This window comes from Paenibacillus periandrae (assembly GCF_022458865.1).
Classification (GTDB): Bacteria; Bacillota; Bacilli; order Paenibacillales; family NBRC-103111; genus Paenibacillus_S; species Paenibacillus_S periandrae.
Window position 1 is genome coordinate 115343 of the sequence record NZ_JAJNMU010000021.1, and the last position, 86461, is coordinate 201803.

Consider the following 86461-nt stretch of genomic DNA (forward strand, 5'->3'; position numbering starts at 1 on the left):
GATACGATAGTTGTAGTTTGAAGTGTAACCTGAGAAAAAAAGGAGGCTGTATCGATGAGCGTCAGCTTAAACTGGATTTCAGCAGGCAATTTGGAAGCGCTTAAACAAGTGGGCACAAAGATTATACGTAGCGGTATCGCTGTTTTTTATCATGAAGACCAAGTATTTGCAGTGGATAACCGCTGTCCGCATTTAGGCTTTCCGCTCCATATGGGGAGCTTGTGCGACGGGATATTGACGTGCCATTGGCATCATGCCCGGTTTGACGTCTGCAGCGGCGGTACGCTTGATCCGTGGGCTGACGATGTTCCGTCGTATGAAGTGCGGGTCGAGGGCGGCGAAGTGTGGGTAAATCCGGTTTCCAGAAGAGCGGAAGGCTCGGAAAAATATAAACATAAACTGAAAGAAGGACTCGAGCAAAATATTGGTATCGTCATCGCGAAAGCGGTCGTCGGACTGATCGAAGCGGGAGTGCCAGAACAGGACATCGCTCGCATTGGCATCAAATTCGGTACGACATATGGAACGGGCTGGAACGCCGGACTTACAATTCTTACCGCGATGGCGCAAAGCGTCGACAAGCTGGACAAGAACGGTAAAATACTCGCCTTGTACCAAGGCCTTGTCCATGTTGCTCGAGGCAGCTCGGGCAGAGGAACCCGCCACTTGCTGTCGGCGTTACCGTCGGCAGACGTGCCGTTCGAAAGGTTGACCGAGTGGTATCGCAGCTGCATAGAGGTTCGGGATACGCAGGGCGCAGAGAAAGTGCTGATCACCGCAATTTTGAAAGGCATTGACACGAAGCGACTGTCGGAAATGATGCTTATCGCCGTAACAGATCACTTTTATTTGGACGGCGGGCATGTGTTCGATTTCCACAACAAAGCATTTGAGGTGCTGGTGTGGGCGGAGGTGTTACAAAAGGAGCGGATTTTAACTTCGCTCGTGCCGATGATGGCTCGTCCAACACGGAGCGAGGAGCTGCACCAGTGGCAGGCACCACTGAACCTTGTAGAGCTGATCAAGCAAGCAATCAACGAGCTGGAGCAGAATGCGACTCAGCCGCAGCTCGTTGATGAGTCAACGGATGCGCAGCTGTCTGATGATACGGAAGAGCAATTACTGCAGCAGCTGCTGAGCGATAAGCCGGAGCAGACGATCGCTTTGCTGCGCGACCTGCTCATCGCGGGAACGGCTCCGGCGCAATTGGCGCAGCTCGTTGCCTTGGCCGCCGCGGAACGGATCGTTCGTTTCCATACGCAGAACGATTTTGGCGATTGGATTGCAGTACTCCATACGTTCACTTATGCTCACGCTGTACATGAAAGGCTGCTACAATCAGATGAGCCGCTGTTGCAGCGGGCGATATTTCACGGAGCTGCCAGCGTATATCTTGACCGTTTCTTAAACGTACCGACAGCTGTGCGTCCGAAGCCGTCCGGCTCCACCGCACCGACCAACCATCAGGAGCTGCTCGATTTGCTCGATCTTCGCCAGCAGGTAGGACCGGCCGCGCAATGGGTGATAAACTACATTCATGGTGGTGGTGAGCCAGGAGCGCTACTTAACACGCTTGGCCATGCGCTGTTGCGGGAGGATGCGGAATTCCATTCTTTCCAAATGTATGAGGCCGCAGTGACCGAATACGACCACTGGCAAACGGCGGCAGGCTCTTTTGCCGAGAAGGCCAAAGAAACGATGCTACTCGCCTGCACTCGATACTTGGCGGCACACGCGCCGACCGCGCGTGAGCTCCCGCATACGGCTAAAATTGCCTGGAGGCTGCATAAAGGCGAAAGGTTGTTTGAAGGAGAATAGCAGATGGGCACCCCGCTGGATCGTAGGAGCGCTTTGGCTGGTCCCTTTTTTATCGTGAGAGCATGTGACAACGATTAAGATATAAAGGAGACAGTAACATGTTGTTTTCAAGGTCAACGCCACTCTGAAAAGGCTTGAAACAATGGCTGCTGATAGGTACGTTTGAAGTATAGCAAAAAACAGGTTAGGTCAGCATGGAACAATGGCAAAAAGCGGCTCTATCCCCATCTACGGAAGAGCCGCTTTTTCTCGGATTTCATTGAATGAAAGCGACAGACATCTTAACAAATTTAATGGTTTTTTCCAGATGTCTTGGTCTTCAGGATCACACGATCCAAATTGTGGTATTATTAAGTTAACGAAGCGTAAGGATGGGGACTTGATTCATGTTGAATGGTTTACAGTGATAAAGCGTGAAACGCTCATTAATATGGACGGTGTTTGGAATTTAGTTTTGTCTTGTCAGTCATGTAACAGAGGTGCAAACGATAAGTTCGCGCTGCTTCCGGATATTAAATACTTAGAGAAATTGCATAACGAAATAACTTTTTAATTGATAGTCACCATCCATTTCGCGAAACACTAATTCTACAAACAGTAAAACAGTGAAGGACAGGCATGTGTTTCTTCAACAAATGAGCAAGACTGCTGTGAATTCATTAATACATCGTTGGCGGCCTCAATTTGAGTTAGCGCTAGTATTTTGATCAAATGGGGGGATATCGATGAAAACTTACAACAAACTTATCCGAGATAAAATTCCTCAAGTAATGGATACAAATGGCGTTACTTATATCATTATTAAATTGAACGACCAGGAATACGTTGAAAAGCTTAATGAGAAGCTTCAGGAAGAGCTTGACGAGTACATTGCCTCGGAATCTAAAGAGCAGGTTGAAGAGTTGGCGGATCTAGTTGAGTTGATATATGCGATCCTTGAAAACAAGGGTGTTTCAATAGAGGAGTTTGAGAATATCAGATTAAAGAAGAAAGAAGAACGCGGTGGATTCGAGGAGAAACTTCTACTTTTATCAACCGAATAATTTTTATCTAGGAGGGTGAATTGTTGGGAAAGTATGGGACATGCTGCAGTAAAAGCGATATAAGTGATTGAATCTAAGAAAGCTGACTTGAAAAGAATCTTTACTCTATGGTGTGTATACTCTACAGCATAGGGATGATTTTCGTGCCGATCTCTTGATGCTGCAAGTAGTAATGATAAATCTATAATTGGCTAAATTGCCATATTAATTTGGAAAGTTACCGTCTCGCAGTAGTTTTTAACTACTGAGAGGCGGTTTTTTCCTTAAGATAACGAAAAATGTCGCAGACGGGTTTAAATTTGTTCCTGAATTCCACCATTAGGATCCACTATTGCCCACTTAGGCAAAAGAAATCCCCCGACCTGAAGCTCACTTCTGGCAAGCCGCAAAGTATGGAGTTTGTGTTTGAACACATTACGGGAAATGTATTACAAATATCTAGAAAGAATATACAAATGTTAGAAAATGGTGTAATTTTGATGTGTATTTAGAAAATGAGTATTTTAGGGAGTGTTATTATACTTAATTTTAAGAACACGACAACGGAAATTTTGACTAGTGGGATTGATACAGTTATTTTATCAGTAGGAGCAACAGAACAATTTGGACCGTACTTGCCCATGCATTTAGATACGATTATCGCAGAGTTATACGCAGATGCTTATGGAAGAGAATTAAATGCTTACGTATTACCTACAATCCCGTTTAATACCTCTGAAGAACATGCCAATTTCAAGGGAACAGTAACGGTAAGCCCCAATATTTTAACGGCTATGTTGGAGGAGATAATTTGCAACCTACTAAGACAAGGTTTTAAGAAGTTTTTGGTCTGTACTGGACATGGGGGATCATATTGGGAGCGATCATTCGTCAAGCATATTAACTACAAGTACCCTCAGATTATCTTAATTTCTGCAAATCATAATAATCATATGGCATGGGAAGCGGCAGTTGAAGCGGCAGGTTTTCATGATTTGAGCGAAATGCATGGTGGGCCATTGTCCATTTGCACAGCTATGTGGCTTTGTCCTGAATTGGTTAAAATCAATTCAATGGGATCTGATATACCTACAGAAAACCGTCTTTATGCTGATTACTTAGGATGGGATAAGCTAACGCTGGATGGTTGTTGGGGAAAGTTTGAAGAAGGAATTTATTCGCACGAGGAACTGGCTGAAAAAGGAAAACTATTTTGGACCACATTTATCCAAAAAAGAACTGAAGGCTTGAAACAAATCCTAGAAGAGGGATATCGCCGAAAAACTCAAGAATGATTCAATACAACGGAAAACGGTAGTGGAGGAGGCTTTGCGAAAGCTCCTTTTTTTATTAGTGTACTTTAAATAAGTATTTTGAGAGCAACTTAATAGCTAATTTTGAAGTCTTATTAGCAGGAAGTACGAATAAAGATGAAGGGAAATTCTCAACTTCATCTTTGACTTCATACCAACACAGCGACCTAGAGCCCTTTTTATTAAATTTGCTACTCATCTTTTTTGTGTGAAGGGAATACACCATCATCATATAAAGTAATGAAAATAGTACATTTAGGTGGGATATAGAATGAAATTGAACGGTGCAACGTTTTCGGCTAAACTAAGAGCAGTTTGTCTTACGATTCCGCTCCTTCTATCAGGATGTCAATCTCTTCTTTCAGATTCAACAAGTGTAAGATCCGATATTAATGTGCAAGAAAAGGATCAATCGGTTACAACAGGAGTACAAACATTGGAGGTTAAACCTCCGCCAGAGGTGGATATCCCCAATCTCCCCCCTGATAAGATTGTTGATAACCAGTTAAACCCGGAGATCGGGAAGCCAAAAGAAGAAGCGAATGTTCCCGATTTAACCAAACCACAAAATATCTCAACTCTGAAACCGGTTTATACAGTTGATAAGGGTGGGGTGGCTATCACAATTGATGATGGACCTACTCGGTATACTAAGGAGCTTTTAAAAGTTCTACGTGAAAATGATACTAAGGTAACCTTTTTTCTTTCTAGGACAAAACGCGGCTTCTTACCCCCAATCAGTGACCGAGGCTGTATATGACGGTAATGAAATAGGCTATCATTCTAATTCTCATCAGACCTGTTGAATAACCACAAAATGGTAGAAAAAGAGCCGCCAAATCGGTAAAATGTTTGTACCCCTACAAACTCCCGAAAGGTGGCGACTCCATGAAAAAGTCTACCACGATCCTGTCTATTCTTCAATCCATTTTGAGCCAAGAAGAGGTCGAATCCGTCGTCAAAGAGGTGGGGTACGAGGATAAAGCCCGTAAATTTACGGTACACCAGTTGTTACAGTATTGGTGCACGGCGGCTTACGAAGAATGGCCGAGTTATCGCACGGGTGCCGATCGTGCATCCCTCAGTGGCTTACCAGAAGTTCATTATTACCGGTTTTCAAGTAAAGCGTCCGAAGTACCGTTTGCCGTATTTAAGGAACTCCTTCATTTACTTATCCGTAAGTGCAACCGGGAAATTCGGCGAAAACTGGCTTTCCCGAAGGAACTGCTGCTCATCGACTCCACCACGGTGACGGTAGGTAAAACCCGTTTACCCTGGGCTCCTTATCATGGTGAACGAGCAGGTATCAAATTGCATGTGGCCCTTCAGGCCGAAACGCAGCAACCACTGCAAGTCGTGGAAACCGTCGGCTCCCGACACGACGGACCCGTAAGCGAAAGCCTGACTCCGTCCTCTTTTATCCTGGTGATGGACCGGGCATATGGCAAGCTGGAGCGTCTGGATCGCTATAAAATAGAAGGACAATCCTTCGTCATTCGCCTACGCGACAATATCCATCTGGAAAAACCAAAAGCATTGCGTCGCCAAAGCCCCACGGATTCTCCGGTCATTCGCGACATCACCTGCCAGCTCGGAACCCCTCAATGTCGTTCGGAAAAACGCCATCGGGTCGTGATCTTTCGAGATTTCGAAGGCCGTGAAATCCGAGTGGTGACCGATTTGATGCAAGTAACACCGGAGCAAATCGCGCAGATGTACAAAGCTCGCTGGAAGATCGAAGTCTTTTTTCGCTGGATCAAGCAGCATTTGAACCTTACTACGCTATTCGGCACCACCGAAAATGCCGTGTATGGCCAATTATTTACGGCTTTAATGGTCTATGTTCTGCTCACCAGGTTGTTTGACGCCGTTTCCACGGGAATGCCTCGGCATGCAAGGCTCTCGTTTGTTCAGTTTTCACGCTTTTTCGTTCTTGGTAAGTTACCCGTTGAATGGATTGTTTGTATTCAGCGCTTTATTCAAACGTATGTCTCTGTTGAGATTAGAGTTACAAAATCTGGTTAATCAACAGGTCTGATTTGCCTTGGAACTTGCTGAGTTTTTCAGGAGTAACTACTTAACACTTTATGTAACTCTACGAAGTCGATAAAGAAACACACCGGCGTTCTATGCCGACTTGCACCATAGCATTTCCAAACAGGTTAGCGATAGGTGATCTCAAAAATAGCATCGATCTTGTTTACGATATCGAATGCGCCTTGCTCGAACTTCCACATCACAATGACGCCGATGACAGCTGCTGAGAACGTGTCGAGTAGCTCCTTTGCGGGTTTCGTTGATTGAATTTCTTGGCGCGCAATAGCCTTATTAATTAAAATGATAGCTTGTTCTTCACCGGAAAGATAAGAATAAAAGTGCTTGCCCTCAAGCTCGAATTCCGCCATTAAGATGTGGTACATGAAGTCATGGCCGGCTCGCTGAATGATCGTTGCGTAGTTGATCGCATGTTTTTTTAGAATTTGCTTTGGGGACTCCATATCAAAATCCAAGAAAATGTTCTTCTTAATTTGAGAAGAGAACCAATACAATAGTAAATCGTTCTTGCTTTTAAAATGATGATAAAAAGAGCCGCGCGTTACGTTCAATTGACTGCAAATCAAGTTAATGCTGATTTTCTCGTACCCATAGTCCTTAAATAATTGAATTGCAAAATCGCACATATTCTCTTTAGATGTAATCATTGCACTCAGCTCCTATCACGGATTATACCAAAGTAAGAAAAAAACTTCCCTTATGTCTAAGGGAAGTCAGAGTGTCGAGAAACCCAGTGTCTCAAATTGAGGATGCTGGGTTTCTTTGTTTTTTGGTGGTTTTGAGGGCTATGTAGGGGCGCTTTACCCCTGCATAGCCCTCCTTTCTAGGTGGAGGGCAATCTTCTTCATGTTCTGCACGGCTGCCGTCATCAATGCTTGCTCCGTTGCATTCCGCAACCCCCGCAAACGGCAATAGCGAAACCCGTGGAGCTGTTTGGCATCCGCGAAGCTTCGCTCAATTGTTTCTTTTCGTTTTCGGTACAGCTTCTTGCCTGACTTGCTTAGGCGGTTCAGCCGCACTTGTTCTTTGCCCTCTTCCCAGATATGCCGAGTTACCACTTTTCGCTTATTCTGTGAGCGAGTGCATTTGTCCAGCATCGGACAAGTGGCGCACTGCTTCGGATCAGATGCATAATGGCGGTATCCATCTCGGTCTGTCGTTCTATAGAAGAGTTCTTGTCCCTGCGGACAGACATACAAATTTCGCTCGGCATCGTAAGTAAATTCATGTTTATGATACAAACCCTGAGTCGGGTGGAGCCTTCTATGTGCAATCACGCCAAAGATCTTACGTTTCTCCAGCCCCTTGCAAATCGGTGCCGTCAAATAGCCAGAGTCCAAAGCAATAGCCTCGACCTTGAAATCAAAACGTTCCACTTGCCTGTCCAAACGGTCCAAATAAGGAACAGAGTCATGAACATTGCCAGGCGTGACAAATACATCAGTAATAAGATTAAAATTGACGTCGACGGTGCGGTGGTCCAAGTAAAAAAATCCTTCCGGCTTACCCTCTCGTACCATATAGCCACTGTCAGGGTCAGTCGTACTAACCTTTATCTCTTTGTCCTCGTTCACTTCCTCTCTTGGTTTTAAGGTTTTTTTCCATTTGTCCTCCGGTCTGCTTCTACTGCTGCATTGAGTTCATCCAAATAGGATTTGGTGTTCTCCTTTACCTGTTCACGGGTGTATTTGTGCTTGTTGGCATTCACTTTGACATGCGTTGAATCGGAAATCAGTACTCGCACACCAACCATGCGATGCGAGACGGCTTGTAAAACAATCTCATCAAAAATGTCTTGGAAGATGGTCGTGTCCTTAAACCGAGTCCGCCGATTCCAACGAATGGTGGAGTGGTCAGGAATCCGGTCGCTGAGGCCGAAACCAAGAAACCAACGATAGGCCAGGTTTGTCTGGATTTCTCGTTCCAACTGTCTTTCTGAGCGTATGCCGTAGAAGTAACCCAAGTAGATCATCTTGAACAGCACGACAGGATCAACGGCTGGCCGACCGTTGTCCTCACAATACAAAGGGCGGACTTTCTCGAAGATAAAGGAGAAATCAATATACTTATCAATTTTACGAAGCATATGGTCACTTGGAACAAGATCTTCAATGGACACAAACTCGTAACTCTGTTGTTTATCACGATTAGAACGCAGCATAACAGCACCGCCTATTCGATTTGATATTATGATATTATACCAAATTACCGCGGTGCTGTGTTAAAATAAAAGGAGATAAAGAAAGCTGTCGAGACTTTCTCGACAGTCTGACTTCCCTTATGTCTAAGGGAAGTTTTTCTTTTATTGCTGTGAATTACTCCAGGATCTCTGGGTGAGCCCATTGAACCGGTGTCACCTTGCCTGCGTGAGAGGCAGCATCGATCAGAATAGCGGAACCGCTGATATAGCGCGCTAAGTCAGAGGCCAAGAACAGGGCCAAGTGACCAATCTCCTTAGGATCGCCAAGTCTTCCATTTGGGGATAAGATTTTCGCGTATTGAGAAATGACTTCCTCAGGTGCTTGCCCCCAGATAGACGTTCGGAATGTTCCCGGACAAATCGCATTGACGGGGATGTTATACGGCGCGTAATCGAGAGCGGCGCTTTTCGTCAGACCGACCACACCGTGTTTCGCGGAAGCGTAAGTAGCCATCGAGCTGTTGCCTAGTACCCCTGCTTGAGAGGCAACGTTAATAATGAACCCGCCAGATGACTTGGTCTTCAGAATTGCTTCGACGGCGAACTTAATTCCAAGAAAGACGCCACGAAGATCGATAGCCATTAATCGATCGAATTCAGCAACCGAGAATTCATGTGTAGGCCTGCTCTCAGCGGCAATTCCGGCATTATTTACAAGACCGTCTAATCGACCGTAGGTCGCGACGGCGAAATCGACGAGTCCTTTAACCTCATCTTCCTTGCTAATATCCGTTTGGTAGAAGTGGGCCTCTCCGCCTTTGGACTTAATCTCTTCAACGACTTGTTGACCCTTTTCTACATTGATATCGGATACTACAACTTGCATGCCATTCTCAGCGTAGCACAATGCGATCGCTTTGCCGAGGCCGTCAGCTGCGCCGGTAACGATGGCGACTTTGCCCTTCACACTGGAAAAATCGGTCATAGAATATTATCCTCCTCATAAAACATACATGTGTATGTTTGGATTATATTTTATTTCGTATCCGCTGTCAAGCGAGCTTGCTTCAATAGTCGTCAAAGTTCCGTCGTAGAATTGTTAATTGACAGATAGGCGCTGATGCAGTGAGTAGTCCTTGGGAATTTGCGATGAATGATAGACGCTTATAATCAAAATATTTAGATCCCCCTGGGATTGAATAGGAAGAAGGTCCGCAATAAGGTGTAGGCTTGAACTCCGAAAGCTGGGCACGATCACTGGGGCTGGTTCTTTTCTTTTAGCTATAAGAAAATTTCATTGAGGGACGGGGAACGCTAGTGTGGCATCGTCTGTTTAGTTAGTTACCCCTGAAAAAGTCCAGGAATTTGAGCAAATTTAAAGGAATTCCGTGCCTCAAAGTGGAAGTTGTTATTGTCGAGATAACAAAGTTCCAAACCCCGAGGGAGGAATTCCTATGTACAGGAGTTCAACAGAAACCCTTGGGAATCCTTCCTTGAGGTGAAGAAAATGTTGAAACTTCGCGAAGAGCAACTCACGTTATGGCATGCAATTCTTCCAGAAACGGTTCGAAAGCTACCTTCTGAGCTAGCCATCATCGATGAGCTTTTAGATGACGAGCGTTTCTTGCAAGCCTTTGTCACGTTACATCCGCCATGCAAAAAGAGTGGTCGACCTACTTTGGCGGTTGAAAGATATCTTCGACTCATGGTGCTCAAACATAAATACAACTTAGGCTACGAATCGCTTGTGAAAGAAGTCGGTGATAGCATCACTTGGCGGATATTCTGCAGAATTGCCATCGATGAAAAGATGCCGGATCCGTCCACACTCATCTATGCCCGCAAACGCTATGGCGACAAGATCGTCGAAGACATCAACGCCGCGCTGGTGAAGCAGTGCGAGGAAAAAGCGATTCTAAAGACCCGTAAATTTCGTACCGACACGACCGTCGTGGAATCCGACATCCACCATCCAACAGACGCCACGCTGCTGCAGGATGGCGTAAAGGTCATGACCCGAATCATTCAGAAAATCCGGAAAGTCGCCTCCCATGCAGTGCAAGGTTTCGAAGACCGTACGGTTGAAGTCAAAAAACAGATTTTGTCCATAGCCAAAGTCCTGCGCCGCCGCACGAAAGAATCATGGGAAGAAGTGGGGTAGGATGAAAACTTCATCGTGCAAATGCCCCGTAACCGCATACTGACAAAGAAAAAACAGGCTCGATTACAAGCCTGTTTCTTCATTTGCTGGGAAACGAATTGAAGATTTCAACAAGTATAATTTTGCTCATGCGAATGTGGCTGATGTCCTTGCTTTATATAGAAGCAATTTTTGTAAAGCAGCCTCTTTTTTTCATGATGTCTCACTTCATATTATAATCCGCTAACTAACTTAATTACATATTATATTATGTTAACTATTATTCTGTTATGCTACAAATTTAGTAGCGTGCCAAAAAGCATACTTTTGGGCAGATAGGAAAATGAATTGAAATGGTGTGCCAAAAAGTGGTAAAATGAATTTAGGCACGTGACAATAAAAAAATATATATTATGGCACACTTTTGTGGAGGATCGATAATTGGTTTTAGAAAATGAACGTTCTTATCAAATTCCTATAACTCAACAGATGAAAATGGGATATGGCCGAGTTTCGGCCAAAGATCAAAATCCGGAACGGCAGCTTGTAAAGTTTCGAGAGATAGGGATTGAAGAGCGATATGTGTTTGTAGATAAATTAAGTGGGAAAGATTTTAATCGACCACGATATCAGATTATGCGGCAAATGATTCGTGAGAATGATTTAATCTACATAGATGCGTTAGATCGATTGGGTCGAGACTATGACGGAATCATTTCAGAATGGAAGTATATCACCAGGGAGGTAAAAGCGGATATCGTTTGCTTAGACAATGAAACGTTGTTTGACTCCAGAAAATTTCGAAATATGGGCGATTTTGGTAAAGTAATGGAAGACCAGTTTTTAAGCTTGCTTGCTTATGTGGCCGAGCAGGAGAGGAAGAAGAATCGGCAGCGGCAAGCTGAAGGTATAGAGGTTGCTAGAGCGGAAGGTATTAAATTTGGCCGACCAAAGCTAAAAACCGATGACGCATTCGTTAGAGTGTATCAGGAATGGAAATCTGGGGCGATAACAGCCACAAAGGCCTATAATCAGTTAGAGATGAAACCAAGAACATTTTATAGACGTGTGAAGGAATACGAGAATGATATGATTAAATGAGGTGTTAAATTTATGGTGATAGTTGTCTCACCATACTAACGAGAGGGGATGCACATCACGAATGATCAGAAATTAAAAATTCTGGTGGTTGATGATCACCGCTTTGTGGCTGAATCAACTAAGGCAATTCTTATGGATATTGATGGGATAGCATTCGTGGATAATGCAAACGATGAGATGCAATGTATGAATAAAATTCTGGATTACCCTCTTCCTGGAGAGCAGGGTACAGAAGTTTTCGAGAGAATTAAGCGTGAATACCCATCGACCAAAATTGTTGTTTTTACTGATTTGGAAGTCAAGGAAGTGTTAAATTGTTTTGTTTCCTTGGAAGTAGATGGTATTCTTTCAAAGAAAGATAATATCAAAAGTTTGAAAAATATGGTTGCCTGTGTCCTTGATAATCAGACGATGATATCTCTACTTCACTTCTGCGGCACATTATCATGATGAACTCTTATACTTCACTAGAAAATGCATCTTTGACCAAAGAAGAATTACTGATTATGCACATGATTATCAAAGGATACAAACAAGATCAAGTCGCAGAAAAAATTTATGCAAGCAAGCGCTCGGTGGATAATTATTTTAAAAAAATTTATACCAAGCTCAAAATCAATTCAAGGTTGGAAGCTATAAAAGCATTCGTTAAAAGTGATCATTATGATGAAAACTTCATCATGGAAAATTGAAGCATTAGTAGAGTACACGGTAATTATACCTTGATCAGCAACTCATTCGGAGGGGAATAAACCTTTGTTTTATCATCTATCTAAATATTAAAAGAAGTTTATAAAAATTGTTGTTATCTATTACGTTCTTTTGCTTATGATTGTACTCATAACAGATAATGTTTTTTTACGGTAAAGAGTACAAAGAATAGTTATAAGTATGATAAAGATAGAGTGCATATGGACTCAATTAAAGGATCGGATGCAGTTTTGTGTGGCCAAACTTCGGCAGTAACCAGGAGCTCATTGGCAGTGTCCTCCGTAGACAGATGCGCGGATCTCGAGCTGTAGGTCGTTGGATGACCAGTAACTGGTGGCCAAAAGGTCTGCAACGACCCAGGAGATCGAGATGCATGTCTAGATCCGACGACGAATACTCAACATTTTAGAAGTGGAATGAAACGATAATACAGATGTCTCATTATGAAACAGGCCGCTGTGTTATTTCTGACAAGTATTAAAGATGAGTAATAAAATCTAAGGCTTCTTTATAGTTATTTATAAGTACAACATGAGTCTTAATAGGATGTGTTGAAAGATAATTGAGGTATTCATTTTCATTATTACGAGGCACAAAAGTGTAGTCACATTCTGCACGATCAGCTGCCAAAACTTTTAATGCAATACCACCGACAGAGCCAATCTGACCATCAGGAGCAATAGTTCCTGTTCCACATATTCGTTGTCCACGCAGAAGATCCTTCTCGCCTAGCTGATGAATAAGTTCTAACGCCATCATAAGACCTGCTGATCCTCCCGCAGCGGTTGTTAAAAAAGGCTCATCATCCTCTATTATGATGTTTAAGTGCGCTGACGCTACAAAAGCAGCATTCTTCTGACTTATTGATTTACCTTCTTTACCAAAAAGAGTTTCAACCGGATACGAGTAATCCTGTTCTTTAAACCCAACTGAGTGAATCATAGCTATTGCTGGAATTTGTCGTTTAGCATAATCATTCAATGCCTGCCTAACTTCAAATCCATTTGCGTAAACAATGCCATCCCCAACTGTAGATAGTTTATAAAAATGGTTCTCTTTTTTAATATAGGGTTTCTTTATTTCTGAAGCTAAGCTAGTCGCTTGAGAACCACTATAAACCGTATATGTAAATGGGATTATTTCGAATGATAGCATGAAGCATAATGGTATAAATGGGAATATTAACGTGAAAGTGCTACATTTTATAATTTTTTTCATTAATGCATCATATACCTTGGGGTTCTGCCGTTGCCTTTTTAGGCTTCTATAGATTAGAAATTCGATATAGATTAATATAACGAAAATACCGTATAGGGCAGTTTGTACATTTTGGCTAATCATAGGCATTATTATATTCTCCTTATAATTTATGAGCACTTACCGAGAACTGCTAAAAATTTTTTTGGCAGTTTTTCGTTGTCTGAGATCACCAGGTTGCCAATTCGATTACCGAAACTACGAGAAGTTGATTGCATTGAGGTATTCATCAGAACTGCAATTTGAAAATATAAAAATCCTAGATAGTAGGATCTAGGATTTAATCGTTCATCACGAAGTGAGAATGTGTACCTTATGGCAATCGCCCTTCGCGGGCAGAATTTTAGGCGTCCTGGACATTACTATCTTTATAATACAAATAAAACCTTTGGTTATTGCCATGGTTTTTAAAGTAGACCCATATTTTCAATCGTTCATTATTATCGGCATAATCTAAACTTTCAATATCAGTGTATACAACAGAATAATTTTGATTTTCATCACTTACAACGAACTGAATTTGGCTATTTTCTTCAGACACTTCAAAGCTATGCAATGTGAAAAAGTCTTCTGCTCGTGCTGTTGCATTAAAATCAAGTTTTAACTTTACTTTTTTATTAACTGTGTTTAATGTCTGTTTGAATCCTTCTTCGACATCTTTAAATTTAGACATTTAATCAGTCCTCTCAAAATATTTTCTGTGATATTCCAGGCTTTCATGTCCGGGTAGTGGCGGAAGCCATGGAAGTTTGTATGATTCTACCTATTGTTATTGTTGCTAATATAACTAATTTTAGCAGGCCCATGATCGAAGTAAATAAGGACAATGTCACCATTCAACAGCGTAAGTTGTTGCATGTTATTGTGCTTCCCATTATAAATTCCACTGCCTTCAAACCAACCAACTGCATTTCTTTTAAAAGCGTTGTATATGCATCTTCTGTACCATTCCAAGAGTTCTTAAATACACGAGTACCAATAATTGTAAGTGAATAACATTGATCTTCAAAAAACTCGTGCAGCCCAGATTCTGTAATCTTTTAATTAATTTCTGTTAGCATTCGCAACCTCCACAGTCATATCGACATAGTTCGTTTTCGATGAACAAAGTTCATACATATTATATCATAACTTAGATCCAAATAAGGGAAAAAGAGGTACGATTTTATGTAATCGGAAATTTAGGTTGACGCAGAAGAATGAATATTATTTCGAGGTGAGCATGTGAGGCTTGAGGGAGCTGCACAGCAACGGAAGATGGCCTTCCCTTGTATCGTTTGTGACCAAGCACTTGCACATATTAGGAAGTAATCACGGAACTGCCGCGATCGGGCGCATGCTGGTGAGCTGCTGGCGTTAGTCACGAACTGCTACGCGATATCCGCGCGGCATATCTTCCGGAACGAAACTGCCACGATCGCGCACATCCTAGTGTGTGCTACTGGTGTTGGCCACCTGCTGCGCGATATCCGTACGTACGGCACGTCTTCTGGAACGGAATGCCGCGACCGGTCGCAATACTTCACAACGCTCTTGCAATAAATATTGTCCTGTGTCTCTACATTAAAAATGGGCACTCAATGTGATTTGGTCTCCCATCATTCACATGGGCATTAAACTATCTTCGGAATTGACAAGCGATAACGCTTAAGATATATATTGATTTACATAAGCGTTATCGCTTGTGCGAATCAAAGTGGCTACGACTCTCTTTAAAGAGGCTTGATGAACAATGAGACACGTCATTAAAGACAAGAGCTTTTGTCTTATCTCCTTCTAGACTCGATACGCGATATCGCTTATTATGTATGGATAAGACAAAAGCAAGGGTGAGAATATGACTAATGATAAGAATATATTGAATCCACTTGAACACATTATGGATGTTGAGGAAGCCACAAAAGTGTTGGGACTTCAACCGTCTACTGTCAAGGATTTATGCAGATTGAAATATGAAAAGGAAGGGAAGGCCATTAAAAAGGGGAATACATGGATACTGGATATCTATCAGAATCCTATGGAACCACTTAAACAGATTATGGATGTTGGAGAAGCCGTTGAACTTTGGGGACTTAGACCGTCAACTATAAAGGACTATTGTAGAACGAAACTTGAAAAAGAAGGAAAAGCAATTAAAAAAGGAAAGACTTGGATTCTTGTTAAGAATCAGCCAAACCCCGGAAAACCCGATCACCCAAAAAATTGGAGGGCAAAAAAAGAGTAGGGTGAATGTAACAGTGCTAAACAGAGGCCCTGTCGTAGTCCGTTTTATTTTTGGGTATCTTACTATCTCGAGGAAGAATAGTGTTAGGGTTCTTCCTTTTTTGTGTTTCCCAGGCCAGCCGGTTATAAAACTTGCCGGTCAGTAGATTGATTTTCTTCGTTCAGATGATTGCTAGCCGATAAATTTGTCAGGTGCAAGCTGGACTAATTTGTTGTACCTTTATTAATGGTAACAAAATATCGTAGGGGTAATTCGTGAACCGGCATTCCGTGTTTGAAAATTATGGGCTCAGTAACTTTAACTTCCCTAATTCAAATGATCGAAGAACATTTGATTCATCAATTGAAAGTAACTATGTCGTCGAGTCGGGAGATGATGGATATTTCATACTGGACGACAAAAACAAATTGAACATAAGGGCAATAAAGATGATGGAAGATTTAGAAGGGTTATTACAACAATGGACAGATGAGTATCCTGATGATGTGGATTTTGAGGATTATGAATGTAGTCTAAGAGAACCTAAATTCTGGGATGAGTGGTTGGAAATAAATGTGCGATAATTTTCGTTCATTCTTTTATTGACAAATTGTGAGATTGGTTTTTTGTGAACGTCAATTTCGCGGCAGCAGATTCTGATCTATTTTTAAGTAGGGTAGGTGTCTACTCGCTCAAAAATCTACTAAGCCATTACGAAAAAAGCCGACCCGAGTGTGGGAGGCCACTGAAGAACTGATGCTTTTTTCAAAAGGCTGGTAAGTTCCAATTAAAAAGAAGACATCCCTACCCAAATATTGGGCTAGATGTCTTCTTTTTTGCTGTTATACGATCATCCTTACTCCGCTATCTTCAATATTCGTTTTAGGTTTACCGCAAATATGGCCATCGCACCTTGCAATTGCATTCCAAGCAGACCCGAGGTTGTGGCGACATCGTACCCGTGTCTATGTTTGAGTTCACTGTTCTTCGCTTCAATTTTGTAGCGTTCCTTGGATTTTGCCTTGAACTCCTCCGTTTCCTGGAATGCCATTTGTTCCGAGTGTTCTTCGGATTTAATAGTCACGGAGTAGGTCTTGGTTTTGGCTCCTTCTTTGTAGCAGCCTTCTTTAAGTGGGCAATGCTTGCATTTCTCCACATCAAAATAGTAGGTGTCTTGCTGGTTCTTGCCTTGGCCCTTCTTGCCCTGACGGGCTTTTCGTATCGCCAAATGACCAGCCTTACACACGTACATGCCTGCATCCTTGTTGAACAGAAATTCGTCTTCTTTCTTCCGGCCGCCCTGCGTAATGAGTGGATTGAGCCTTGCAACAAGCTCCATTTCGTTCTTTTTCGCGTATGCGAGATTTTCTTTTTCAGAATAGGCGGCATCGCCGATGACTGTTTTCACTTGCATTCCAGTTGCCTGGCTTTTTTCGATTAACGTCTGCAATTGCTTGCCGTCATTCTTCTCGCCAGTCGTGATCACGGCTGCCGTTATAATGCGTTCCTCAGTCATGGCTAGATGTGTCTTGTATCCAAAGAAAGCAGAATCTGCACTTTTGTGCCCTACCTTTGCATCCGGGTCCGCTGTTAAGCGAAGCTGCTCAACGTCGTCCTCCACCGTTTCCTTCAGCAGGTTGAGCGGCTCCAATACTTTCGGTACGAGGGCGATCCCGGACTCGGTCTCAATGAAGGCGATGAGCTTCTCACAATACGCGATCTCGTCCTCGAGTGCGTCGTTCATGTTCTTTGTTGGCATGTTAGCTTTGACCGTTTCGTTTATGGAGTAAACGGCTTTCCGCAGTTTCCGTGCTTGATCTTGCAGGATCTCTCGCGGCGACTTCTGGTTGTAGCGTGCTTTCGTATGCGTGGCATCCACAATAATGGACGTGCTCTTCAAGATGTCCTTCTTGAGGGCTAGTTCCACCGTCTTGCCAATAAGCATGTCCAGTAGGTTAATGTCGGTTAAACGAAGCTTACGAAATTTCGTCAGAGAACTCGAATGGATTACCGGATCTTCCGGCGCCATGCCGAGGAAATATTTATATGACATATCGTACTTAGAGCGCTCGACAAGATCTACGTCAGATAGCTCGAAAATCGCCTTAAGCAACAAATACTTAAACATACGAACAGGGTCAATCGCGTCACGTCCATTATCCAAACAATACTTTGATTCCAATTCCTCATATATGAAGGTGAAGTCCACCAGTTCGTTAATTTGACGGAGCATATTATCCTTTGGCACGACGATATCATACAGTGCCATATAAGGACTCAGAACTAAGGTTTGTTGTTGTCGAATCATCCGCTCTCACCCGCTTTTCATAATGAATTAATTATACGGTAAAAAAGGTACAGCCTCTTCAATTTTCTTGAAGATCTGTACCTTTTCCTAAAAGATGGACTTTTTCAGTGGCCTCCGAGTATGGTGCGGTTTTTTTCTACGACTGACCAATTAACTCACTTACTTTGTTTTCGATGTTATTCAAGTAGCTTTCAGGATCTTTTCGGAACCTCCGGCGTTTTGTTCCCTCGAGCAGACGGTCATTCCATCTGTTTCTTTCTTTATTGAACGTATCGTAATCAACTTTCTGAAGACGCTCGATCAAGTGGGGCTGCCTCAGCGCATCATCTACGAACACAACAAATTCGCCGCTGCGAAGGATGTAGTCGTTCCAACTGCGGCGGCCGGTCATTCGACGGTGTTTCGTTTTCGTCTGACGGAAGAAACGTTCATGGTCATTATTTGTTCGAGGTACGTATGGTGCGTCGTAGCAAGTAAACAAGCCATTCCAAAATCCGATAGTGTAGGCCAAAACATTGTTCACCAACACTTCGTCGCCTGGTTCAGTATAGTGATGCTGCATCCAATTCAGAAGATGCTCCATCCGGAAGCGCACCGATTCGCTTGTCTGATCAAGCGAGGGCTCTAGGAGCTCCGCTACATGCGAAATGACGCTCTGCCAGCGACGTACGGCTTTGTAGGTTTGTTGAAAGTCATTAAATTTACTGAAAATTCTGTTAATCTTTTCGAGCAGCGTGAGCCCCTTTTTTAGTCAAGCTTCTGTCCAGCGATTGCTGAACGGCTTGAGCATTTTCGAAAATTCGTACACCAGGAAGATCAAGGGGCGGGTTCCCGTCCTCGAGCAAAATCGAACGAACAGCAGCCAAGTAATCCTTTGCGATCTCGGCTTCTGCAGAGGTCTCTTTCTCAACTTGTTTTTCGATTTCTCGGATGCCACGGAGCGCTTTCTTAATACCAGTCTTCAACTTCCGGTCCGCGTCCACAACGGGCTTGGCAATGTCTTTCAGATAATGATATTGGCAGTACTGATAGGGCACGTTCGGCCACATGTTCGCCATGGCAAGCCGAATGGACTGCTGGCCATCACTAACCAGACCGATGACCGGGAAACCGAGATCTTTTACCGGTTGTAGAAGCGCTTGGAGTTCGCTGGCGGATCCGCTTTTTAGGTTTTGGGCAGCCAAAATGGTGCCACTGAACACTTCACGAACGACATAAAGCGTTTCGTTTCCTTTTTCGGGCTGAACCCCGTCCATGGAGAGCATGATCCCTTTGTTTTCTTCTACAAACTGTTCTAGTACTTGACGAGTTTGCTCAGTAACCGAAGCCCGCAGCACGGTCAAATAGCGCTCGTACAGTCTCATGGAGTTTCGCTCGGAAGTTGCAATTCCGCGGCCGTTAAGTTCTTTGGTGATTTCGGCAATGGTAAAGTGATGTTTGAAACGGAACTCTCCAACGAGTGCAAGAACGTCAAATCCGTAGGAGGTATGTTTCATGCAAAGAGCATCTGCCTGGGCAGACTTGAAATATCTTGTGAGGTTTCCACATTCCTCATTGTCAATGCGATTGCGCCGGGCTTCTTCGTCACCATAGTAGAATTTCAAGTTGCTCCTTAAGGAAGATGGCGGTTTCACCGACCGCCCCCATAAAAATATTTCTCATACGCCGATGCGCCGTTTTGGCAATCCGAGGGGCTCTCCTAGGCACGCTGCTGTGGCTTGCCGACAGTGACATGTCCGGCTTTCTCTCCGGTACGACGGTGCCGGTCGACGGCGGATTCCTGGCCGGCGTGTAGCGTCAAGCGAATCAAGTAAGAGGAATCTCGTGAACGCTGCGGCCCTAAACTGGCCCCCTTGTCAAAAATACTTTGAAAAAGAGATACGCTGCACTTAGAGGATGATTCCTGTATTACAAGAGGCCACTGAAAAACTCCATCATTATAAAACAGAGTAGCCTTACTCAATTTTGAGGGAGGCTACTCTGTTTTATTGTATAATGATTGTATTAATTCTAGGTGGTGTCTGGGATGATCTCAAACCAACAATCTCTTATCCTTAGTCCATATATGGCCATTTACGATATCGTAGTGCCTAAAGATAACATGCTACGTCAAATGAATAACCTTGTTGATTTTTCTTTTGTCCAAGAAGAATTACAGAATAAATATTGCCTCGATAACGGGCGAAATGCAGTACCTCCCATTCGTATGTTCAAATATTTATTACTGAAATCAATTTTTGATTTATCAGATGTGGATATCGTAGAACGATCCAAATACGACTTGTCCTTTAAATATTTTTTGGATATGGCGCCAGAGGATGGGGTTATTAATCCGAGTTCATTAACAAAGTTTCGAAAACTTCGTTTGAAAGATATTAATCTGCTTGATATGCTTATTCAAAAAACAGTGGAAATTGCATTAGAAAAAGAAATTATAAAAAGCAGCGCCATTATTGTGGATGCGACACACACGAAAGCACGATTCAATCAGAAATCACCCAAAGAGATCTTGATGGAGAAATCTAAATTGTTACGAAAAGCAGTTTATCAAATCGATGAAAAAATGAAAGATAAATTCCCAGCAAAAACAACGACAAACGAATTAACAGAAGAACTGGACTACTGCCGAGAAGTAATCCAAATTGTGGAAAGCGAAGAAACGATACGAGAATACCCAAAAGTAAAAGAAAAACTGAACTATTTAAAAGAGATTGTAGAAGATCACCATGAGCACCTTATATCCTCGAATGATCCTGATGCACGCTTGGGTCACAAAACAGCCGACTCCTCTTTCTTTGGCTATAAAACACATATTGCGATGAGTGAAGAACGTATTATTACAGCTGCAGTAATTACGACTGGAGAAAAAAGTGATGGGAAACAACTCCAATCATTAATTGAAAAAAGCCGCGAGACAGGAATGGAAATTGATACAGTGATTGGTGATACTGCATATTCAGAAAAAGATAATATTGAGTATGCAAATCAAAATGAGTTACTATTGGTAGCTAAATTAAATCCCAATATTACGCAAGGCATTCGTAAAAAAGAGGATGAGTATGAGTTTAATAAGGATGCTGCAATGTATGTGTGTAAAGCAGGACATATGGCGATTCGTAAAGCTCGCACAGGGAAGAAAGGCGTCAATGATAACCAAAAGGATACCTACATGTTTGATATTGAAAAATGCAAAATATGCCCTTTGAGGAATGGGTGTTATAAAGAAGGAGCAAAAAGTAAAACCTATTCTGTAACCATCAAATCCACAGAACATAAGGAACAAGAAGTATTTCAAAACAGCGATGGTTTCAAAAAGAAATCGAAAGAGCGATATAAAATTGAGGCGAAAAATAGTGAACTCAAACACAGACACGGGTATGATGTGGCATCTTCCTCGGGTTTAATTGGCATGCACATACAAGGAGCAATGGCGATATTTTCTGTTAATATCAAGCGAATCATTACAATTATGAAAGAATCAGAATAAAGAATAAACAAAAAGCGATATATCGTTCGAATTTGAACGGAATATCGCTTTTTGTTTTGAAACATGATTTTAACTAATTAAAAACGCAAGTTTTTCAGTGGCCTCGTATTGCAAAGGAGTCATCTTTTCGTATTATCAGGTTAACCAGAGTTTTCTGGTTGGCTTTTTTTTATAGGCACCTTATGATGGCGGTAGCCGGGAGAACGTGTCATCTTTAGGGATAAGACCCCGTACTAAAAACTGTTCTCCCACTATCACCAATGACCATGTTTGAGCTGGTAGAGGCAAAGACCTCGCATCACAAGCGAAGCTATGGGTTTGGAACCATCGTGGGAATGCCGGCAAATAACGTAGGAGGTTGTTATGGAACCAGTTGTGGGAGTGGATGTAGCGAAGGGTGCTAGCGTGATACAGGCCTTTCTGAAGCGAAATGAACCCTTTGGGAAGTTGGAGAGCATTACGCACACAGATTTTGGATTTGAACGCCTGGGAGAAATTATCGCGGAATTGAAAGCAAAAACTGGAACTGATCCCGCAATTGTGTTGAAAGTAACGGGAGATTATCATCGTGGTCTTGTAGCATATTTAGATCGTAGTGGTTGGAAGTATTTCATTATTAACCCTCTACAATCCAAACGGGCAAAAGGAACACAACTACGAAAGGTGAAAACTGATGCGGCTGATGCATGGCACTTGGCGGAAATGTACTATTGTGGAGATGTTAGGCCCCACCGAACTTGGGAAGAAAATTATACGGAACTTCAACATGTGACTCGGCAACATGAGTTTATTACTGGAATGTTCGTGCAAGCTAAATTGAACACGAGAGCCTTGCTGGAGCAGGTATTTCCAGGTTATATAGGTCTATTTCATCATCTATTCTCTGCAACGTCACTACGAGTATTGCAGCGGTGTTTAGAAGGTCGTGTAGACGGGCTCATCGACATGATAAAGGAAAACACACGGAAGTCTCATTCCAAACAGTGGATCGAAGAAAAAGCGGCGCAACTCGAGCAGATGCTGTTTCATTGGCATAATCAACCAAGAAGTCAATCACAGACTAGGGCGCTGTTAAGTATGCTTTCTTTATTGCTCGAGTTTTTGGAACAGCTAAATCGACTTGAGAACAGATTGAGGAAATAGGCGTTACACTTCCAGAAGTGGAATTAGTAAAGAGTATACCGGGAATTGGGGACAAGCTCGCCGCAGCTATTGTGGCAGAATAGGGGATGCAAGTCAGTTTAAAGATGCTAAGCAGCTTGTTGCTTATGCCGGCTTAGATCCATCAATTTTCAGTTCAGGAAAGTTTACAGCTAACAGTACTCGAATTACGAAACGGGGTTCAAAGAGGCTTAGGCGAGCCCTATATCTAGCCGTTCAATGTGGACTTCGGCAGAGCATAAATTTAAAGATTAAAAATTTTTATGATAAGAAAAGGAAAGAAGGCAAGCCATATAAGGTGGTCGTGATTGCTTGCGCCAACAAACTTCTCCATCACGTCTACTCCATCCTTAGTAAGAGCGAGCCTTACAAAGCTTAAATCCATATTTACCCAAAACCATTCGCGCCAATGAAGGTTTTTTTGTCATGCTTGAAAAGTATTATACCAACAATTAATTTTAAGACCAATAGCTAATGCTTGACAAACATTAGCTGGTTTTTAATCCCCACTGGTATCCGTAATTGTTGTAGTAATGAATTTAGGGATTAATTTCTCACTCTAGTTCAGCATAAGCTTCGCAATTCCTACTCCTCACATGGTCCTTCTTAAGACCGAAGAAAGACTCCTAAGGGGCGTTATCCAGTTGTTCCAGCGTCTGGACATGAATAATCCCAGTCCCTTCTCAATCAATAACTTTTGGTAGGTGGGATTCGTGTAATGGCTTCTTTGATCAGTTGAAGGCATTTTATGTAAATTCAACCTTCTTCTTTTCACCAACGATTCTATCGTATCTGTTACATGGTGGAGGTGGAGGGAGGGTGGATAAGTTATGAGCTAGGAGCATGCCTGGGGAAGCATCCAGAATAGCCGCAAATAAGCCGTCCGGGAGTTACTGACTGTTATAAGGGAGAGACCTAGGATACCCTTCTTATAGTTCTGTGTCGTGTTTTCAAGCGTGCGGTGCTCTTGCGTGGTTTTTGCCATCTGTCAGTAGAGATTGGCTTTTCGATGTGGGCATAAAAGGCTAAAAATTGCGCATCAGCTTACGAATTCGCTTCAGGTTATACACCGTGTAATAGTCATTTTCCAACGTCGACTTATTGGAGCTTGTTCCTTTCTTGAAGCCTCTTCGATCTAGAAATTACTTTTATTAATATCAACTTGTTCCCTTCATCATTACTTGATAAAACCTTCGCTTTTGATTGATCGAAATCTGTCATTTATTGATGATAATTTTAAACAATTTGATGAGGATATTATATTCCTCTCAATAGCCCCTTGCAAATATAATAAGGGCATGAAAAGGAGTGATTTTTAAAAAATGACGAAAGTAAAAACTGTTCAGGTATCCGAAATACCTAAGCCGGAAGTTCGAAGAAGGGCGCGAATTCAATGGATTCCCTATCTGTTTATCGCACCTACAGTACTATTGATCATTTCGTTTTTGTTTTATCCGATGCTTAATGTATTTTATTTCAGCTTCCAAAATTACAATCCGAGCAAGCCTTATTATAATAGTTTCGCCGGCTTGGACAACTTTGTGAAGATTTTTACCGACGACCCACTCTTCGCACAAAGTTTATGGATTTCCGCCAAATGGGTGATCGTTGAAGTCGTACTTCAACTCATCTTCGGTTTGCTCGTTGCATTAGTGCTGAATCAATCTTTTCGTCTTCGTGCTTTCTTTAGGACGGCTGCGATAATCCCATGGGCCATATCCGGGGTCATTACCGCTACAATGTGGTCTTTTCTGTACAGTGAGCACAACGGAATGATTAACGACTTGCTGACACGAATGAATCTGATTCACAGTCCGATCGCTTGGCTCGGAGATACCGAGTGGGTCTTTTTCTCCATCATTCTAGCTGAACTGTGGAGAGGTATACCTTTCTTTACCATTACGATGCTTGCAGCTATGCAGACCATTCCTAATGAGTTGTACGAATCGTGTACGGTAGACGGAGGCGGACGCTGGAGAGCGTTTACGCATATTACACTACCCTTTCTGAAAAACTCAATTATTTTATCGACGCTGCTGCGGGCCGTTTGGGAATTTAATAACGTGGATTTGATTTTCACTATGACGAATGGTGGTCCTGCTAATCATACGATGACAATGACGATGTATGTAGCCAATCAGGCAATTGTTGCACAGAATTTTGGATATGGTTCTGCATTGACCGTGATGGGCTTCCTTATCCTGATGGTTTTTGCTGTCAGTTATTTAAAGTTAAGTGGATTCGGAAAGGAGGAGAAGTAAGATGCTCAAACGATTGGACCGTATGGTTACATTGTATGTACCGCTATTCGCGGCCATGCTGTTTACACTGCTTCCCTTTTATTGGACGATAGTGACTTCCTTCAAACGGGAGGCTGATATTGTCAAGCGGCCAATATTGTATTGGCCACAACCATTTACATTGGAGAACTACGGTATTTCTTGGGACGCCGTCGGATTCTCGAAATTTTTTAAAAACAGCCTGTTCGTTTCATTTTCTACTGTAGTTATTGTACTTATTTTATCCGTGCTTGCAGGCTATGCAATTAGCCGATTTAAATTTTATGGAAAACGCGGGTTTCTCCTTATGCTGCTCTGCACGCAGTTTATACCCGGCGCGATGTTGCTCATACCTCTTTTTCTTATTTTTAAAACTCTCGGCATGACAAGTAACCCACTCAGTTTGATTATCACCTATAGCGTGTTTCAGCTTCCATTTAACTCCATCCTGATGAGCGGATTTATTACGAATATTCCTGAGCAGTTGGAGGAGGCAGCTATGGTGGACGGCTGCAGTCGATTGAAGGCGGTGTTTTTGGTAATCTTCCCAATCCTGCTTCCTGGAATTGTCGCTACCACAGTATTTACGTTTATCGGGTCATGGAACGAATTTTTGTTTGGTTTGATGCTCATTAACAAACCTCAGTTTTTCACGCTGCCTATTGGTTTGCGTTATATGCAGGGCGAGTTCAATATGGCTTACGGTGCACTTGCTGCAGGCAGCGTCATTTCTCTGCTCCCAGTGGTCGTTCTGTTCGCTTTTGTTCAGAAGTATATGGTTCAGGGAATGGCGGCAGGCGCAGTCAAGGGTTAGTTTTCGGATGTATTCCTGATTACAGGATTCATCATAAACAATAAAATTGAAGGTGGGATTAAGAATGAAATGGATGAAAATGGCTGTGGTCACATCTTGCGTTTCTATGGCACTTGCTGGCTGCGGTGCCGCAAATCAAGGTACTAATAATGACGGGGCTGCTTCCGGAAATGCTCCAGTTGGGAGCTCTACTTCAGCAAGTAAAGATGAAAAGGTGACTTTGACTTTCTGGGATGATAACGCGGGGCCAAACAGGACACCGTTCTATCAGGAAATGTTTAAAAAGTTTGAAGAGAAGAACCCGAATATCCATGTTGAATATGTCGGAGTTCCGCAGCAATCATTTAAACAGAAATTCGACGTTGCCATTGCTTCGAATGATACGCCAGATATCGGGGCGGTAGCTAACAATTATGTTTCGGACTTTATGGCTAAAGGCGCATTGCTTCCATTGGATCCCTATTTCGACAAATGGGCTGACAAAGACAAAATGATTCCTTCGGTCATCAACTTCATTCGAACATTGGTGCCGGACAAGAAGCTCTATATGATGCCGACTACACTCTACATGGACCTATTCTGGTATCGGGCGGATTTGGTCAAGCAAGCGGGACTGAATCCTCCTGGAACATGGGACGATTTCTTCAAAGATGTTGAGAAGTTGACGGATACGGGAAAAAGCCAGTTCGGCTACTCCATGCGCGGGGGGACGGGCAGCATAAATCAGCTGACCACAGTGATGTATTCGTACTCAGGAATCCCAAATTATTTCGATCAGAATGGAAAGTCGACAGTCAACGACCCGAAAAATGTAGAATTTCTGAAAAAATATGCAGCGCTTTACAAAAAGAACACACCGACCAGCGACATTACGAATGGTTATAAAGAAATGGTTGCAGAGTTTGGTAGCGGTGCGACCGCCATCATGCAGCATAATTTCGGCTCCTACAACGATAACCTGAAGGCGATCGGAGAGGATAAATTGGCTGGCGTACTGCTACCCAAATCTCCCGATGGAAAACAGGTTGTCATCACCCAGCCTAACGGGTACAGTATTTTTAAAAACACAAAGCATCCTGAGGCAGCATTTAAGATGTTAAGCTTCCTGGCATCTAGCGAGATGCAAACGTATTGGAACCAAAACATCGGGCAAATGCCGACAAACCAGGACTCCATGAGCAGCGACTATGTGAAAAACGCCAAGCATCTTCAGGAAGGTTCAAAGATTTTGGCCGATAGCAATACCAAAGTATTGGATGTTCCTGTTTATTTACCGGATTATGCAGGTCTGGTCACGCAGCAGTTGGAGCCTAACTTTCAAAAGGTACTCTCCGGTAACATGACACCGGAGGAATTCTTGAACGGTTGGGCGAAATCCATCGAGAAGTCAAAGCAAGACTACGATAAGATGATGAAGAAATAAAGAAAATTCGGCTTCAGGAAGCGGTTGCATTGGTTTGCTATCGTTGGAGGGAAAATATGAAAGGAACTCGCTCGATTACATCTACCATTCTATGGAGATTAATTCCCGGGCTAATCTTTTTCGTTGCCTCGACCGGCCTTGTCTCTTATTATTTATCCGCGGAACAGCTGAAATCCAATGCATATGACAACATTTATGATACCGTTTCCCAAACAAAAAATTATTTGGACGACCGTCTGGACGTTTTATTGGCGGCGGTCGTCGCCCTGTCTAACAATAATAGCAACAAAGATTTGACCCAAACGTTGCATGCTTCCGAAGAACCCGATTATATGACTGGGCCGTCGGATTATATTGCATTAAATCAAGCGGGGGTCTTTGTGTTGAATCAGGCAAATGAGAAAGAGCGAATGAAGAGTTTTTTTGCAAATGGAAAAAAAAATTTGCGAAAAGAAAAAAATCTTCAATGATCTTTTTCTTCGCCTATGTGATAGTAAAGAAATCCTATAGATAAGCTAGGGGGAATACAGAGTAGTCCATCGAAGATGGCATATGCTAAAGAATGCTCAGAGCCTAACGGGATCAACTTAAGATGAAAGGAAGATTGGAATTGAATATGCATACTATCAAGAAAACTGTTACGAGTGCGCTGCTGTTTTCTCTTCTGTTAGGATCTGCAGGAGTTGTATCGGTAGACGCTTCCCAAACGACCCAAATGACCAAACAGAATACTACTCAGTCTGTAACGGCCCCAACTACGGTTACACAAAGCACGTATGTGAAATCGTATGTGAACATTAATGATAACTGGAAATTTGCGAAATCAGGGCAAAATGCTTCCACGGTTAGCTTGCCTCATACCTGGAACGCCGAAGACGGCTATGGCGCTTCAGCAAACTATTCCAGAGGTTTGGGTACATACGAAAAAACTATTGATGTTTCCAAGTACCAGGATAAAAATGTCCTGATCAAATTTGATGGTTCCAATATAAAGACAACCTTATATGTGGATAATATGCAGATAAGTGAGCCTCATATTGGCGGTTACGATGCGTTTGTCTACGATATTACGGAACAAGTTAAGGGCAAGAGCTCTGTTACCTTAAAAGTAGAAGTTTCGAATGAGGATATAGGTGTGGCACCGCTCTACGCCGATTTTACTTTTTATGGTGGTATTTACCGTGACGTGAATTTGATTATCGCCGATGCGGTATATATTTCCGCAGAGGATTATGGATCCAAAGGGGTATACATTACTCCGAAGGTAACAGGAGAGATTACTAAGTCCGGTGAGTATAAGATTGCGGATGCAACCTTAGATGTGAAGACGAGTGTATCCTTCAAAGGAACCGAGACGAAGCCCGTGAAGGTAAGAGCAATCGTGAGGAATGTCGACGGCTTTGAGGTTTCCCGTAATGAGTCCGATCCGGTTACCCGTAACACTGTAACGAACACCGTTTATATGACAGCGGTTTCGAACCCGAAATTCTCCCTTCACGATGTGAAGCTATGGGACGGCATTCAGAACGGTGTCAATAAATCATATTTATATACCGTCGAGACGCAAGTACTAGGTGGAACCGATTATCTTACGATACTGGACAAACAGACGCAAAGCATCGGCTTTAGGAAGTATTCCGTTGACGCAAGCCAAGGCTTCATCTTAAATGATCAAAATTATCCGCTTCGCGGCGTTGATATTCACCAGGACAGAAAAGGTTATGGTAATGCGGTCCCGGATGCTATCAGAGCGGAAGACTTTGATTTGATTAAAGAAATCGGTGCAAATGCCCTTAGGGTCGCGCACTATCCGCATTCGCAATTCGTGTATGACCAATCGGATAAGAACGGTCTGGTAGTATGGGCCGAAATTCCATTCATCTCGTTCATGAGCTCGACCACAAGTTTTGCAGATAATATCGAAAATCAACTGATAGAGATGATTAAGCAAAACTACAACCATCCGTCCATTGTAACATGGGGGCTTGAGAATGAATTTGGTGGCTTGGGGTATGGTTATTTTCTTGGTGGAAATATGAGCCAGGATGTCCAGTATGCAAAAGCAACTGAATTGATGAAACGTCTTGCGACCAAAGCGAAACAATTAGATCCAAACAGGCCGACTACTCATGCAATTCAGGGTCATTCCACTACTATGGTAAAGAATTTAGCATGGAATGATAATGCGGGTATAGATACGGTTGCCTTTAACGATTATTTTGGTTGGTACTATAATAAAGTTCAAGATTTAGCTAAGGACCTCGACGATTTCCATGCAAAATATCCGCAGCTGGCAATGGGTATTTCGGAGTATGGTGGAGGTGCAAACCCGTATCAGCATGACGATATAGATGAAAGTTTTATCAACCAGTGGAACTCTGCAAGTTCACGTGGCCCGTGGCAGCCGGAAGAATTTCAAAATTATCTTCATGAAAATGACTGGAGAATCATCTCCGAACGACCTTGGCTCTGGGGTACTTTTGTCTGGAGTATGTTTGATTTCGGAGTAGCTGGTAAAAATGAGGCTTCGACTCCTGGGATTAATACCAAGGGTCTTGTAACAAGTGACCGCCAAATTAAGAAGGATGCTTTCTATTTTTACAAGGCGCAGTGGAATAAGACCGAAAAGTTTGCCTACATTACGAGCAGAAGATATACGGCACGCGAGAGCGATACCATTCAAGTGAAAGCATACTCCAATATGCCGGCCGTCACGTTGACCGTAAACGGCAAGAGCTATGGTCAGGGCACCAAACAGCAGAGCGGCGTATTTGTATGGGATAATGTACGCATCGATACGACTGGAAATGACGTGAAAGTAACCGGCCTTGACAACGACGGCAAGCTGACCCAAGTAATGGATTCGGTTACGGCATGGACGGTTAAGGGTAGCGAAGCTCAGTATACGCTAAACAACTCTGCTGTTGCAGCAACTGGTTTTGGACATACGACCACTGTTAGCGTTACGAAGGGAAGTGCACTTAGACTTGAAAATCCGACACTTGCGGTTGTAGGGACGCTGGCAGACGGAACCAAAAGCGCATGGACTGTCAAATTGTCCAATGACGATACGGCTGCTACGGACATTTCGGTGGGAACCGGTGTGAAATCGATTCAGGTCTTCTTAATGGATGGAATGGTCAACTGGGCAGATACGCAATTTACCGGAATTAAAGGAAACATTCTGTCGATTGTTACGGAATAGGAGCTAAACATTTATGATGAAAAAAAATATAATAGCCTTGCTGTCGACAGTTTGCGTTAGTACAATGATGTTCTCCGGTATCAGCTTTGCAAGCGGTGGTAATGTCGGGAACCTGGCGGCAACGTACTTGAACTCGGCAATTAGTGTGACGGGGGACGCCAACGCTGCCAAAGTAGTTGTTCAAGTATGGAATTCGAGTCAGGTTATGGTCACGATGGACGAATTGATTGTGGTAGACGGTAAAATCAATGGCACGATGTATACGGGAAAGCTTACAAACGGCAGCTATACGCTGAAGGTTGCTGATTCCTCGGGCGGTACGTATGCCAACCTGCCGATCAACGTTACCAATTCCAGCGGCAGTAACCGGAATAGCGGTGGCAGCAAAGGCAGCGGCTCGACTGTGCCGGGTACGACAACGCCTGAAGAAGGGACTACAGGCGCTACCGTCAAAATAGCGCTAAGCGCTGATGCCGTTAAAGCCGCGCTGAGCAATGCCAAGAACGGAAAGGTCGTGCTGGAAGCCAAGGGAACGGCTGGAGCACAGGAAATCACGGTAAGTATTCCGGTGGATCCATTGCGTGAAGCTGGTGTAATGTCCGTCAAGACAGTCGAAGTTGTTGTCGGTGGCATATCCATCTCCTTTAGCATGGATATGCTTGGCGCATTCACCAATGTCGAATTTACCGTGAAGAAAGTGGACCCGTCCAGCTTGCCGGATGAGATAAAAACAGCGATAGGCGACAACGCCGTGTATGACTTCTCGTTATCCGCTGACGGCAAACCAATCAGCAGCTTCGGGAAGAACGACGTAACGATCTCGATGGAGTATACCTTGAAAGCCGGGGAGGCTCCGGGAAAGGTTATTGTTTATTACATCGGCGACAACAGCCAGCTTCAAACGATTACCAACGGAAGTTTTAATCCGGTGAACGGAATGGTGGAGTTCAAGCCGACGCACTTCAGTAAGTATGCTGCAGCGTATTCCGAAGTTACCTTTAACGATTTAGGGACGGTGGAGTGGGCAAAAGAAAGTATCGAAGCGCTTGCGGCACGGAGTGTCATTAACGGGTCGGGTGAAGGTATATTTCAGCCTAACGAAAAAGTGACACGTGCGCAATTTATCAAAATGCTGATAAAAGCGTTTGATGTAGCCGATGCGAATGCAGTTAACACATTTACCGATGTGGAGAAAGGGGCATGGTACGCGGATTCGATTGCAGCCGCCCAAAAGCTTGGCATTGTAAACGGTAAAGAGGATGGCAGCTTTGGTGTAAATGATGAAATAACCAGACAGGATATGGCTGTAACGCTCTATCGGACATCCCAATTACTGCAAAAAAAACTTGCGACCAATGCCAGCCTTATCGTCTTCCGTGATCAGGGCGACGTGGCTTTCTATGCCAAGGAAGCGGTAGACGTTATGCAGCAAGCCGGCATTTTGAACGGAGTCAGCAGCGATAGGTTTGCTCCGCGTGATCCTGCGACTCGTGCCATGGCGGCGGCTGTCATTTATCGCTTGTATCAAGGGTTTAAATAATTTCCAGGAGAGCAAAATTAATACACCTTCAAAAGAATATAACCAATCATAAGATATGGAGATCATCTTGGAGGTGTGTTTGCTTTTACATATGAAATTTTCAAAACCATGATTTAAGGTATCCATACGGATGCTTTTTTTATTTTGGTAACAGAAAAAAAACGCGGTGTCAGAGATAGCTGATCGTACCAATTTCAATGCACTGAAAAAGAACCCGACGGTGATTTTCCGTCCGGTTTCTTTGCGCTGCCATAAATTGTCCGATAAAGAATTTTTCTGATGTCGCATAAATATTTGGATGTGCTGAGTGTGGAAATCGTTGATAATTGTAGAAAAAACTTGCTACTGAGTGGCCTCATACTTATAAAATAAGCTGTCTTAGATGTTGTATCCCATCATAACAGAAACTCGAGGAATTCTGGAGTTGAATGGTTTTTAAAGCTTGACCTTGGAAACGGCTTTGATGAAAAATGGTACACAAGTAAACTAATCGACACTTTTCCGATAGCGGTGCCTTCCTCCTATAACGATGTAGGTGCCACTTCTGACATCCGAAACCATGTCGGTTGGGTTTGGTATGAAAGGGAATTTAAAGTTACCAGTCTGCTTCACTCTCAACGCCTTGTTTTGCGGTTTGGTTCGGCTACACATGAAGCGATGGTCTATGTGAAGGGGGAACTGGTCTCCAACCTATATCACCGGATGGAATTCGTCCTGAACCGTAGCATCGGCCATAGGATTCATGCATGCAACGGGAATTCGGGTTTCCGAGCTCACATCCCTTAGAATAACCGATGTGAGAATGGAAGAAGGCTATCTTTTCATACGTAACTCAAAGTTCAAGAAAGACTCCCACTGTACTCTACAGTGATCGCCAAACTATTGAAGTACCAAGTTTTCATCAAAAACAAAATCGGTGTCAGGGGTAATGACGATTATTTTTTGTCACCCCGTATGGGTCGTCGGTTCAATACACGCGCGTTTGAGTACGCGTTTCAATTGATCCGTCCACTGGTATTTTGCGATATAACAAAACTGCCAAGGCTTTTTGATCTGCGCCACACCTTCGCCTGCAACACTATCAAACGCTTGCATGAAGCCGGAGAGGACGTGAACTTGAAGCTTTATCTAATGTCCACCTACATTGGACATGTGAAGCCGGAAGTTACCTACTTGATCTTCGAATTGCCTGAGTACAGCGGGCTACTAAACAGGAGTCTAATGGTTCCGTTTCGGAAGACTGAAAACGGCAAATGGAGTTTTTGACAGAAGTCGTAAAGAGCGTCATGTCCCCTTGTGGAAAATCACAGTAAAATATCTTACTGATTACATACGTGATTATTGCCACGATGAAACCAGTCATTTGTTCGCGAACTGTATGGATGGTAACCTGACGCGCACTGGCGTTCGTTACCGTCTAGATTGCTTACAAAAGAAGGCTGCTGAAACGATTCCATCGCTCACAAAAAAGAAGTTAACGCCTCACACCTTCCGACACACGACTGCTTTACGGATGCTACAGTCAGGAGTTTCTCAACCAGTGATCTGGCTTGGTCACGAAAGCATCATCACGACACATAAATATATGGAGGCGGACCTAGAAATGAAGCGACATACCCTCGAAAAAATGGGGGATCCTGGTCATCCACCTACCATTTCTCAACTGATGCTTCGATTTTGGCGTTGTTCTTAAATTCACTGAAGTGTTTTGTTTATGTGCCGGTTTGAATGCGGGAAAGGAGCCGTCACATCGCGCTTTGTTTTCTGCGGCACATAAATATACTGAACACATAATTGCGCCTATTTGCAAAAGCACATAGGCGCAAAAACTGGCTTTTTGCGAATACCCCACGGGGAGCCAGGGCCGGCGCTGCCATCTACAGCGTGATCGAAACAGCCAAGGAAAATGGTCTGAATCCATTTCGGTATCTCACCTACTTGTTTGAACAATTGCCGCAGCTTATACGCTGCTGGAACCGCAAGGATTAGAACCGTTCATTCCATGGTCACCAACGCTGCCGAACTCTTGCAGGCTCAGCTAATTTTTATCATACTCAAGGCCCTATCTGATCGCTAGGTGGGGCCCATTTGACGCTTACATTAAAATTAGGATATGCGAATATTTTGGCAACAATTTCAAAAATGAGTCGGTCTTAGTCTGAATGAGTTTCGAAGGAGCCAAAAAGCGCGCTTTCTCAATGTTAATGTTATATTCTCCGTCGGTAATCTTGTGGGGTCATACCAGAGTGATTTCGGAATAGCTTGAAAAAGTATGTGACGTTCTCATAACCAAGATGTTCGGCAATCTGCTCTATAGTTAAATCTGATTGGTCAAGTAGTTCAATGGCTCGTTCCATCTTTTCGCGAGTCATAAATTTAACAAATGTCTCTCCGGTTTCGTTTTTGAACATTCTGCTAAAGTGTGTCGGATTCAATCTTACCCGGGTAGCAACCTCTTCCATGCTGATTTTTTCTCCGATGTGCTTAAGAACGTAACGCTTAGCCTCTGAAATCTCTTTACGTAGGTTTGGGTTTCGCATAGCTTTTATGGTCGTCATTTTTTGAGAAAGAAAGGCTGTTAGCCACTCCTTTAAATGATCCAGTGTATAAATGGAAAAAATAGAATGATGAAGCAGTTCAGCATTAAATTTGGTTACAAAATGCTGCATGACAGTATATTTTAACTCTAGCTCTGTAGCAATTTTCAAGACCCAGCTGCGAACAATATCGGTGGAATACCGATGTTTTTCGATATGTTTAATCCACTTCAAGACGGCTGCATCCATATCTGTTTCGGAATGGTTTAGAAGACTAGTCCTGAAATCTTGAAGTGCTTCAGAATAATGGATAAAGATATCATCTCCCGACACAGCAACTGGTTCGAGCTTGGCTGTAATACGTTCCCCTGCGTAGAAACGAAATGTGCTACAGTCCAGTAAGCGGTGAATTTGTTTTTTCAAAGCATGTAAGTCTTCGCAAAGCCCCCCGATAATGCATGAGATGCCCACCCGCATAATACGATGCATGGCCTGCTGAGTAAGGCGCAATTCCTGCTTAATTTCATCATGGATGTTCCGTTTCAGCGTCTGATGAAAGGGCACTAGAAGAATAAATCGGCTCTCTTCATACACCATCAGAACACTGTCCTTGGTGCAGATCATCTCATTTAGTGCATTATCAAGTATGTACTGCATCAAGTGGGGGCCACCAAAACGTTTTTCCAGCTCAGCTGGTCGTTCCGCAATGACCAATACTGGCATAAACTTAATGCCTCTGCGAGCATGAATCCCGACTGCCTCGGCCTTTTCCACCCAGTCCACTTCGTCAGTGACCGGCAGCTCTAGTAAGTTACGTAAAAACGAAGTTCGTATTGCGGAACGGTTTTGTTTAATGACATCCCGAAGCTTGAGATGCACCTTTTCCATAGCTTGCTCCTCACACAGCACCTGACTCATTGTGCGTAGTATGTCGATCATTTGTTCGATTTGGAGATTCTCCTTCAGGATGTAATCCCGGACGTTTAATTTTACAGCCCTTTGCGCGAATTGGAAATCTTCGTGGCAAGATAAAATGATGGTTTTTAGTTTGGGGTTTGTTTGCATCACGTTGTCAATAAGCTCCAATCCGTCCATTACCGGCATTCCGATATCTGTAATCAGAATGTCGGCTTGATGGAGAAGGCAAGCTTCCAAAGCTTCTTCTCCGTCCGTACAGAGCTTGGCTAATTGCAGGCCTAGATCATTCCAAGGAATACTTGAGGAGAGGTAATCCAAAACTGGTATGTGATCATCGGCAATAATGACTTTATGCATGTTCTTCTCCCTCCGATAGGTCTGGTATGATGAGTTCGATCACGGTGCCATGATGTAGCTCGCTGGTGATGTTCATTTGAAACCGTTCTCCATAAATTAATTTTAATCGCCCATATACATTAGACAATCCGATGCCAGGGGCGTTGTGCATGGAGAGATTTAAAACTTCATCTTTGGAGATCTGTAGCCTGCCCTGTAAATTCTCTAATCCTTCCGGGCTTATTCCAAGACCATCATCCTCCACCCGGAGTCTTATAGCAGATGGAATACGTTCAACCCTAATGAGAATAGTGCCTCCTTTTTTCCGGAAGCCGTGTTTGTACGCATTCTCCACAATTGGCTGCAAAATAAACCGCGGTACCGTTTTCGGCAAAAGCTCAGGGTCAGACTCAACTACTGTTGCAAGTGGGAATCTTTTAGCAAAATTCATAAGCTGGGTATATTGTTTCACATTCTCCAACTCTGTGTGCAGAGTAACCAATTCCTGCTGATTCGAAATAGTCTGCCGCAGCAGCGTAGATAGAGAGCCCAGCAGCTCAGCATTTTCTAAGTCATCTTTCATCAGCAGTCTCATTCGGATAGATGACAGGACATTAAAAAGAAAATGAGGATGAATCTGCATCTGCAGCATAGCTAACTCAGCGCGCCGCTTCAATTCCTGTTCCATTTCGATTTGCCCGATCATTTTTTGGATACGAGTCAACATTTGGTCGAATGACCGGCCCAACTTGCCGACATCGTCGATTCCACGAATGTGTGAGCGGACATCCAAGTTACCTGCCTCCACCTTATTTGCGACGTCAGCAAGCACTTGAATGGGCATTGTAAATCGACGAAGAAAGAAGGTGAGGGCAAGAAGAAAGCCTATTGTGAGTAGCACTTGCAGGATTTGTCCAGAGCGATAAAAACTTTTCAGTCTTTGCGTCATTTGTTCGTAGGAGGCGATGCTAACCAATCTCCATCCTGGATATTGTAAAGGTTCCGATAAAATCAATTGGTTATCCTTCTTGAGCTGGATCGTCTTGGCGGATTGCAGACTATCCATGTGAAAGAAGGAGTTGATATTTTGCCCAATCTGTTCCATTTTGTGACTGGACAAGATTTGATCTTGGGTGTTCAATAAATAAATGTCCTGCTGGAAGCGTGCATGGAGTTCGCGTATTGTTTTTTCAGAACGGCTTATTATTAAATATGCAAACGGTATCGAGTCATCATCCATAAGTACACATGCACTAAGGAGTACATAGCTAGGTTCTTGCCAATGCGGCGCTAAGTAATCGGGTACTGGGCCTATAAAAAAAGTTTCGTATGTCGCTAACTGAGTAACCGACGAAAACCAATCCTGCTGATAAAAAAGCTGCGGATTATATTCATCAAAAGAATAATCCGAATAATACCGTCCGTCCGTAAGCAGAAGGGTGAGATGTAGATCGTTTCGTGTTGCCGCAACTTGCTGTAGTCGTATGGTAAGCTTTCTTGCCGCTCTCGGATCCGTTTTAGCATTTACCAAGGTGTTCATAAGCTCGGTATCGAAGATAATGGAGTTAGAGATGGATATCATCTCGTCTAAAACCGCATTCACTTGCGATTGAATGTTGGTTAATGTTTTTACCGAATTTTCAAGTGTTTGATCTTCGATTATTTTTTGTGCATTTAGATTGGATATATATAGTAACAAAACGGTAGGTAACACCAAACAGGTAACGGATATAAGAATGAGTTTTTGCCTAAGTGACAGATGGTTAAAATGGTAGCGAAAGCGCACGTGTCTCCTCCTGATCCTAAACTGATGATATAATTGAATTGTCCTAAATCGAAATTACAGGGAGCGAGGCGTTATGTTTAGTCAAAAGAGGGTTTTGTCTCTAATTGTAATACTGTCAACGGGGCAGTTAGCAGGATGCTCTCCATTTCAAACAGATCTAGTTACGCAAGAGAATAGTATCGTTAAGCAGCCCGTTACTATAAAGCTAAATTCATGGAACAATCTGAATACAGATGGATTCGACACCGTCATTCGTGAATTTGAGAGAACTCATCCTAATATCAAGGTGGAATTTATATCTCCGGGCGACAACAAGGCGATTGAGTCTATGAGAAAAGTTATTTTATCCGCTGCTTCAGGTCAGGATATGGATGTCATTATGGTACCGCCATATCCCGATTATGTAAAGCAAGTTGCGTTAAATATGTTTGAGCCTCTGGACAAGTATATGGAGAACGAAGGATTACATTTTGAAGATCAGTATATAGGGGATACAAGGGTCAAGGATGGAAGATATTATGGGTTGCCGGGTAAGATGAACATATTTTTTATCATTATTAATGAAAATCATTTGAAGGAGACTGGATTGCCTATACCTAAAGACTGGACATGGGATGATTACGTGGAATATGCGAAACGGTTAACAAAGACTAACGGAAGTATGACTCGGTACGGAACCTTTTTCAATAGTCTATTACCGAATCTAGACCTGGAAAAATTCCTTGAAATCCGTCTGCAGGGAGAGAAAGAGAAATTTGCCACTCCTTATGCTGATATTCTTAATAAAAAGTTAGATTATCGATCTCAATATTTCAAACAACTTGCCAGTATGCTTGTGGTGGGTTCTTATATGATTGCAGAAGTGGGTGGTTCGGAAGGAGTTCCTTTAACCTTTAAGACTGTATTTGCTCCTTTTCCCAAATTTAAAAGTGAGGAACCGATTCGAACTCCGAATTTCAGTGATATTTTTGCAATATATAGTAGGTCGAAGCACAAACAAGAAGCGTATACGTTTATTCGCTGGTATACTACAGAGGGGATAGTTTTACAAGGACGGTTTCTTCCGTCATGGAGGAAAATTAATATAGATCAAATTGTTGATACGATCATATCCAAAACACGTACACCAGAAAACATCGATAAGGAATCATTATTGTATGTTCTTAAAAATAGCGAACTCATACACTCTAATCAGCTTAAAAGTAATTCGTCTATGGCCAGTGAGATTATGCAGGAAGAGTTCGATGCCATGATGCTTGATAATCAAGATGTCCGAACTACTATAGATAATATAGATAAGAAGTTACACAAAATATTGAATAAATAAAGTTTTTTCAGCTTCCTTAGATCGTCTCTCTTCTGTTTGGAAGTACACCGATTGATAGATAAAGGCATTATCAATGGGCATTCCTTGTGGGTGCTCATGGTAATGCCTTTTCATTTATACAGAAAAAAAAATTACTAAAAAGAAAAAAAAGTTTAATTTTTTTTGGCTTTTTTCATGAGATAGTAATGAGTAATAAGATATAAGGGGATATTAAACATACGTTATAAGAAACTCGCCAGGAAAATAATTATGTAGGGGGAGATCCAAGTTGCTATTGAAGTCGCTTTCTAGAGCACTGCTAGTTTCGCTTTTGTTTAGCGTTGCCAGTGTTACAGTGGCAACTGAGTCCCAGGCAAGCCCCGTAGATTCGTTACAATCAACTCTTATTCAAACTAGTGTCACGGAAAACACCTACACAAAGGCTTTTGTTTCGATGTATTTACAAAATCTGGGTAATCACCGGAGCCGGTTGATTTGCCTCATACTTGGAGTAGAGGGACGGCGCTGATGGCGGAAATGACTACTACAGAGGGATTGGTACCTATGAAAAAAATATTGATGTTTCCAAATATCAAGGTAAAAACGTTCTGATTAAAGCTAGAGAGTTAGATTCTAGTCGTTTGATATCTCAAGCAATTACGGCCGTGCCGTTTCCTCAGGGGATACCGAGACTAAATCAAGATCTCGACTGGGGCTCCAATCATGCAGCTGAACGGTGGAATAACGAGTTTGATAAATTTATAGATATTTCTTCCTTAAACGTATATTACGGCTGGTATACACCAAGTGCAAAGGATTTGGAACCCGCATTGATTGGCTATCACCGGAAATATCCGGATGCGGTTTTAGGCCTTTCCGAGTATGGGGCCGGTGCAAATCCATTGCAACATCAAGTTATCGCTTCTGACTTTGCTTGGGACTTGTACAAGTCCACCGGTCCATGGCATCCTGAAGAATACCAAAATTATTTTCACGAATCTTCGTATGCCGTAATTAAAAAGCATCCGGAATTGTAGGCTACCCATGTATGGAACATGTTCGACTTTGGTTCAGATAGCCGTAATTAGGGGAAGACGCCTGGCATCAATGATAAGGGACTGGTCACATTTGACCGGCAAACAAAGAAAGATTCCTTCTATTTCTACAATGCACAGTGGAATAAGATAGATAAGTTTGTATACATTTCGAGCAAAAGGTACATGGAGCGCGAAAGCGATACCATCCAAGCGAAAGCATATTCCAATATGCCGGCTGTTACACTGACGGTGAACGGTAAGAGCTACGGTCAGGGTATAAACAGCAAAACGGCGTTTGGGTATGGGAAAATGTACGTATAAAACGACAGGCAATGATGTAAAAGTAACCGGACCTGACATTAACGGCCAAACAACTCAGGTAACGGATAACAGTATAACCTGGAGTGTAAAAAACAGTGAAACGCAATACGTGCTCACTAATTCTCCTGTAACGACCTCAGGTTTTGGACAAACTACGACGGTTACAGTATCTAAAGGTACAGCGCTACGACTTGGAAATCCTACACTTGCGGTTGTTGGAACAATGAAAGACGGAATATCAAAACAGCTTGGACGGTGAAATTGTCTAGCGAGGACAGCGCTACTACAGATATTTCGGTAGGAACCGGTATTAAAACAATTCAAGTCTTTTTACTAGATGGCACAGTTTGCTGGTATTAAAGGAACTATCCTGTCGATTGTAACTGAGTAGGGGGAAAGCTTATAAATGAACAAGAAATTGATAGCCTTGATGTCAACAGTATACGTAAGTAACATGATGTTCACGGGCATTGGGTTTGCCAGCGGAGGAAATGTAACAAATCTTGCGGCAAATTACTTTGGGTCAAGCAATTACAATTACAATTACAATTGCAGGGGCGTCGAATGCATCCAAAGTATTGGTTCAATTATGGGAATCAAATAAAGTTTTGGTCACGATGGATGAAGTGATAGTAGTGGATGGAAAAATCAATGCAACAATGTATACCGGGAAAACTTTCAAACGGTATATCTATACGTTGAAAGTTGCTGATTCTACTGGTGGGGTATATGAACAATTTCCGTTGAACATTTTGAGTAATTCCGATTTGAGTGGAAATAAGAATTGGGGGGGAGGCGGCACATCTAGCACCATAATAACACCAGGCACAAATGAAGACGTAATTTCAAAAGTAACAATCAGTGCTGAAGCCTTTGGGACAGCATTAAACAATGTTAAAAATGGAATTGTAACGCCATTTGGCAGAAAGCTGCATTCGTGTCAATGCGATTGCGCCGGGCTTCTTCGTCACCGAGTAGAATGCCAATTGCTCCTTAAGGAAGATGGCGGTTTCACCGACCGCCCCCATAAAAATATTTCTCATACGCCGATGCGCCATTTTGGCAATCCTGGTGGAGGGTGGGTGGATAAGTTATGAGCTAGGAGCATGCCTGGGAAAGCATCCAGAATAGCCGCAAATAAGCCGTCCGGGAGTTACTGACTGTTATAAGGGAGAGACCTAGGATACCCTTCTTATAGTTCTGTGTATCGTGTTTTCAAGCGTGCGGTGCTCTTGCGTGGCTTTTGCCATCTGTCAGTAGAGATTGGCTTTTCGATGTGGGCATACAAGGCTAAAAATTGCGCATCAGCTTACGAATTCGCTTCAGGTTATACACCGTGTAATAGTCATTTTCCAACGTCGACTTATTGGAGCTTGCTCCTTTCTTGAAGCCTCTTCGATCTAGAAATTACTTTTATTAATATCAACTTGTTCCCTTCATCATTACTTGATAAAACCTTCGCTTTTGATTGATCGAAATCTGTCATTTGTTGATGATAATTTTAAACATTTTGATGCGGATATTATATTCCTCTCAATAGCCCCTTGCAAATATAATAAGGGCATGAAAAGGAGTGATTTTTAAAAAATGACGAAAGTAAAAACTGTTCAGGTATCCGAAATACCTAAGCCGGAAGTTCGAAGAAGGGCGTGAATTCAATGGATTCCCTATCTGTTTATCGCACCTACAGTACTATTGATCATTTCGTTTTTGTTTTATCCGATGCTTAATGTATTTTATTTCAGCTTCCAAAATTACAATCCGAGCAAACCTTATTATAATAGTTTCGCCGGCTTGGACAACTTTGTGAAGATTTTTACCGACGACCCACTCTTCGCACAAAGTTTATGGATTTCCGCCAAATGGGTGATCGTTGAAGTCGTACTTCAACTCATCTTCGGTTTGCTCGTTGCAATAGTGCTGAATCAATCTTTTCGTCTTCGTGCTTTCTTTAGGACGGCTGCGATAATCCCATGGGCCATATCCGGGGTCATTACCGCTACAATGTGGTCTTTTCTGTACAGTGAGCACAACGGAATGATTAACGACTTGCTGACACGAATGAATCTGATTTACAGTCCGATCGCTTGGCTCGGAGATACCGAGTGGGTCTTTTTCTCCATCATTCTAGCTGAACTGTGGAGAGGTATACCTTTCTTTACCATTACGATGCTTGCAGCTATGCAGACCATTCCTAATGAGTTGTACGAATCGTGTACGGTAGACGGAGGCGGACGCTGGAGAGCGTTTACGCATATTACACTACCCTTTCTGAAAAACTCAATTATTTTATCGACGCTGCTGCGGGCCGTTTGGGAATTTAATAACGTGGATTTGATCTTCACTATGACAAATGGTGGACCTGCCAATCATACGATGACAATGACGATGTATGTAGCCAATCAGGCAATTGTTGCACAGAATTTTGGATATGGTTCTGCATTGACCGTGATGGGCTTCCTTATCCTGATGGTTTTTGCTGTCAGTTATTTAAAGTTAAGTGGATTCGGAAAGGAGGAGAAGTAAGATGCTCAAACGATTGGACCGTATGGTTACATTGTATGTACCGCTATTCACGGCCATGCTGTTTACACTGCTTCCCTTTTATTGGACGATAGTGACTTCTTTCAAACGGGAAGCTGATATCGTCAAGCGGCCAATATTGTATTGGCCACAACCATTCACACTGGAGAACTATGGAATTTCCTGGGTTGCCGTCGGTTTCTCGAAATTTTTTAAAAATAGCCTTTTCGTTTCGTTTTCTACCGTAGTTATTGTGCTCGTTCTTTCCGTGCTTGCAGGATACGCGATAAGCCGATTCAAATTCTACGGAAAACGCGCGTTCCTCCTTATGCTGCTCTGCACACAGTTTATACCCGGTGCGATGTTGCTTATACCCCTTTTTCTAATTTTCAAATCTCTTGGCATGACTAGTAATCCGTTCAGCTTGATCATCACCTATAGCGTGTTTCAGCTTCCATTTAACGCCATCTTGATGAGCGGATTTATTACAAATATCCCTGAACAATTGGAAGAAGCGGCTATGGTGGACGGCTGCAGTCGATTGAGGGCAGTATTTTTGGTGATATTCCCAATCCTGCTTCCTGGTATTGCAGTATTTACGTTTATCGGGGCATGGAACGAATTTTTGTTTGGTTTGATGCTCATTAACAAACCGCAGTTTTTTACGCTGCCTATTGGTTTGCGTTATATGCAGGGCGAGTTCAACATGGCGTATGGTGCACTTGCGGCAGGCAGCGTCATTTCTCTGCTCCCAGTGGTCGTTCTGTTTGCTTTTGTTCAGAAGTATATGGTTCAGGGAATGGCAGCAGGCGCAGTCAAAGGTTAGTTTTTTGGGTGTATTCCTGATTACAGGATTCATCATATACAATAAAACTAAAGGTGGGATTAAGAATGAAATAGATGAAGATGGTTGTAGTCACATCTTGCGTTTCTATGGCACTTGCTGGCTGCGGTGCCGAAAATCAGGGTGGTAAAAATGATGGGGCTGCTTCCGGAAATGCTCCAAATGGGAGTTCTACAACAGCAAGTAAAGATGAAAAGGTCACTTTGACTTTCTGGGACGATAAGGCGGTGCCAAATCGGACACCGTTCTATCAGGAAATGTTCAAGAAGTGTGAAGAGAAGAATCCAAATATCCATGTTGAATATGTCGGAGTTCCGCAGCAATCATTTAAACAGAAATTCGACGTCGCTATCGCTTCGAATGATACGCCCGATATTGGGGCGGTAGCAAACAATTATGTATCGGACTTCACAGCGAAAGGCGCATTGCTCGCTTTGGATCCCTATTTTGACAAATGGGCCGACAAGACAAGATAATTCCTTCGGTCATCAATTTCATTCGTACGTTGGTGCCGGACAAGAAGCTCTATATGATGCCGACTACACACTACATGGACTTATTCTGGTATCGGGCGGATATGTTTAAGCAAGCGGGACTGAACCCGCCAGAAACATGGGACGATTTCTTCAAAGATGTTGAGAAGTTAACGGATACGGGAAAGAACCAGTTTGGTTACTCTATGCGTGGGGGAACAGGTAGCATAAATCAGTTGACCACAGTGATGTATTCGTACTCCGGAATTCCTAATTATTTCGATCAGAATGGAAAATCGATTGTCAATGACCCGAAAAACGTGGAATTTTTGAAAAAGTATGCGGGACTTTACAAAAAGAACACACCGACCAGCGACATTACGAATGGTTATAAAGAAATGGTTGCAGAGTTTGGTAGCGGTGCGACCGCCATCATGCAGCATAATTTCGGGTCCTACAACGATAACGTGAAGGCACTCGGAGAGGACAAATTGGCTGGCGTGCTGCTGCCCAAATCTCCCGATGGTAAACAGGTTGTTATCACCCAGCCTAACGGGTACAGTATTTTTAAAAACACAAAGCATCCTGAGGCAGCATTTAAGCTGTTAAGCTTCCTGGCATCTAGCGAGATGCAAACGTATTGGAACCAAAACATCGGGCAAATGCCGACAAACCAAGATTCCATGAACAGTGATTATGTGAAGAACGCCAAACATCTCCAGGAAGGTTCAAAGATTTTGGCCGATAGCAATACCAAGGTACTGGATGTTCCTGTTTATTTGTCGGATTATGCAGGTCTGGTCACGCAGCAGTTGGAGCCTAACTTTCAAAAGGTACTCTCCGGTAACATGACACCGGAGGAATTCTTGAACAGTTGGGCGAAATCCATCGAGAAGTCAAAGCAAGACTACGATAAGATGATGAAGAAATAAAGAAAATTCGGCTTCAGGAAGCGGTTGCATTGGTTTGCTATCGTTGGAGGGAAAATATGAAAGGAACTCGTTCGATTACAGCTACTATTCTATGGAGATTAATTCCCGGGCTAATCTTTTTCGTTGTCTCCACCGGCCTTGTCTCTTATTATTTATCCGCGGAACAGCTGAAATCCAATGCATATGACAACATTTATGATACCGTTTCCCAAACAAAAAATTATTTGGACGACCGTCTGGGAGTTTTATTGGCGGCGGTCGTCGCCCTGTCTAACAATAATAGCAACAAAGATTTGACCCAAACGTTGCATGCTTCCGAGGAACCCGATTATATGACTGGGCCGTCGGATTATATTGCATTAAATCAAGCGATAGACCAGATCTTCACTAACGATTATTACGATATGGTCGATTCGGTCGTTCTGTGGTACAACAGCGGGGCAGTTTCCTTCGCAAGAACGGATCATTTCCACCCCCTTTCGAACTTTATCGCGGCACCTTATTTAACACGACGAAGCGAGACATCCTTCGAAACCGTATTTTGGAATAACATTCACGACCGAGACCTCCCTTCGTCTGCCTTCGAAATACCCAGGGTCGCCAGTCTTTACACATGGCTTGGAATCAAGGGGGCCGTGCCCCGGGGAGTATTTATTGTCAATATCAAGGAAAGTTTTTTTTATAAAATTTTGAATTCACCGAAAATCAGTAATAACGGCTACCTATTTCTGGAAAGCCCGGACGGCATTATGCGTTTTAAACCGGTAGAGGATAAATATAAGCTAAACGACGATGATCTGCAGGAGAAGCTGTTTCATGTCCCGAACGCAAGAGGTCGAATGGACATCCGCAACGACAGCGGCTCGAACATGGTCGTTATTTACGATACGGTAAGTGTGAACCGTTGGAAGATCGCCGCCGTTTATCCAGAAGAGGAGCTGCTCAGCAAAGCGAACTACATTAAATATGTAAGCTTTGTGGTGATGTTGGCCGCTATCCTGTTTGCGCTCATATATTCCAATATGCTGGCCAGATCTATTTCCAAGCCGATCAAACATTTAACCAGACAGATTAACCACATCCGGGAAGGCAATCTGAATGTGACTGTAAAGCATTGGCCCCAGTACGAAATGGTTATTCTGAATCATGGCTTGCATGAAATGGTCGAAAGGATCAAGATGCTCCTGCATCAGGTCGAGGTTGAGCAGGAGATTAAACGACAGGTTGAAATCTCGCTGCTGCAGGCGCAAATCCAGCCGCACTTCCTGTATAATACGTTATTTTCCATCAAACAGCTGTGCGATATGGGAGAGTCGGGGGACGCCAGCAGAATGATCTCCGCCTTATCCACTTTCTTTCGTATTTCGATCAGCAAAGGGGAGGAAGTCATCCCGATCGAGCAGGAGCTTGAGCAGGTCCGGACCTATTTATTCATCCAGAAGATGCGATACGGGGAATTATTTCAGTATAAAATTGACGTCGATCAGTCTCTCTTAAGTCATACCATAGTTAAGCTGACCTTGCAGCCTATCGTCGAGAACGCGATTTACCACGGGATTAAGAAGGGAGATCATCCGGGGTTGATCCGTATCAGCGGATACAGCTCAGACGAAGACATTTATTTATACGTAGAGGATAACGGAGTTGGAATAGAAGAGAGAAAATTGGCTGAAATCAGGGAAGGGTTGTCCCGAAAAAAAACGGCTCAAGTCGGTTTCGGCATTGTTAACGTGCACCGAAGGCTCCAAATAATGTATGGACTGGAATACGGCTTGCAGTATGACAGCGAGACAGGAGTAGGAACAAATGTGACGATTAAAATCCGTAAGATCTACGATAATAAAAATGGCTGATGGGAGGCGAACTACCATGCATAACCTGATTATTGCCGACGATGACGTCATTATTCGAAGGGGTCTAAGCAAAAATATCGATTGGGTAAGTTACGGATTCAACCTCACTGGAACCGTAGGAAGCGGTAAAGAGGCGCTCCTGCTGGCTGAGGAACGGAGGCCGGATATTGTTCTGAGCGATATTCGGATGCCCCATATAGATGGGCTTGAGCTGGCAGAGCAATTAATAGCAAAATACCCTGATGTGAAAATCGTTTTGATGACGAGCTATGAGGAATTCAAGTTTGCGCAGAAAGCGCTTAAGCTTAAGGTGTTCGACTATGTCCTTAAGCCTTTTGAGAATGATGTGCTGATTGAGACGATGCAGCGGGCGGCTGCCGAATATCACCGGGAAAGTAACGTGCGAAAGCAAATTTTCGACAGTATGCCGCTACTGAGACAGTTGTTCTGGGAGCGTTTGATCTCCGGACGCTTCCAAGAAGACGAGCTTGCTTCGGAAGCATTGTTTCTCGGAATCTACCTGCAAGCCTCCCATTACGTGGCATGCGTCATCAAGCTGGACGATTACAATTCGGCCAAGATTCGAAACCGGTACGGGAAGGAAATGTTAAGGTACTGCGTAAGCAACATCATTCAAGAAATGACAGGGCATTGGGAGCAATGTTATATTTTTCATTATGACGGGGAGGAAATTGTAATTGTATTTGGTTTGCAGGATAACCTGGAGGTGATGACGCAGCGAATTCAGGAGCTAATGGAGGAAGTTTGCGGAAATGTTGAAAAGTATCTGAAAACAACTGTGACTGTAGGAGTGGGGCCGGGATATGAACGTCCAATTTCTCTTCAACGTTCTTATTTAGAAGCAAAGGCGATTCTGGAATACCGGCATATTGTCGGTACGAATCAGGTGCTGATCGCTAAAGATATTGATCTGCAGCCGAAAATCGAAACGGCTGTACTGCAGGGCTGGGAGCAAGAATTTCTTGTGAAGGTAAAGCTGGGAATGAGGGAGGAATCCCTAGCCATTATCTACCGGCTGGAACAGGATGTTCTTAACCGGAAGCTCGTACCTCTGCAGGATATACATATTTTGGGGACAGAGGTCGCACTACTTCTGTATCGCGAGTTTTGGGAGTGGATTCATACATGGAAGATGGAGCAGAAGTTTGGAGGGTTCACTCATTTTTGTAGAAACTTGCAAACAGTGACTACGTCCAAAGAAACTTTTGCGGTGATACGGGAGTTTGTAATCGAACTAATCGAGGAAATAGGCTCCAGGCGTGACAGCCATCAAAAGCAATTACTCGGCAAGGCATATCGGTTTATTGAAGAAAATTACAGCAGAGAGGAACTGTCTCTTCAGGATGTGGCGGATCATGTGAATGTAAGTGCCGGCTATTTGAGTTCGATATTTAAAAAAGTAGGAAACACAGTGTTTTCCGATTATTTGCTGGAAACCCGTATGAAAGCAGCTTTGAATTTGATGAGTCGGGAAGACTATAAAACCTATGAGATCGCGTATAAGGTCGGGTTCAGCAATCCGCAGTATTTTAGCGTCTGCTTTAAAAAGTATACGGGCCTCACTCCTTCGGATAACCGGAACAGCAGCCGTTTGCGCTATTAAAATCGATTGATTATGATTTTTAACAGTTTGATGTGTTTTTTTAATTCACTTTATCGCTGCCTTTTTATAAAATATTGGAAGAAAGTAGATGACAAGCATTACGGGAAAGGGGACATTTGACAGCGGTTACATAACATTGGAAATTAGATAGGAGGTGGATCGATAGACTTTATTAGAGTCTGTCTTCAAACTATTAACCAAGCAAAAATAATGGCAGGATCAGAGTATGAGAAGACAGAAGATACGAAATACTCGACGAACAATGGGAATTATTAGGGTGAGGAACGGCACTTTTTAGTGCCTCCCTTCGAGGGCACTCGAAAGAGGCGCAAGGCACAAGCAAGCTTGCACCATGCGCAGAAAATTCCTATGGTAAACATTCAACTGAGAGCAGCGGTACTATGTCAAGACCTTAATTGGAAAAAAGAGCGAATGATTCGAATGTTAGAAGCCATCGCCAGGTTCACGGCATCGGACATCGCTTTGGGCAGGCGGTAGGAAGACGGGCGGCCTTTTGCAAGGCTTGTGCGACTTCCTTTGGATTATCAAAGCGGTTTTTACCCGTCTCGACGACGAAAGCGACTAGGTCCTCTATGGACATGTTCACGATGTCTTCGACGCTGACGAACTCGTCTCGAGTCTTATGAGGCGCTGCAATGCAGCGAGGGTCTCGCTCCACGTAAAGGCACGGGGTAGATGACCGGATCGGACTTCGCGGCGAAGAACCAGACGTCTACCCTGTCGTTTTTTGGGGCGTCAAGGAAGTGCATTTTCTTGAACGCCTTGATGAGACTGGGATTAAACATATAGACGTGATGCTCATACGGAACGAAGCTCAGCACGTTGTGTAAATAGCGGGCGAGATGACTGGAGAAAGGACCGGTCGCTTCCAGACCGAAACGGATCCGGGCGAGATTATGTTTTTGCATTAGGGTCACGATCCGTTCCTGCAAAGTAAATACGCCGGGTTCGTCATTGGCAATGGTAAAGCGGCTCAAAGGTTTAGTACTGTTTCCTTCGGGAAGGCAACAGACGACGTTATTCTTACTGCTTACATCAATCCCGACAAATAAGATGTGGGACATGAGATCACCTCCTTTCGAATGGGGCTGGGCGCTACGGTCCTGGGATGTCCTAGCGAATCTCTCCGCTAACAGCCTTGCGAGCTATAGGTACACACCGCGGGTCATCGGTGCACGTACCTTCCATACAGTCAGTGTGTAGGAAAATACGGAAAAGGCCAAGGGAACATTCTCAAATGGAAGAACCCGTAAACGGGTCAACAGGAGGAAAAGGAACATTCCCGTCGGTAAGGCACCTATTGGCATTTTCCCAAAGACATCACAAGATCGTAAACACCTATTTTTCATCCCGGAGGGACGGCTCACGCGCCTTCGCTTGGACTACGCCCCCAACCGGATAAATACTTCAATATTCATTTTTCAAAGATCAAAAAATAATAAGAGCAATTTCCAATTCATAAAAGAATCGGTAACTGCTCTTAGCATACAAGGAGGATTAAACATGAGGAAAAACTTCAAGAAAATTATCTCCGCTATCTGTGTCATAAGTATGCTGTTTGTTATGGCGCCCGCATTCCTTGCGCCGTACAGCGGGAGCGGCGTCGCAAAAGCCGCGGCGGCCGCCTCAGTAAAGCGCTCCGACGTATTGATTAACGACAATTGGAGCTTTACCCATGGTGCAGATACTAAACAGAACGGAACGGTGAATCTACCTCACACATGGAACGTGGTCGATACCGATGACGGCGATGGGAAGTATTACCGAGGCATGTGTACCTACACAAAAACGCTTGATGTCAGAGATTTTCAGGAAGGGCGCGTATTCATAAAGTTTGAAGCCGCCAACAAAGTCGCCAAGCTGTACATCGACAACGTACTTGTAGGTGAGCATATCGGGGGGTACACCGCGTTCACCTTCGACATTACTGATTACGTTAAGGGCAAGACCAGTGTGGGATTGAAGGTTACGGTGGACAATTCCGGGAGCGGTGATGTGAGCCAGTATATTCCAATCGGAAGCGGCTCAGTCCCGGATTACAACATCTGGGGCGGCATCCATAAGGATGTCCATATCATCAATACGAGCGAAACCCATTTCGCACTGGAGAGCGAGCATGCGTATGCCTCCAATGGCGTCTATTTTAATCAGTCGGTAAGCAATATCAGCAACGATCTAACTACGGGCAAAAAAGGCGACGCGACGCTGAACATTACAGCCAACGTGGTGCTCGCCGATTCCAGAAACGTCAATCTTTCCGCCAGAGTGTATGATAAGGACGGCGTACAAGTAGCGTCCTCCGCCAAGCAGGTGTCCGGAAAGACTGGGTTTAACGAATTCAATATGAGCACAATCCGAATCGATAAGGCTAAGCTGTGGAACGGCAGGGCCAACGGAAAAAGTAAGGCCTATCTGTACCGTATCGTGATGAGCGTTACCGATATGGAAGGCAATGTGCTGGATCAGTTTACAGACCGGGTCGGTTTCCGCAAATTTGAATACCGGACCATCGGCGAGGCTGTAAAGGCATTGGGAGACAGCGGGAAAGGCACTTCTTTTCTCCTCAACGGAGAAGAGTACCCGCTTTACGGCGCGGCGATGCACGGCGACTTTTTGGGCTATGGAAACGCCCAGGGCAAGAAGCAGTGGGATACAAGCTTTGCTCTAATCAATGAAATTAGCATGAATACCATCCGTGCGGCGCACTATCCTTACCCCCAATATTTTTACAGTCAGGCAGATGAATTCGGCTATGTGGTATGGGCGGAAAACGCCTCGACGAATGGAATGCCCAAATTCACTACTTTCGTTGACGAAAACAACTATATTCAAAGCCCGGGACAACTGAATGCCCTTGAGCAGATTAAAGAACTGGTTTTGCAAAATTACAATCACCCGTCCATTTATACTTGGGCCCTCTCGAATGAGGTGGCAGCCAACGGCGACACACAGGGCGGTTATGGCCAACAATGGACCGATGATGGTAAAATTACAGAGTACATGGTCTTTATGCACCAAATGGACGGAGTTATTAAATCTATTGACAAGGACCCCAGCCGCATTGTTTCACTTACGGACAATTTCACCTTTGCCGGTATTGATGAAAAGATATTCAAGAATGCGGACGGAACCAAAAGAGGCATCGTTGACTTGATTGGAGCGCATTATTATTATGGGACATACAGTGCGGGCGTGGCCAATATGGGTAACAGCACCTCCGGGTTGACCGCGCTCCAAACGAAGTACCCCGACTCCATTATCAGCATCAGCGAGTATGGCGTCGGCGGAGATCCGAATGTATTCTTTTTGAATGCACAGAATGAAGAGCTGCAGGAATCCAAGATGGCTTCAACATATAGTCAGCTCTCGTTTAGCAATGCATCAATCAAAAGAGATGACGGGACAACTGCCAGCGCGAAAAATCATCCAATCGAATACATGAGCAGGTGGCATGAGATGTGTTATAAGCTGCTTGGCGATTTCCCGTGGGTAATGGGTACCTATATTTGGAACATGTTTGACTTCGGCATTGATTGGCGTAACGAGGGCGGCACGAAAGAGATGCTAGGCCGGAACGATAAAGGTATGGTCACATACGACCGCGAAACTAAAAAGGATCCATTCTTCTACTACAAGGCACAGTGGAATAAGGTGGAGGACTTTGTCCACATCAACACCGGAAACCGTTGGAATACGCTTGATACCGGAGGAGCAGAAAAAACCTATGATATCCGGGTTTACAGCAATATCGACTACCAGGATCACGATGGTGAAGCCATCAAGCAGCCTTTGGCTAACGGCGTCATAGAGCTCTATGTAAACGGCAAGCAAGTAGGCGGGGCCTCGGCGAGTAGTTTCATAGTTCCGGAAAGAGTGCAAAAGAACGTATACGTCTTCAAGAATGTGCCCATCACATCGGGTGGGGACGGGAAACCAATAAACAATGAGATTGAAGTCCGCGTCCGCAGCTATAACTCTAATACGGGAGTAGTCGGCGATTTAATAGTAAAAGCCGTCGCTGGCAAAGAAGATGTTTCGCTTGCAACCACCTTAGCGAAATACGGTAGCAGCGGTTACAGCGAGTTGCCCATCCAAAAGAGCAGCAACGCAGATTTGTCGAGCTTGTCCCTGTCGAATGGTACATTGAATTTCGCGTCCAACATTACGAGCTATATCACAAACGTAGCGAATAGCGTTTCAAGCTTGACCGTTACGGCGAGCGTGGCCGATAGTCTTTCGACGATGACGATCAACGGCAGCTCTGCTGCAAGCGGCCAGCCAAGCAGTACAATTCAACTCGCAGTTGGCAGCAACCCGATTACCATTGTCGTAGCCGCACAAAACGGCAGCGTAAAAACGTATACGATCATCGTAAATCGTGAGGCTGCAAACGAGCAGAGCAGCAACGCGAATTTGTCGAGCTTGTCCCTGTCGAGCGGTACCCTGGATTTTGCGTCCGGCACTACGAGCTATATCACAAACGTAGCGAATAGCGTTTCAAGCTTGACCGTAACAGCGAGCGTGTATGATAGCCGCTCGACGATGACGATCAACGGCAGCCCTGCTGTAAGCGGCCAACCAAGCGGCTCGATTCGGCTTGTCGTTGGCAGCAATCCGATTGCCATTATCGTTACTGCGCAAGATGGAGCCACCAAAACCTACACGGTCATCGTAAATCGCGCGTCAGACAACGGCAGTAATTCACCTGTGTTAAATGGTATTTCATTGAAGACCGACAGCTACAGCTTGCTGATCGGCAAAAGTCGTGATCTCGCGGTTTCGGCCGAATATTCGGATCGGCGTGTACTTGACGTGACGAACTTTGCAAGTTATACATCAAACGATCCACAAATTGCAACCGTAACAAATCACGGGATCATGACGGGAGTGTCCCAAGGGTCGACGGTGATTACCGCAACCTACGGTGGCTTAAGCGCCAGCGCGAAGGTCAAGGTAGACAGCGCGATTGGGCTATCGCCGAGTGTGGACTCCCCTGTACTTCGACTGACTGGCATGGATCCGGTAAGCATTACGGTTCCAAAAGAAGTAACGAATGCTGCGATTCAATTGTCACCGGTCATAAACGGAACGCTAGCACAAGCTGTACTTCCGTCCGTAGTCGTAAACGCGAGCACTTCACTTGGCAATGTGATCGTGTCGATTCCCGCGAATACTCAAGTAACGGCACCGTCGAGCTGGGATGGCATCATTCAGCTGCCGCAAGTTCGGAGCAACAGCAGTGTTTCGATCAATGGCACCGTTAACGCTGTGATCGAGATAGGTTCACCGGATGTGTCGTTAACCTTCGACAAAGCCGTGAGAATCGTGTTCCCCGGACAAGTCGGAAAATTGGCAGGTTATGTTTCGAAAGGCACGTTTATTCCAATTACGAAAACGATCAGCGGGGATAGTCAGTCCGCCGCCGATAATGAAATTTCAGCCGGAGGAGACGCAGTACTTCAGGTTGTCAACGATTTGGTCATTTGGACTAAACACTTGACCGAGTTCGTAACGTATACGGCACCGAGTATTATATATAGAAACAGTAGTAGCGGTGGGGGAAGCAGCGCAGCAGCCGCGATTACGGGTTTCATTCCCGCTAACGATGGCGGTACGGTTACCATGAATGGGGCTACGATCGTTGTTCCTGCCGGTGCTATCAAAAACGACATTAGGGTAACCGTAGACAAAGTAATGTCCAGCTTGCCGTTGGACGAGGCATTCAAGCTTGTCGGTGATATGTTCAAGATTACAAAGGAACCGGATGACGCATTCAGCAAACCGGTGACCATCAAGCTGCCGTTCGATAACAATAAAGCAGACGCGGATCATCAGCAGATCGGCATCTATTGGTTCAATGAAGCTACCCAAAAGTGGATTCCGTTGGATAGCCAGCTGTTGGATAAGAGTAACGGTTTCGTAACCGGTTTGGTCGATCATTTCGCTACATTTGCCGTTATCGCTGTGAAGATACCGGAAGATGCACAGCCATCGACTCATTCAGCAGAACCGACGGATATTCATGGGCATTGGGCGGAGAAGGTTATTCAAGATCTGATTAAAGCCGGAGTTATTGCAGGGTACCCGGACGGTACCTTTAAGCCGGATCATAAAATCACGAGAGCGGAATTTGTTACGCTGGTCGTCAAAGCCTTCAACCTAAACGGGCAGAACGGCAAGGTCTTTGCCGATACCGGTAGTCACTGGGCAAGAGCAGCTATTGCCACAGCGGAAGCACAAGGATTGATTTCGGGTTATAGCGATGCAGCCTTCGGCCCGGACGATTACATTACACGCGAGCAAATGGCCGTCATCATGGTTAGCGCCGCTAAATTGGACATGACGAAAGAAGGCACGTACTATAAAGACGGTCAGGACGTTTCCGATTGGGCGAGATCAGCCATTGCAGCTTCGACTTATCATGGATTACTGAATGGCTACTCGGATGGGTCGTTACAACCACAAAGTAATACGACTCGTGCAGAAGCTGTAGCAATTATTGCAAGAACGTTGTCAATGAAAAAGTAATGTAAACAATAAAAAAACAGCAAGAAGTGAACCACTGTAAAATTGGCATTATATGTAATGGCGAAACGGCCTTATTTCTATCTTTTTTGAAATAAGGCCGTTTCATTTTTAAATCAAAAGTTGAGGGATGTTCTGTGTGTGGTTGGTCTAATCAGAGAAGTTAGCCATTGCTAGCAAAGCTAACCGGCCTAGTCCCATTGAATTCGGGATGAAGGCCGCTTACCGATATTTATCTTTTGCACTGTCTACACGACGGGGTGCAATTCAGCTTGGATCCTGCCTTTATAAACGCATCGAAAGTAAATGGGAAATTATACGGAATCACATCTTAACCCAGGAAAATAGGTTCTCCAATTAGGTATCTTACCATTTACAAGTGGGTATTCGATTTTCATACGGATTAACCAGAAGAATTTTGTAATAGCCATGGTAAGAATACTCTTTTGGCTGTTTCTAATTCGATACCTAGGAGATAAATATGTTTAGGTCTCCGTGGCTCCACGACCATTAACACATTTTCTGCATCTACATGGATTTCTTTAACTATTCGCACTTTCCGTTGAAAACTCATGCAAATCAAAACATAATTCCCCATTTTTGAAAAAGTTCGTGGTTTGCGTAACCTCTTTTCGTGTCCATCCGTTAAATAATTCAATTGCCGAACCAAGCATCCGAGTATTGTTATTGTATTCGACTAACATTTTCTTTTTCTCTTCCTGGTCGGTGATGATCCGGCCTGGTATTTCTGGTAATGGTGGTGCGGAAGTTTCGTCTGGATAGCGATATGTGTCTCGTTCGCGCAGCCACATCGTGTACTTTTCGGGTTCTTGTTGTAGGACTTCAAATCCTCCTCGAAATTTACACCATGTTCATCTGGGCCTATACGTGATTGAACATATTCGAGCAATTCTTTAGCCGAAACTGTATCTCCTTTTTCAGCTAACAAATAGGAGAGTGAGGCATAAGCCGCCTTGAAGTTCACGGTGGCCAGGCCGCTTCTGTTCGTGTTTCCCGTCCCGTAGACGGTGTTTATGACGCCGGTGCCGGCCGCGTCGATGAAGGAGATGTCCGCGTAATTGAGTGAAAAGTAGGAATTCAGGCTGAAAGCCGACAGATCGAGCGTGTCAATGTACGTTTCATGATCCAGCTCGACCGTAATCTTCGCATATCGGTCCTCTAACGGTTTGCCAAAGAAGTCATAATAGACGCCGTAGTTACTGCCATAGCTGGTCAGTCCGTCGGTGAGAAGCGTCTGCGCCTGATCAATATTATATTTGTTATACGGTTCGATTCCCGGCTCCACGGCGATCGACTGAAGATTCGCGAACGTCGTCGACGGCGCCTTGCCGGTGATGTCCAGCTCTGTCAGGTTGATCTTCCACGAGTTCCCGACACCCGTATAGATTCGGAAGGTAACGGTCGTCGCCAACTTCGGCTCGGAGGCGGAGTATGAAGCGGTGGTCGTTTTGTTGTGTTCAGTACGTTCGCCGTCTCCGTCGTCTCAGTGCCATCCGGCGCCCGGAAAGTAACGGTACCTGTCCGCATGCTGAACTGCGCATTCATATTATAGCCGTTCAGCGTCAGCGACTGTACGCTGGCGACGCCGGTGAATTCCACGATGACATCGACATAATTGTGATCGTTGTCGACCGTGATGTTGCCTCCAGCATCAGTGCCTCTAGTCCTCCACAGGTCGAACATGACGCCGTAGTTGGTTCCGTAGGAGAGCTGGCCGTCGGTCAAGATGGATACGGCGCTTTCGACATTCGCCGTATTGGTAGGCGTTACGCCGGGCGAGAAACGAATCGATTTGATCGCGGAGTCGAGCGAGTCGCCGGCAGCTAGATGCGGTGTTACGTCGGTCGAGAACGGTGTGCCGGTCTGATGGATATGGTTAGGTGCGCTGCTGTCGTCGATATCGAGTATAATCTTGCCAAGTGGCGACGGTGGGACAGGATTCACATTTCCTTCTGTAGCATGCGCGAACGGTAGCGGAACGGAGAGCGTGATTGCGGCCAATGCGGCGAGCAGCGTCCGGCGCAAGTCTTGCTAGGTACGATGGATGCTGACATGGCGAGGAACTCATCCTTTCTTCATCGAAATGAAATGGACTAACTGTCTGAATCATGGAACGGGATTATGACAGTAACAGTTGCCCCCTTTGAATGGGAGCGATTTCATAACACTGCGTCTTCACCTCCATGTACGTTTCACAGATGCGCTTGTCTCCGTAATGCCTCCCATTTTGATCCAAGATACCGGATAATTCGTACGAATCTCTTAAGCATTTCATATGAAAAATAGATGAGATGATGGGAGGAGAACATACGGCACTACCTCGCGCTGCTCGCCGCCCGTATCGTTCAAGCTTCCTGCGCGTCCAGTTTGCTGCCGAAATAAGCGATACCAAGTAGCATAACAACCTCCATGTATTAAAGCATTCATGTTTATCTTTCAGACTTGAGCCCGCTCCCGTGCCAGCTGCTATCTTCGGAAGCGGGTTTCCGTCTTATGGCTTCTGGTTCTTTTCCTTATAAGCTTCGTTGATTTCAGCTACGTACTTTTGGAAAGAAGCATCCTCCTTGAAGGACTGTACGAACCGGTCCCAGTCCGCGACCGGCGTTTTACCGATGACGGTATTGATCACCGTATCGTCGATTTTCTTTTTCCAGTCTGCTCCTTTTTGCGCCCAGGTCGGAGAGTCCAGTCCCGTTCCCGGATCGGGCAGAGATTGCGCGCCGATGGTGTCGACCAGCTTGTATCATCCTTATTTTTATGTTCTCATTAAAAGACCTGTGGGGAATCAGGTTCTTGTCATCCGATAACAATACAAATGTCGGTTGTCAAGAACATTGTCCGAATGAAGTCCGCGTAAACCGCGGGCTTTTTTAATTATCGGCTCAAGTTCTTGTCATTTGGCGATGACAAGAACTTGAGCCGATTCCCGATTAATGACAAGAACATTGTCCGATTGCCGAAAAGCTGAAGACTGACCTATAACTTGCTAAACTAACTGGTAGGACTGTTTAATGGTAAAATGTATCAAAGACACATTTATTTGGGGAAATAAGCCAACAATTAAAGGTCAATCCTCGGACGGTAGTATTAGGCTGCTCAAGTTTTTGGACAGGGGTAGATGTTTCTGGAAATCTGCTACCATTAAGCATTGCAGTACAGAAATAGGAGATATCTAGTTGACATTTTTACTCACAGAATAACGGTTCTGCGCATATAGTTCTTTCTACAACTAATTCAACAATTATTAACATTATAACGATGTAAATGACCAAGTGTATCTAAAAGATCAAATAAACATTCTGGGCATACAAATTTATTTTTTTGAAAATCAACCGGAATACTAATATCACCACACTTAATGTGATCCAGATGTTCAAATTTTAAAGTTAGGTTATCCTTCTTAAAATCAAAAGGTAATTCAATATCAAACGTCATTTCTGAGAAATGATCAAAAAGGTTGTCCCCAACAGGGTAAATATAAACATCATCGTTTTTATCCAATGAATTTATATTAATTTTGTTAATACCAACTTAATATTTTGAACTTACTTCGCCATAAGAACAAATTGTTTTATTATTGATTCTTGAATTACAAATTTCGCACCTTGTTTCTATATTGTACTTAACAGGATGCATTTGATCTTTGCATATGGCGTTTCCAAGTAACTCATTAAAATTTTGAATCGTTAATCGATTTAAGATGAGGTCTTGCGTTCCAGAGAATAGTGTATCATCTTCGATTGTAACCAGTTCATACACAGGGAGATTATCTTTGTTTTTTTCATACTCCCATATCTCAATTTTTGTATCTATAAAATTGATTTGCATATGATCAAAGGGATCATTGTAATCATCCTCAGGTTTACTATGATCTTTTCCGCACACGCACTTATTAGCATTTATCACTTTTAGATTTAGCGCTTTTCCAAGAATAAATAATTTTTTAAACTCTGATAAATATTCACTTAATACTCTGAGATCATCTGTTCGAATCATATTCTCCCAATTGTTAGTCGGCGCATTTCCTGAAAAGTTCATTGACCCCAACCACACCACGTTATCTATGATCACAAATTTATGATGAAAATGGGATTTAATTCCATCACCTAAATATACAACATTCGAATGATCACGGAGTTCTCCTTTTTTTGTTGGATTAATCTTACCAGATGTTTTCCCATATGCTGCGGTCAAATCTAATATAACAAGTATATGCGTATTTTTTTTTTGAAATACTAGATTTCTCAATTCCTCTTCACTCAAATAGTTTTGCGATATATATATCCTATTTTTCGCATACTTAATATCTAACTTAATACGTTCATATACTTCAGAGTCGTTACCTGGCCTTGAGAAATAAACATTTGTTGTCACTAACACTCTCTCCTCTTTTCTAGGGGGATCTCATCTCGCCCAATCGGGCCAAGCAAGCGAACGACAGGCTTGAGTCGGCAAAAGATGCCACCTAAGATCCTGCCCAAATAACCACTGTCCGTGCTCCCATTGTTCTTAGGATAACAGAATCACTTTTTAAGATTGTATATATTAACTGTCAGCTCTAATGAATGATTCTCTGCGATCCTCGCTATAAATCATGGTTGTGTTCATATCTGAATACCCCAATTGCTCTTTAAGTTTGGCTAGGTCATTGTTTTCTTGATGATATTTTGTTGCAAAAGTATGACGTAATTTATGAATGGTAAGAGCCGGCTTTCCAAATGAATCAACATACCGTTCGAGCATTTTTTGTGCCGATCTAACTGTCAAACGACCCACAGTAACAGTCGGACAAGTAGGGAGCGAAAGGAAGAGCGCAGGCTGATTCTCTCCGATTTTTTATCGATTTTTACGAATATTAATATAAGACTGTAGTTCTTGTAAAATAATGTAGCTGATAGTAACTGCGTCTTTTTTATTTCTTTTACGAACCACTGATATTTTAGTCGATATCATCAAGATCAATTGAAAGGGCTTCAGATATCCTTAATCCAGAACCGAGAATTAAGCTAACTAATGCCAGATCCCGCTCATTATTTTTCAAATGCGAATTCAGTATGCGTTTATTTTCCTCACATACAGCTTGAAAACCTTCAGCAACGAAGAGGCGAAAGTCAAATATTTCATCATCACGAAATATTTAATCTTCAATTCGCGTGGCGTTTTCTTCAACAGTTAACTTTTCTTTTTCTGCTCCCATCTTTACCATTACGTTAAATACGGATAATTATTTCTTAACAAGGTTAACAGACTCTACTGAATCATTCTTTTTTTCGCCAAAGAAACGACTTTTGATAAAATCTGCAACTAATGCGATAGCTATTAAATCAAAAATTTTCGAAATTATTATATGACCAAATTGAATAAGTTTGAGCTCATGACTATACGAAATTTTCTTTACTATACTTGCGCTATATGTATTATCTGGCATAGGCATTGCATAGTGCAAAGAAAATGTAAAATAAAATGATTTAATTACACCAAAGATGCTATTTTCATATTGTGATTTGGAGTAATCGTATGGAACTGCAAAAGACTTATAAATAAACGCAAAAACGAAATCAGGTAGTATAACTAAAATGAAAATCGATATGCCAAATAGAAAGATTTCTAAGCTTCGAATTTCTTCTTTATTTTCTTTTAAACTTGTAAAAATTATGACTAATATTCTGAAAATAAAATATGTTGATACTATCATTATTGATAGTATCATAAAGAAATTAAGAAATTCCTTTCTTTTAAGAATTTCTATTATTGAATTTACAGGAAACAATGTAACTGCTAATTGTGTTACAACGAAAACTATTAAATACACACAAAAAGTTACTGCCATTAACCAAATTAGAACTTTTCCTAAAAGAACATACAGTTTTAACAGTAGCTCTTTTCTACGACTAACTACGATTCTTTCAAGATTACTACTACCGGTTATTGTATAAAACAATATAATAATTAAAACTCCTACGATAAATATGGTGGCATTAAATAAAACTAAATATTTTAGATAGAATGGGAATAACCCTAAAATTAATATTATTAAATATGGCATTTTTTCTTTCAGTTTTCTTTTTGCAATAACATAAATAAAATAATTTAATACAAAAACATATACAAGATAGATCATTTCATTCCTATTTGAAATATTTAAAGTTAATATTGTAGTATATACATAAGAAATGAAAAATGGGCTAAATATGAGATTCTTCAAGATATCACCTTGTTTCTGGGAAAAATCAGATTTCCTTATAATAACATGAAATACAAAATATTAAAATTAAATCCAAGAAATAGGTTGGGAAAATAAGACTCCTAGTTATTAGACATGAAGGTTCCATTTGTGGCGAAGTGTACGAAAAGCACATTGCATAACAGAAACTAATATGCTGGAAATCAGGCTCGGATCGCTCTTGAATAGTCTAGATAAACGTTTTGTTGCAATTATTAACCAAATGATCGCAGCGAGTTGGGGTTGTTGATGTGGGGGCTGGAACAGATCACGACAAGCTACATGAGCGATCACAAGTCGTGAAAGCGCATATGTTTGAGGTTGAAAGAGGACAAGAACATATCCATTTGAATCCGTAATTTGAGCGGATTTTTTAGTTTATTGATATAACTTCTTGTCTTTTAGAAAAGACAAGAAGTTATAGTGTTTTCCAATAATGGACACGAAGAAGATACCCTTCCCACAATTGCTAAACGATACAGATAAATGGTCTATTTAACATTATACAATACATCTCTATGTCCTCAAATTCGGCTTTCTTAACATGTTCATATCTGAACAATGAAGGTTGCCAAAAACCTTCAGGAACCAGGAACGCATAGATAATCTGGCTCTTCGATGCGGCTGAAGTCAATCGTCCTCCGACATCAACAAGCGTAATCATAACAGCACCTGCCATAATTGGCCTACAGGTTCATCTGTAGTAAGAAGTATGGCATCTTGTGACTCCACAGCCGGACCCGGCAAATGGTCTTCCGTCAGCATAAATGCCTTCAACCCGCTGACCGTCAAAGCCTGATCGCCGCCGCTCAGCAGCTTCGCCTCAATTGCTTCAATATCGTTCATGGTTGTGCCCTCCGGCAGCTTCACGGTCGTTGAGAACCATTCGTACGCCCCCTCGTAAACCGCCCGGAACTTCCCGATTCGGATATCGTCAAAGGAACTGGAATACACGGTCAGCGAGCCCTTCAATTTCACCCGGATATCGATACAGGGCGCTTTCTGCAGCGTCGGATCGGATGTCCGCTTCGACGTCTGCACATATAAATAATGACGCAGATCCGTTACCTGCCATGACTCCGAACCAGACCCGGCAGTCATCAGCTCGGACAATCGGCTGTGGCGCTCCATTTCCCAAGCCATCATCTGATACGTGAAAGGGAACGCATCCATAACCCGCTCTCGCGGCTCTGCAGCTGGATTCCAGTGATACACAGAAGCCAGAAGTAACCGGTAAGACGACGTTGGTACATCCGTGACCATCCCGTTAGTCGTCGCCGCCTGCATAACTGGGTGTCCGCCAAGTGCATAACCGCCGCGAAACTCCGTCGTAAGATGATGCGGTCCCTGGTAGGTCGCCGAAATCATTCGTCCGTCCCGATCCATCACAACCCGCAGCGTCCATTCAATGTCTGTCAGCCGCCCCCACTTGGACATCAGCATAGGGGCAGGCGTCCCCTCATCCTCATGGCTATAAATCACCTGGTACTCCAGCACGGTTTGCTCATCGCCGCGTTCAAGTGTATAGAACATAATTAATGGAGTATCGGTATAACAGCTTTCTGTTGGATGTCCGATATTCCGTCCGTACAGCAAAGGCGTGTAACGATATACGAGACCATGCTCGGAATCGCGGTCCACTAGGTTCACAACCACCGTCTTTACTGAAGCCATTCGGGCGTCCGGCGACGACTGCTCGTGAAACAGCAGCTCCGCCTCATACGATCCTGCCTCAAAAAAACCAAGCAACCGCGGATACTCCAGCCAACGATCACCGTAAAACAAGATGATATCCTGGTTGTATTCCCCGTTCAGCAAGACCTTGAGCATTACGGACTCCCTGCCCTCAAACCGCCAGTCCCCGTTGCAAGCCGCAGTCAGCGTAAATTCCATAAAACCTGCCTTCGACATATGAGTTTTAAAGGAGATTATAGAGGCATACAAGTATCACTATGGTCTCTGATGAGCTCAAGATCAGTATAGGAATGAGGAGGTGTATGGAGGAGAATTTGTATAATGAAGCTCGATACTGATAGACATGAGTCTGATAGCGAATAAAACCGAACAGAATTAGGTCGACTGAGTGGGCACCCCGCATCTGGTTGCTTCTATAAACGAAATGACAAGCCCTTAAGTGATACAACAGATTTATGAACTGATGAAGTTAATAGTGGGTGAGTGTACAGACTTTGGTTATCGTTCACGGTACTACTTATAAGACTCCACTATTTTCAAGAAGAAAGCGTACGGGCTACGAAAGCGGTTGCAGGTACTAAGGCCTCCGTACAAGCTATATTGAAGAACCCGAGAAGGTGTTCACTAACGGATAACCATGGCGGCTACCGGTCGTTTCTCCTGTTTGCGTCGGGAAGAGCATGAGGTCAGTGGAACTTATAAAGTCGCCATTCTTGCTGCGTCGACTGCTTGCCAATCTTTTTACTCAACCGCATTTTGAAGCAATAAGGAACAGAGCTACTTGTTCGTTACTGCCAATTTTCAAAACATCCATCTATTACGACATTATTCAACAAATGACGACAAATTATCCCATGGAAAACAAGTTTCTCGACAAGATAGAATAGAAAATGCTGGTTTAAAATTGAAAAGGAGGTAAAAACGATTTCCATTGATTACTTCATTACATCATTAAATTAAGACCTACTAAATCGTATAAAAGGAAGGAAGAATCGATTGAAGAGCAAATGGATTAAAGTGACATCGATTGTTTGTGCATTGGCAACATTGTTTTCAGGTAGTATCACCTCCCTGGCGAGTCCGATTATAGGCAACAACAATAGTCTCCAGAGTAAAGATCAATCCTCAGTAAATCAATCTGTGTATCAAACTGTTTATCAATCTCAACCTACATTACAGAAGTTCAGTTACTTGGTGACTCTAAAAGATGGGGTGGATACGGAAAGATTTTTAGGAAAAAAACAATACAAAAATCAAAAAATCAAGAAATCAAATGAGTCTAGGACGATTGGAATAGAATTGAATTCCAATGATGTGGAAGACCTTAGTAAGGACTTGGATGTAGCTATTATTGAGAAAAATCCCCTACTAAAAATACCTTTAATTTCTCCATTAAGGAACGCTCATTCAGATGCTGAGCAATTGAAGACTGATAAGCAAATAACACCATGGGGTATTCATGCAATCGGTGCCGATCTTGCTATTGAAAAGAAATTTGAGGGCAGTAACATAAAAGTAGCCTTGTTAGACACAGGTATTGGGTCTCATCTTGATTTAAATGTAAAAGGCGGTATTTCATTCGTAGAAAATAATCGATCCTACGTGGATGATAACGGCCATGGTACACAAGTAGCAGGAACATTAGCTGCAGTGAACAATCATTTTGGAGTTGTAGGAACGGCATCAAAAGTAGATCTATATGCTGTAAAAGTACTTGATAGTAGCGGAGTAGGCGATTATGCACAAGTTATTCAGGGAATCGATTGGGCTATTCAAAATAAAATGAACATCATATCCATGAGCTTTGGTGGCAGTGAAGACAGTAAAGCTCTCCATCAAGCTATCAAGCGTGCAATTGATAAAGGAATATTAGTCATAGCTGCTGCCGGGAATAACGGTTCAAGTACAGAGAATCCATTATATCCGGCACGTTTCTCTGAAGTCATATCGGTTGGTGCCGTAGATAAGAACCTTCAAAAGGCCTGGTTCTCCAGTACAGGAGAGAAGATCGATATAGTGGCTCCAGGTACTGATATTTTAAGTACTTCTATGGATGGTCAATATAGTGTTATGTCGGGCACTTCAATGGCTGTACCACATGTAACAGGTTCTGCAGCTGCACTATGGTCTGTTCATCAAAAATGGAATAACAGTGATGTTAAAAACAAGTTAATAGAGACGGCTACCAATTTAGGAGATGTACGTTCTTACGGTCATGGTTTAGTAAACATGGCTAGAGCTTTAAATCTAATCGAGGGTCCTGTACCATCGAATACTCGAATTCCGTCAAAAAATGTACTGGATAAAAGTCGGGTTGAAACGGATAAAACCTTGCTTGGCCTTGGGAATCGACTTCTTTATCTAAGTGAAAAAGCCTACAAACAAAATAATATGGAGTTGTTCAAAACATTGACTACAAGCTATTATGATCTACTCCAAAAAAATGTTTCTCTTCATAAGTCAAATAGCAGTAATGGGGTTTCAAATGCTACGATAACAGAATCCGTTTATGGGGTGGTATACAATTCATCTGAAAAAAATGAGTATGATCAATTAATACAAGAGTATGAGGCGGTCATCAGTCAAATTGATCGTAAACCTCAACGAAGAATGAGCATTACTGCACAATCGATTACATATCCGGCTATAGGATTGGATACACCTTTTTTACAGGACAACAACGTTGGAACTAATTTCGAATTTACGCCTCCATCAACAGGTGTATATCAATTTATTTTGGAACCCATAGATAAAGAGAGCAGTATGGATATTACCTGTGATATGGTGACCCCACAAGGAGATTGGGTTTATCATGATTATAGTTATAACCATAATAAAACAATTGTAACGGTAAGTCTTGAGGGAGGCATTACGTACCCTATTGAAATAATGACAAACATGTCAGATCCAAGATCACTCGTAACTGTAAGTAAAAAGCCAATTATTGATTTGAATCTACCTATCGATGTCTCATTACCAGAAGGACAGTTTACTGTTTTTAAATTTACACCTACACAATCATTTGATTATACCTTTAAAACGATTGGATACGGTGGCTTTAGTCCATATGGAAGCGATTCTCTGATTGGGTTGTATACCGATGCGAATTTATCTAACCTAATTACTGCTAGTGAAATGGAGTTATCCTATTTTTTAAATACGGGAGTTACGTATTATATTAAACTGGCCCCTTTAAATATGGATGAAATAGTGCACACAAGAATACAAATTGTATCCAATAGTAATAATGTGCTTTTAGTAGATGCACCCACAGATGTAGATAAACAAGGTACAGATACTTGGATATTAAATTTTATTCCGCCCACGACAGGAAACTATAATATAGCTACGGATTACTTTGGTGGTATAGTGACGGATAGAACCCCACCATATACAGTAGTCAGTGTGTATGATGAGACATTATTCGAGCTGTTTGGGTGGGGTTATGGGAGTGTGAATGATTTACATTTAGATGGTGGGCGAAGTTATTATGTGAAAATAAAAGTCTATACGCCACAGGTAAAAGTAAGGGTTGCGGTAACTCTAAAAGATACAGCTGTTGACGAAGTGCAACCCAATACAGCAATAGATGTTATGAAACCGTATCAAGTAGTGGCCCATTACAAATTTACTCCTGGTACCTCGGGAAAGTATGTATTCTGGACTTCATCGTATGGGGATCAAGGAAGCGAAAATGATACGATTCTTGAGATCTATAGTAACCCGACGTCTTCAAACTTATTGGCCACCAATGACAACTACAATAATACCCGTTTTTCTCGGGTTGAAGTGGACTTACATGCATCGACCCCGTATTATGTCTCGTTGAGATCTTATGAGGCACTACAAGCAAGGTTTATGGTTGCTGCATTAGGTGATTCATTAAAACCAACCAATTTAACCACAATGAAAATAGATAATACCAGTTTACTATTAAGTTGGAAAGCGGCGTTGAATAAAGGGAATGTAAGTAATTACAATATTTACAACGGGGCGTCACTGATCGGAAGTGTGGGCGACAGCACGACCACGTACATTGTTACAGGCTTGAACACGAACACGAATTATAGTTTTACGGTAGAAGCAAAGGATACGACAGGGAATTTATCGGTTGTAAGCAATGCAGTCAGTGCAATTATAGACACGCAACCACCGACAGTACCGAGTCATGTGGTCGTTAGCGGTACAACAGGAAGTTCGGTAACACTGACATGGACAGCTTCTACGGATAACGTGGGAGTGAGCGGCTATGATATTTACAACGGAGCAGCACTGGTTGGAAGTGTGAACGGCATCGTGAGCACTTACATGATAACAGGTTTGTCTGGGAATATGAGTTATAGCTTCACAGTAAAAGCGAAGGATGCTGCAGGTAATATATCGGCAGCTAGCGATGCAATCAGTGTCTATGTTGATAACCAACCGCCGAGTGTACCAACTAACTTGATTTTAGCAAGCAATACTAGGGACAGTGCGAGCATCACGTGGACAGCATCCACGGATAACGTCGGGGTCACAGGCTACGATGTATACGTAAACGGCCAAGCTGTAGTTACGAATCATAACGCAACCAGCTACACAGTGACTGAATTAGCTGCTAATACCGCCAACAGCATTATCGTGAAAGCCCGGGATGCCGCAGGCAATGTATCGGCAGCAAGCAATGCAGTCAGTGTCTATATCGATACGCAAGCACCGACAGCGCCAACAGGTGTGACCGTTAGCAGTTTGATAAAAAACACGGTAACACTGACATGGACAGCTTCTACGGATAACGTGGGAGTCATTGGCTACCAGATCTACAGCGGACCAATACTCGTAGGAGTCGTATACGGCAGCACGACTATCTTCACAATCACAGGTTTGTTCGAGAATATGACTTATAGTTTCATGATAAGAGCGCTGGATGTGGCAGGAAATATATCCGAAGCAAGCAACCAGGTAACGGCATTTACCGATGTACAGCCACCGACAAGTCCAACCAATCTGACGGTAACCAACAAAACAGCCACTAGTATTAGTTTTATATGGACAGCTTCAACAGATAATGTGGGTGTCAAAGGTTATGATGTGTATGTGAACGGCCAGGCTGTGGTCACGAATCTTAACGCAACCAACTATATAGTTACTGGATTAGCTGCCAATACCGCCTACAGCATTACCGTGAAAGCCTGGGATGCCGCAGGCAATGTATCAGCAGCCAGTAATCCATTGAGCGTCTATCTCGATACAAAAGCACCGAGTGTCCCAACTAACGTCACCTTAACCAGCCGTACGGTCAATAGTGCGAGTATCACATGGACAGCATCAACAGATAATGTAGGAGTAACGGGTTATGATGTGTATGTGAACGGTCAAGCAGTCGTTACCCAACATGGTGCTACCAGCTATACAGTGAATGGCTTAGCTGCCAACACGACATATAGTATCACAGTGAAAGCAAGGGATGCAGCAGGTAATGTATCGGAAGCCAGCAAAGCGATCAAAGTATTTTGGATTACCTCTCCCCATTATGTTTACGATGTTAATGGCCGATTGGACTATATCCAAATGCCATCTGGCCAAATTATCGATTACCAGTACGATAACAATGGAAATATGACTAAAGTCGTATTACCGTAATTCCATGAAAGAATGTTTCCAAGACGCATCAATAAAACGATCCAAATCCATTGTATGAACCGATAATGATCCCGGAGGTAATTATGTTTAAGAAGCTCACAGCCATATCGCTTGTATTCCTTATTGTATTCAGCCTGACCACACCTTTGCTAGCCGCCCCCAACCCATCCTTTGAAAAAGATGAGGAAATCGGCTATATTGTCAAATTCAAAGACGGCTCCAAAGGCAACACGACATTACGTACGATGAGCAAAAAGACAGAGAAGGCGTTCAGTCGTTTGAATGCCCATGCAGCCGTTCGTTTAAAAAAAGCGGACCTTCAAAAGCTCCAGCAGGATCCCAATGTGGAGTATGTGGAACGGGACAGCTATGTCCAGAAATCGGCTGACCTTGTCACGCCTAACCTGACTCAAATTCATGTACCAGCTGTTACCGACAGCGTATATAGCAGCGTCTACTCGGGCAAAGGCGTCAAAATCGCGATTCTGGATACCGGAATCGCGGCGAATCATACCGATCTTCGGGTGACTGGTGGCGCAACTTTCGTTCCGAATGAGACCAGCTATTCGGATACAAATGGACATGGTACCCATGTTGCCGGTATTATCGGCGCGCTGCGCAACGGTCAAGGATTGGTTGGGATTGCACCTGAAGCCGATCTGTATGCGGTGAAAGTACTTGACGTGAACGGTGGCGGTCGTTACAGCTGGGTGATCGCAGGTCTGGAATGGGCAATTGACAACCACATGGACATCGTCACCCTAAGTTTCGCCGGCGAAGAGCATTCCGCCGCATTAAAAGAAGCGATGCAGTTGGCCGCTGCCAATGGGATTCTGCTCATCGCGGCAACCGGCAACGATGGAAAATCATCCGTTTCCTATCCAGCCAAATTCAGTACGGCCATGGCCGTCGGAGCTGTTGACGGCAATAATCAGGTGGCCTCTTTCTCCAACCGGGGACCGGAAGTGGAACTTGTCGCTCCCGGCGTTAACATAACAGGACTTTCCTTAACCGGCAGTAACGCGGTGGCTAGTGGAACGTCGGCTTCCGTTGCCCACGTGGCTGGTGTGGCTGCTTTGTTGAAGCAAAAAGCACCGACAGCAACGGCTGTAAGTCTGCGTCAAACACTGAAAGAAAGTACCCTTACCTTAGGTGAAAAGTCCGTGTATGGGTACGGACTGGTTGATGCCCAACAAGCCCTAAGCCGACCGATTTCCACAACACCTGCAGATCATGAACCCACCAACCCGAATCCGTCCCTTCCGGGACCGGGGCAGATTGTAGAAGATCTCTCCATGCGTGATTTCGCTCAACGCCTGCCGATCCCGGATGCAGATGGCTTGGTCCACGTGGCTGCTGTAGGCGAATCATCGGAGGAGATTAAGACGAATGAAGCGCCGTTTAAACTGAATATGGGCAATGAAATCGTGTCTACACTAACGGGCGGCTTGACGCTGCGGGAGACCGATTTGGTGCTGCCCGGGCGCAATGGACAATCCTTTGCCTTAACCCGTGTGTATGACAGCAACCAAGCCCAATATTTGAAATATGCGAAAAACGCGGTTGATGCGCCTACGATTGATTCCAAATACCGGATCGGAACCGGTTGGTTCTGGGATCTCCCTTCGCTATCCCGTTTGATCAATAATTATAATGTCTATATCCCAGGAAAAGGTTCCTTCGAGTACTATGATGGATTCACCATTCTGAAGGGAAATCCTTGGAATGATGTCACCGTAAGTACGGAGAGAGACGATAGTTTTGGGCTTATCACCCTTACGTTACATTTGTTAGATGGCACCCAGTATTTGTTCAATGCCAACCACCAATTGATCAAAATCATGGATGCTTACCAAAACACGATCTCCTTTACGTATGGAGGGAATGGGCTGCTTTCCAAAATCACCGGGTCGGCAGGTAGCGAGATCGTGATTACGTACCATGAGAATAGCGTCGTGCTCACACAGGGAACTAAAACCGTGACGTACACAACGGAAAATCGCTATGTGTATGAAAATAATGAAACGTACATGTCGAAGAAAAAGATCTTAACAGGCGTAACGGATGCGAACAACCGCCAGACGACGTATGCTTACCAAATCAAGGATCCGACGTGGAGAAATGCGCCGTATCCGTACGCTTTATTAAATCGCGTTACCTATCCGACAACGGCTACAAGCGAATATACATATGATGCTGAACCCGTCATCCGGTATTACGGTAAAGCGCAGACGGGCGGATACCGGGTTCTCGCCCGTGAAGATCGGATGAAGAATGAGCAAAACGTGGTAGAAATCAAAAATAAAAAAACATTCCATTATGTGGGCGATTTAAACGCCGATGCCGATTCTACCAACACCGAATTTTCGATGACGATAGCGGACGATTTAACAAGCACCACGTTTTACAATCGTAGACTCTGGGTCTGGGATGAGGGATTGTCCTATTATCCGTACACGTACAGGAAAGTCGAAAGTGGAGATGGTCTGATTCGCACGACCGACTCTACGTATGACGAAGTGCGGAAATTGCCGGTACCGAGCAGTGTCTCTACGAAAACCAAAAAAACCAGCACCCAGCTGGAATCGGATGTGAGCACGGTGGATTACACCTACGACATCTATGGGAACAAGTTAACGGAAACCAATGCCCTGAGGGTGACGACTGAATATGGATATGATCCGACGTCCCACTTGCTCAAAAGCATCACGCAACCGGTTCGTGCGGGGCTGAGCCTGTACAAAGAGCTGACGAGAAATGCCAAGCATACGGTCACACAGGAAGTGATCAAGGAAAATAATGCCTACGGCAGCGTCTTACAAAAGACGGAGTATGAGATCGATGGGTACGGGAACCCGGTCCAGATCAAAATCCTGGATGACGGGGGTCGTCAAAACATCACCCAACTGGAGTACAGCACCGATTATAACGGTGCGTTTCCGACCAAGGAAACCCAAACGGTGACCGATGCAGATGGAATCCCCTCCACGATCAGCCGGACCTTCACGTATGACCCGATTACGGGTAACCTCAAAACCGTGAAGAATGGGGCGGGGAACACGACAATCATGGACTATGATCCTTTGAATCGGATAACGCGTATTCAGTTTGCCGATACCTTGGCGAAAACCGCAACCTACAACGATCTCACCAATGAGATGACGGTAACCGATGAGACGGGCGTGACTTCCAAGATTCGCTGGAACCCGTTGGGGGAGCGAATTGAAGAAGGGATCCTGGACGGAACGTATCAAGTCAAAATGAAATATGGCAACGATAGCTACGGCCGCCAAATATGGTCCGAAGATGCGGCAAGCAAACGTACACAGGTAACTTATGATGCCTGGAACCGCCCGATCAGGACGACGTACCCCGATGCCTTGCAGACCGTGATGTCCTACGATGATATCGCCCGGACACAAACCACAGTAGATCCCGAAGGCTCTGGGGTAAAAACAACGACGGACAAGCTGGGGCGTGTAGAGAAGAAAGAGGAAGTCAAGAATGGCAGCTTGTTCCCACTGGAACGGATGGAATACGGCTATCTCACTACCCCGCTTAGTCATTGGGACGCCAAAGGGAATTTGACGAAGTATGGTTATGATGCGTTAAGCCGCTTGAAACAGGTCACGCAGGCGAATAATGAAGTCACCTCGTACGCCTATACGTTGGCGGGGATGTTGAAAGAAGTTCAATATGCCGACGGGAATAAGCTGATCAAGCAATATGATGAACGGGGACGAATGATCCTGAAAAAGGACCCCTTGCAGCAAGAGGAAAAGCTCTATTACAATGGGAACGACCAGCTAGCCAAAAAGGTCGATCGTAAGGGACAAGTGACTCAGTATGCGTACAACAATCGAAATCGGCTGATCACAAGAACAAGCCCGGGTGAGACGGTGGGCTTCGACTACGATGGAGCCGGACGGCGAACGGTCATGAGCGACCTGACCGGCACGACCCGATACAACTACAAAGCAACAACCGGTGAATTGCAGAAGGTGACCTCACCAGATGGACGGTACATCGCGTATGAGTATGATCAGCTTGGGTTACGGAAATCGATGACGGATCATTTCGGTTACGTGAGTTATTATCACTATGACAATCGCAACCGACTGGACGTTGTGGGGCCAACAACGGATATGAACAATTACGATGCCGCATATACGTATAAGGGAAACAACCTGCTGAGCAGAGCAAAATTACGTAATGGAAATAAGAGCGAGTATGCGTATGATGGATTGAAGCTGAACACCTTGCTGCATAAGAAAGCAGACGAAACGGTCATCAATAGCTATAGCTATGGGTATGATGCGAATGGGAATATGACGAGCAAAGTGGAGAATGGAGTTCCTTATTCCTTTGGCTATGATAAGTTGGACCGCATTGAGACCTCTAGCCAGTACAACGAATCGTATACGTATAATAACCGCGGCAACCGAGCGACGATGCAGAGCGATTACGCCCCGATCATTGAGAATGTGGATTATAGCTATGATGCCTCAGATCGGCTCACGCAAGTGGCTCCAGCAGGAAACGCCGCGGTTACGTACCGGTATAACGGAGATGGGCAACTGTATGAGCGTACGGAAAATGGCATCACCACACGTTACTACTATGACAGTGGAAACTTAATCGCCGAAGGGAATGTGTCTGGTGGAGTTGCCTCGCTAAAAGCGCGATATATCCGGGGGAATGGGTTAGCCGCCCGCGCGGCAGCAGATGGAAGCCAAGCGTACTATTTGTCCAATGGGCATGGGGACATCGTGGAACTGAGAGATGCGACAGGCAACACCCGCTTGAACCAGTATGCGTATGATATTTGGGGGAATCAGACACTCGCTACCGAACAAGTGGCCAATCCATTTCGCTACAGCGGCGAGTTTTGGGATAACAGCACCCACTTGCAATACTTACGTGCGCGATGGTACGATCCGAGCATAGGAAGGTTTATGAATCAGGATACGTATGAAGGGGATATTAGCAATCCACTGAGTTTGAATCTTTATACGTATGGTCATAATAACCCGTTGAGGTACTGGGACCCAAGTGGACATAGCGTAATGTCAAGAGCAATTGGAGGGATGAGAGCAGGTGTGGGTGCCGTTGGTGGACCAAGTTCTAATCCATATACAAATCCAAGTTCACCAATTTCTGCGGCTTCTGTTTCTGCTACGAGAAGTGATTCATCCGACCATGAGAATTTTTTGAACGCAAGAATGGAATCTGAAATGCAAGAGCTAACGGAAATGGATAGAACGAGACAAAATGCGGATAGTTCAGTTATACTAAGCAATTGGTGGGAAGATGAGGGTGCATTAGATAAAATTGATGATCAAAATAATAATGATAGGCTTCGTGGAAGAGATGCAAAAAAAAGAGAAGCGAAACAAATAAAAGATAAATTCGGAGACAGAACCAAACGTGAAGAACAGTCCAAAGACTTACATAAGGACAAGGAAGGTGGAAGTAACGATGATAACAAAAGTTGGAATGAGCTTGACGAATATATTGATAAATAAAGAAGGTAATAGAAAATGAAATTGTACGTTGAGGCTGAAAGATTATACACAGAAGGTAAGTATATTGATTCAATTGAATTATTTTTGCAAGCATTCAAACAAAAAGAAGAACCAAACTCTTGTCTTAACTATTTAGGATGCTGTTATCTTGCTTTAGGTAATTACTTATTAGCCAAGGATTATTTTGAAAAAGTAATCAATATAGCTCCAGATTGGGAACGCCCTATATTTAATTTGGGAAGAGTTTATTTAAAATTAAATGATCTTAAGAATGCATTGGAATGTTTTCAAAAAGCTGAAGTTATTAATTCTGATAATGAAGATGTATATTTCTATCTTGGATTGTACTATCAAAATGAAAAAAATTACCCACAAGCATTATTGCACTATAAAAAATCATTAAGTATTAATTTTGATCAGAGTGAAGTTCACTTGAATATTGGCTTAATCTTCATGCATTTAGATGATCCAGATTCTGCATTACACGAATTTAATATCGCATTAGGACTAGATCACAATTCTACCGAGGCTATGTGGAACAAATCATTGGCATTACTTAAATTAAAAAGAATTGAACAAGCAATCGAATCTTTAGAGGAAGCGTACAAACTCAATCCAAATGATGTTGAAATCGTTTATGAATTAGTAAAGATAAACTTTATATCAAAAAAGTATGAACAAGCAAAAATATGGGCAGCTAAAGTTCTGGCGATTGATCCCAATTTCGAGAGCATTAATATTGTAATGCAAAAGATTATTTCAAAAATTGGATAAATTTAATTTAATAATATGACAAGGTCATTTGACGACATGTACAGGGTAACGAGTTCTGTAGTCTGATGAAACGGGCTGGCTACTCGCAGGACAACAGACGGAAGCCAAGCGTACTTGTCAAAATCGACATGGGGACGTAACTAAGGGATGCAGCAGGCAAAACACGCTTGGACGAGTATGCGTCTTATCTGGGGGGGAATACGACAGTCTGCACCAATAAGTAGCCAATCCATTTCGTTATAGCGGCGAGGTATGGGACAGTGGTGCCCACTTGCAATGCCTGCGTGCGTAAAGTACGTCCGAGTATAGGGAGGTTTCTGAATCACGATACGTATGAAGGGGATATAAAAAGTCCGCTGAGTTTGAACCAATACACGTATGGACATAACAACCCCAATAAGTTCGGTGACCCCTCAGGTCATATTGTCGATACCATCGCTGATGTTGTATTTATCGCTTACGATGTTTATGTATTAGCAACCGATCCGAGTTGGGAAAATGCGTCATATATTGTAACTATTTCCAGATCCTTCGTATTAGCCTAATAGCTGTAGCTCGTTGTGCCGGTTGGGTCCTTCATGCTGGTCCGGCGACCTGCTGTATCGTACGTAACCCTCATCAATAAGTGATTCAAGTAATATAAAAGGTTTTTAGAATTTAATGACATAAATGCTATTTTCCAAAAGACCACGGATCGTGTGAAGGCTGCGCCTATCCATGACAATTTAATATCCGCAGAAGACCGCTCATTCTAACTTGTTAGGACAGCGGTCTTCTTTTATGGATAATTTCTTGAAGTTTGTAACTCTTAGAGTCAAAGAATCCAATCCTATATGGAAAGTAATGTAATATCGTGAATTTTGGTTAAAAATGTTAACTGGTCCCCTCAAATACTATATAAAGTGGAGGGTATATATGACTAGCGACATGTTTTCGTACACACATATGTGTAAGGTGTGACGCTACACAGCGGTTGTCGAACCCTCTAATTTTAGATATTAAAGAAAATAACTCAATATTTACAATAAAAATACAATATTCGACAAAATTCAGCCTTGCTCAATTTTAAGGTAAATACTACATTGTTAAAGTGATTTGAGGTATTGATCGATTAAAAATACGTATAAAGGGGGAAAGAAAATAATTTAACAAACAACATACTCGTAAATACCAAAATCGAAATCACTTTAATTTTGAAAAATTGCAAAATCAATTCAAACTACAAACAAATAAGCGGAGGAATGACATGCTCGTAAAAAAAATACTATCTTGTGTTACCATTCTCATATTTCTTACAACCACTTTTACTTCGTGGGGTATGATACACGCAACCGAAGGTACACAAGTGGCGGCATTAGCCTCAAATGAAGGTGTAACAAATAATGTATACAAAGAGTTAAAGGACAATAACCGAAAGAAAATAAAGGAATTACCCGAAAAGAGAACAAAGTTCAGTAAAACATTTTTGAATGATGACAACACGTTGACTGTTGTTAAATCTACCTATGCCCAACACCACCAAAATTCTGGTGGTGAATGGGTAGGTGTAAACAATAAAATAAAACAAATAACAAATAAAACGTATGGTAATGTACTCACTGATGAGACATCTATTGTTTTCCAAAAGGAATCTGCAATCACAACTATATCAGATAAACAATATTCGATAAGATACGAGCCTGTTTCTAACCAATCCGTGATTGGTAATGTGTATGAAAATATGATTGATTACACGAACGTTTGGTATGATACTGTATTAAGATACCGCCTTCAAAACGATTCTTTGAAGATGGACCTATTGTTAGAGACAAAAGAAGCCCCAAAAAAATTTAATTTTAAAATTGAATCTAAAGGCTTAACGCCTATCAAAAACGTGAACGGGACTATTGTATTCATTAATGAAAACCAAGAAGTAATGTATGTTATCCCCAGAATGTGGGTAAAAGACTCTGCCAGTGATCAACTACGTTTTGATAAACTAACGACAAATGTAATAAAGAATAGTTCCTCTTACTTGTTAGAAATCATACTTGATGATACTAATCTCCAATATCCACTTTTAATTGACCCCACCACGATTTCTAAAAAAACCTTGAATATGATAATGGTTCAAACACAATTTATATGGACACGGATGATATAAATATTGTAAATATTACAGAGTTGAAGGTGTCAAATTATTCTCATCATGAAGATTATTTGTCTCATAGTGAAATTTCCTATAACGTCCCCTCACAAGTTTTTTTGACCCGACAAGAGTACGGTAATTTTGTAGATTATTCAGACGTTAATCCGGTTCAGGATGGTAAGAATGTTATCTGGGTAGCACAGACTACCACGTTTGATGGGTTTCAGAACTATTCAATTATTAATAATTCGACCCTTTCAAATCTCTTTGGTGCTAATGGAAGATTTTACGGAATTGTTTTCTATCAAGAAGAATTTTACAATTATGATAATGATTTCACCGTCGAGATCAGATACACCTCTGGACCAGCAAATCCGAGTAATTTACAAGCAAGTGTAGATCGACAAATATACAGTGTCATTTTGACATGGGATCCAGTCAACAATCCGAATTTAATAAATGAATATCAGGTATTTTCAAATGATAACCTCATACGCAGTACAATTTTAAATAGGATAGTGATCTATGATCTTCCAAACACTAAGGATCAGTACACATTTAAAGTAAAATCTTTGCTTAAAGATGGTACGGTCTCTGCCTCTACAAATTCGTTAACTGTTGATCTTTTTGATGTATCTGCACCGAGTAATTTAACAATAGGAATAGCTCCTGGAGGAATTGTTTTCATGAATTGGGTACCTGCAGAAGAGCCAGGAATGGTTGGTTCTTATTTATTGTATGTTAATGGTCAAAATAGAGATGCATTTCCAAGAAATATAAACAGTTTACAATTTAATATATTAGACAGAATAACAGATGCAGGTATGAATAAATTTGATATATTAGCAGACAAGCAGTACAAATTTAAGATAAAAACAATACGGCCTGATGGTAGTGAATCAAGATTTACAAACGAAGTAGAAATTCTACCTTCAAGGCCAGTGAAATTCACAGGGAAATTTAATTTTAACTATGATTTATCAGGTCGTTTGAGTAAGATTACTCATGCTTCTACAGGAATAGTAATAAAAACCTATCAGTATGATAATAACGGAAATCTAATGACCAAAACTAATTAATATCTCAACTTCTCCACTCAATTCGGGGAATAAAACCGATATTGAGTGTGACCGAAAATATGTATGTGTCGAAATCGAAGCACAAGCGAAGAGCTTCATGGGGGCGCGTGTATATGCTTCTAGGGATTTTTCAGGAGGCAGAACTGGGATTTTACAAATGAAGGGATTGGCTACCTCTACGACCAGGCAGGTAGATGGATGGCGGTGCAGGAGGCAACGGGAACAACCATATCAACCGATAACCAAACAATTAGCGAGCTTGACCTACCCGGATGGGAAAACGATAGTGTATAAATATGATAATCGCTATGACCGGAAACAAATGAGGAAAAAAATATCTAAGGAGATTGCAATGAGAAAATATAAAAAACTACTCGTTATTTCGCTTATCGCTGGACTGATCTATTCCAGTTTCTCACCACTTTCTATTGGTTTTGCACAAGAAGTTGTTAAGGCAATCGGCGAAATGCAATTAGGAAGTAAGCCCACTAGTGACAATAGCCAGAAAATAACCCCCATCAACATGGAACCACCTAAAGAAGAAATCATTGAAACAAAAACCGTAGCAAGTGAATTGTTGTCTTCCAGTACTTTGGTTAAATCAGATCCGGCAAAAGCCAAAAACCGCTTGAGTACTGTGGGGGAAGCACAAGACAAATATCGATATACATCCAAGGATATTCAAGAACTATTTCAACAAGGCTTTACGATCGATGACTTATTGAAATCAGATGAACTGGGGAATACATGGGGGATCGCTCCCCGTGATCTTTTAAAAATGAAAAAAGAAAAACAGTTGAACTGGGAACAAATTGAGGATAATTTATCAAAGGAAAAACTAAGCTCTACTTTGCAGAAATACACCAGTAAATTTTCCAAGGAAATACAGCAACTCGATTCCGAGCATGTACCGATTTCCGATCAAATTGCGATTCTAGATTTGGTGGATAAGGGTCGCGCACCCTCATTTCCAATTGTTTTGGAAGCTTACAAAAGTAGCGGTATGAAATCTATTGAGGGCTATTTAATAGAAGATAAATACTATAATGTAATTCCCAAAGACGATTTGGACAAGCTTGGATTGACCGAAGAGGACGTTCAAGGTCTGAACTCAGATGATTTAAAACGAATTGAACAAAGAACGAAAGAGAATGGAATTGATTTGCAACTATTCTTTGAAAACAATAGGAAGTCAAGAGCAAAAGATCAATCCGAATCTAAGGAGGTAAAGCCGTGAGATCGTTTTTGACTATCTTTCGTACCTGGCTGCTATGCCTTCTCGTATTCGCAGTATCATCCCAAACAACACAAGCCGAGGTGAGTGTAAATGATCTCCATGGCGTACTGAATGGTATTGTTGGCCCAGCGAGCATTAATGAAACGAATAAAGCACAAACATTAGATCGTCAAAACGTTGCTGAATCCATTGATTCTCAAAGTGGTTCTTTAACATTAAAAGCAAACGATTTAACTCTTCCCGGCAAGGACGGAATGGACTTCTCCATTATGCGTGTGTACCAATCATCAGCTGCTGAATATGGGGAAAAGAAAGCTACGTTTGAGGATAATGTGTCAACGTGCTCATACAAACAATATCTGTATAGCATCTATTATACGAATGTGAATGGCAGTACAGGTAATACAGGCTCATATTTGACTTACGCACTTGCTTTAGCGGTTTCCAATCAATTTATACAAAATAATCCACAGGTGGCGCATGCATCGGTTGGCCTCGGGGGAGGGTTCTATTGTAAGCAACTAATCAATACAACAGAACCAACCAGCTATGCACGTTCCAAATACGATTTAGGTGCAGGGTGGTCATTCGCTTTTCCATCCGTCGAAATTCACGACGATGAGTTGACTGGTGAGAAAAATTATTATCTTCACGAAGAGGGTGGCAACGTCCACGGGATCAGCTACTCAATGGAGTATAATGTGTATTCAATTTTAGGCAATCCCGAAAACACTGGAGAATTTAGAGAGGATGCCTCTTATTCTAACGGACAAAGCTCATCCAAGTTTGTGTTTGTTAAACACGGAATTCAGCGCACTTATTTTTCCAATGATGGACGCGTATTAGGTATCAAAGATTTACTCGGAAATGAGATTAAGTATGTTTATTCCGATAGAGTGATTAACGGAAAAGCGTACCCATTTATTCAGCAAGTGATTGACTCGGTAGGTAGAGTGATTACCTTTACCTATGATAACAATATTAATGCCAGCTCATTCTCAGGTGATAAGCTGACGGTTACTGTGAACTACCCTAATAATCCAAAAAGCTATGTAATTCAATACACAAAAATGAGAGATTCCGTAAATGGACGTTACGAACCATTCTTATGGTCGGTGACACACGCTTACGGAACTAGCGATGCAACTAGCATTTTCTACAATTACTCAACACAAATGACACAGTTTAATTTCAACAATAAAAGTATAGGTGCGGGTGGAACTGCAACCATTCCTTTGAAGTTGTTAACTTCAGTGAATTATCCGCATTCAAGTACTTTTTACCATTACCAAGAAACGTACCGAAACTTGGGATCAAGTGGAATCTACAAACCCTTTAAAGTCAACCAACGCTATGATAAAAAAATGAAGGCTGGTGATACTCCAAATAATGGCCGAGGTCATATAGTTCAGCATACCGTGGCTTCTTCAGAGCATGAATATGGCAGTGATGATCCTTATTACGATTATGCTGATTATGCTACGGATAACAACGTTAACACCAGTTGGGTAAGCAGAAATAACGATTATACCGGTTGGATTTACGTTGATCTGGGCGAAGCCAAACTCGTACGAAGCGTGATATTAACATGGTCAAGCCCACGGGCCCCGACGTATGACTTGCAATATTCCAATGATGCAGTAAATTGGACAACGATCAAGCGGATTCAAAACAGTAAAGATTCGTTCGTTGATGTAGCCAATATGGAAGTCAATGCTAGGTATATTCGCATGCAGGGCGTAAATACAGGTCCCTATCGTTCTACAGCAAATTACAATTTTGACGGGTATGCTTTGGCAGAATTTGAAGTGTACGGGGACGTGTCCACTCAAAATTTGGTAGGCTACAACTATGTAGGCGATTATACAGGTTATCCAACTTATAAAAGTATTTCTGAAGCTCCTAATACGTATCGTTACAGCTCGGAAGCTTATGATACTGGCACTCATATTAAAAAGACCAGTACGTTTAATTCACTGCTGCAGCCCATTGAAATTAAAAATGAAGCGCGTAATGGTGAACAATCTTTGAAGTCTACTTTAAGCTTTACATGGAATTATAACCAAAGTATGTGGTTACCACTACGAACCGAGATAGCTCAAAAGGCATCTGACGGTACGTCCACAGAAAAACAGTATGTTGATCAAAAGTATAATAACTGGGGGGGATTAGAAAGTGTTTCTAGACCTTTAACTCTCTCACAAATTAATGATGAAGCAACCAAGCAAAATTACACAACGAATTATGAATACAATTCAAACTTTAAATTACCAATCCAAAAACAGTGGAAACAATCACCTACTGTAACATTAAGAGAAAGTACCACTTATGACGCCTATGGCCGCGTTCAGAGCACAACCAATGCAAACGATGAGGTCACTACGCATAATTACAGCAGTACGACAGAAGGCAATCAAGCGGAAACAACCATATCCCTGGAAGATGGAAAAACAGCCCGTATCATAACGGTGTTCGGTACCGATTATAATCGTGCTTACCCAACGAAAACAAAAGCTTATTACACAAATGAGAACGGAGGTACGACTGAGGCTGTCACAACAAAAGCCTTCGATATCATACGCGGTCAAGTTACCCATGTAACAGATGCCAAAGGGCAAACCAGTCAGTACCAGTACGATAATCTGGGTCGAGAAACATCTGTTCAACTACCTGATTTCACAGGGAATGATGGAATTAAATATGCAACCAAGCAAGTGACTTCGTATATACCCAATCAGATTTCCAATTCCTTTGACATTACGAATCAAAATTATTTGTCGACGAAGGTGGAAAGTTATACACAGGTCACCAATATAAACACGAACGAAAAGGGATTCTATATTAACAGATTAGGTTTTTATGATGGATCCGGTAACTTAATGTTGCAACAGTTCTACGACTACAACCGAGGTGCCTGGATTAATGAAATGCAGCTTCATTATGATGGCGGAGGCCGTCCCATCTATGAGGGTCGACCAACGGACAACAACAATGTAATGAGTCTCATAACCTCAGTGAATTATGATGCATGGGGTGTACCTCAGATTACAGATTATTATGGTAATCTTTACAAAACAGATACAGACATTATTCAGCGAAAAACAACCAGTTACATGATTCCGCAGGCTAACCTAACTGCATTTAATGCGAATCCATCTAATCTTGGATATCGAGAGAATGTCTTGGTGGTGAACAAGGATCAGTGGGGGCGGCCGATAAATCGGAGTGGTTACCCAAGTTGGCCTTCCCAGTCAGATGTCATCACGGAATCCTATAGTTATGATAGCGCTAATAATTTGACTGGGTATACGGATCCGAAAACAAATATAACAGGTTATGCGTATGATAAACTAAATCGTTTGTCCGCTGTGACTAAAGGACCCGAAACGACAGCGTATAGCTACACACGTTTAGGCAATTTGAAAAACATCAAGCAAACGGATGGATCACAAATATGGAATACATCTAAGCAATATGATGAGATGGGCCGTTTGATTGGAAAAACGGATCCTGCATCACAAACGGAACAGATTGTAGCAAATGAACTAGGTCAAGTAACTAAGAGCAAAGATTTGAATCAAGTGTGGTTTACAAATCTTTATGATCAATTAGGTCGTAACAAGTCTTTATCTGCTGGTAATAACGAGCGAATAACTTTTTATGGGATGGAACCTTTCGGGCCCAAACGAGCGGAATACAAGATTGGTGGGGGAATTGCGGCATCTGCAGGTTATACTTATTATGCATCAGGACTGACCGCTACAACCACTACGGGATATGATAGCGAGGGTTTAAGTAACACCGTAGGTTACCTTTATAATTTGTCTAACCGTGTAACTCAGGTTCAACAACCTGGCAACTTTTTCACTCGATTCAAATATGATCGTAATCGTGTTGAAAAAGTTCAAACGAATGGTAGTTCAAATGATAATACAGGTGATAACAGCCAATATGCAAATTATGAGTATACTGCAACAGGCCAATTAAAAACCGTAACCTATCCGCGGCTAAACGATGGTTCTTTCTTAAAAACAAATTACAGTTACGACAAACTGAATCGGCTACTTTCGTTAACAAATTCGAAAAATGGGGAAACATTGTCCCAATATAGCTATACTTATGATAATAATAGTAACATAACTCGTGTAACCGATGAGACGGGTGCAACAACATATGGCTACGATAACCAGAATCGACTAACTGAAGTGCATCGACCTAATGGAAAAAGTGTAACTTACTCGTACGATGTTCGTGGGAATCGTCAGGTAGTAGCAGATGATAATTTGCTAGTAGGTTTGAATGAAGCAAATTATACCTACGATGTATGGAACCAATTGCAGCAATACCAAACCGGTAGTGCCAGCTCAAGTTTTCAATATGGAACTGATGGGCTTCGCATCAAGAAATTGTCACCTACCGAAACAATTCGTTACACCTATAATAGTTCTGGTAAAGTAATTACAGAATCCGATGCAGGCAATACAGTCAAAGCTGATTACGTTTGGGGCCCTGATAAGTTACTAGCAAAGAATGATCGTACAGACGGCCAACAATATTATTACTTATACAATGGCCATGGTGACGTAGTCCAAATTACAGATCGAAACGGAAAAGTCCAGAACTCCTATCAATATGATGAATGGGGGAATATACAAAATCAGAAGGAGGTAGTAAGAAACACCTTTAAATATGCTGGTGAGCAGTATGATTCGGATACAGGTCTTTACTACCTGCGTGCCAGATATTATGATCCTACTGTGGGACGATTTATTAATAAGGATACGTATGAAGGGGATATAAAGAACCCGCTTAGTTTGAATTTATATACGTATGTTGGGAATAACCCTTTAACTCGCATAGACCCGAGTGGACATGACTGGTTAAATGCTGTTTCAGGTTTTCTAGATTCTTTCGTAGATAGTTACAGTTTTGGACTATGGAGCAAGGCTTGGGGTAAAGTTGATGAAGCCCGAGGAATAGAGAGCTACGATTCAGACCGTGCTGTCGGACAGGAATTTTATAATAATTATATGGTACCTCAAAGTCAAGAAGAAGAAATTTTATTGATGGTACTGGGTAGTGGCATAAAAACCAGAATGCCAAAGAATGGTGGTTATTGGGAAGGAACACGTGGAAATGGTAAATGGTATTCTGATAAAGCAGATGTTAAAGAAATAATTGGTGATGCTGGTGTCGATTTTGTTAATGGACGACCTAATTTCTCTCCTTGGTCAAGACTTGATATTACATTCGAAAGTGGTAAACTTAATGGAACCAAGGACGATTTTGATTTGGTATATAAGGAACTTAAAGACATTCTTGGGTTAGAGAATAAAACTAAGGCACAACAGTGGCTTTCAGACAATGAGCTGACGCCACATCATCTTGATGATAAAACAATCCAATTAATTCCTTCAAAACTTCATGGTAATATACCACATATTGGTTCAGCATCTGATTTAAGAGGGAGGTAACTAAATTGAAGGGTAAATTTAAAGACATTGAAAATAGATTAAAAGAGCTGGGGATTACAAGTAGATTTGGTGCTTTTCCTAAAGAACTAATTATAAAGATTGAACAAAAATATAATATTAAACTGCCAATCGATTACTCGGAATTTCTTATGGAGTTTGGAACTGTAAACATTGATCATGAGATATGTTTTCCATTGCTGAATAAATATCCATCTGCAAGATCAGATGGTACTGAAGGAATTGTCAACTTTTACGGGTTTCAAGAAGGGGAAAGTAATTTGTTTAAAATTATTGACCGTTATATTGGGCGTATGCCAACGACTTTGATCCCGATAGCTGAGAGTCCGGGTGGAGATCAACTATGTATAGGAGTAGGTGAAGAAACCTGGGGGAAAATTTATTATTGGGATCATGAGCAAGAGCGTATGCACCCATCTATTCAAGAGTTGTGGGATAATGTTTATCTAACCGCTCATTCGTTTACTGATTTTATTTTGAGCTTTAAAGTGCGACTCGAAGTGGAATCGGAAAGTCCTAAAGTTGTATCAATAAAAATGAGTGATGAGTTTTTAAAATTAATGAAAAAGACTAAAAATAATCAGTCTGAATAACTTAATAGCAAGACATTTGTATTCAACCACAATCATCTCGTATTGTGGTTTTCTTTTTGCCTATTGCCGCGCTAAGGACAACATGAAAACGTGAATAGGTTGCCCGCGGCGGCTAAAGTGAGATAGGGAATACCTTCTTTTCTTTAATGCTGTGTTAAATCATAAGCAGGGTAACAGGGAAGTGCATGACATTATTAAGGTTTTAGCTATTCGGCAGATTGCGGTTACGCAAACGAAGAAAGAACCCCGAAACCCTTATTTCCACGCTTACTATGAACAGAATATGGCGGCAGGAAAGACGAAGCAACAGGCGATTGTCTGAATCATGAGGAAGCTGGTAAATGTTATTCATTACCTGATGTGGGCAAAGGCGGCATACATAATTCCAGAAGTATCCATGTCCCAAGCTGGATGATACTAAAATCGGGCGGCGTTGCTTCTTGGGTCAATGCTTCACATTAAGCTATGTGATTCATTCGAAGAGAAGCGATACACAAGCAACGGAACTATACATTAAACAAGGGAAAAGTGTTCTAGTGGCTGGTGTACACAAAAGGATTTGAAATAAGAAAGTATACATTTGACCATCGGACTTTCAGAAATGACAACAGCCCATGATCAGGATAAACAATGGTATTTCAAGGAAATTACAAGGCCATGAAAGAAGGGTGGAGAAAGCATCAAAAAGGAATTAGAAGATGCCGGTTATTTTGTGCACACGGATTTAGATATTGCTTTTGAACCATTTGATAAATATTGTGCCAAAAGACGTAAACATCTAGTAGGTTGGATGTACATGTACCATGATCGTTACGGCATTCATTATTATAAGCATTCTTGTACTCGTGAGTATTTTGAAATTTCACTTAGTGGTATGAGAGCAGATTCTCTTATATTTCATACTTATAGATGGTTAAGAGGTAAACTGCTATGATAACTATTTAACGCTAATAGTGAAATTACACATCTGTCCAATAAGGGTTTTATCTTTTATGATTATATAGTATTATGAATGGTATAAAACAATATATTTTGAGCGGAAGACGCGATATCACCTCT

60 protein-coding genes and 7 pseudogenes are annotated in these 86461 nt (G+C 42.7%); 48 read left to right on the forward strand and 19 right to left on the reverse strand.

What is annotated here, in order from left to right; all coding sequences use genetic code 11:
* Nucleotides 1–54 precede the first annotated feature (54 nt).
* The 7 genes from LRL21_RS31170 to LRL21_RS31195 all read left to right on the forward strand — a co-directional run bounded on the left by LRL21_RS31170 (nt 55) and on the right by LRL21_RS31195 (nt 6178).
* Nucleotides 55–1818 carry a Rieske (2Fe-2S) protein gene (locus LRL21_RS31170; RefSeq protein WP_240419670.1) on the forward strand — a complete coding sequence of 588 codons (1764 nt, stop codon included), beginning with the start codon at nt 55–57 and terminating at the stop codon, nt 1816–1818.
* 202 nt (nt 1819–2020) lie between these two features.
* Nucleotides 2021–2371, forward strand: coding sequence for a hypothetical protein (locus tag LRL21_RS31175; RefSeq protein ID WP_240419671.1), 351 nt, complete (start codon nt 2021–2023; stop codon nt 2369–2371).
* 172 nt (nt 2372–2543) lie between these two features.
* Nucleotides 2544–2861: a nucleoside triphosphate pyrophosphohydrolase gene (locus tag LRL21_RS31180; protein ID WP_240419672.1), complete on the forward strand. Its 318-nt coding sequence runs from the start codon at nt 2544–2546 to the stop codon at nt 2859–2861.
* Nucleotides 2862–3355: 494 nt separating this feature from the next.
* Nucleotides 3356–4135, forward strand: a complete 780-nt coding sequence (locus tag LRL21_RS31185; protein ID WP_240419673.1) for a creatininase family protein — start codon at nt 3356–3358, stop codon at nt 4133–4135.
* A 289-nt stretch (nt 4136–4424) separates the two neighbouring features.
* Nucleotides 4425–4913: a polysaccharide deacetylase family protein gene (locus LRL21_RS31190; RefSeq protein WP_275900985.1), complete on the forward strand. Its 489-nt coding sequence runs from the start codon at nt 4425–4427 to the stop codon at nt 4911–4913.
* Complete coding sequence (locus LRL21_RS46950; protein WP_420832511.1) at nt 4894–4959, forward strand: hypothetical protein; 66 nt, start codon at nt 4894–4896, stop codon at nt 4957–4959. Before LRL21_RS31190 ends, LRL21_RS46950 begins: the two co-directional genes overlap by 20 nt.
* Before the next feature lie 82 nt (nt 4960–5041).
* Complete coding sequence (locus LRL21_RS31195) at nt 5042–6178, forward strand: IS4 family transposase (RefSeq protein ID WP_240419674.1); 1137 nt, start codon at nt 5042–5044, stop codon at nt 6176–6178.
* Between the two features lie 137 nt (nt 6179–6315).
* Here LRL21_RS31195 and LRL21_RS31200 read toward each other — a convergent pair whose 3' ends face one another.
* From LRL21_RS31200 to LRL21_RS31210, 3 genes are all read right to left on the reverse strand, one after another.
* Complete coding sequence (locus tag LRL21_RS31200; RefSeq protein WP_240419675.1) at nt 6316–6855, reverse strand: TetR/AcrR family transcriptional regulator; 540 nt, start codon at nt 6853–6855, stop codon at nt 6316–6318.
* A gap of 153 nt (nt 6856–7008) precedes the next feature.
* Nucleotides 7009–8369, reverse strand: a protein-coding gene (locus LRL21_RS31205; RefSeq protein ID WP_240419676.1) for an IS1182 family transposase whose coding sequence is annotated in 2 segments (ribosomal slippage) — nt 7009–7799 and nt 7799–8369 — 1362 coding nt in all. Because the reading frame shifts where the segments join, the coding sequence is not laid out codon by codon here.
* A 154-nt stretch (nt 8370–8523) separates the two neighbouring features.
* Complete coding sequence (locus LRL21_RS31210; RefSeq protein WP_275900986.1) at nt 8524–9333, reverse strand: SDR family NAD(P)-dependent oxidoreductase; 810 nt, start codon at nt 9331–9333, stop codon at nt 8524–8526.
* 522 nt (nt 9334–9855) lie between these two features.
* Here LRL21_RS31210 and LRL21_RS31215 point away from each other — a divergent pair.
* From LRL21_RS31215 to LRL21_RS31230, 4 genes and pseudogenes are all read left to right on the forward strand, one after another.
* Nucleotides 9856–10503 (forward strand): annotated as a pseudogene (locus LRL21_RS31215) (transposase); the annotation flags it as partial.
* Nucleotides 10504–10977: 474 nt separating this feature from the next.
* Nucleotides 10978–11589, forward strand: a complete 612-nt coding sequence (locus LRL21_RS31220) for a recombinase family protein (RefSeq protein ID WP_240419736.1) — start codon at nt 10978–10980, stop codon at nt 11587–11589.
* Nucleotides 11590–11637: 48 nt separating this feature from the next.
* A complete protein-coding gene (locus tag LRL21_RS31225) occupies nt 11638–12039 on the forward strand; it encodes a response regulator (RefSeq protein WP_240419678.1) in 402 nt (133 codons plus the stop codon).
* On the forward strand, nt 12036–12281 hold the full coding sequence (locus LRL21_RS31230; protein ID WP_240419679.1) for a LuxR C-terminal-related transcriptional regulator: 246 nt from the start codon (nt 12036–12038) through the stop codon (nt 12279–12281). The genes LRL21_RS31225 and LRL21_RS31230 overlap by 4 nt, the downstream gene beginning before the upstream one ends.
* Before the next feature lie 496 nt (nt 12282–12777).
* Here LRL21_RS31230 and LRL21_RS31235 read toward each other — a convergent pair whose 3' ends face one another.
* Nucleotides 12778–13518, reverse strand: coding sequence for a S16 family serine protease (locus LRL21_RS31235; protein WP_240419680.1), 741 nt, complete (start codon nt 13516–13518; stop codon nt 12778–12780).
* Between the two features lie 382 nt (nt 13519–13900).
* Nucleotides 13901–14230, reverse strand: a complete 330-nt coding sequence (locus tag LRL21_RS31240; protein ID WP_240419681.1) for a hypothetical protein — start codon at nt 14228–14230, stop codon at nt 13901–13903.
* Nucleotides 14231–15394: 1164 nt separating this feature from the next.
* On the opposite strand from LRL21_RS31240, the gene LRL21_RS31245 reads away from it, so the two are divergent.
* Both LRL21_RS31245 and LRL21_RS31250 read left to right on the forward strand, forming a co-directional pair.
* On the forward strand, nt 15395–15781 hold the full coding sequence (locus LRL21_RS31245) for a hypothetical protein (protein ID WP_240419682.1): 387 nt from the start codon (nt 15395–15397) through the stop codon (nt 15779–15781).
* Nucleotides 15782–16035: 254 nt separating this feature from the next.
* A complete protein-coding gene (locus tag LRL21_RS31250; RefSeq protein ID WP_240419683.1) occupies nt 16036–16344 on the forward strand; it encodes a hypothetical protein in 309 nt (102 codons plus the stop codon).
* Between the two features lie 272 nt (nt 16345–16616).
* Here LRL21_RS31250 and LRL21_RS31255 read toward each other — a convergent pair whose 3' ends face one another.
* The 3 genes from LRL21_RS31255 to LRL21_RS31265 form a co-directional block, all read right to left on the reverse strand.
* On the reverse strand, nt 16617–18068 hold the full coding sequence (locus tag LRL21_RS31255) for an IS1182 family transposase (RefSeq protein WP_240419684.1): 1452 nt from the start codon (nt 18066–18068) through the stop codon (nt 16617–16619).
* A gap of 136 nt (nt 18069–18204) precedes the next feature.
* Entirely contained in the window at nt 18205–18663 is a 459-nt protein-coding gene (locus tag LRL21_RS31260) for a hypothetical protein (RefSeq protein WP_338044704.1), read from the reverse strand.
* 121 nt (nt 18664–18784) lie between these two features.
* Nucleotides 18785–19630: a transposase gene (locus LRL21_RS31265; RefSeq protein WP_240419740.1), complete on the reverse strand. Its 846-nt coding sequence runs from the start codon at nt 19628–19630 to the stop codon at nt 18785–18787.
* On the opposite strand from LRL21_RS31265, the pseudogene LRL21_RS31270 reads away from it, so the two are divergent.
* The 14 genes and pseudogenes from LRL21_RS31270 to LRL21_RS31335 form a co-directional block, all read left to right on the forward strand.
* Nucleotides 19619–19863, forward strand: a pseudogene (locus LRL21_RS31270) (SDR family oxidoreductase); the annotation flags it as partial. The gene LRL21_RS31265 and the pseudogene LRL21_RS31270 overlap by 12 nt on opposite strands.
* A 231-nt stretch (nt 19864–20094) precedes the next feature.
* Entirely contained in the window at nt 20095–21555 is a 1461-nt protein-coding gene (locus LRL21_RS31275) for an IS1182 family transposase (protein WP_240419685.1), read from the forward strand.
* Nucleotides 21556–21918: 363 nt separating this feature from the next.
* Nucleotides 21919–23095: pseudogene (locus LRL21_RS31280) on the forward strand (IS110 family RNA-guided transposase).
* A 943-nt stretch (nt 23096–24038) separates the two neighbouring features.
* Entirely contained in the window at nt 24039–24977 is a 939-nt protein-coding gene (locus LRL21_RS31290) for a carbohydrate ABC transporter permease (RefSeq protein ID WP_240419688.1), read from the forward strand.
* Nucleotide 24978: 1 nt separating this feature from the next.
* Nucleotides 24979–25809 carry a carbohydrate ABC transporter permease gene (locus LRL21_RS31295; RefSeq protein WP_240419689.1) on the forward strand — a complete coding sequence of 277 codons (831 nt, stop codon included), beginning with the start codon at nt 24979–24981 and terminating at the stop codon, nt 25807–25809.
* 64 nt (nt 25810–25873) lie between these two features.
* Nucleotides 25874–27232, forward strand: a complete 1359-nt coding sequence (locus tag LRL21_RS31300) for an ABC transporter substrate-binding protein (RefSeq protein WP_240419690.1) — start codon at nt 25874–25876, stop codon at nt 27230–27232.
* Between the two features lie 56 nt (nt 27233–27288).
* Nucleotides 27289–27702 carry a hypothetical protein gene (locus LRL21_RS31305; RefSeq protein WP_240419691.1) on the forward strand — a complete coding sequence of 138 codons (414 nt, stop codon included), beginning with the start codon at nt 27289–27291 and terminating at the stop codon, nt 27700–27702.
* Between the two features lie 146 nt (nt 27703–27848).
* A complete protein-coding gene (locus tag LRL21_RS31310) occupies nt 27849–30437 on the forward strand; it encodes a glycoside hydrolase family 2 protein (protein ID WP_240419742.1) in 2589 nt (862 codons plus the stop codon).
* Nucleotides 30438–30450: 13 nt separating this feature from the next.
* Nucleotides 30451–31977, forward strand: a complete 1527-nt coding sequence (locus LRL21_RS31315) for an S-layer homology domain-containing protein (RefSeq protein ID WP_240419692.1) — start codon at nt 30451–30453, stop codon at nt 31975–31977.
* A gap of 382 nt (nt 31978–32359) precedes the next feature.
* Nucleotides 32360–32664: pseudogene (locus LRL21_RS31320) on the forward strand (sugar-binding domain-containing protein); the annotation flags it as partial.
* Between the two features lie 46 nt (nt 32665–32710).
* Nucleotides 32711–32848, forward strand: coding sequence for a tyrosine-type recombinase/integrase (locus LRL21_RS46955; protein ID WP_420832512.1), 138 nt, complete (start codon nt 32711–32713; stop codon nt 32846–32848).
* Nucleotides 32845–33243, forward strand: a complete 399-nt coding sequence (locus tag LRL21_RS31325) for a site-specific integrase (RefSeq protein WP_240419693.1) — start codon at nt 32845–32847, stop codon at nt 33241–33243. Before LRL21_RS46955 ends, LRL21_RS31325 begins: the two co-directional genes overlap by 4 nt.
* Complete coding sequence (locus LRL21_RS31330; protein ID WP_275900997.1) at nt 33218–33670, forward strand: tyrosine-type recombinase/integrase; 453 nt, start codon at nt 33218–33220, stop codon at nt 33668–33670. The genes LRL21_RS31325 and LRL21_RS31330 overlap by 26 nt, the downstream gene beginning before the upstream one ends.
* Before the next feature lie 128 nt (nt 33671–33798).
* Nucleotides 33799–34019 (forward strand): annotated as a pseudogene (locus LRL21_RS31335) (transposase domain-containing protein); the annotation flags it as partial.
* Between the two features lie 165 nt (nt 34020–34184).
* On the opposite strand, the gene LRL21_RS31340 reads toward LRL21_RS31335, so the two are convergent.
* Entirely contained in the window at nt 34185–35789 is a 1605-nt protein-coding gene (locus tag LRL21_RS31340; RefSeq protein WP_240419695.1) for a helix-turn-helix domain-containing protein, read from the reverse strand.
* Nucleotides 35782–37554 (reverse strand): cache domain-containing sensor histidine kinase, encoded by a 1773-nt coding sequence (locus LRL21_RS31345; RefSeq protein WP_240419696.1) that lies wholly within the window; start codon nt 37552–37554, stop codon nt 35782–35784. Before LRL21_RS31345 ends, LRL21_RS31340 begins: the two co-directional genes overlap by 8 nt.
* Before the next feature lie 73 nt (nt 37555–37627).
* Between LRL21_RS31345 and LRL21_RS31350 the strand changes: the two genes are divergently transcribed.
* The 10 genes and pseudogenes from LRL21_RS31350 to LRL21_RS31390 all read left to right on the forward strand — a co-directional run bounded on the left by LRL21_RS31350 (nt 37628) and on the right by LRL21_RS31390 (nt 48467).
* Nucleotides 37628–38881 (forward strand): ABC transporter substrate-binding protein, encoded by a 1254-nt coding sequence (locus LRL21_RS31350; RefSeq protein WP_240419697.1) that lies wholly within the window; start codon nt 37628–37630, stop codon nt 38879–38881.
* Nucleotides 38882–39501: 620 nt separating this feature from the next.
* On the forward strand, nt 39502–39897 hold the full coding sequence (locus LRL21_RS31355) for a hypothetical protein (RefSeq protein ID WP_240419698.1): 396 nt from the start codon (nt 39502–39504) through the stop codon (nt 39895–39897).
* Nucleotides 39898–40198: 301 nt separating this feature from the next.
* The gene (locus LRL21_RS31360; protein WP_240419700.1) at nt 40199–40477 is read left to right on the forward strand and encodes a hypothetical protein; all 279 of its coding nucleotides are present in this window, start codon (nt 40199–40201) and stop codon (nt 40475–40477) included.
* A 656-nt stretch (nt 40478–41133) separates the two neighbouring features.
* A pseudogene (locus LRL21_RS31365) lies at nt 41134–41288 on the forward strand (D-mannonate oxidoreductase); the annotation flags it as partial.
* 625 nt (nt 41289–41913) lie between these two features.
* Nucleotides 41914–42744 (forward strand): carbohydrate ABC transporter permease, encoded by an 831-nt coding sequence (locus LRL21_RS31370; protein ID WP_240419701.1) that lies wholly within the window; start codon nt 41914–41916, stop codon nt 42742–42744.
* 1 nt (nt 42745) lies between these two features.
* Nucleotides 42746–43567 (forward strand): carbohydrate ABC transporter permease, encoded by an 822-nt coding sequence (locus LRL21_RS31375; protein ID WP_240419703.1) that lies wholly within the window; start codon nt 42746–42748, stop codon nt 43565–43567.
* A gap of 107 nt (nt 43568–43674) precedes the next feature.
* Nucleotides 43675–44061 (forward strand): ABC transporter substrate-binding protein, encoded by a 387-nt coding sequence (locus LRL21_RS45850; protein WP_275900988.1) that lies wholly within the window; start codon nt 43675–43677, stop codon nt 44059–44061.
* Nucleotides 44040–44990, forward strand: a complete 951-nt coding sequence (locus LRL21_RS31380; protein ID WP_275900989.1) for an ABC transporter substrate-binding protein — start codon at nt 44040–44042, stop codon at nt 44988–44990. Before LRL21_RS45850 ends, LRL21_RS31380 begins: the two co-directional genes overlap by 22 nt.
* A gap of 56 nt (nt 44991–45046) precedes the next feature.
* The gene (locus tag LRL21_RS31385) at nt 45047–46843 is read left to right on the forward strand and encodes a sensor histidine kinase (protein ID WP_240419704.1); all 1797 of its coding nucleotides are present in this window, start codon (nt 45047–45049) and stop codon (nt 46841–46843) included.
* A gap of 16 nt (nt 46844–46859) precedes the next feature.
* A complete protein-coding gene (locus LRL21_RS31390; protein WP_240419706.1) occupies nt 46860–48467 on the forward strand; it encodes a response regulator in 1608 nt (535 codons plus the stop codon).
* Between the two features lie 641 nt (nt 48468–49108).
* On the opposite strand, the gene LRL21_RS31395 is transcribed toward LRL21_RS31390, so the two are convergent.
* The gene (locus tag LRL21_RS31395) at nt 49109–49552 is read right to left on the reverse strand and encodes an IS110 family transposase (RefSeq protein WP_240419707.1); all 444 of its coding nucleotides are present in this window, start codon (nt 49550–49552) and stop codon (nt 49109–49111) included.
* Between the two features lie 439 nt (nt 49553–49991).
* On the opposite strand from LRL21_RS31395, the gene LRL21_RS31400 reads away from it, so the two are divergent.
* Entirely contained in the window at nt 49992–55016 is a 5025-nt protein-coding gene (locus tag LRL21_RS31400) for an S-layer homology domain-containing protein (RefSeq protein ID WP_240419708.1), read from the forward strand.
* A 694-nt stretch (nt 55017–55710) separates the two neighbouring features.
* Here the strand turns inward: LRL21_RS31400 and LRL21_RS31405 are convergent.
* The 8 genes from LRL21_RS31405 to LRL21_RS31435 form a co-directional block, all read right to left on the reverse strand.
* A complete protein-coding gene (locus tag LRL21_RS31405; RefSeq protein WP_240419709.1) occupies nt 55711–56445 on the reverse strand; it encodes a hypothetical protein in 735 nt (244 codons plus the stop codon).
* Nucleotides 56382–57035 (reverse strand): hypothetical protein, encoded by a 654-nt coding sequence (locus LRL21_RS31410; RefSeq protein ID WP_240419710.1) that lies wholly within the window; start codon nt 57033–57035, stop codon nt 56382–56384. The genes LRL21_RS31405 and LRL21_RS31410 overlap by 64 nt, the downstream gene beginning before the upstream one ends.
* A 490-nt stretch (nt 57036–57525) precedes the next feature.
* Entirely contained in the window at nt 57526–57663 is a 138-nt protein-coding gene (locus tag LRL21_RS31415) for a hypothetical protein (protein ID WP_240419711.1), read from the reverse strand.
* Between the two features lie 605 nt (nt 57664–58268).
* Nucleotides 58269–58535 carry a hypothetical protein gene (locus tag LRL21_RS31420; protein WP_240419712.1) on the reverse strand — a complete coding sequence of 89 codons (267 nt, stop codon included), beginning with the start codon at nt 58533–58535 and terminating at the stop codon, nt 58269–58271.
* 30 nt (nt 58536–58565) lie between these two features.
* Nucleotides 58566–59408, reverse strand: coding sequence for a phospholipase D-like domain-containing protein (locus LRL21_RS31425; protein ID WP_240419713.1), 843 nt, complete (start codon nt 59406–59408; stop codon nt 58566–58568).
* A gap of 171 nt (nt 59409–59579) precedes the next feature.
* Complete coding sequence (locus tag LRL21_RS46960; RefSeq protein ID WP_420832509.1) at nt 59580–59810, reverse strand: tyrosine-type recombinase/integrase; 231 nt, start codon at nt 59808–59810, stop codon at nt 59580–59582.
* A 448-nt stretch (nt 59811–60258) separates the two neighbouring features.
* Entirely contained in the window at nt 60259–61155 is an 897-nt protein-coding gene (locus LRL21_RS31430; protein ID WP_240419714.1) for a hypothetical protein, read from the reverse strand.
* Nucleotides 61156–61917: 762 nt separating this feature from the next.
* Nucleotides 61918–63150 carry a hypothetical protein gene (locus LRL21_RS31435; protein ID WP_240419716.1) on the reverse strand — a complete coding sequence of 411 codons (1233 nt, stop codon included), beginning with the start codon at nt 63148–63150 and terminating at the stop codon, nt 61918–61920.
* 798 nt (nt 63151–63948) lie between these two features.
* Between LRL21_RS31435 and LRL21_RS31440 the strand changes: the two genes are divergently transcribed.
* The 10 genes and pseudogenes from LRL21_RS31440 to LRL21_RS47355 all read left to right on the forward strand — a co-directional run.
* Nucleotides 63949–68574, forward strand: coding sequence for a fibronectin type III domain-containing protein (locus LRL21_RS31440; protein ID WP_240419717.1), 4626 nt, complete (start codon nt 63949–63951; stop codon nt 68572–68574).
* Between the two features lie 83 nt (nt 68575–68657).
* A complete protein-coding gene (locus tag LRL21_RS31445) occupies nt 68658–74099 on the forward strand; it encodes a S8 family serine peptidase (RefSeq protein ID WP_240419718.1) in 5442 nt (1813 codons plus the stop codon).
* A gap of 15 nt (nt 74100–74114) precedes the next feature.
* Nucleotides 74115–74873 carry a tetratricopeptide repeat protein gene (locus LRL21_RS31450; RefSeq protein ID WP_240419719.1) on the forward strand — a complete coding sequence of 253 codons (759 nt, stop codon included), beginning with the start codon at nt 74115–74117 and terminating at the stop codon, nt 74871–74873.
* Between the two features lie 284 nt (nt 74874–75157).
* Nucleotides 75158–75418, forward strand: coding sequence for an RHS repeat-associated core domain-containing protein (locus tag LRL21_RS31455; protein WP_240419720.1), 261 nt, complete (start codon nt 75158–75160; stop codon nt 75416–75418).
* 701 nt (nt 75419–76119) lie between these two features.
* Nucleotides 76120–77016 (forward strand): hypothetical protein, encoded by an 897-nt coding sequence (locus LRL21_RS31460; RefSeq protein WP_240419721.1) that lies wholly within the window; start codon nt 76120–76122, stop codon nt 77014–77016.
* On the forward strand, nt 76998–78080 hold the full coding sequence (locus LRL21_RS31465) for an RHS repeat domain-containing protein (RefSeq protein WP_240419722.1): 1083 nt from the start codon (nt 76998–77000) through the stop codon (nt 78078–78080). Before LRL21_RS31460 ends, LRL21_RS31465 begins: the two co-directional genes overlap by 19 nt.
* 352 nt (nt 78081–78432) lie before the next feature.
* On the forward strand, nt 78433–79317 hold the full coding sequence (locus tag LRL21_RS31470) for a hypothetical protein (RefSeq protein ID WP_240419723.1): 885 nt from the start codon (nt 78433–78435) through the stop codon (nt 79315–79317).
* Nucleotides 79314–84791: an RHS repeat-associated core domain-containing protein gene (locus LRL21_RS31475; RefSeq protein ID WP_240419724.1), complete on the forward strand. Its 5478-nt coding sequence runs from the start codon at nt 79314–79316 to the stop codon at nt 84789–84791. The genes LRL21_RS31470 and LRL21_RS31475 overlap by 4 nt, the downstream gene beginning before the upstream one ends.
* A 5-nt stretch (nt 84792–84796) precedes the next feature.
* The gene (locus LRL21_RS31480; protein ID WP_240419725.1) at nt 84797–85402 is read left to right on the forward strand and encodes an SMI1/KNR4 family protein; all 606 of its coding nucleotides are present in this window, start codon (nt 84797–84799) and stop codon (nt 85400–85402) included.
* A gap of 163 nt (nt 85403–85565) precedes the next feature.
* A pseudogene (locus LRL21_RS47355) lies at nt 85566–85817 on the forward strand (IS110 family transposase); the annotation flags it as partial.
* Nucleotides 85818–86461 lie beyond the last annotated feature (644 nt).

What these genes read in the sequence shown, in the direction of transcription:
- LRL21_RS31235 (WP_240419680.1), bottom strand. Translation starts at nt 13,518, where the DNA reads ATGAAAAAAATTATAAAATGTAGCACTTTCACGTTAATATTCCCATTT.
- LRL21_RS31295 (WP_240419689.1), top strand. Translation starts at nt 24,979, where the DNA reads ATGCTCAAACGATTGGACCGTATGGTTACATTGTATGTACCGCTATTC.
- LRL21_RS31185 (WP_240419673.1), top strand. Translation starts at nt 3,356, where the DNA reads ATGAGTATTTTAGGGAGTGTTATTATACTTAATTTTAAGAACACGACA.
- LRL21_RS31445 (WP_240419718.1), top strand. Translation starts at nt 68,658, where the DNA reads ATGTTTAAGAAGCTCACAGCCATATCGCTTGTATTCCTTATTGTATTC.
- LRL21_RS31315 (WP_240419692.1), top strand. Translation starts at nt 30,451, where the DNA reads ATGATGAAAAAAAATATAATAGCCTTGCTGTCGACAGTTTGCGTTAGT.
- LRL21_RS31460 (WP_240419721.1), top strand. Translation starts at nt 76,120, where the DNA reads ATGCTCGTAAAAAAAATACTATCTTGTGTTACCATTCTCATATTTCTT.
- LRL21_RS31305 (WP_240419691.1), top strand. Translation starts at nt 27,289, where the DNA reads ATGAAAGGAACTCGCTCGATTACATCTACCATTCTATGGAGATTAATT.
- LRL21_RS31380 (WP_275900989.1), top strand. Translation starts at nt 44,040, where the DNA reads ATGGGCCGACAAGACAAGATAATTCCTTCGGTCATCAATTTCATTCGT.
- LRL21_RS31400 (WP_240419708.1), top strand. Translation starts at nt 49,992, where the DNA reads ATGAGGAAAAACTTCAAGAAAATTATCTCCGCTATCTGTGTCATAAGT.
- LRL21_RS31180 (WP_240419672.1), top strand. Translation starts at nt 2,544, where the DNA reads ATGAAAACTTACAACAAACTTATCCGAGATAAAATTCCTCAAGTAATG.
- LRL21_RS31385 (WP_240419704.1), top strand. Translation starts at nt 45,047, where the DNA reads ATGAAAGGAACTCGTTCGATTACAGCTACTATTCTATGGAGATTAATT.
- LRL21_RS31240 (WP_240419681.1), bottom strand. Translation starts at nt 14,230, where the DNA reads ATGTCTAAATTTAAAGATGTCGAAGAAGGATTCAAACAGACATTAAAC.
- LRL21_RS31310 (WP_240419742.1), top strand. Translation starts at nt 27,849, where the DNA reads ATGCATACTATCAAGAAAACTGTTACGAGTGCGCTGCTGTTTTCTCTT.
- LRL21_RS31340 (WP_240419695.1), bottom strand. Translation starts at nt 35,789, where the DNA reads ATGCATAAAGTCATTATTGCCGATGATCACATACCAGTTTTGGATTAC.
- LRL21_RS31375 (WP_240419703.1), top strand. Translation starts at nt 42,746, where the DNA reads ATGCTCAAACGATTGGACCGTATGGTTACATTGTATGTACCGCTATTC.
- LRL21_RS31170 (WP_240419670.1), top strand. Translation starts at nt 55, where the DNA reads ATGAGCGTCAGCTTAAACTGGATTTCAGCAGGCAATTTGGAAGCGCTT.
- LRL21_RS31470 (WP_240419723.1), top strand. Translation starts at nt 78,433, where the DNA reads ATGAGAAAATATAAAAAACTACTCGTTATTTCGCTTATCGCTGGACTG.
- LRL21_RS31395 (WP_240419707.1), bottom strand. Translation starts at nt 49,552, where the DNA reads ATGTCCCACATCTTATTTGTCGGGATTGATGTAAGCAGTAAGAATAAC.
- LRL21_RS45850 (WP_275900988.1), top strand. Translation starts at nt 43,675, where the DNA reads ATGGCACTTGCTGGCTGCGGTGCCGAAAATCAGGGTGGTAAAAATGAT.
- LRL21_RS31220 (WP_240419736.1), top strand. Translation starts at nt 10,978, where the DNA reads ATGAAAATGGGATATGGCCGAGTTTCGGCCAAAGATCAAAATCCGGAA.
- LRL21_RS31465 (WP_240419722.1), top strand. Translation starts at nt 76,998, where the DNA reads ATGGACACGGATGATATAAATATTGTAAATATTACAGAGTTGAAGGTG.
- LRL21_RS31435 (WP_240419716.1), bottom strand. Translation starts at nt 63,150, where the DNA reads ATGGAATTTACGCTGACTGCGGCTTGCAACGGGGACTGGCGGTTTGAG.
- LRL21_RS31390 (WP_240419706.1), top strand. Translation starts at nt 46,860, where the DNA reads ATGCATAACCTGATTATTGCCGACGATGACGTCATTATTCGAAGGGGT.
- LRL21_RS31350 (WP_240419697.1), top strand. Translation starts at nt 37,628, where the DNA reads ATGTTTAGTCAAAAGAGGGTTTTGTCTCTAATTGTAATACTGTCAACG.
- LRL21_RS31275 (WP_240419685.1), top strand. Translation starts at nt 20,095, where the DNA reads ATGATCTCAAACCAACAATCTCTTATCCTTAGTCCATATATGGCCATT.
- LRL21_RS31255 (WP_240419684.1), bottom strand. Translation starts at nt 18,068, where the DNA reads ATGATTCGACAACAACAAACCTTAGTTCTGAGTCCTTATATGGCACTG.
- LRL21_RS31450 (WP_240419719.1), top strand. Translation starts at nt 74,115, where the DNA reads ATGAAATTGTACGTTGAGGCTGAAAGATTATACACAGAAGGTAAGTAT.
- LRL21_RS31290 (WP_240419688.1), top strand. Translation starts at nt 24,039, where the DNA reads ATGACGAAAGTAAAAACTGTTCAGGTATCCGAAATACCTAAGCCGGAA.
- LRL21_RS31210 (WP_275900986.1), bottom strand. Translation starts at nt 9,333, where the DNA reads ATGACCGATTTTTCCAGTGTGAAGGGCAAAGTCGCCATCGTTACCGGC.
- LRL21_RS31190 (WP_275900985.1), top strand. Translation starts at nt 4,425, where the DNA reads ATGAAATTGAACGGTGCAACGTTTTCGGCTAAACTAAGAGCAGTTTGT.
- LRL21_RS31195 (WP_240419674.1), top strand. Translation starts at nt 5,042, where the DNA reads ATGAAAAAGTCTACCACGATCCTGTCTATTCTTCAATCCATTTTGAGC.
- LRL21_RS31245 (WP_240419682.1), top strand. Translation starts at nt 15,395, where the DNA reads ATGACTAATGATAAGAATATATTGAATCCACTTGAACACATTATGGAT.
- LRL21_RS31300 (WP_240419690.1), top strand. Translation starts at nt 25,874, where the DNA reads ATGAAATGGATGAAAATGGCTGTGGTCACATCTTGCGTTTCTATGGCA.
- LRL21_RS31230 (WP_240419679.1), top strand. Translation starts at nt 12,036, where the DNA reads ATGATGAACTCTTATACTTCACTAGAAAATGCATCTTTGACCAAAGAA.
- LRL21_RS31175 (WP_240419671.1), top strand. Translation starts at nt 2,021, where the DNA reads ATGGCAAAAAGCGGCTCTATCCCCATCTACGGAAGAGCCGCTTTTTCT.
- LRL21_RS31430 (WP_240419714.1), bottom strand. Translation starts at nt 61,155, where the DNA reads ATGATCTATCTTGTATATGTTTTTGTATTAAATTATTTTATTTATGTT.
- LRL21_RS31360 (WP_240419700.1), top strand. Translation starts at nt 40,199, where the DNA reads ATGGGAAAATGTACGTATAAAACGACAGGCAATGATGTAAAAGTAACC.
- LRL21_RS31200 (WP_240419675.1), bottom strand. Translation starts at nt 6,855, where the DNA reads ATGATTACATCTAAAGAGAATATGTGCGATTTTGCAATTCAATTATTT.
- LRL21_RS31225 (WP_240419678.1), top strand. Translation starts at nt 11,638, where the DNA reads ATGCACATCACGAATGATCAGAAATTAAAAATTCTGGTGGTTGATGAT.